Origin of the sequence: Phenylobacterium sp. (assembly GCF_030679875.1) — a bacterium.
In the GTDB taxonomy this organism is placed as follows: Bacteria; Pseudomonadota; Alphaproteobacteria; order Caulobacterales; family Caulobacteraceae; genus Phenylobacterium.
Genome location: NZ_JAUXSP010000002.1, coordinates 52,313 through 164,651, shown reverse-complemented (window position 1 = coordinate 164,651; position 112,339 = coordinate 52,313). Strand labels below are relative to the sequence as shown.

Annotated in this window: 108 protein-coding genes and 1 tRNA gene (2 of these 109 cut by a window edge); 72 read left to right on the top strand and 37 right to left on the bottom strand. The window is 68.8% G+C overall.

Translation table 11 applies throughout. The annotated features are described in order from the left end of the window. The 4 genes from otsB to Q8K84_RS01190 form a co-directional block, all read left to right on the top strand. Positions 1-685: the 3' portion of a trehalose-phosphatase gene (gene otsB / locus Q8K84_RS01205; RefSeq protein WP_305279778.1), read on the top strand. 65 nt of this gene lie to the left of the window's left edge; 685 of the gene's 750 nt are visible here — the last part of the coding sequence; its start codon lies beyond the left edge, outside the window; the stop codon is at positions 683-685. Further along, complete coding sequence (locus Q8K84_RS01200) at positions 682-2,088, top strand: trehalose-6-phosphate synthase (RefSeq protein ID WP_305279776.1); 1,407 nt, start codon at positions 682-684, stop codon at positions 2,086-2,088. The genes otsB and Q8K84_RS01200 overlap by 4 nt, the downstream gene beginning before the upstream one ends. A gap of 13 nt (positions 2,089-2,101) precedes the next feature. Further along, the gene (ligD, locus tag Q8K84_RS01195; protein ID WP_305279775.1) at positions 2,102-4,798 is read left to right on the top strand and encodes a DNA ligase D; all 2,697 of its coding nucleotides are present in this window, start codon (positions 2,102-2,104) and stop codon (positions 4,796-4,798) included. 74 nt (positions 4,799-4,872) lie between these two features. Beyond that, complete coding sequence (locus tag Q8K84_RS01190) at positions 4,873-5,826, top strand: alpha/beta hydrolase (RefSeq protein ID WP_305279774.1); 954 nt, start codon at positions 4,873-4,875, stop codon at positions 5,824-5,826. Positions 5,827-5,829: 3 nt separating this feature from the next. On the opposite strand, the gene Q8K84_RS01185 is transcribed toward Q8K84_RS01190, so the two are convergent. Together Q8K84_RS01185 and Q8K84_RS01180 are read right to left on the bottom strand one after the other, a co-directional pair. Next, on the bottom strand, positions 5,830-6,621 hold the full coding sequence (locus Q8K84_RS01185; RefSeq protein WP_305279772.1) for a pseudouridine synthase: 792 nt from the start codon (positions 6,619-6,621) through the stop codon (positions 5,830-5,832). Continuing rightward, a complete protein-coding gene (locus Q8K84_RS01180; RefSeq protein ID WP_305279770.1) occupies positions 6,621-7,340 on the bottom strand; it encodes a GGDEF domain-containing protein in 720 nt (239 codons plus the stop codon). Before Q8K84_RS01180 ends, Q8K84_RS01185 begins: the two co-directional genes overlap by 1 nt. A 109-nt stretch (positions 7,341-7,449) precedes the next feature. Here Q8K84_RS01180 and purE point away from each other — a divergent pair, with 109 nt between their 5' ends. Next, positions 7,450-7,962 carry a 5-(carboxyamino)imidazole ribonucleotide mutase gene (gene purE, locus Q8K84_RS01175; protein ID WP_305279768.1) on the top strand — a complete coding sequence of 171 codons (513 nt, stop codon included), beginning with the start codon at positions 7,450-7,452 and terminating at the stop codon, positions 7,960-7,962. After that, positions 7,962-9,044, top strand: coding sequence for a 5-(carboxyamino)imidazole ribonucleotide synthase (locus tag Q8K84_RS01170; protein WP_305279767.1), 1,083 nt, complete (start codon positions 7,962-7,964; stop codon positions 9,042-9,044). The genes purE and Q8K84_RS01170 overlap by 1 nt, the downstream gene beginning before the upstream one ends. Before the next feature lie 48 nt (positions 9,045-9,092). On the opposite strand, the gene Q8K84_RS01165 is transcribed toward Q8K84_RS01170, so the two are convergent. Then, a complete protein-coding gene (locus Q8K84_RS01165) occupies positions 9,093-9,761 on the bottom strand; it encodes a COQ9 family protein (RefSeq protein ID WP_305279765.1) in 669 nt (222 codons plus the stop codon). Between the two features lie 178 nt (positions 9,762-9,939). On the opposite strand from Q8K84_RS01165, the gene rpsU reads away from it, so the two are divergent. Further along, positions 9,940-10,173, top strand: a complete 234-nt coding sequence (rpsU, locus tag Q8K84_RS01160) for a 30S ribosomal protein S21 (RefSeq protein ID WP_300574753.1) — start codon at positions 9,940-9,942, stop codon at positions 10,171-10,173. Between the two features lie 218 nt (positions 10,174-10,391). After that, the gene (ftsH, locus tag Q8K84_RS01155) at positions 10,392-12,275 is read left to right on the top strand and encodes an ATP-dependent zinc metalloprotease FtsH (protein ID WP_305279764.1); all 1,884 of its coding nucleotides are present in this window, start codon (positions 10,392-10,394) and stop codon (positions 12,273-12,275) included. Positions 12,276-12,308: 33 nt separating this feature from the next. On the opposite strand, the gene Q8K84_RS01150 is transcribed toward ftsH, so the two are convergent. Then, positions 12,309-12,506: a hypothetical protein gene (locus Q8K84_RS01150; RefSeq protein WP_305279762.1), complete on the bottom strand. Its 198-nt coding sequence runs from the start codon at positions 12,504-12,506 to the stop codon at positions 12,309-12,311. Positions 12,507-12,725: 219 nt separating this feature from the next. On the opposite strand from Q8K84_RS01150, the gene folP reads away from it, so the two are divergent. Next, the gene (folP, locus tag Q8K84_RS01145; protein WP_305280031.1) at positions 12,726-13,520 is read left to right on the top strand and encodes a dihydropteroate synthase; all 795 of its coding nucleotides are present in this window, start codon (positions 12,726-12,728) and stop codon (positions 13,518-13,520) included. A 4-nt stretch (positions 13,521-13,524) separates the two neighbouring features. On the opposite strand, the gene Q8K84_RS01140 is transcribed toward folP, so the two are convergent. Then, positions 13,525-14,307, bottom strand: coding sequence for an SDR family oxidoreductase (locus Q8K84_RS01140; RefSeq protein ID WP_305279759.1), 783 nt, complete (start codon positions 14,305-14,307; stop codon positions 13,525-13,527). A gap of 83 nt (positions 14,308-14,390) precedes the next feature. Here Q8K84_RS01140 and thiD point away from each other — a divergent pair, with 83 nt between their 5' ends. From thiD to Q8K84_RS01125, 3 genes are all read left to right on the top strand, one after another. Beyond that, positions 14,391-15,200, top strand: a complete 810-nt coding sequence (gene thiD / locus Q8K84_RS01135; protein WP_305279757.1) for a bifunctional hydroxymethylpyrimidine kinase/phosphomethylpyrimidine kinase — start codon at positions 14,391-14,393, stop codon at positions 15,198-15,200. Beyond that, positions 15,197-15,778: a nucleotidyltransferase family protein gene (locus Q8K84_RS01130; RefSeq protein WP_305279755.1), complete on the top strand. Its 582-nt coding sequence runs from the start codon at positions 15,197-15,199 to the stop codon at positions 15,776-15,778. Before thiD ends, Q8K84_RS01130 begins: the two co-directional genes overlap by 4 nt. Positions 15,779-15,858: 80 nt before the next feature. Continuing rightward, positions 15,859-16,671, top strand: coding sequence for a PhzF family phenazine biosynthesis protein (locus tag Q8K84_RS01125; protein ID WP_305279753.1), 813 nt, complete (start codon positions 15,859-15,861; stop codon positions 16,669-16,671). A 60-nt stretch (positions 16,672-16,731) separates the two neighbouring features. Here Q8K84_RS01125 and Q8K84_RS01120 read toward each other — a convergent pair whose 3' ends face one another. Then, positions 16,732-17,220 (bottom strand): hypothetical protein, encoded by a 489-nt coding sequence (locus tag Q8K84_RS01120; RefSeq protein WP_305279751.1) that lies wholly within the window; start codon positions 17,218-17,220, stop codon positions 16,732-16,734. Positions 17,221-17,349: 129 nt separating this feature from the next. Next, positions 17,350-19,299: an ATP-binding protein gene (locus tag Q8K84_RS01115; RefSeq protein ID WP_305279749.1), complete on the bottom strand. Its 1,950-nt coding sequence runs from the start codon at positions 19,297-19,299 to the stop codon at positions 17,350-17,352. Positions 19,300-19,489: 190 nt separating this feature from the next. Here Q8K84_RS01115 and Q8K84_RS01110 point away from each other — a divergent pair, with 190 nt between their 5' ends. The 4 genes from Q8K84_RS01110 to serA all read left to right on the top strand — a co-directional run bounded on the left by Q8K84_RS01110 (position 19,490) and on the right by serA (position 23,307). Next, positions 19,490-19,822: a hypothetical protein gene (locus Q8K84_RS01110; RefSeq protein WP_305279747.1), complete on the top strand. Its 333-nt coding sequence runs from the start codon at positions 19,490-19,492 to the stop codon at positions 19,820-19,822. A gap of 51 nt (positions 19,823-19,873) precedes the next feature. Continuing rightward, positions 19,874-20,341, top strand: coding sequence for a hypothetical protein (locus Q8K84_RS01105; RefSeq protein WP_305279745.1), 468 nt, complete (start codon positions 19,874-19,876; stop codon positions 20,339-20,341). A 98-nt stretch (positions 20,342-20,439) separates the two neighbouring features. Next, positions 20,440-21,624, top strand: a complete 1,185-nt coding sequence (locus Q8K84_RS01100; RefSeq protein ID WP_305279743.1) for a phosphoserine transaminase — start codon at positions 20,440-20,442, stop codon at positions 21,622-21,624. 105 nt (positions 21,625-21,729) lie between these two features. Next, entirely contained in the window at positions 21,730-23,307 is a 1,578-nt protein-coding gene (gene serA / locus Q8K84_RS01095; protein WP_305279741.1) for a phosphoglycerate dehydrogenase, read from the top strand. 141 nt (positions 23,308-23,448) lie between these two features. Here serA and Q8K84_RS01090 read toward each other — a convergent pair whose 3' ends face one another. Then, positions 23,449-23,772 carry a hypothetical protein gene (locus Q8K84_RS01090; protein WP_305279739.1) on the bottom strand — a complete coding sequence of 108 codons (324 nt, stop codon included), beginning with the start codon at positions 23,770-23,772 and terminating at the stop codon, positions 23,449-23,451. A gap of 168 nt (positions 23,773-23,940) precedes the next feature. On the opposite strand from Q8K84_RS01090, the gene Q8K84_RS01085 reads away from it, so the two are divergent. Then, entirely contained in the window at positions 23,941-25,440 is a 1,500-nt protein-coding gene (locus Q8K84_RS01085) for an inorganic phosphate transporter (RefSeq protein ID WP_305279737.1), read from the top strand. On the opposite strand, the gene Q8K84_RS01080 is transcribed toward Q8K84_RS01085, so the two are convergent. Continuing rightward, positions 25,418-25,951, bottom strand: a complete 534-nt coding sequence (locus Q8K84_RS01080) for an NUDIX hydrolase (RefSeq protein ID WP_305279735.1) — start codon at positions 25,949-25,951, stop codon at positions 25,418-25,420. The two genes, Q8K84_RS01085 and Q8K84_RS01080, sit on opposite strands and share 23 nt — an antisense overlap. Positions 25,952-26,159: 208 nt before the next feature. Between Q8K84_RS01080 and Q8K84_RS01075 the strand changes: the two genes are divergently transcribed. Genes Q8K84_RS01075 through Q8K84_RS01065 form a run of 3 tightly spaced genes read left to right on the top strand, consistent with a single transcriptional unit; the run spans position 26,160 to position 31,685 of the window. Then, positions 26,160-27,008 (top strand): ImuA family protein, encoded by an 849-nt coding sequence (locus tag Q8K84_RS01075; protein ID WP_305279732.1) that lies wholly within the window; start codon positions 26,160-26,162, stop codon positions 27,006-27,008. Between the two features lie 16 nt (positions 27,009-27,024). Further along, entirely contained in the window at positions 27,025-28,449 is a 1,425-nt protein-coding gene (locus tag Q8K84_RS01070; protein ID WP_370867812.1) for a DNA polymerase Y family protein, read from the top strand. A gap of 8 nt (positions 28,450-28,457) precedes the next feature. Beyond that, positions 28,458-31,685 (top strand): error-prone DNA polymerase, encoded by a 3,228-nt coding sequence (locus tag Q8K84_RS01065; RefSeq protein ID WP_305279730.1) that lies wholly within the window; start codon positions 28,458-28,460, stop codon positions 31,683-31,685. A gap of 10 nt (positions 31,686-31,695) precedes the next feature. Here the strand turns inward: Q8K84_RS01065 and Q8K84_RS01060 are convergent, their stop codons facing one another. Then, entirely contained in the window at positions 31,696-32,691 is a 996-nt protein-coding gene (locus tag Q8K84_RS01060; RefSeq protein ID WP_305279728.1) for a sensor histidine kinase, read from the bottom strand. A gap of 213 nt (positions 32,692-32,904) precedes the next feature. Here Q8K84_RS01060 and Q8K84_RS01055 point away from each other — a divergent pair, with 213 nt between their 5' ends. Beyond that, positions 32,905-34,428: a carboxylesterase/lipase family protein gene (locus Q8K84_RS01055; RefSeq protein ID WP_305279726.1), complete on the top strand. Its 1,524-nt coding sequence runs from the start codon at positions 32,905-32,907 to the stop codon at positions 34,426-34,428. A gap of 206 nt (positions 34,429-34,634) precedes the next feature. After that, positions 34,635-35,492 carry a Ku protein gene (locus Q8K84_RS01050; RefSeq protein WP_305279724.1) on the top strand — a complete coding sequence of 286 codons (858 nt, stop codon included), beginning with the start codon at positions 34,635-34,637 and terminating at the stop codon, positions 35,490-35,492. Positions 35,493-35,500: 8 nt separating this feature from the next. Here Q8K84_RS01050 and efp read toward each other — a convergent pair whose 3' ends face one another. Continuing rightward, positions 35,501-36,067, bottom strand: a complete 567-nt coding sequence (gene efp, locus Q8K84_RS01045) for an elongation factor P (RefSeq protein WP_305279722.1) — start codon at positions 36,065-36,067, stop codon at positions 35,501-35,503. A 141-nt stretch (positions 36,068-36,208) separates the two neighbouring features. Between efp and epmA the strand changes: the two genes are divergently transcribed. After that, on the top strand, positions 36,209-37,255 hold the full coding sequence (gene epmA, locus Q8K84_RS01040) for an EF-P lysine aminoacylase EpmA (RefSeq protein ID WP_305279719.1): 1,047 nt from the start codon (positions 36,209-36,211) through the stop codon (positions 37,253-37,255). Between the two features lie 47 nt (positions 37,256-37,302). Further along, positions 37,303-38,352 (top strand): lysine-2,3-aminomutase-like protein, encoded by a 1,050-nt coding sequence (locus tag Q8K84_RS01035; RefSeq protein ID WP_305279716.1) that lies wholly within the window; start codon positions 37,303-37,305, stop codon positions 38,350-38,352. Between the two features lie 3 nt (positions 38,353-38,355). Here the strand turns inward: Q8K84_RS01035 and hslU are convergent, their stop codons facing one another. Continuing rightward, a complete protein-coding gene (hslU, locus tag Q8K84_RS01030; RefSeq protein WP_305279714.1) occupies positions 38,356-39,660 on the bottom strand; it encodes an ATP-dependent protease ATPase subunit HslU in 1,305 nt (434 codons plus the stop codon). Between the two features lie 72 nt (positions 39,661-39,732). Continuing rightward, a complete protein-coding gene (hslV, locus tag Q8K84_RS01025; RefSeq protein WP_305280027.1) occupies positions 39,733-40,299 on the bottom strand; it encodes an ATP-dependent protease subunit HslV in 567 nt (188 codons plus the stop codon). A gap of 41 nt (positions 40,300-40,340) precedes the next feature. Between hslV and Q8K84_RS01020 the strand changes: the two genes are divergently transcribed. Next, positions 40,341-41,084 (top strand): molybdopterin-synthase adenylyltransferase MoeB, encoded by a 744-nt coding sequence (locus Q8K84_RS01020; protein WP_305279712.1) that lies wholly within the window; start codon positions 40,341-40,343, stop codon positions 41,082-41,084. Positions 41,085-41,105: 21 nt separating this feature from the next. Here Q8K84_RS01020 and Q8K84_RS01015 read toward each other — a convergent pair whose 3' ends face one another. Further along, entirely contained in the window at positions 41,106-41,456 is a 351-nt protein-coding gene (locus Q8K84_RS01015; protein ID WP_305279710.1) for a DUF3147 family protein, read from the bottom strand. A 310-nt stretch (positions 41,457-41,766) separates the two neighbouring features. On the opposite strand from Q8K84_RS01015, the gene Q8K84_RS01010 reads away from it, so the two are divergent. After that, positions 41,767-44,595, top strand: coding sequence for a [protein-PII] uridylyltransferase (locus Q8K84_RS01010; RefSeq protein WP_305279709.1), 2,829 nt, complete (start codon positions 41,767-41,769; stop codon positions 44,593-44,595). Between the two features lie 4 nt (positions 44,596-44,599). Here the strand turns inward: Q8K84_RS01010 and Q8K84_RS01005 are convergent, their stop codons facing one another. Then, positions 44,600-45,829: a CaiB/BaiF CoA-transferase family protein gene (locus Q8K84_RS01005; RefSeq protein WP_305279707.1), complete on the bottom strand. Its 1,230-nt coding sequence runs from the start codon at positions 45,827-45,829 to the stop codon at positions 44,600-44,602. 87 nt (positions 45,830-45,916) lie between these two features. Here Q8K84_RS01005 and Q8K84_RS01000 point away from each other — a divergent pair, with 87 nt between their 5' ends. Together Q8K84_RS01000 and Q8K84_RS00995 are read left to right on the top strand one after the other, a co-directional pair. Next, positions 45,917-47,083, top strand: coding sequence for an acyl-CoA dehydrogenase family protein (locus Q8K84_RS01000; RefSeq protein WP_305279705.1), 1,167 nt, complete (start codon positions 45,917-45,919; stop codon positions 47,081-47,083). Beyond that, on the top strand, positions 47,080-47,859 hold the full coding sequence (locus Q8K84_RS00995; RefSeq protein ID WP_305279703.1) for an enoyl-CoA hydratase/isomerase family protein: 780 nt from the start codon (positions 47,080-47,082) through the stop codon (positions 47,857-47,859). The genes Q8K84_RS01000 and Q8K84_RS00995 overlap by 4 nt, the downstream gene beginning before the upstream one ends. A gap of 9 nt (positions 47,860-47,868) precedes the next feature. Here the strand turns inward: Q8K84_RS00995 and Q8K84_RS00990 are convergent, their stop codons facing one another. After that, positions 47,869-49,989: a M3 family metallopeptidase gene (locus Q8K84_RS00990; RefSeq protein WP_305279701.1), complete on the bottom strand. Its 2,121-nt coding sequence runs from the start codon at positions 49,987-49,989 to the stop codon at positions 47,869-47,871. Between the two features lie 137 nt (positions 49,990-50,126). Here Q8K84_RS00990 and Q8K84_RS00985 point away from each other — a divergent pair, with 137 nt between their 5' ends. The 4 genes from Q8K84_RS00985 to Q8K84_RS00970 all read left to right on the top strand — a co-directional run bounded on the left by Q8K84_RS00985 (position 50,127) and on the right by Q8K84_RS00970 (position 52,992). Continuing rightward, positions 50,127-50,978 carry a glutamate racemase gene (locus Q8K84_RS00985; protein WP_305279699.1) on the top strand — a complete coding sequence of 284 codons (852 nt, stop codon included), beginning with the start codon at positions 50,127-50,129 and terminating at the stop codon, positions 50,976-50,978. A 172-nt stretch (positions 50,979-51,150) separates the two neighbouring features. Further along, on the top strand, positions 51,151-52,068 hold the full coding sequence (locus tag Q8K84_RS00980) for a hydrogen peroxide-inducible genes activator (RefSeq protein WP_305280026.1): 918 nt from the start codon (positions 51,151-51,153) through the stop codon (positions 52,066-52,068). A gap of 70 nt (positions 52,069-52,138) precedes the next feature. Further along, positions 52,139-52,702 (top strand): PadR family transcriptional regulator, encoded by a 564-nt coding sequence (locus Q8K84_RS00975; protein WP_305279697.1) that lies wholly within the window; start codon positions 52,139-52,141, stop codon positions 52,700-52,702. A gap of 2 nt (positions 52,703-52,704) precedes the next feature. Then, the gene (locus tag Q8K84_RS00970; protein ID WP_305279695.1) at positions 52,705-52,992 is read left to right on the top strand and encodes a DUF2218 domain-containing protein; all 288 of its coding nucleotides are present in this window, start codon (positions 52,705-52,707) and stop codon (positions 52,990-52,992) included. A 15-nt stretch (positions 52,993-53,007) separates the two neighbouring features. On the opposite strand, the gene rraA is transcribed toward Q8K84_RS00970, so the two are convergent. After that, positions 53,008-53,487 (bottom strand): ribonuclease E activity regulator RraA, encoded by a 480-nt coding sequence (rraA, locus tag Q8K84_RS00965; RefSeq protein ID WP_305279693.1) that lies wholly within the window; start codon positions 53,485-53,487, stop codon positions 53,008-53,010. A gap of 195 nt (positions 53,488-53,682) precedes the next feature. Here rraA and Q8K84_RS00960 point away from each other — a divergent pair, with 195 nt between their 5' ends. The 8 genes from Q8K84_RS00960 to Q8K84_RS00925 all read left to right on the top strand — a co-directional run bounded on the left by Q8K84_RS00960 (position 53,683) and on the right by Q8K84_RS00925 (position 62,955). Continuing rightward, entirely contained in the window at positions 53,683-55,164 is a 1,482-nt protein-coding gene (locus tag Q8K84_RS00960; protein WP_305279691.1) for an AMP-binding protein, read from the top strand. 165 nt (positions 55,165-55,329) lie between these two features. Further along, complete coding sequence (locus Q8K84_RS00955) at positions 55,330-56,514, top strand: thiolase domain-containing protein (protein ID WP_305279689.1); 1,185 nt, start codon at positions 55,330-55,332, stop codon at positions 56,512-56,514. Positions 56,515-56,519: 5 nt separating this feature from the next. After that, positions 56,520-56,936 (top strand): Zn-ribbon domain-containing OB-fold protein, encoded by a 417-nt coding sequence (locus Q8K84_RS00950; protein WP_305279687.1) that lies wholly within the window; start codon positions 56,520-56,522, stop codon positions 56,934-56,936. A 139-nt stretch (positions 56,937-57,075) separates the two neighbouring features. Then, complete coding sequence (locus Q8K84_RS00945) at positions 57,076-58,704, top strand: peptide ABC transporter substrate-binding protein (RefSeq protein ID WP_305279685.1); 1,629 nt, start codon at positions 57,076-57,078, stop codon at positions 58,702-58,704. Positions 58,705-58,735: 31 nt separating this feature from the next. After that, complete coding sequence (gene murJ, locus Q8K84_RS00940; RefSeq protein WP_370867809.1) at positions 58,736-60,394, top strand: murein biosynthesis integral membrane protein MurJ; 1,659 nt, start codon at positions 58,736-58,738, stop codon at positions 60,392-60,394. 359 nt (positions 60,395-60,753) lie between these two features. Continuing rightward, positions 60,754-61,788 (top strand): tryptophan--tRNA ligase, encoded by a 1,035-nt coding sequence (gene trpS / locus Q8K84_RS00935; RefSeq protein WP_305279683.1) that lies wholly within the window; start codon positions 60,754-60,756, stop codon positions 61,786-61,788. Between the two features lie 55 nt (positions 61,789-61,843). Continuing rightward, positions 61,844-62,317 (top strand): universal stress protein, encoded by a 474-nt coding sequence (locus tag Q8K84_RS00930; RefSeq protein WP_305279681.1) that lies wholly within the window; start codon positions 61,844-61,846, stop codon positions 62,315-62,317. 65 nt (positions 62,318-62,382) lie between these two features. Beyond that, the gene (locus Q8K84_RS00925; RefSeq protein ID WP_305279679.1) at positions 62,383-62,955 is read left to right on the top strand and encodes a NifU family protein; all 573 of its coding nucleotides are present in this window, start codon (positions 62,383-62,385) and stop codon (positions 62,953-62,955) included. 38 nt (positions 62,956-62,993) lie between these two features. On the opposite strand, the gene Q8K84_RS00920 is transcribed toward Q8K84_RS00925, so the two are convergent. Next, positions 62,994-63,203: a hypothetical protein gene (locus Q8K84_RS00920; RefSeq protein WP_305279677.1), complete on the bottom strand. Its 210-nt coding sequence runs from the start codon at positions 63,201-63,203 to the stop codon at positions 62,994-62,996. Positions 63,204-63,320: 117 nt separating this feature from the next. Here Q8K84_RS00920 and tsaB point away from each other — a divergent pair, with 117 nt between their 5' ends. The 11 genes from tsaB (at position 63,321) to trmB (ending at position 72,846) form a co-directional block, all read left to right on the top strand. Then, positions 63,321-63,980, top strand: coding sequence for a tRNA (adenosine(37)-N6)-threonylcarbamoyltransferase complex dimerization subunit type 1 TsaB (gene tsaB, locus Q8K84_RS00915; RefSeq protein WP_370867808.1), 660 nt, complete (start codon positions 63,321-63,323; stop codon positions 63,978-63,980). Next, a complete protein-coding gene (locus Q8K84_RS00910) occupies positions 63,977-64,429 on the top strand; it encodes a GNAT family N-acetyltransferase (RefSeq protein WP_305279674.1) in 453 nt (150 codons plus the stop codon). The genes tsaB and Q8K84_RS00910 overlap by 4 nt, the downstream gene beginning before the upstream one ends. A 36-nt stretch (positions 64,430-64,465) precedes the next feature. Further along, entirely contained in the window at positions 64,466-64,873 is a 408-nt protein-coding gene (locus Q8K84_RS00905) for a Fur family transcriptional regulator (RefSeq protein ID WP_305279672.1), read from the top strand. A gap of 84 nt (positions 64,874-64,957) precedes the next feature. Continuing rightward, complete coding sequence (miaB, locus tag Q8K84_RS00900; RefSeq protein ID WP_305279670.1) at positions 64,958-66,331, top strand: tRNA (N6-isopentenyl adenosine(37)-C2)-methylthiotransferase MiaB; 1,374 nt, start codon at positions 64,958-64,960, stop codon at positions 66,329-66,331. Continuing rightward, positions 66,328-67,281: a PhoH family protein gene (locus Q8K84_RS00895; protein ID WP_305279668.1), complete on the top strand. Its 954-nt coding sequence runs from the start codon at positions 66,328-66,330 to the stop codon at positions 67,279-67,281. The genes miaB and Q8K84_RS00895 overlap by 4 nt, the downstream gene beginning before the upstream one ends. Further along, positions 67,278-67,763, top strand: a complete 486-nt coding sequence (gene ybeY / locus Q8K84_RS00890; RefSeq protein ID WP_305279666.1) for an rRNA maturation RNase YbeY — start codon at positions 67,278-67,280, stop codon at positions 67,761-67,763. Before Q8K84_RS00895 ends, ybeY begins: the two co-directional genes overlap by 4 nt. Further along, positions 67,756-68,670 (top strand): hemolysin family protein, encoded by a 915-nt coding sequence (locus Q8K84_RS00885; protein ID WP_305279664.1) that lies wholly within the window; start codon positions 67,756-67,758, stop codon positions 68,668-68,670. Before ybeY ends, Q8K84_RS00885 begins: the two co-directional genes overlap by 8 nt. A gap of 18 nt (positions 68,671-68,688) precedes the next feature. Then, positions 68,689-70,275, top strand: a complete 1,587-nt coding sequence (gene lnt, locus Q8K84_RS00880) for an apolipoprotein N-acyltransferase (RefSeq protein ID WP_305280023.1) — start codon at positions 68,689-68,691, stop codon at positions 70,273-70,275. Positions 70,276-70,336: 61 nt separating this feature from the next. Further along, the gene (locus Q8K84_RS00875) at positions 70,337-70,786 is read left to right on the top strand and encodes a helix-turn-helix domain-containing protein (RefSeq protein WP_305279661.1); all 450 of its coding nucleotides are present in this window, start codon (positions 70,337-70,339) and stop codon (positions 70,784-70,786) included. 99 nt (positions 70,787-70,885) lie between these two features. Beyond that, positions 70,886-72,106, top strand: a complete 1,221-nt coding sequence (gene metK / locus Q8K84_RS00870) for a methionine adenosyltransferase (protein ID WP_305279658.1) — start codon at positions 70,886-70,888, stop codon at positions 72,104-72,106. Positions 72,107-72,168: 62 nt separating this feature from the next. Continuing rightward, a complete protein-coding gene (trmB, locus tag Q8K84_RS00865) occupies positions 72,169-72,846 on the top strand; it encodes a tRNA (guanosine(46)-N7)-methyltransferase TrmB (protein ID WP_305279656.1) in 678 nt (225 codons plus the stop codon). Positions 72,847-72,912: 66 nt separating this feature from the next. Here trmB and ppa read toward each other — a convergent pair whose 3' ends face one another. Continuing rightward, entirely contained in the window at positions 72,913-73,449 is a 537-nt protein-coding gene (gene ppa, locus Q8K84_RS00860) for an inorganic diphosphatase (RefSeq protein ID WP_305279654.1), read from the bottom strand. 313 nt (positions 73,450-73,762) lie between these two features. Between ppa and rimP the strand changes: the two genes are divergently transcribed. From rimP to infB, 4 genes are all read left to right on the top strand, one after another. Next, the gene (gene rimP / locus Q8K84_RS00855) at positions 73,763-74,311 is read left to right on the top strand and encodes a ribosome maturation factor RimP (protein WP_305279652.1); all 549 of its coding nucleotides are present in this window, start codon (positions 73,763-73,765) and stop codon (positions 74,309-74,311) included. 4 nt (positions 74,312-74,315) lie between these two features. Further along, positions 74,316-76,094 carry a transcription termination factor NusA gene (gene nusA / locus Q8K84_RS00850; RefSeq protein ID WP_305279650.1) on the top strand — a complete coding sequence of 593 codons (1,779 nt, stop codon included), beginning with the start codon at positions 74,316-74,318 and terminating at the stop codon, positions 76,092-76,094. 83 nt (positions 76,095-76,177) lie between these two features. Continuing rightward, entirely contained in the window at positions 76,178-76,789 is a 612-nt protein-coding gene (locus Q8K84_RS00845; protein WP_305280020.1) for an RNA-binding protein, read from the top strand. 93 nt (positions 76,790-76,882) lie between these two features. Next, positions 76,883-79,900: a translation initiation factor IF-2 gene (gene infB / locus Q8K84_RS00840; protein WP_305279648.1), complete on the top strand. Its 3,018-nt coding sequence runs from the start codon at positions 76,883-76,885 to the stop codon at positions 79,898-79,900. Between the two features lie 169 nt (positions 79,901-80,069). Here the strand turns inward: infB and Q8K84_RS00835 are convergent, their stop codons facing one another. Further along, positions 80,070-82,121 (bottom strand): NAD(+) synthase, encoded by a 2,052-nt coding sequence (locus Q8K84_RS00835; RefSeq protein ID WP_305279646.1) that lies wholly within the window; start codon positions 82,119-82,121, stop codon positions 80,070-80,072. Positions 82,122-82,348: 227 nt separating this feature from the next. Here Q8K84_RS00835 and Q8K84_RS00830 point away from each other — a divergent pair, with 227 nt between their 5' ends. Beyond that, a complete protein-coding gene (locus Q8K84_RS00830) occupies positions 82,349-82,873 on the top strand; it encodes a hypothetical protein (RefSeq protein ID WP_305279644.1) in 525 nt (174 codons plus the stop codon). 63 nt (positions 82,874-82,936) lie between these two features. Here Q8K84_RS00830 and Q8K84_RS00825 read toward each other — a convergent pair. The 3 genes from Q8K84_RS00825 to hemC form a co-directional block, all read right to left on the bottom strand. Continuing rightward, positions 82,937-83,012, bottom strand: a tRNA-Thr gene (locus tag Q8K84_RS00825). Positions 83,013-83,279: 267 nt separating this feature from the next. Further along, positions 83,280-84,011: a uroporphyrinogen-III synthase gene (locus tag Q8K84_RS00820; protein ID WP_305279642.1), complete on the bottom strand. Its 732-nt coding sequence runs from the start codon at positions 84,009-84,011 to the stop codon at positions 83,280-83,282. 48 nt (positions 84,012-84,059) lie between these two features. Beyond that, positions 84,060-85,022 (bottom strand): hydroxymethylbilane synthase, encoded by a 963-nt coding sequence (hemC, locus tag Q8K84_RS00815; protein ID WP_305279640.1) that lies wholly within the window; start codon positions 85,020-85,022, stop codon positions 84,060-84,062. 72 nt (positions 85,023-85,094) lie between these two features. Here hemC and tsaD point away from each other — a divergent pair, with 72 nt between their 5' ends. The 4 genes from tsaD to Q8K84_RS00795 are packed head-to-tail and all read left to right on the top strand — an operon-like array spanning position 85,095 to position 87,831. Beyond that, on the top strand, positions 85,095-86,183 hold the full coding sequence (tsaD, locus tag Q8K84_RS00810; protein ID WP_370867811.1) for a tRNA (adenosine(37)-N6)-threonylcarbamoyltransferase complex transferase subunit TsaD: 1,089 nt from the start codon (positions 85,095-85,097) through the stop codon (positions 86,181-86,183). Further along, positions 86,180-87,181 carry an NAD(P)H-dependent glycerol-3-phosphate dehydrogenase gene (locus Q8K84_RS00805; RefSeq protein WP_305279636.1) on the top strand — a complete coding sequence of 334 codons (1,002 nt, stop codon included), beginning with the start codon at positions 86,180-86,182 and terminating at the stop codon, positions 87,179-87,181. The genes tsaD and Q8K84_RS00805 overlap by 4 nt, the downstream gene beginning before the upstream one ends. Positions 87,182-87,190: 9 nt before the next feature. After that, positions 87,191-87,478 carry a YciI family protein gene (locus Q8K84_RS00800; RefSeq protein ID WP_305279633.1) on the top strand — a complete coding sequence of 96 codons (288 nt, stop codon included), beginning with the start codon at positions 87,191-87,193 and terminating at the stop codon, positions 87,476-87,478. After that, positions 87,475-87,831: a Rieske (2Fe-2S) protein gene (locus Q8K84_RS00795; RefSeq protein WP_305279631.1), complete on the top strand. Its 357-nt coding sequence runs from the start codon at positions 87,475-87,477 to the stop codon at positions 87,829-87,831. Before Q8K84_RS00800 ends, Q8K84_RS00795 begins: the two co-directional genes overlap by 4 nt. Positions 87,832-87,848: 17 nt before the next feature. On the opposite strand, the gene Q8K84_RS00790 is transcribed toward Q8K84_RS00795, so the two are convergent. Beyond that, positions 87,849-88,274, bottom strand: a complete 426-nt coding sequence (locus Q8K84_RS00790) for a YciI family protein (protein ID WP_305279630.1) — start codon at positions 88,272-88,274, stop codon at positions 87,849-87,851. 100 nt (positions 88,275-88,374) lie between these two features. Then, positions 88,375-89,139 (bottom strand): SDR family oxidoreductase, encoded by a 765-nt coding sequence (locus tag Q8K84_RS00785; protein ID WP_305279628.1) that lies wholly within the window; start codon positions 89,137-89,139, stop codon positions 88,375-88,377. Between the two features lie 179 nt (positions 89,140-89,318). Here Q8K84_RS00785 and Q8K84_RS00780 point away from each other — a divergent pair, with 179 nt between their 5' ends. Next, positions 89,319-90,035 (top strand): class I SAM-dependent methyltransferase, encoded by a 717-nt coding sequence (locus tag Q8K84_RS00780; RefSeq protein ID WP_305279626.1) that lies wholly within the window; start codon positions 89,319-89,321, stop codon positions 90,033-90,035. A gap of 168 nt (positions 90,036-90,203) precedes the next feature. Continuing rightward, the gene (locus tag Q8K84_RS00775) at positions 90,204-91,391 is read left to right on the top strand and encodes a cell wall hydrolase (protein ID WP_305279624.1); all 1,188 of its coding nucleotides are present in this window, start codon (positions 90,204-90,206) and stop codon (positions 91,389-91,391) included. 22 nt (positions 91,392-91,413) lie between these two features. Here Q8K84_RS00775 and Q8K84_RS00770 read toward each other — a convergent pair whose 3' ends face one another. The 3 genes from Q8K84_RS00770 to Q8K84_RS00760 form a co-directional block, all read right to left on the bottom strand. Further along, positions 91,414-92,163: a creatininase family protein gene (locus Q8K84_RS00770; protein ID WP_305279622.1), complete on the bottom strand. Its 750-nt coding sequence runs from the start codon at positions 92,161-92,163 to the stop codon at positions 91,414-91,416. A gap of 78 nt (positions 92,164-92,241) precedes the next feature. After that, entirely contained in the window at positions 92,242-93,018 is a 777-nt protein-coding gene (locus tag Q8K84_RS00765) for a molybdopterin-binding protein (protein ID WP_305279619.1), read from the bottom strand. Further along, a complete protein-coding gene (locus Q8K84_RS00760) occupies positions 93,015-93,821 on the bottom strand; it encodes a cytochrome b/b6 domain-containing protein (protein WP_305279616.1) in 807 nt (268 codons plus the stop codon). Before Q8K84_RS00760 ends, Q8K84_RS00765 begins: the two co-directional genes overlap by 4 nt. 125 nt (positions 93,822-93,946) lie before the next feature. On the opposite strand from Q8K84_RS00760, the gene Q8K84_RS00755 reads away from it, so the two are divergent. Beyond that, positions 93,947-94,111 (top strand): hypothetical protein, encoded by a 165-nt coding sequence (locus Q8K84_RS00755; protein WP_305279613.1) that lies wholly within the window; start codon positions 93,947-93,949, stop codon positions 94,109-94,111. A gap of 89 nt (positions 94,112-94,200) precedes the next feature. Next, positions 94,201-95,136, top strand: a complete 936-nt coding sequence (locus Q8K84_RS00750) for a thioesterase family protein (RefSeq protein ID WP_305279611.1) — start codon at positions 94,201-94,203, stop codon at positions 95,134-95,136. A gap of 53 nt (positions 95,137-95,189) precedes the next feature. Here the strand turns inward: Q8K84_RS00750 and Q8K84_RS00745 are convergent, their stop codons facing one another. Further along, positions 95,190-96,062, bottom strand: coding sequence for an alpha/beta fold hydrolase (locus tag Q8K84_RS00745; RefSeq protein WP_305280019.1), 873 nt, complete (start codon positions 96,060-96,062; stop codon positions 95,190-95,192). Positions 96,063-96,150: 88 nt separating this feature from the next. Between Q8K84_RS00745 and Q8K84_RS00740 the strand changes: the two genes are divergently transcribed. After that, complete coding sequence (locus tag Q8K84_RS00740; protein WP_305279609.1) at positions 96,151-96,582, top strand: DUF488 family protein; 432 nt, start codon at positions 96,151-96,153, stop codon at positions 96,580-96,582. 74 nt (positions 96,583-96,656) lie between these two features. After that, complete coding sequence (locus Q8K84_RS00735; protein ID WP_305279606.1) at positions 96,657-97,556, top strand: crotonase/enoyl-CoA hydratase family protein; 900 nt, start codon at positions 96,657-96,659, stop codon at positions 97,554-97,556. A gap of 12 nt (positions 97,557-97,568) precedes the next feature. Here Q8K84_RS00735 and Q8K84_RS00730 read toward each other — a convergent pair whose 3' ends face one another. The 3 genes from Q8K84_RS00730 to Q8K84_RS00720 form a co-directional block, all read right to left on the bottom strand. Next, complete coding sequence (locus Q8K84_RS00730; RefSeq protein ID WP_305279603.1) at positions 97,569-98,765, bottom strand: pentapeptide repeat-containing protein; 1,197 nt, start codon at positions 98,763-98,765, stop codon at positions 97,569-97,571. Positions 98,766-98,842: 77 nt separating this feature from the next. Beyond that, on the bottom strand, positions 98,843-99,532 hold the full coding sequence (locus Q8K84_RS00725) for a CHAP domain-containing protein (RefSeq protein WP_305279600.1): 690 nt from the start codon (positions 99,530-99,532) through the stop codon (positions 98,843-98,845). A gap of 69 nt (positions 99,533-99,601) precedes the next feature. Further along, on the bottom strand, positions 99,602-100,699 hold the full coding sequence (locus Q8K84_RS00720) for an acyltransferase (protein ID WP_305279597.1): 1,098 nt from the start codon (positions 100,697-100,699) through the stop codon (positions 99,602-99,604). A 142-nt stretch (positions 100,700-100,841) separates the two neighbouring features. On the opposite strand from Q8K84_RS00720, the gene Q8K84_RS00715 reads away from it, so the two are divergent. Together Q8K84_RS00715 and Q8K84_RS00710 are read left to right on the top strand one after the other, a co-directional pair. After that, the gene (locus Q8K84_RS00715; RefSeq protein WP_305279594.1) at positions 100,842-101,675 is read left to right on the top strand and encodes a TerC family protein; all 834 of its coding nucleotides are present in this window, start codon (positions 100,842-100,844) and stop codon (positions 101,673-101,675) included. A gap of 137 nt (positions 101,676-101,812) precedes the next feature. Beyond that, positions 101,813-103,462, top strand: a complete 1,650-nt coding sequence (locus Q8K84_RS00710) for an MDR family MFS transporter (RefSeq protein WP_305279591.1) — start codon at positions 101,813-101,815, stop codon at positions 103,460-103,462. 7 nt (positions 103,463-103,469) lie between these two features. On the opposite strand, the gene Q8K84_RS00705 is transcribed toward Q8K84_RS00710, so the two are convergent. Both Q8K84_RS00705 and Q8K84_RS00700 read right to left on the bottom strand, forming a co-directional pair. Then, positions 103,470-104,237 (bottom strand): Crp/Fnr family transcriptional regulator, encoded by a 768-nt coding sequence (locus tag Q8K84_RS00705; RefSeq protein ID WP_305279589.1) that lies wholly within the window; start codon positions 104,235-104,237, stop codon positions 103,470-103,472. Positions 104,238-104,357: 120 nt separating this feature from the next. Next, complete coding sequence (locus Q8K84_RS00700) at positions 104,358-106,520, bottom strand: primosomal protein N' (RefSeq protein ID WP_305279587.1); 2,163 nt, start codon at positions 106,518-106,520, stop codon at positions 104,358-104,360. A gap of 93 nt (positions 106,521-106,613) precedes the next feature. Here Q8K84_RS00700 and fsa point away from each other — a divergent pair, with 93 nt between their 5' ends. The 4 genes from fsa to Q8K84_RS00680 are packed head-to-tail and all read left to right on the top strand — an operon-like array spanning position 106,614 to position 109,423. After that, positions 106,614-107,267, top strand: a complete 654-nt coding sequence (gene fsa, locus Q8K84_RS00695; RefSeq protein WP_305279585.1) for a fructose-6-phosphate aldolase — start codon at positions 106,614-106,616, stop codon at positions 107,265-107,267. Between the two features lie 31 nt (positions 107,268-107,298). Next, entirely contained in the window at positions 107,299-107,985 is a 687-nt protein-coding gene (locus tag Q8K84_RS00690) for a DUF484 family protein (RefSeq protein ID WP_305279582.1), read from the top strand. After that, entirely contained in the window at positions 107,982-108,926 is a 945-nt protein-coding gene (locus Q8K84_RS00685; RefSeq protein WP_305279579.1) for a tyrosine recombinase XerC, read from the top strand. The genes Q8K84_RS00690 and Q8K84_RS00685 overlap by 4 nt, the downstream gene beginning before the upstream one ends. A 23-nt stretch (positions 108,927-108,949) precedes the next feature. Continuing rightward, on the top strand, positions 108,950-109,423 hold the full coding sequence (locus Q8K84_RS00680; RefSeq protein ID WP_305279575.1) for a GNAT family N-acetyltransferase: 474 nt from the start codon (positions 108,950-108,952) through the stop codon (positions 109,421-109,423). A 34-nt stretch (positions 109,424-109,457) separates the two neighbouring features. Here the strand turns inward: Q8K84_RS00680 and lpdA are convergent, their stop codons facing one another. The 3 genes from lpdA to Q8K84_RS00665 all read right to left on the bottom strand — a co-directional run. After that, positions 109,458-110,858: a dihydrolipoyl dehydrogenase gene (lpdA, locus tag Q8K84_RS00675; RefSeq protein WP_305279573.1), complete on the bottom strand. Its 1,401-nt coding sequence runs from the start codon at positions 110,856-110,858 to the stop codon at positions 109,458-109,460. A 69-nt stretch (positions 110,859-110,927) separates the two neighbouring features. Then, on the bottom strand, positions 110,928-112,151 hold the full coding sequence (odhB, locus tag Q8K84_RS00670; protein WP_305279570.1) for a 2-oxoglutarate dehydrogenase complex dihydrolipoyllysine-residue succinyltransferase: 1,224 nt from the start codon (positions 112,149-112,151) through the stop codon (positions 110,928-110,930). Positions 112,152-112,195: 44 nt separating this feature from the next. Then, on the bottom strand, positions 112,196-112,339 hold the final stretch of the coding sequence (locus Q8K84_RS00665; RefSeq protein ID WP_305279568.1) for a 2-oxoglutarate dehydrogenase E1 component. It continues 2,808 nt past the right edge of the window; only the last 144 of its 2,952 coding nucleotides appear in the window; its start codon lies beyond the right edge, outside the window; it ends in the stop codon at positions 112,196-112,198.

The following is a 112,339-nucleotide window of genomic DNA, read 5'->3' as shown; positions in this document are numbered from 1 at the left end:
CCTGTTTCTCGACCTGGACGGCACGCTGGCGCCCATTGTGGCCCGCCCCCAGGACGTGGGGCCAGAGACCCGCCGCACCGCCATCCTGGAGGAGCTGGTACGCCGTATGGACGGCCGGGTGGCGATCCTGTCGGGCCGGACCCTGGCCGAAATCGATCACATCCTCGATGGCGCCGTGCGCCCCGTGGCCGCCGTCCACGGCCTGGACCGGCGCGAACCCGATGGGACCCACACTCCGCCCGAGCCTCATCCCGACCTGCCCGCCGTGCTCGCCGTCTTTCACGATCTGGCGGCGGCGACCCCGGGCCTGCTGGTGGAAGAGAAGGGCCTGAGCGCCGCCCTGCACTACCGCCAGGCGCCCGAACAGGCGGCGGCGGTCCGCGCCCTGGCCAGCGACTGGGCCGCGCGCACGGGGCTGAAAATGCAACCCGGGCACATGGTGGTCGAGCTGCGCACCCCTGGCCCCGACAAGGGAGACTCGCTCGCCACCTTCATGGAGGCGGCCCCGTTCCAAGGCGCGATCCCGGTCTTCGTGGGCGATGATCAGACCGACGAACCAGCCTTTGCCGCCGCCCGCAGGCTCGGCGGCGCCGGCGTGCTGGTGGGACAAGTTCGGAACAGTGCGGCGACCCATCGGTTGGAAGATGTGAACGCAGTGCTGAACTGGCTGGAGGCCGCCCTATGAGTCGTCTGATCGTCGTTTCCAACCGGGTCAATCCGCCCGGCGGTAAGGGCGAGGAAAGCGTCGGCGGCCTGGCGATGGCCCTGGCGGCCGCCCTGCGGGAATATTCCGGGATCTGGTTCGGCTGGAGCGGGCGGACCACGCCGATGTTCACCGGCCAACTCGCCATGCGCCGGGTGGAAGGGGTCACTGTCGCCACCGTCGACCTGGAGGAAAGCGACTACGAGGAATATTACAACGGCTACGCCAACAAGACCCTGTGGCCGCTCTTCCACTACCGGGTCGATCTGACGGCCTATGACCGGACCTTCGACGAGGGCTACCAGCGGGTGAACCGGCGGTTCGCCGAGACCCTTCGCCCTCTGATCGAGCCGGACGACCTCATCTGGGTCCACGACTATCACCTGATCCCCATGGCCCGGGAGCTGCGGCGCCTGGGGGTCAAGAACCGGATCGGCTTCTTCCTGCATATCCCGTGGCCGGCCCACCAGCTGATGGTGACCCTGCCCAGCCACAAGGCCCTGGTCGAGGCCCTGTTCGACTACGACCTCGTCGGCTTCCAGACGCCGGAATATGTCACCGCCTTCCAGGAATACGTGCTGGCCGAGGCCGGCGGCGAGGTGCTCGGTCCGGACCGGCTGAAAGCCTTCGGCCGCACGGTTCAGACCGGCGCCTTCCCCATCGGCGTGGACGCCCAGGACTTCGGCGAGATGGTCGCCTCGGAGCGCGCCCGCCGGACCTACGACCGCATGGCCGCCCATACGGTGTTTCGCAAGCTGATCGTCGGCGTCGACCGACTGGACTATTCCAAGGGCCTTGAGGAGCGCTTCCTCGGCTTCGAGCGATTCCTGGCCGACAACCCTGACCTGCGCCGGGAAGTCCTGATGGTTCAGGTGGCGCCGGTCAGCCGGGAGTCGGTCAGATCCTACCAGGAGATCCGTGGCCGCCTCGACGCCTTGTCTGGCCGCATCAATGGCGAACACGCCGATCTGGACTGGAACCCCTTGCGCTGCGTGAACCACAATTATCGCCGCGATGAACTGGCCGGGCTCTATCGGGCGGCGAAGGTGGGGGTGGTCACCCCGCTGCGGGACGGCATGAACCTGGTGGCCAAGGAATATGTCGCCGCCCAGAACCCCGCCGATCCCGGCGTCCTGATCCTGTCGCGGTTCGCGGGCGCGGCCAACCAGATGGGGGCGGCCCTGATCGTCAATCCCAACAGCCCCGAGGAAATCTCCGAGGCGCTCAAGCGCGCCCTGACCATGCCGCTTGCGGAGCGAATCGAACGCTGGCGCTCTTTGTTCGACAATGTTCAGGGCGAGGATGTGGGCGCCTGGCGCGACGCCTTTGTCGGCGCCCTGGCCGGCGAGGAGACGGTCCAGCAGGCGGCGGCCCTGGCAAGCTGACGGGAGGATGCCTATGGCGGAGAAACTGGCGCGCTACCGTGAGATGCGCGACTTCGCCAAGACCCAGGAACCCGCAGGCGCAGACGGGGTCACCGTCTCCAAGCGCCTGCGCTTCGTCATCCAGAAACATGCGGCTACCCGCCTGCACTACGACTTCCGCCTGGAGATGGACGGGGTGTTCAAGTCCTGGGCGGTGACGCGGGGCCCCTCCCGCGATCCCGCCGACAAGCGCCTGGCCGTGGCCACCGAGGATCATCCCTTGGGCTATGGCGACTTCGAAGGGACCATCCCAAAGGGCGAGTATGGCGGCGGCTCGGTCATGTTGTGGGACCGGGGCTATTGGGCCCCGGAACCCGGTTTTGATCCTGAAGAAGCCCTGAAAAAGGGTGAGCTTAAATTCGTGCTGGAAGGTGAGCGCCTGCATGGGAGCTGGGTGCTGGTGCGGATGAAACGCGACCGGACCGGCGGCAAGCGCGAAAACTGGCTGCTGATCAAGCACCGGGACGCGGCCGCCGTGGAGGGCGACGATCTGCTGGAGACCACGGCCACCTCGGTGGCTTCGGGCCGGGCCATGGACGCCATCGCCGCCGGGAGCGGCAGGGGGGCCAAGCCCTTCATGCGGGGCCAGGCGAAATCCCCCGCCCCGGCCGACGACATCTGGGAGACCCGGCCCAAGGGCGAGCGCGCCAGGCCCGCCAAGGTCGCAACGAAGCTGACGGCGGCCAAACCGGCCCAGAGAAAGGCCGCTGAGAGCAAGGCCGCTGAGGCCAAGGCCGCCCCCCTGCCGGGCTTTATCGAACCCCAACTCTGCAAGTCGGTGGACCGGCCGCCCAAGGGGGCGGGCTGGGCCCATGAGATCAAGTTTGACGGCTACCGCCTGCAGCTCCGCGTCAAGGACGGCCAGGCGAGCCTCAAGACCCGCAAGGGCCTGGACTGGACCGGCAAGTTCCAGGCGATCGCCGACCATGCCGCCGCCCTGCCCGACGGGCTCTATGACGGCGAGGCTGTCGCCCTGGACGACCAGGGCGCTCCGGACTTTCCCGCCCTGCAGGCCGCCCTGGCCGAGGGTGACAGCGACGACCTGATCTTCTTCGCCTTCGACGCCCTGGTTCTGGACGGTGAGGATCTGCGCGACCTGCCCCTGCGCGAGCGCAAGGCCAGACTTGCCGCCGTGCTGGCGCGCCACGCCAAGGCGCTGGCCGGCCAGATCCGCTATGTGGAGCACTTCGAGACCGCAGGCGACGCGGTGCTGCTGTCAGCCTGCCGCCTGTCCCTGGAAGGGGTGATCTCCAAGCGCATGGACGGCCCCTATCGCTCGGGCCGCAGCCAGGACTGGACCAAGTCCAAGTGCCGGGCCGGCCATGAGGTGGTGATCGGCGGCTGGACCGGCGCCAAGGGCCAGCTGCGCTCCCTGCTGGTCGGCGTCAACCGGGGCGATCACCTGGTCTATGTGGGCCGGGTCGGCACAGGCTTTGGCGCAGCCGTGGTGGGCCGCGTGCTGCCCAAGCTTGAGGCCCTGGCCGCCGACAAGAGCCCGTTCAGCGGCCCCGGCGCCCCGCGCAAGGTGGGCGACATCAACTGGGCCAAGCCAGAGCTGGTGGCCGAGATCGCGTTCGCCGGCTGGACCGGCGAGGGCATGGTCCGCCAGGGGTCATTCAAGGGCCTTCGCACCGACAAACCCGCCGCCGAGGTGGAGGTGGAGCGCCCGGCGCCGGTCGAGGATGTGGAACTCGCCCAGCCCAAGCCGTCTGGCGCCAAGGCCGCCAAACCCGCCGCCAAACCCGGCGGCGCTAGGGTCCGGCCTGCTGGGGCGGTGGTGGTCATGGGGGTGAGCCTCTCCAGTCCCGACAAGGCGCTCTGGCCCCGCTCGGCCGACACTGACGCCCCTGTGACCAAGGCCGATCTCGCCCGTTACTTCGAGGCCGTCGGACCCTGGATGATCGACCATATCCGGGGACGGCCCTGTTCGGTGATCCGCGCCCCGGATGGGATCGGCGGCCAGACCTTCTTCCAGCGCCATGCGGGCAAGGGCGCCTCGCACCTGCTGGAGCAGGTGGACGTGGCCGGCGACAAGCAGCCCTATCTGCAGATCGACCGCATCGAAGCCCTGGCGGCGCTGGCCCAGATGGGGGCCATTGAGCTGCATCCCTGGAACTGTCGGGAGGGTGATCCGGAGACGCCGGGGCGGCTGGTCTTTGACCTCGACCCCGGCCCTGGCCTCGATTTCGACGACGTGGTGGCCGCCGCTCGGGACGTGAAGGACCGCCTTGAGGCGCTCGGCCTCACCCCCTTCTGCAAGACCACCGGCGGCAAGGGGCTGCATGTGGTCACCCCGCTCTCCAAGGGGCGCGGGCTCACCTGGGACCAGGCCAAGACCTTCGCCCATGACGTGGCGCGTCAGATGGCCGCCGACGATCCCAAGCGCTACGTGGCGGTGATGTCCAAGGCCAGGCGAGAGGGCCGCATCTTCGTGGACTATCTGCGCAACGCCCGCATGGCGACGGCGGTCGCCCCCCTGTCGCCGAGGGCCCGGGACGGTGCGGGCGTCTCCATGCCGTTGACCTGGGGCCAGGTGCGCAAGGGCCTTGATCCGATGCGCTTCACCCTGCGCACCGTGCCGGACCTGCTGAAGAAGACCGAAGCCTGGGAGGGTTACGCCGAGGCCGAGAAGCCCCTGGCGGCGGCCATCCGAAAGCTCGGCAAGGTCTAGACTTACGCCGCGTCCAGGCTTCCCCATCACTGCGCCGGCTGCCAAGCTTTTGGAAAGTCACCAGGGGACAAGACATGGACAGAGCCTCAAACCGAAAGCTGGTGGATCCAGAACTCCTGGCCTTGCTGGACAGCTTTCCGGCCTTTGATCTGACCGAGGAAATCTTGCCCCTGATGCGCGGCCGCCCAGCCCGCTTCCAGACGCGGCCCGAAGACCAGGCTCGCACCAGTCTGGAACGGCGGACCATTCCAGGGCCAGATGGCGCACCCGAGGTCGGGGTGCTGGTCTATCGGCCGGCAGACGCCAAGGGCGACCTGCCCTGCATCCTGCATATTCACGGGGGCGGCTATGTCGCCGGAGCGGCCGCCGACAATGAGGCGGTCCATCGCCCGCTGGCCGCCGATCTCGCCTGCTGCATCGTCTCGGTAGAGTACCGCCTGGCGCCGGAAACGCCTTTTCCGGGTCCTGTGGAGGACTGTTATGCCGCCCTGGCGTGGGTGTTCGCCAACGCCAAGGCGCTCGGGGTTGATCCAGGTCGCATCGGGCTGATGGGGGAGAGCGCGGGAGGCGGCCTGGCCGCGGGCCTGGCCCTCTTGGCCCGGGACCGGGGGGAATATCACCTGGCCTTCCAGCACCTGATCTATCCGATGATCGATGATCGCACCTGCGCGACTGCCGATCCGCACCCCTATGCGGGCGCCTTTGTGTGGACGCCGCAGGCCAACGCCTTCGGCTGGCGCTCCCTGCTCGGCCATGAGCCCGGCGCGGACGGGGTCTCCCCCTATGCGGCCGCAGCCCGGGCGCAGGACGTCTCAGGCCTGCCGCCCACCTATATCGCCACCGGGGCGCTCGACCTGTTCCTGGAGGAGGACCTGGCCTTCGCCCAGCGGCTGTTGCGGGCTGGCGTGCCGGTAGAGCTGCACGTCTATCCAGGCGCCTTCCATGGCTTCCAGTGGGCGCCCGAGGCGAAGGTCAGCCAGATCGCCGCCCGCGACAGCCGCGCGGCCCTGGCCCGGGCCATGGCATAGGCCTCAGCGGCGCCGCGCGGGTTTGGGGCTGAAACCGGGGGTGATCAGGGCTTCCCGTTCCCGCGCCGTGATCGGCCGCCAGCGACCTTCGGGCAGGTCGCCGACCTTGAGGGGGCCGACCCGCAGCCGGTAGAGATCGATGATCGCGAGCCCCACCAGGTCGCACATCCGGCGGATCTGGCGGTTGCGCCCCTCGGTCAGGATGAAGCGCAGGCGCTGGTCGCCGGCCAGGGTCACCTTGGCGGGCTTCAACTGGCGGCCGTCCAGTTCGAGCCCGTGGCGCAGGCGGGCCAGGACCGGCTCTGAGATGTCGCCGCGCACCCGGACCAGATATTCCTTCTCCATCAGGGAGTCTGGTCCGATGACCGCCTTGGTCACCACGCCGTCCTCCGACAGGATCAGCAGGCCACGGCTGTCCAGATCGAGGCGACCCACCGGCGCCAGGCTGCGATCGGCCGCGGGAATCTCCACCGGCTCCCCCCACAGGGCCTGGCGGGTGAGCAGGCGGGCCGCCGGGATCTGGCCGGGGTCCGGCTGGGCCGAGACATAGCCCACGGGCTTGTTGATGATCACCGTCATCTGGCCCTCGAGCCTCGCCTGGGCGCCGTCGTCCAGGGTGAGCGTCTGGCCCTGCTCGATCTTGCGGCCAGGATCAGAGATGGTCTCGCCATCGATGGAGACCTGGCCGGCGGCGATCAGGGCCTCGGCCTCCCGACGGGAACAGACGCCGCTCTGGGCCAGCCAGCGGTTGACCCGCTGGGGCGCCTCTTCCTCATAGGTGCGGACAAAGGCCATCAGCCGGCGTGGCGCTCGCGCTTGCGGATGAACATGGCTGCGTCAGCCTGGGCGACGATGGCCTCGGGTTCACCGTCATGGGGGATCTCGCAGACCCCATAGGACAGGTGCAGGGGCGCCGACCAGTCTCCGAATTGGATAGGGGCCTGCTCCAGGGTTCTGGCCAGGGCCTCAGCCTTGGCCTGGGCGGTCAGGGCGGTGGCCTGGACCAGCACCACGGCGAACTCGTCCCCGCCCATGCGTCCGACGATATCGCTGTCGCGCACGAGGCCCGTCAGCCGCTCGGCCACAGCCTTCAGCACCGCGTCGCCGGCCGCATGGCCAAACCGATCATTGACGCTCTTGAAGTCGTCGAGGTCGAAATAGACCAGGCTGGCGGGGGAGGCGTAGCGCCGGGAAAAGGTCTGCACCCGGGCCAGCTCGCGCATGAAGGCCCGGCGGTTGAGCACCGGGGTCAGGGCGTCCCGGTCGGCCAGGCCCTCGACCTCGATCAGCTTGGCCTTTAGCCGCGCCACTTCCCCACGCAGGTCGTCAATCTCGCTCAGCAGGGTCTGCAGGGCGCCACGGACCGCCGGCGTCATCTCGGTTTCGGACACGCCGAGGAAGCCGGCCTTGTCCGTCGGCAGGGCCCGAGCCGCAGAGCTCTGGGCGCCGGCCTGGGCCAGGGCCCGCTTGCGGATGGCCGCAAAGGGTTCGGTGCGCGCGCCCGTGATCTTCATGGGGAGGGAATCACATCCAGCCTTAACCATAAGAAACCTACCGGTGATCGGTTGCCGGCGCAAAGGCGGCGCCTATACTCCGCGCCTTTCCCATCAAGGGGGCCGTCCGATGGCCAGTTCCAACCCCGCCAGCCCAGGCGGTCGCCCGCCCGTCGCCATCATCATGGGCAGCCGCTCCGACTGGCCGACCATGCGGTGCGCCGCAGACCAGCTCGACGCCCTGGGCGTGGCCTGGGAGGCCAAGGTGGTCTCGGCCCACCGCACGCCTCAGCGGCTATATGAGTTCGCCACCACCGCCAGGGCGGCCGGCTACAAGGTGATCATCGCCGGGGCTGGCGGGGCGGCCCACCTGCCGGGCATGGCCGCGTCCATGACCGAACTGCCGGTGCTCGGCGTGCCGGTGGAGTCCAAGGCGCTGAAGGGCATGGACAGCCTGCTGTCCATCGTCCAGATGCCCGGCGGAATCCCTGTGGCCACCCTGGCCATCGGTGAGGCGGGCGCCAAGAACGCCGGCATCCTGGCGGCCCGCATCCTGGCCCTGGGAGATTCTGATCTCGCCGCCCGTCTGACCGCCTTCGCCCAGGGGCTGGCCGAGTCTGTGGCCGAAACGGTGGAAGACTGATGGAGACGGGCTTTCCCCTCGCGCCGGGCGCGACCATCGGCATTCTCGGCGGCGGACAGTTGGGCCGGATGCTGGCCCTGGCCGCCGCCCGCCTCGGCTTCGACGTGGTGATCCTGACGCCGGAGCTGGACGCCCCGGCCAGCCGGGTGGCCCGGGAGACCGTGATCGCCGCCTTCGATGACCCCGACGGGCTGGCCAGGCTCGCCGACCTTTGCGACGTCATCACCTATGAGTTCGAGAATGTGCCCGCCGCCGCCGTGGAGCGGCTGAAGGCCATCGGCGCGCCGGTGGCGCCGAATGACGAAACCCTGGCCGTGGCCCAGGACCGGGTGGCTGAAAAGGCCTTCCTGAACGCCGCCGGGGTCAAGACCGTGGCCTTCGCCCAGGTCGACAACGCGCAGGACGCCGCCGAGGCCGCCGCCCGGCTCGGAGTCCCGGCCCTGATGAAGACCCGCCGGGAAGGCTATGACGGCAAGGGCCAGAAGTGGGTCGAGCATGTGGCCGAGGCCGCCGCCGTCTTCGAAGCCCTGGGCGGGGTCCCCTGCATCCTGGAGGCGCCCGCAGACTTCGTGCGTGAACTTTCGGTGATCGCCGCCCGTGGCCGTGACGGCGAGCTGGCCATCTATCCCCTGGGCGAGAACCACCACGAGGGCGGCATCCTGCGCCGCACCGTGGCGCCCGCGCCGGCCAGCCCCGAGCTCGCCGACCAGGCCGAGCGCATCGCCGCCCAGATTCTGACCCGCCTGGACTATGTGGGGGTGATCGGCATCGAGCTGTTCGAGCTCGCCGACGGCCGCCTGCTGGCCAATGAGATCGCCCCCCGGGTTCACAACACCGGCCACTGGACCCAGGACGGCTGCGAGGTCTGCCAGTTCGAGCAGCACATCCGCGCCGTCGCCGGCTGGCCGCTCGGCCCCACCGAGGCCCGGGCCCATGTGGAGATGATCAACCTGCTGGGGGACGAGGCCGAGGCTTGGGCCAAGCTGGCCAGCGAGCCCGAGACCCGCCTGCACCTCTACGGCAAGCGCGAGGCCAAGCCCGGCCGCAAGATGGGCCACATCAACCGGCTGTCTGCGCTTTAGGGTCCGCGCGACCGCCACGTCCTTCGCGGCCCTGCTGGCGCAGGCGGCTCAGCCGTAGCGCATCCGGCCCAGGGTCTGGGCGAGGCCTTTCAAGGCCTCGGAGGGGCGGAGCTTGGTGGTGGCCTTCCATTTTTCGAAGCTCATCACATTGGCGATGCGGGCGTCGACGAAGGTCATGGACGCGCCACGGCCCGAAGCCAGGCGGATGGCCAGGGCCGCCGACAGGATGCCCGAGAGGATGGCCCGCTTGGAATAATGGTTCTCGTCGGTGGCGGTGTCGCCGGCCCACCGCCAGAGCTGGTCGGCGCTGTCCCAGAGGAGGCGGCTGGCCAGGGCCAGGTTCTGCGGCAGGGCGAGAAAACCGCTCCAGCGACGGGCGACCGCCTCGTCCTGGCCTGCGGCGTCCAGCCGGGTCTCCACCGCCAGGCGGATGCGCTCGCGGATCTTCAGGGCCTGGGGATCGGTCTTGGCGAGGATCGCCAGGGTCTCGTGGTCATGGCGGCGGCAGAGCAGAGCCGCCAGATCGGCGGCGCCGTTGGGGAAGAGGAGCTCGATCTCGCCCTGGGAGAGGCCCGCCTCGGCCCCGGCGCGGGCCACCAGCAGGGGGCTCCAGCCCAGTTGCGCCACATGGGGCAGGGCCAGGGAGAGCACCTGGTCCTCAATATCGCGGGCCCAGGCGTCGGGATCGGGGTGGGGAGATGAGGCGGCGTCTGACATTCATCCAGTCTAACCCCGCCGAAAGCCGCCGTCTTGCGTGGACATGGGCCAAGCCTTCTGCTATTTCGCCGCCCTCGGCTCCGGAGCGGTCGCTCTCGGGGCTATTTCGTATTTTTGTTTCACCGCCACCGCCATGTGCGCCGGGTGGCGCAACGGCAGGTAGGTAGGAGAGAGTCCCCTGGTTCAGATTTTCGTCCGCGACAACAATGTCGACCAGGCCCTCAAGGCCCTGAAGAAAAAAATGCAGCGCGAAGGCTCGTTCCGCGAGATGAAGCGCCACGTGCATTACGAGAAGCCCTCGGAAAAGCGCGCCCGCCAGAAGGCCGAGGCCGTGCGCCGCGCCCGCAAGCTGGCCCGCAAGCGCGCCCAGCGCGAAGGTCTGATCGCGGCCCCCAAGCCGCGCGCCCGCTAGGAAAGGCCAGCGTCCTCGCTTCGGCGGGACGCGCGTCTTCAAGAGAATCGTCAGGCCGCGCAGCCCGTCTGCGCGGCCTTTCTCGTTTCCGGCCCAAAGAATCTGCGTGTTGACCGCGACCTCCGGTCACTCTGGCCCGCGCCTTGCTGGTGAAACCGCTCAGGCCATCCTATCTTAGGCTCTGAACCCGAGTTTTCCCGAGACGGATCAATAGCACCATGAACATGCGCAATATGGCGATCTGGGGCGTCATCGTCGTCGTCCTGATCGGCCTCTACAGCATGATGAGCGGCGGGGGCCAGGCGGCCGATTCCCGCGAGATCACCTACTCGCAGCTGCTCACCCGGATCGATTCCGGACAGGTCGCCTCAGCCGTCATCCGCGGCTCGGCCGTCGAGGTCCGCAATGCCGAGGGCGAGGCCTTCACCGCGGTCACGCCCAACAACCAGGAAGAGCTGGTCAAGCGCCTGGAGGCCCAGAACGCCGACATCTCCGTCAAGCCGGCCGGGGGCTTCACCCTGGTGGGCTTCATCCTGCAGAGCCTGCCGATCCTGCTGCTGATCGGGGTGTGGATCTTCTTCATGCGCCAGATGCAGGGCGGGGCCCGCGGCGCCATGGGCTTTGGCAAGTCCAAGGCCAAGATGCTGACCGAGAACAAGAACCGCGTCACCTTTGATGATGTGGCCGGCGTGGATGAGGCCAAGGAAGAGCTGACCGAGATTGTCGACTTCCTGAAGGACCCGCAGAAGTTCCAGCGCCTGGGCGGCAAGATCCCCAAGGGCGCCCTGATGGTCGGCCCGCCGGGCACCGGTAAGACCCTGCTCGGCCGCGCCGTGGCCGGTGAGGCCGGCGTGCCCTTCTTCTACATCTCGGGCTCCGACTTCGTGGAGATGTTCGTCGGCGTCGGCGCCAGCCGGGTCCGCGACATGTTCGAGCAGGCCAAGAAGAACGCGCCTTGCATCATCTTCATTGACGAGATCGACGCCGTCGGCCGCCACCGTGGCGCGGGCCTGGGCGGCGGCAATGATGAGCGCGAGCAGACGCTGAACCAGCTGCTGGTGGAGATGGACGGCTTTGATCCCACTGACGCCATCATCGTCATCGCCTCGACCAACCGTCCCGACGTGCTGGACCCGGCCCTGCTGCGGCCCGGCCGTTTTGACCGCCAGGTCGTGGTGCCCAATCCCGACATCAATGGCCGTGAGCGCATCCTGCGGGTCCACATGAAGAATGTGCCCCTGGCCGCCGATGTGGAGGTCAAGACCATCGCCCGCGGGACGCCTGGCTTCTCCGGCGCGGACCTGGCCAATCTGGTCAACGAGGCGGCCCTGATGGCGGCGCGCAAGAACCGCCGCATGGTCACCCAGCGTGACTTCGAAGACGCCAAGGACCGGGTCATGATGGGCGCTGAGCGCAAATCCATGGCCATGACCGACGATGAGAAGCGCCTGACCGCCTATCACGAAGGCGGCCACGCCCTGCTGGCCCTCAATGTCCCGGCCACCGATCCTGTGCACAAGGCCACGATTATCCCCCGGGGCCGCGCGCTCGGCATGGTCATGCAGCTGCCCGAACGGGACCAGCTGTCGATGTCCTACGAACAGATGACCTCGCGCCTGACCATCCTGATGGGCGGCCGTATGGCCGAGGAGCTGATCTTCGGCAAGGACAAGATCACCTCGGGCGCCTCGTCCGATATCGATCAGGCCACCCGCCTGGCCCGCGCCATGGTCACCAAGTGGGGCTTCTCCGACAAGCTCGGCGTGGTCTCCTATGGCGAGAACCAGGACGAGGTCTTCCTTGGGCATTCTGTGTCGCGCACCCAGAGCGTCTCGGAGGAGACCGCCCGGCTGATCGACCAGGAGGTCAAGGTCCTGGTCCAGAACGCCTTCGACGAGGCGCGCCGGATTCTGACCGAGCGGCTCGATGAGCTGCACAAGATCGCCCAGGCTCTGCTGGAGTACGAAACCCTCTCCGGCGACGAGATCATCAATGTGATCAAAGGCGTCATGCCCAAGCGGGAAGAGCCCGAGAGCCACCGGAGCCTCGGCCCCACGGTGGCGGTGCCGATCTCGCCGCGCCCGGGTCCGGAACCGGCCTGAGCCTAAGAACGACGCGCGCCTGGGGCGGAGCTCTCAGCTCGGTTCCAGGCGCCGCGCCGCCTCGGCCACCACCTGCCGGCCCCAGCTGGTCAGGTCCGAGCGCTGGAGTTTCTCCAGGGCGGCCCCGTGGGCCTCCCCCCCAAAGCGACGGCGCAGATAAGCCGCCTCTTCTTCCGCCTCAGCCTGCAGACGCTTGCGGCGCCGCAGATGGCGTATCGGGTTGATAATCACGGGCGTGCATCCCAGGTTCGCGGTTGGCCATCCCTCCTGTCATCCTAGGACCAAGGTGTGACAGACTTCCGGCGCCCGATGTGAGCAGTCGCAGCATTTCATGCCGGGCGCCCTCGCGATTGGCGCCTGGAGCCCTTGTGGGGTAACCGATTGAGCGCTGAGCGCCTGCAAGAGGAATGGAGCGTCGCCCTGACCCGCTCGCCGCAACGGCCCGCCATCATGGGCATTCTCAACCTGACCCCTGACAGCTTCTCAGACGGCGGCCGCTATCTGGCGCTCGACGCCGCCGTGGCCCAGGGCCGACGGCTGATCGCCCAAGGGGCCGACATCCTCGACCTGGGGGGCGAGTCCACCCGCCCTGGCGCGGCGCCGGTGTCGGCGCAGGCGGAGATCGCCCGGGTCGCGCCCGTCATCGCCGCCCTGGCGCGGGACGGCGCCCCGCCGCTCTCGGTGGACACCATGAAGCCTGAGGTCGCCAGGGCGGCGATGGCCGCTGGCGCGACCATCTGGAACGATGTCACCGCCCTGCGCTATGCCCCGGACGCCCCCGACGTAGCCGCCGAGCTGGGCTGCCAGATGGTGCTGATGCACATGCAGGGCGAGCCGCGCACCATGCAGGCCGCCCCACACTATGAGGACGTGACCGCCGAGGTCTGCGCCTTCCTGGTCGGGCGGGCGGAAGCCGCCCTGGCCGCAGGGGTGGCGCGGGATAAGATCTGGCTCGATCCGGGGATCGGGTTCGGCAAGACCCTGGATCACAACCTGACCCTGCTGGCGCGGCTGGACGCCGTCTGCGCCCTCGGGTTCCCAGTCCTGCTGGGGGCCAGCCGCAAGCGGTTCATCGCCACCCTCCACCCGGCCGCCGAAGCGCCCGACGCCCGCGCGCCGGGCTCTATCGCTGCGGCCCTGGCAGGCGCCGCGGCCGGCGTCGCCGCCGTCCGGGTGCATGATGTGGGCGAGACCGCCCAGGCCCTGGACGTCTGGTCAGCCATACGGGCCGCGGGCTCAGCCTAAGCCCCTAGCCACGGCCGACGAACGGCATCTGGGTGGCCATGACGGTCATGAACTGGACATTGGCCTCCAGCGGCAGGCCCGCCATGAAGACCACCGCCTGGGCTACGGCGTCGACATCCATCATCGGTTCAGGTTTCAGGGTCCCGTCGGCCTGGGGGACGCCGCCTGCCATGGCCGCGGTCATTTCGGTGGCGGCGTTGCCGATATCGATCTGGCCGCAGGCGATGTCATAGGCCCGGCCATCCAGGCTGGCGGACTTCGTCAGGCCGGTGATCGCATGCTTGGTGGCGGTATAGGCCGCCGATCGCGGCCGGGGCGCGTGGGCCGAGATCGAGCCGTTGTTGATGATACGCCCGCCGCGCGGATCCTGCGCCTTCATCAGGCGAAAGGCGCCCTGGGTGCAGAGAAACGCGCCGGTGAGGTTCACATCCACCACGCGGCGCCAGGCCTTCAGGGACAGCTCCTCCAGGGGAACCGGCGGCGCGCCCGTGCCGGCATTGTTGAACAACAGGTCCAGCCGGCCGAACCTCGCCTGCACCGCAGCGAACAGCGCCGCCACCTGATCCTCATCGGAGACATCGGCGGGGTGGACCAGCACATCGCCCGGCGGCAGGGCCGCGGCCGTGGCCTCCAGCGCCTCACGGCGCCGACCCGTGAGGGCGAGCTTGAAGCCGGCCCCGTGCAGGGCCACCGCGCAGGCCCGGCCGATCCCGGAGCCGGCCCCGGTGATCAGGGCGATCCTAGCGAGCGGTGTCTGGGCAAGCTGTGTCTGGGCAAGCTGTGTCATGGGTCGAGCCTCGCCCGGCGGCGGCCTGTGGGCAAGCCCATCGGCCCCCTCGTCAGCGGCCCGCGGATATGGAAGAAGCGGCCATGACCAGTTCAGCTCTTCCCCTCGGCCGGGTCCTGATCATCGCGGGCTCAGATTCCGGCGGCGGCGCCGGCATCCAGGCCGACCTCAAGACCGTCCTGGCCCTGGGCGGTTACGGCGCCACGGCGATCACCGCCGTCACGGTGCAGAACACCCTGGGAGTCACCGGCGTCCACCCGATCCCCATCGACATCGTCCAGGCCCAGGCCCGGGCCGTGCTGAGCGACATCGGCGCCGACGCCATCAAGACCGGCATGCTGGGCGATGTGGCCATGGTCGAGACGGTCGCAGCCCTGCTCGACGAGGCCCGCCCCATTCCCGTGGTCATTGACCCGGTGATGGTCGCCAAGGGCGGGGCGGCCCTGCTGGCGCAGGACGCCATCGCCGCGGTCCGCAGCCTGATGATCCCCCGCGCCACCCTCCTGACCCCCAATGCCCCCGAAGCCGCCGCGCTCACCGGACTGTCGGTGGAAAACTTCGACGACCAGCGCCGGGCCGGGGAGGCTCTGTTGAGCCTCGGCGCCAGGGCGGTGCTGATGAAGGGCGGCCATGTGAGCGGCGACCGCGTGGTGGACCTGCTGATGACGCCTGCCGGCGAGACCGTCTTCGAGACCGACCGGCAGGACACCCGCCACACCCATGGCACCGGCTGCACGCTCGCCTCGGCCTGCGCGACGGGTCTCGCCCAGGGACTGGACCTGTCGACCGCCGTGGCCCAGGCCTGGGCCTATGTGCAGGAAGCCATGGCCAGCGCCCCGGGCCTCGGCCAGGGGCATGGCCCCCTGGACCATGGCTGGACCCTTCGCCGATGAGCGCGGACGAGGGTGATCTTGAGGGGCGTCTCGCGGAGATCCTCCGCGCCGCCCCGAGCCTGATGGGGGTCATGGAGACCGCCCGGGATCTCGCCTTGCCTGACTGGATGATCTTCTCCGGGGCCATCTATCAGAAGGCGGTCAATCACCTGACCGGGCGCGACGCGGACTACGGCCTGAAGGACTATGACCTCGGCTATTTCGACGCGGGCGACCTGAGCTATGAGGCCGAGGACCTCGTCATCCGTCGGGCGGCCGCGGCCTATCCCCCGCCCCTGGACACCCTGGTGGAGGTGCGCAACCAGGCCCGGGTGCATCTGTGGTTTGAAGACCGGTTCGGCGAGCCCTACGCCCCCTTGACCTCCAGCGCCGAGGCGCTGAGCCGGTTCACGACCACCATGTTCGCCGTGGGCGCGCGGCTGGAGCCGGACGGGACCTTGCGCCTCTTCGCCCCCTTTGGCCTCGCCGACCTGTTCGCCCTGCGGCTGGTTCCCAACCCGCTGCGCCAGACCCAGGGCTTCGCCCGCACCGCCGCCGCCGCCCAGGCGCGATGGCCTGAACTCACCCTACAGACCTGAAGACGGGGGCAAGCCCTGCCTTGCTGACGCGGCGTACAGGGCATAACTGAGCGGGACAATTCCAGCCTGCGAGCCCTTCCATGCGCCAGTGGACCATCGACGCCTTCGCCTCGTCTCCCTTCCGGGGCAATCCGGCCTGTGTGGTCGAGCCCTTCGACGCCTGGCCGGCGGACGAATGGATGCAGGCCCTGGCGGCGGAGAACAACCAGGCCGAGACCGCCTTTCTGCGGCGCACGGACGACGACTCCCGCTTTGGCCTGCGCTGGTTCACGCCGGCCATGGAAGTGCCCCTCTGTGGCCACGCCACCCTGGCCAGCGCCCATATGCTGTTCGCAGAGCTCGGCCTTGCGACGCCGGCTGTGACCTTCGACACTCAGTCTGGCCCGCTGAACGTGACGCGGGAGGGCGCCGCCTACGCCATGGATTTTCCAGCCGCCCCCGTCCACCGCGTGGAGACCCCGCCCGGCCTCGCCGAGGCCTTGGGGGTCGAACCCCAGGCGGTCTGGGCCGGGCCGTTCCTGGTGGCGATCCTGAAGGACGAGGCCGCGGTGCGCGCGACGAATCCTGATCTGGCGGCCCTCAAGGCCGTGTCCAGCGCCGCGACCCAGGGGCGGGGCAATGTGGGGGTCAGCGCCCTGGCCGACAATGATGCCGACTATCGGGTGGTCAGCCGCTTCTTCGCGCCGGGATCAGGAATTTCGGAGGACCCCACCACAGGCTCCCTCCACTGCATGCTGAGTCCGATTTTCGCCGGGATGCTCGGCCGGCCGCGGCTCGACTTTCACCAGGCCTATCCGGGCCGGGGCGGCGACCTGGACTGCGAGCTTGTCGGAGACCGGGTGATCCTGCGCGGCCATGCGGTCAGCGTCATCGAGAGCCGGCTAAGGTTGTAGGCCCACAGGGAACGGGCCGGCGCTCTCGCGCCGGCCCGCCGAACCCTTGTTCAGCGGCGTTTAGCGGCGCGGGCCATGGCCGTACCCTTGGCCATAGCCTTGGCCTTGGCCTTGGCCATAGCCGTGCCCGTAGCGGCGGTCGGCGTCGCGCATCGCATAGCGGATCCGGTTGCTCAGGCCGTCCATTCGACGGTCGAGGTCAGACATCTCCCAACGGGTCAGTCCGCCCTGGCGGTAGCGGGCCTCCAGGTGCTGAAGATTGCGGAACTCCGCGCGGAGCTGGAACCCCTCGCGACGCGACAGGGCGCCGTTTCGCAGGCCGAACTCGATCTGGCGCTCAAGGGCGGCCTGCCGCTGATTGATCGAGATCCAGGCCGGCGCCCGGACAGGCCCGCGGTCCGGGCCATACTGCTGGCCGCCATGATGGGGCGCGCCATAGGCCGGAGCGTGGTTCGGGGGGCCGTAGCCGCCGGGGGCGGCCGAGGCGGCGCTGGCGAGACCGGCGGTCAGGGCGGCGCCGGCGGTCAGGGCGATCAGCAGGGATTTCATGGGCTAACTCCTCGTTGCAGGTCAGCCGCGATCGGCGGCGTTGAGGAGAGAAGGCCATGGTGGCGCTGACCGCTGTCTGAGCGGCAGGTTGTCCGCCGTTCACGTCCGCCGTTCACGTCCGACGGGCGATCAGGCGACCTGGGCGGCGGTTTGGGCGGCGGCCTCTTCAGCCCGGCCCATCACCGTACAGATAGTCTCATAGAGTTTGGCGATCTCGATGGGCTTGGCTACATGGTCGTCCATGCCCGCTGCAAGATATTCGCTGACCTGGTGGGACAGCGCGTTGGCGGTCAGGGCGACAATCGGGATACGCGGCCGCTGGGTCAGGGCCTCCTGGGCCCGGATCTCCCGGGCCGCGGCTATGCCGTCCATCAGCGGCATCTGTATATCCATCAGGATCATGTCATAGGCGCCGTCGGCCCAGGCGGCCACGGCGGCCACGCCATCGCCGACGATCTCCACCTCTAGGCCCAGGGAACCCATCACCGCCGCCAGCACCTGTTGGTTGGTGGGGTTATCCTCGGCGGCGAGAATCCGCATGGGACGGCCCTCGCCCTCTTCGAGGACGCGCTCGCCTGGGGTGTCGTCCAGATCGGCAGGCGCCTCGACGGCGGCCTTTGCGGCGTCAAGCGGCGTCGAAGAGAGCGCCTGGCCCCGGCTGAGCGGCAGGCGCACCTCAAACAGCGAGCCCTCACCCTCGCGACTACGGGCGTGGATTTCGCCACCCATCATCTGGGTCAGCTCGCGGCAGATGGACAGGCCAAGGCCCGTCCCCCCGAAGCGCCGGGTGGCGGTTGAGTCGGCCTGGGTGAACTTTTCGAACAGTTGCGGCAGCTTGCCCGCCGGCACGCCGACGCCGGTGTCGTGAACGGTCAGGATCAGGCCGCCTAGGGGATCGGCGAGAAAGCGCGCCGACACCGAGCCGGTGAGCGTGAACTTGACCGCATTGGACAGGAGATTGCCCAGGATCTGTCGGATCCGGTTGGGATCGCCCCGCCACAGGCCCCGGGCGCTGTCGTCAATCTCCACGGAAAAGGCCAGGCCCCGGCTCTCGGCCATGACGCCGTAACTGGCCCGGGCGGTGGCCGCCACGGTCTCCAGGTCGAAGTCCTCCTCGACCAGGGTCAGCTTGCCAGCCTCGATCTTGGAGATATCGAGCACGTCATTGATGACGGTGAGCAGCAGGCCGCCGGACTGTCGGATCACCTCGAGCCGACTCCGCTGGGCGGCCGGCAGGCGGTCCATGGCCATCACATCGGCCATGGCCAGGACCCCATTCAGGGGCGTGCGGATCTCATGGCTCATATTGGCCAGGAACTGGGACTTGAGCACATTGGCGGCGTTGGCCGCATCCCGGGCCTCCACCAGCTCGTCCAGGGTCTTGTTCAGGTCCTGCTCGCGAGCGTCCAGCCGGGCCAGCAGATGGTTGAAACTCACCGCCAGACTGCCGAACAGATCGTCCCGGGCGGTCAGGCTGATCGGGGTGAATCGACCGCTGGCCGCCACCTGGCGCATGGCTTCGGACAGGCCCTGCACCGGGGCGATCACCTGACCGGCCAAGCTTCTCGACAGGAACAGGGCGACGCCGACGCCACCGAAAAAGAGCGCGCCCGTCAGGGCGGCGAATTGCGGCAGCATCCCCATCAGCTCCGGCGGCCGGGCCTGAACGCTGAGTTCACCGATCAGCTGGCCCTCCCAGCTCAGCCGGTGAGACACCGCCAGGATTGAGGCGGGCGCCTCGCCTGGGCCGGTGAACTGGGCCAGCACCCCGCCGGCGGCGTCGGTGAGGCGGACGCTGGAAATTCGGGGATCGCGGCTGAGGGCGCCGACGGCCGCACCAGCGGCGTCCAGGTCGCCGCGGGCCACAGCCGGGGCGGCGAGGTCGGCGGTGACCACCGCCAGGGCCTGGTAGCTTGAGCGCGCCTGCTCCCGGGCCACGGCCCATTGCTGGAGCATGAAGGTGGCGCAGGCCGCCAGCAGAACCACCACCGTCGTGACCAGCGCCACGCCGGCGATCTTCGCATGGAAGGTCGCCTCGTGCCGGGCGCCGGCAGGGTCGGAGGGTCGGTCCTGGACCAAGATCGGGGCGAGCTCCTGGAAGGGTTGGACGCCCGTCTTAGCGGGATAGTCCTAATCATTCGCTTCCGCCTGCTCGCCTCACAGGCGAACGCAACCTCTGCGTGAACTTGTCACAGTTGCAAGGGGAGACCGGCGTTAACTTTTGGTTTAGCTTGTTAACATTCCGTTAACCCCCAGGAGGGATGCCCCCATGGAAAAGGCGTTTGTAGCCCAACGCGTCGCCAACAAGCTGTTTTCGACCGAAGAGTCGGTTGATGCGGCCCTGGTTGAGGCCACCGAGCTGATGACCGAGATGCTTAAGGCCCGTAAGGACGTGGGCGTCTCCACCGTGTTCGGCGACGACGCCGCCGCGAAGCTGGTCGAGGCGATCAAGGCGCTGGGCGAAGCCCGCACCGCCATGGTCGGCGTGCATAGCGAACTGAACGAGGCCAAGCTGCGCCTCGGCATCCGCACCAAGCTGTTCGGCCCCGACAAGCCGCAGGAGCCCGTTCGCGCCGCTCCGATGATGCGCGACGTCGGCTGATTGCAATAGTTTAACTTCGTTGCGCCTCTAATCGTGGTTAGAGGCGCAACGATGTCTTCCGAAACGACCTACATCGCTGTCTGGATTTTGCTGTGGGCGCTCCTTCTGGTGGTGAGCGCCTACGCCTATCTCCGTGGCGGACGCCCCGAGCGGAGCGGCGCCATTGTCGTTTTCGTGGTCACGCTGGCCAGCGCCATCGGCGATTTCGCCATGCCAGATAATGCGTTCCTCATCGCGCGGCTGATTGCAGAGGGCGTGGCCGCCGTCGGGTTTCTCCTCATCGCCATCCGCTACGGGAGCGTATGGATCGGCGGCGTCATGTTGCTTCAGGCCGCCCAATTTTCTCTGCACGCCATCTACTTCGTGACGGCGCGGAGCCACGACACCCCTTATGTGATCGTCAACAATTTGAACTTCCTGGGCATTCTCGCCTGCCTGACGGCCGGGACCCTGGCCGCCAGCCGGCGGCGGCGACGCGCCGAGGCCGGGGTCAATTCGGCCCCTCCTCAGGCGGTCTGAGAGGAATTTCAGCAAAAAACCGCTTGTCCTGACCCGCAAATGGGCGTTTGTGCGCGGCGGGCCACGCCCTCCCAACGGGGCGCTGCTCATCTGCAAGGATGGGAGACATCGCAGTGACTGACCATACCAAGCCCGCCATGCGGCCGGCTCGCCCCGAATTTTCGTCCGGCCCGTGCGCCAAGCGCCCCGGATGGGCCCCTGAAAATCTCACCAACGCCGTCCTCGGACGCTCGCACCGCTCCAAGCTGGGCAAGGCGCGGCTGAAGGACGCCATCGACCGGACCCGGCAGGTGCTGCAGGTCCCCGACGACTTCCTGATCGGCATTGTCCCCGGCTCCGACACCGGCGCGGTGGAAATGGCCATGTGGTCCATGCTGGGCGCCCGCCCGGTGCAGCTGCTGGCTTTCGAGAGCTTCGGCAAGGACTGGGTCACCGACGTGACCAAGCAGCTGAAGATCGAGGCTGAAGTGCTGTCGGCCCCCTATGGCGAGCTGCCGGACCTGACCAGGGTGCGCAAGGACGCCGACCTGGTCTTCACCTGGAACGGCACCACCTCGGGCGTCCGCGTGCCCAATGGCGACTTCATCGCTGATGACCGCGAAGGCGTCACCATCTGCGACGCCACCAGCGCGGCGTTTGCGCAAGCCCTGCCGTGGGCCAAGCTCGATGTGGTCACCTTCTCCTGGCAGAAGGCGCTCGGCGGCGAGGCCGCCCATGGCGTCCTGATCCTGTCGCCCCGCGCCGTCGCCCGCCTGGAAAGCTATACGCCGGCCTGGCCGATGCCCAAGCTGTTCCGCATGACCAAGGGCGGCAAGGTGAACCTCGAAATCTTCGAGGGCGCCACCATCAACACGCCCTCCATGCTCTGCGTGGAAGACGCCATCGACGCCCTGAAATGGGCCGAGCGCATCGGCGGCCTGGCTGAGATGCAGCGCCGGGCCGACGCCAATCTGGACGCGCTGGCCCGCTGGGTCGCCAAGACGCCTTGGGTCGAGTTTCTGGCCGCCGATCCCGCCCAGCGCTCCAACACCTCGGTCTGCCTGAAGGTGGTCGACCCCCGGGTCACGGCCCTCAATGAGGCGGCTCAGGCCGACTTCGCCAAGAAGCTGGCCTCGGTCCTGGAAAAGGAAGCCGTGGCGCTGGACATCGGGGGCTATCGCGACGCCCCTCCGGGCCTACGCATCTGGTGCGGCGCCACGGTGGAGACCTCCGACCTGGAGGCCCTGACCCCCTGGCTCGACTGGGCCTTCGAGTCCCTGGCCGCCGATCTTCAGGCCGCCTGAGCCCAACCGACGTGTTTTAGGGAGGCGCGCGCCCTGCGCCTCCCCTTACCCAACATCACCGCCTCGCCGCGATCGGCAGGCGCGCAGACGAGAAAGACTACGCCCATGCCCCGCGTTCTCATCGCTGACAAGCTGAGCCCCGCCGCCATCGAGATCTTCAAGCAGCGCGGCGTCGACGCCGACGTAAAGACCGGCCTGTCCAAGGACGAGCTGCTGAAGATCATCGGCGACTATGACGGTCTGGCCGTCCGCTCGGCCACCAAGGCCGACAAGGACGTCATCGCTGCGGCGAAAAACATGAAGGTCATTGGCCGGGCTGGCATCGGGGTCGACAATGTCGACATCCCCGCGGCCACCGCCGCCGGCATCGTGGTGATGAACACCCCGTTCGGCAACTCGATCACCACGGCCGAGCACGCCATCGCCATGATGTTCGCCCTGGCCCGCCAGCTGCCCGCGGCCGACGTCTCCACCCAGGCCGGCAAGTGGGAGAAGAACCGCTTCATGGGCGTGGAGGTCTACGCCAAGACCCTGGGCCTGATCGGGGCGGGCAATATCGGCTCCATCGTCGCCGACCGGGCGCTCGGCCTGAAGATGAAGGTGGTGGCCTACGACCCCTTCCTGTCGCCGGAACGCGCCGTCGAGCTGGGCGTGGAGAAGGTGGAACTGGACGAGCTGCTGGCCCGGGCCGACTTCATCACCCTGCACACCCCGCTGACCGACAAGACCCGCAACATCCTGTCGGCCGAGAATCTGGCCAAGGCCAAGAAGGGCGTGAAGATCATCAACTGCGCCCGGGGCGGCCTGGTGGACGAAACCGCCCTGCGCAAGCTGCTGGACGAAGGTCACATCGGCGGCGCGGCCTTTGACGTCTTCGTCGAGGAGCCGGCCAAGGCCAATGTCCTGTTCGGGGCCGAGAACTTCATCGCCACCCCGCACCTGGGCGCCTCGACCAACGAGGCCCAGGAGAATGTCGCCCTGCAGGTGGCTGAACAGATGAGCGACTATCTGCTCACCGGCGCGGTCACCAATGCGCTGAACTCACCCTCGGTCACCGCCGAAGAGGCCCCGCGCCTGGCGCCCTTCATCGCCCTGGCCGGCAAGCTCGGCGTCTTCGCCGGCCAGATGGTCGACTATGGGGTGGCGGCCATCGACATCGCCTATGAGGGCGAGGTCTCCAAGCTGAACGCCAAGCCGCTGACCGCCGCGGCCCTGGCCGGCGTCCTGCGGCCCATGCTGGGCGACGCGGTCAACATGGTCTCGGCCCCGGCCGTGGCCAAGGAGCGCGGCATCACGCTCTCGGAATCCCACCAGGAAGACTCGCCCATCTATGAGAGCCTGATCCGCATCACCGTCACCACCGAGAAGGGCAAGCGCTCCTTCGCGGGCTCGGTCCTGGCCGGTACGCCGCGGGTGGTGGAGGTCAAGGGGATGGACCTGGACGCGCCCTTCGGCCCGACCATGCTCTATGTGAACAACGAGGATAAGCCGGGCTTCATCGGCGCGCTGGGCATCATGCTGGCCGAGGCGGGCGTGAACATCGCCACCTTCAACCTGGGCCGCGTCTCGGCCGGTGACGACGCCATCGCCCTGGTCGGCGTCGACCAGGTCCCCAGCGAGGCCCTGATGACCAACATCCAGGCCCTGCCCCACGTCAAGGAAGCCCGCACCCTGCGCTTCTGAGCAGACGCCTCTCTGCCGTCACCCTCGGACTTGATCCGAGGGTCCATGCACTCAGGGCCCTAAAGCCGGTGTGCATGGATGGTCGGGTCAGGCCCGACCGTGACGGAGTTTGGGGGATGGCTGGCCAGCCGCCGCCCCCCCTCAGGTGGAGGGCAGGGCGTAGATTTCGCAGCCGGAACCGCCGCCGCAGTCGGTCTGGTTGATTTCGCCGCCACCGGAGCGGCGACGGCTCTGGGCGACCCACTCACTCTTGGGTTTGCACACCTTCTGGGTCGACAGCCGCGAGCCGGGGATCTCCACCCGCCGGCAAATCACCGGATCGGGCTGCGGCGCCGGCGCAACCTCGCCATCGACATCGACGCCAGCCACCTCAGCGGCGGCCCCTGGCTGTAGCGGCGTTTCCTGGGCTGCCGCCGGACCAACCAGCAGGATCGCCGCCAGGGCGGTAAGCAGGATATGGCGCATGAGCCTCAATGTCCCATCAAGCTATGGCGTCAGACTTGACCAAGCATGATCAGGTGGACAAGCGAAATGTCCTCATCACACCCGCACATGAGGCGTCGCGCCCCTGTTTCGGGCGGCGGTCTGTGCTAATGCGCCGCCCACGGATGATCGTCTCCATGGAAGCCTCCCTTGGCCAAGACCACCCTCGACAAGGACCTCGGTAAGGTCACCCGCCTGCAGAGCGCGACCCACGAGCTGTCGCGCTCCATCGCCCTGCCGGGCCTGTCGGTCCTGTTCCTGGTGGCGGTCACGATCTTCGCCACCTTGGTGGTCGGCGACGGTCCCTTGGCCATCTACGCCATCATCGGCGCGGTGGTCGCCGGCTATCTGGCTCTGAATATCGGCGCCAATGACGTGGCCAACAATATGGGGCCGGCCGTCGGCAGCAAGGCCCTGCCCATGGCCGCGGCCCTGGTCATCGCCGGAATCTGCGAGGCCGCCGGCGCCATCCTGGCCGGCGGCGACGTGGTCTCTACGGTCTCCAAGGGGATCATCACCCCGCCCGCAGACCTTGGGACGGTGAACTTCATCCTGGTGATGACCGCGGCCCTGTTCGCCGCCGCGGTCTGGATCAACCTGGCCACGGTGATCGGGGCGCCGGTCTCCACCACCCACTCCATCGTCGGGGCGGTCCTGGGCTCCGGGGTGGCGGCGGCGGGCTTCGGGGTGGTCGCCTGGCCGACGCTGGGCGCCATCGCCGCCAGCTGGGTGATTTCACCGGTGCTTGGCGGACTGGTGGCCGCAGGCCTGCTGGGCCTGATCAAGGTCACTATCCTGTTCCGTCAGGACCGGATCGCCGCAGCCCGCACCTGGGTGCCCCTGCTGATCGGCCTGATGAGCGGGGTTTTCACCCTCTACATGCTGTCCAAAGGACTCAGCCGGGTCTGGACGCCGTCACATCAGACGACCCTGACCCTGGGCGCGGTCCTGGCCCTGGCCGGCTGGCTGGCCGCGCGGCCCTGGGTGGCGCGGCGCGCGGCCCTGATGGACAACCGGCGCAAGGAGGTCAGCCGGCTCTTCGTCCTGCCGCTGATCTGCGCCGCGGCGCTGCTGTCCTTCGCCCACGGGGCCAATGACGTGGCCAACGCCGTCGGCCCCCTGGCGGCCATCGTCAGCGCGACCCAGACCGGCTCGGCCACCATCGCGGGCGACGTCGCCCTGCCGCTCTGGGTGCTGGCCATCGGAGCGCTGGGGATTTCGCTGGGCCTGGCCCTGTTCGGCCCGCGCCTGATCCGCACGGTGGGGGAGAAGATCACCAAGATGGACGCCATCCGGGCCTATTGCGTGGCCCAGGCCGCGGCCATCACGGTGCTTGGCGCCTCGACGCTCGGCCTGCCGGTCTCCTCGACCCACATCGCCATCGGCGGCATCTTCGGGGTGGGTCTGCTGCGGGAGATTCTGACCAACCGCGGGGTGCGCCGCAGGCCTAATGGGGTTCCGCCTGAATCCCTCCAGCCGTCCCCGCCCTCAGAACTCACCGAACGCCAGCGGGAGAAGACTGAGAAGCGCCGCCTGGTCCGCCGCCGGCACGCCTGGAGCATCGCCGCGGCCTGGGTGGTCACCGTCCCGGCCGCAGGGGTCCTGGCGGCCGGCATGTATGGCCTGCTCAGCGTCCTGATGCGGCTTTGACCTTGCGGCGGGCCTTTCCGGGCTTGGCCGGCGCCGCCAGGGTCTCCAGGCGATCAGCCGTCCGGTTCAGCAGGTCGACCAGACCCGGATCCCCGAGGCGGGCGGCGGCCTCCGGCAGGCTCATCCACCGCCGCCGCCTCTGACCGCGCTCGGGCCAGCGGTCGAGCTGGCGGGTGACCCGCAGGAGATAGAGGCTGACCTCGATGGCTTCGCGCTGGTCCCCGCGGATACGGACCGAAGGATAGGCGCCCAGCGCCACATCCTCGACCTCGCCCTCGACGCCGGCCTCCTCCAGGGCCTCCTGGGCCGCGGACTCCCAGGGGGTGCGGCCGCTCATCAGACCGCCCTTGGGAAAGACCCAGCGCCCGGTGCGCCGTGAGGTGACCAGCAGGACCGACACCCCCTTGTCGCTCACACGATAGGGCACCGCGCCGGCCTGCCGGGTCGGGGTCTCGGGCGTCAGAGGGAGGGGTGCTGGGCCCCGCCACCAGTCGATGAATCGTCGCAACATTGCGCGGCCTTCCTTGCGATGCGGCGCCTGACTCAGGAGGCAACGCGGGGCGCAGGCCCCGGTTCGCGGTCTGGCGACGCACCCGCAGTCCTGGGGGTATCTGATTCGCGGGGCCGGCGAGGGGCTCAGCCCCGACGACTCATTCTGGGTTGATTGACTCTGGCGGACTCCGGACTAGAACAAAAATAGAACAAAAGGATGAGGAGCCATGGCCGGTTTTCGCAGCGGGCGTCTGGACGCCGTGCGGGCGAAGATCGCCGCCCTGGAGACGGGCGGACGGGGGGAGTCTGAGTCCCTCCCCTTCGGCGACCCGCGCATCGACCGCTGCTTTCCCGGCGGCCGAGGCCTGCCCCTTCACCGCTGGCATGAGGTGGGGGGCGAAGGGATGGAGGCCGAGACCGCCGCCGCGCCCGCCGCCTTCGCCGCCCTGCTGGCCCGGCCCCTGCTGAAGAAGGGGCCGGCGGTATGGATCGCCCGGCGGGATGATCTGCACCTGCCGGGTCTGGCGGGGCTGGGCTTTCCCTCCGGCGGACTGATCGAGGTCTGGGCGAGGGACGAGGCCCAGGCCCTGGCTGCGGCCGAGGACGCCCTGGGGGCCTCAGGGGTGGGCGTGGTGTTCGTGGAGGCCCAGGCCTGCGACCTGACGGCGGGACGGCGCCTGCAGCTGGCCTGCGAAAAGGGTCAGGCCACGGGCTTCCTGATCGCCCGGCGGCCCTTTGGCGGCGGGTCTTCGGGGACCGCCGGGGGATCGGCGGCGGCCACCCGCTGGTCCATCGCCTCGGCCCCCAGCCAGCCCGCGGCGGGACGACCGGGCCTGGGGCCGCCCCGCTGGCGCGCCACCCTGGAGCGCTGTCGCGGCGGACGCCCCGGCGCCTGGCTGTTTGAAAGTCCCGCCGCCTATTGCGAAACGGAGATCCAGGATGACGCGCATCCTCTGCGCCTGGTCGCCGACCTTGGCGATCGACAACTGGCGCCGGCGCAACCCGCCCGCCCCGCAAGCTCCCCCGCCCCCTTCCCCGCCGGGGGGCAAGGCGTCCCCCGCCGTCGCCTCGCCTGAGGCCCCCCTGGCCCTGGTGGAGACAAGAGGCGGAACCCGCCGGCTGGCGGCGGTGGACCGCGCGGCCGCAGGCCTTGGCCTGTTCGCCGGTCAGAAGGCCGCCGACGCCCTGGCCTATGTCCCCGATCTCGCGGCCGCCGAGGCCGAGCCGGAGGCCGACGCCCAGGCCCTGCGGGCCCTGGTCGACTGGTGCGTGCGCTTTTCTCCGGCCGTGGCGCCCGATCCCCCCGACGGCCTGTTCCTGGATATGACGGGCCTCGCCCATCTGTGGGGAGGCGAGGCCGCCCTGGTCGCCGACTTCCGCCGCCGCCTGGCCCGCAACGGCCTGCCCATGGTCTGCGGGGTGGCCGATACGCCCGGCGCAGCCTGGGCCCTGGCCCGCCACGGGGACGGGGCCAGCCTCTGCCCGCCGGGCCGGCAAGAAGAGGTGCTGGATCACCTGCCCCCCAGCGCCCTGCGGATTTCACAGGCCGCCTGCGCCCAGCTCGAACGCCTGGGCCTGCGCCGGATCGGAGAGGTCCGTCGCCTGCCCCGCAGCCAGCTCGCCAGGCGGTTTGGCCTGGAGCTGATCACCCGCCTGGACCAGGCGCTGGGCGAGGCGCCCGAGGCCCTGGCCTTCCGCAGGCCGCCCAACCCCTGGTTCGATCGCCTCGCCCTGGCCGAGCCCATCAGCAGCCCCGACGATATGGCCCGGGTGTGCGGCGACATCGTCGAACGGCTCTGCGCCCGGCTGACCGCCGAGGGCCAGGGCGCCCGCCGCTTCGAGCTCGCCTATCACAGGGTGGACGGGCGTCCCCAGACCGTGGAGGTGGGCCTGGCCGTCGGCGCCCGGGAGGCGGCCAGGATCACCCGCCTCTTCCTGCCGCGGCTGGAGCAGGTGGATCCCGGCTTTGGGGTGGAGCAGGTGACGCTGGCGGCCTTCGAGGTGGAGGCTCTGAACCCTCGCCAAAGCGCGCTGACCCCAGAGCCGGCGGTGGGCGGAGGCGTCGAGATCGCCCCCCTGGTGGACCGCCTGGCCAACCGCCTGGGGCCTGAGCGGGTCTGGACCAGCCAGGCGGTGGAGAGCCATGTGCCCGAGCGGGCGGTGGCCAGACGCGCGCCCTTCTCCCCCGAACCCCCGGCCCGCTGGGACCCGGCGCGGCCCAGGCCCATCCGCCTGTTCCGCCGGCCAGAGCCTATCGAAGCCACGGCGCCGGTGCCTGATGACCCGCCGGTGCAGTTCCGCTGGCGGGGCCGGCTGCACCGGGTGCGCCTGGCCGAAGGGCCGGAACGGATCGCCGAGGAGTGGTGGAAGGCGCCGATCGAGGCGGCCTCGACCACCCATGTGCGCGACTATTACCGGGTGGAGGACCAGGACGGCGGCCGCTTCTGGATCTTCCGATCAGGCCTCTATGAGGCGGGCGCCCCGACCAAGTGGTGGCTGCACGGCCTGTTCGGATAGGCCCGCCCATGTCGCTTGCCCACACGCCCGCCCCCTCCCCCGCCTATGCCGAGCTGATGGCGGCCAGCAACTTCTCCTTCCTGCGCGGCGCATCTCACCCGTGGGAGTTGGTGGCCACCGCCGAGGCCTTGGGCGTTTGCGCCATCGGGGTCTGTGACCGCAACAGCCTGGCCGGCGTGGTGCGGGCCTGGAGCGCCGGGCGGGAGCGCAACATCAGGGTCCTGACCGGCGCCCGGCTGGACTTCGCCGACGGGACGCCGAGCCTGATCTGCTATCCGAAGGACCGGGAAGCCTATGGCCGCCTGACCCGCCTGCTGACGCTCGGCCAGCGGCGGACCAAGAAGGGGGGCTGTGAGCTCTCCTATGGCGACTTCGCCGCCCACGCCGAGGGCCAGGTGGTGCTGGCGGTTCCTCCGGCGCGGCTGGACGGGGCCTTCGCTCAGGCCCTGGCCAAGGTGGCTGGCGACTTCAGGGGCCAGGCCTGGCTGGCCGCGGCAAGGGGCTATGGCGCCCGGGACCTGCCCCGGCTGGCGCAACTGGCGGAGCTGGCCAGGGCCACCGGCGCGCCCATGACCGCGGTCAATGACGTGCTCTATCACGGGCCGGAGCGCAGGCCCTTGCAGGACGTACTGACCTGCATCGCTGAAAAGACCAGCATCGACCAGGCCGGCTGGCGCCTGGCCGCCAACGCCGAGCGGCACCTGAAGTCGCCCCTTGAGATGGCCCGTCTGTTCGCCCGTTTCCCCCAGGCGCTGGAACAGTCGGTGGCGGTGGCCGGCCTGATCGATTTCGACCTGTCGGAGCTGCGCTACGAATATCCCGACGAGCCCGTGCCCCCGGGCAAGACCCCCATCGCCCACCTGCGCGACATCACCTGGCGCGGCGCCTCTCAGCGCTACCGGCGGGGCGTGCCCGACAAGGTCCGCAGGCTGCTGAACCACGAGCTCGATCTGATCGAGCGCCTCGACTACGCCAACTATTTCCTCACCGTCCACGACATCGTCGCCTGGGCCAGGGCCCAGGGCATCCTCTGCCAGGGGCGGGGCTCGGCGGCCAATTCCTGCGTCTGTTTCTGTCTGGGCGTGACGGCGGTGGACCCCACCAAGCCCGACCAGGACCTGCTGTTTTCCCGCTTCATCTCCGAGGAGCGCGGCGAGCCCCCGGACATCGACGTGGATTTCGAGCACGAGCGGCGCGAGGAGGTGATGCAGTACGTCTATGGCCGCTACGGCAGAGACCGGGCGGCGATCTGCGCCACCGTCATCCACTACCGTCCGCGCATGGCCATCCGCCAGGTGGGCAAGGCGCTGGGTCTGACCGAGGACGTGACCGCGGCGCTGGCGGGCACGGTCTGGGGCAGCTACGGGACCGGCACGCCCGACGACCATGTCCGCCAGACCGGCCTTGATCCGGACAACCCCCAGATCCGCCGGGCCACCACCCTGGCCACACAGCTGATCGGCTTTCCCCGCCACCTGTCGCAACATGTGGGGGGCTTCATCCTCACCAAGCGGCGGCTGGACGAGACCGTGCCCATCGGCAACGGGGCCATGAAGGACCGCACCTTCATCGAGTGGGACAAGGACGACATCGATGCGCTCGGCCTGATGAAGGTCGACGTGCTGGCGCTCGGCATGCTGAGCGCCCTGCGCAAAAGCCTGTCCATGCTGCGGGCCGACCACGGCCAGCACCTGCACGACCTGGCCGACATCCCCCAGGAGGACCCGGCGGTCTATGAGATGCTGAGCCGGGCCGACTCCGTGGGCGTCTTCCAGGTGGAGAGCCGGGCCCAGATGTCCATGCTGCCCAGGCTGCAACCCCGGCGGTTCTATGACCTGGTGATCGAGGTCGCCATCGTGCGGCCAGGCCCCATCCAAGGCGACATGGTCCACCCCTATCTGCGCCGCCGGGAGGGCAAGGACCCGGTGGACTTCCCCGCCCCCCATCCGGACCACGGGCCGCCCGATGAGCTAAGGCAGGTGCTGGGCAAGACGCTCGGCGTGCCGCTGTTCCAGGAACAGGCCATGCGTCTGGCTATCGAGGCGGCCAGGTTCACCGACGCCGAGGCCAATGGCCTGCGCCGGGCCATGGCCACCTTCCGCCACCACGGCAATGTGGGGGACTATGGGGTCAAGTTCGTCGAGGGCATGGTCACCCGGGGCTATGACCCCGACTTCGCCAGACGCTGCTTCGCCCAGATCGAGGGCTTCGGCTCCTATGGCTTCCCGGAGAGCCACGCCATCAGCTTCGCCCTGCTGGTCTACGCCTCGGCCTGGGTCAAGCAGCGCTGGCCTGACGTCTTCTGCGCCGCCCTGCTCAACAGCCAGCCCATGGGCTTCTACCAACCCGCCCAGCTGGTCCGGGACGCCCGCGACCACGGGGTGGAGGTGCGCGGCCCCGACGTCATGGACAGCGCCTGGGACTGCACGCTCGAGACCCCGGACGTGGAGGGGCGACTGAAGGCGGTGCGGCTTGGCCTGCGCATGATCAAGGGCCTGAGCCGCGAGGAGATGGAACGTCTGGCGGCGGCGAGGGCGGCGGGCGCCGACACCCTGCCGCAACTCGCCCGCCAGGCCCGCCTGTCGCAGCGGTCCCTGGAGCTGCTGGCCGAGGCCGACGCCTGTAGGTCCCTTGGGCTGGACCGGCGCGCGGCCCTGTGGCTGGCCAAGGGCCTGACCGGCGAGGGGCGCATCGAGGAGACCGCCCCCCTGTTCGCCCGCCGGGGCGGCCTAGGCGCGGCGGAGACCCAGGCCGACCTGCCGCTGATGAGCCTGCCCCACCAGGTGGCCGAGGACTACCGGACCACACGCCTGTCCCTGAAGGCTCATCCGTGCGGCTTCTTCCGCCGGGGACTGGCGGACCGCGGCGCTGTTCCCGCCGCGCGGCTGTCTGACCTGCGGCACGGGGCCAAGGTCTGCGTGGCCGGCCTCGTCCTGGTCCGCCAGCGGCCGGGCACCGCCAAAGGGGTCACCTTCGTCACCCTGGAGGACGAGACCGGGCCGGCCAATCTGGTGATCTGGAAGGACGCCTTCGAGGCCCATCGCCGGCTGGTGATGACCTCGGCCTTCCTGCTGGTCCATGGCCGGCTGCAGAAGGCCGGCGAGGTGATCCATGTGGTGGCCGAAGGGTTCGAGGACCTGACCCCCCAGCTTTCCCGCCTGCGGGAGGACAGGGCCGAGATCCGCGCCGCCTCCAAGGTCTCCGGCCGCCTGATCCGCAGCCGGGACTTTCATTGAGAGACACTCCCTAGCTCATCAGGCGGTCGGCCTTGATCTTCAGGATCGCGATCATGCCTTCGGTCGGCCACTGGTACTCCACCGATCCGCGCAGTTGCCGTTCCACCACACGGTCGAGCAGGCGCGCGCCGAATCCGGACCCTGGACTAGGCTCCCTCACGGGCGGACCGCCGCGCTCGGTCCAGACGATCACCGCCTCGTCCTGAACGATCTTGCAGGACACATCCAGCAGGCCAGCCGGCGCCGAGAGGGCGCCATACTTGACGGCGTTGGTGGCCAGCTCATGGATCACCAGGGCCAGGGCCGTGGCGGCGCTCTCCCCGATCCCCATCCGCGGCGCGGCAACCCGGATGCGTCCACTGAACGCGCCGAGGTCGTCATAGGGATTGAGCAGCACTGAGAGCAGGTCACCGAGCAGGGTGGCCTCATCTGTCTGGCCCGGAACAGGGCGGACCAGATCATGGGCGCGGCCCAGGGCGGAGAGCCGCTGGATGAGCTCGCGGGCCATGTCTTCCTTTGTCTCGGCCGAGCGGGAGGTCATGGAGGTGAGCGCACCGGCGATGGTGATCAGGTTCTTGACCCGGTGGCTCATTTCGCCGGCCAGCAACTCATTGGCCTCTTCGGCCTGCTTGCGGCCGGTGACGTCCAGGAAGACGCCGTACATGACGCGCTCCTCGATATCCTCGTCATCACCCCGCCCGCGGGCTGAAATCCAGCGGACGTCGTCACCGACCAGGATCCGAAAGTCGATCTCGAAGGGGCCGACAATGCCGCGGGTGGCGTTAAAGGCGACCCGCACCCGGTCACGGTCGGCTGGGTGGATGTGGACAGAGAGGTCTTCGAACTTTACGGCCACGTCCTTGGGCACGGTCCAAAGCTCGTAGCCGATATCGTCCATGGTCAGATCATCGCTGTCGACGTTCCACGCCCAAAGCGCGACTCCGGCGGCGGTGATGCCAAGCCGGAGGTGTCTTTCATCCCACACGGGGGAGGCCGGCTGGGTCATTGGAATACATTCCACTGTCCTGTCAGGACGCACTACCGACCACCTGACCCATAACGTGGGTCGGAGCAACCTGTCCTGGCGATAGGGCTTCAGCGCTGAGCGGACCGGGTGGCCCGTGGTGCGCAATTCCTTCGACCTTGAAAGCCACGCCCCCTTGACCCTGCCCCCGGCGGCCCGTCTCCTCGCGTTTGATTGCGGGACGGAGGCTTTGGGATGCGGTTCTTGGTGGCGGCGGCGCTTCTGGCGCTGGCGGCGACCCCGGTCGGCGCCGAGACAGTGCGGGTCGAAGGCGGCGTCCTGGCTGGCGAGGCCACCGACCGGGCGCGGATCTTCCGCAACATCCCCTATGCCGCCCCGCCCGTAGGACCCCTGCGCTGGGCGCCGCCCCAGGCGCCGATCCCCTGGACCGGCGCGCGGCCCGCGGTGGAGGCCGGTCCCTCCTGTCCCCAGCCGATGCGGGAGGACGGCGCGCCGAACGCCGGCGGCGCCAATGGGCCCACGCGCGAGGACTGCCTGCAGCTCAACGTCTTCGCCCCCCAGCCAAGCCCCGGCGCAAAGCCCGCCCCGGTCATGGTCTGGATCCACGGGGGCTCGCATCGCACCGGCGCCGGCTGGGTCTATGACGGCCAGAACTTCGCCCGGGACGGGGTGGTGCTGGTGGCCATCAACTACCGGCTCGGCCCGCTCGGCTATTTCGCCCACCCCGCCCTGACCCGGGAAGCTAAAGCCAAGGCCGCCGGGGCCAAGGCGCCGCTGGGCTCCTATGGGCTGATGGATCAGATCGCGGCGCTCAAATGGGTCCAGCGCAATATCGCCGTCTTCGGCGGCGATCCGAACAATGTGACGGTGTTCGGGGAATCCGCAGGCGGCATGAGCACGCTGGCCCTGCTGGCGACGCCCCAGGCCAAGGGGCTGTTCCACAAGGCCATCGTCCAGTCCGGCGGCGGCTGGTTCGAGCCGGACAGTCTGGCGGCCCGGGAGAAGATCGGCGTTGCGGCGGGCGAGACGCTTGGCCTGCCGGCCAGGGCCACCGCCGCCCAGTTACGCGCCGTGCCTGTCGACACCCTGATCAAGACCGTCGAGGGCGACTTCGGCCCCTTCCCCGACGGCCGCCTCCTGCCGCGCACCGCCACCCAGGCCTTCGCCGCCGGCGCGGAGATCGACGTGCCGATGATCATTGGCTGGAACAACGGCGAGGACAGCCTGCTGGGCGGTCCCGGCGGCGGGGCGCGGTTCGCCGCCAGCCTGCCGCCCATGAGCCGCGCCTTCTACGAAGAGGCCGCCGCCGAGGGCGACGAGGCCCTGGGCCGGGCGGTCTTCACTGACCGGGCGTTCGGGGCGCCCGCCCGCTGGACGGCGGGGCAGGCCGCCGATGGGGCGCCAGCCTTCCTCTATCACTTCTCCTATGTGGGGGACCGGTTCCGCCGGGTGCTCGACCGCGCCCATCATGCCGCCGAGATCCAGTACGTGTTCGAATACTGGGGCCGCCGGACGCCTGACAGCGTGGTCAGCGACGAGGACCGGGCCATGGCGCGCCTCATGCACGGCTGCTGGGTCGCCTTCGCCAAGACCGGCCGCCCGGCTTGCGAAGACCAGGCCTGGCCGGCCTATGGCCCGGCGTCGGACCAGCTCCTGGAGTTCGGCGCCGAGACCGGCGTGCGGCAGGGCTTCGGCAAGCGCCAGCTGGACGCCGTCGAACAGTTCGCCCTGCCGACGCTTGGCCTGCCGGCGCAATAGGCGACGCCCCTCCCCGTCACCCTCGGGCTCGTCCCGAGGGTCCCTGTCGAGGGCGGGCGCGAGGGTCGCGAGGGATCCTGGGCACAAGGCCCGGGATGACGATGGTGGGGTCGGGTGCGTGTCCCCTCTTCCTGACTCCCCCGCCTCCGAACGAATCACCGGCCAAGGCGTTGAGCTGACTCAACGATTCGCCGGAGAACCACCCCATGGCCGCCCGTCCCACCTGGCAGGGTTATCTGCGCCTGTCCCTCGTGAGCTGCCCGGTGGCGCTCTATACGGCCACCAGCCGCTCGAACGATGTCAGCTTCAACATGCTGCACAAGGACACCCACAACCGCATCCGCATGATCCCGACCGATCCTGACAGTGGGCCGGTGGACCGGGCCGACATCGTCAAGGGCTATGAGATCGAGAAGGGGCGCTATGTCGTCCTGACCCAGGACGAGATCAACAACGTCAAGCTGGAGACCACCCGCAGCCTGGACATCGAACGGTTCGTGGACGAGGCCGATATCGACCGGCTCTACTGGAACGCGCCTTACTTCCTGGTCCCCGACGGGGACATGGCGGTGGAGGCCTATACGGTGATCCGCTCGGCGATGGAGGCGTCCGGCAAGATCGCGTTGGGGCGGCTGGCCATGCATCAACGCGAGCGGGTGATGGCGCTTGAGCCCCGGGAGCTGGGCATCCTGGCCTACACCCTACGCTCGGCCGATGAGGTGCGCAGCGCTGAGGAGGCCTTCGAGGACATCCCTGACGTCAAGCCCGACAAGAAGATGGTCGAGATCGCCACCAGGATCATCGAGCAGCAGGAGGGCGAGTTCGAGCCGGCCATGTTCACCGACCGCTACGAAGAGGCCCTGCGCCAACTGATCGCCGAAAAGGAAGAGGGCCACACGATCGAGGCCCCCGAAGCGCCCAAGGACCTGGAGGTCAGCGACCTGATGGAGCAGCTCAAGCGCAGCCTGGGCGACACCGGCGGCGCCCGGCGCAAGCCGGCCAGCCGCACCGGCGCCAAGGCCAAGCGCGGCGCCGCCAGCTCAACGCGAAAGAAGAGCGCCTAGAACGACGTTTAGTCCTTGGCGCGTTCCACATAGGAGCCGTCCTCAGTGAGGACGATGATGCGGGTGCCGACGGTGATGTAGGGCGGGATCATGACCCGCAGGCCCACATCGGTCATGGCCGGCTTGTAGGATGACGAGGCCGTCTGACCCTTCATGGCGGGCTCGGTCTCGGTAATCTCCACCGTCACCCTTGATGGCAGGGAGATGGCGATGGCCACGCCCTCATGAGTAGAGAGCTGCACGGCCATGCCGTCCTGCAGATAGACCTTGGCGTCGCCGATCACGTCTTCCGTCGCCACCAGCTGGTCAAAGTTCTCCGGGTTCATGAAGTGATAGCCCTCACCGTCCTGGTACAGGAAGGTGTGCTCCCGCTCCTCGACGAAGGCCCGCTCCACCTGCTCGGTGGTGCGATAGCGTTCGGACACCTTCACCCCGTCGGAGATGCGGCGCATGTTCAGCTGGGTCACGGGCGTGCCCTTGCCGGGGTGGATGTTCTCGACGGTCAGGACCACGTAGAGCTTGCCGTCCACATCGACGACATTACCCTTGCGGAGCGAGCTTGCGGCGACCTTCACGTGATGTCTTCCTCGAACCTGGGGCGGGCCGGCGCGGGCCCGTTTGATCTCAAAAACCTATAGAGGTCCCGCGCACCTATAGGATCGCAGGCGTTTTCGCCAGCTTTGGCGCCGATTTTCCACTCCTGCCCGGACAGCCTCATGCCGCAGATGACCCCCTGGTGGGACAAGGACGCTCACCGCGACCGTCGGCCCTTCCTCACGGCCCGCGGCGCCATCACCAAGGCGGTGCGCGGCTGGTTCGAGAACCAGGGTTTCACCGAGGTGGAGGCCGCCGCCCTCCAGGTCTCGCCGGGCAATGAGGCCCACCTGCACGCCTTTTCGACCGAAGCCATCGGCCCGGACGGCCGCCGCGCGGCCCTGCACCTGCACACCTCGCCAGAATTTGCGGCCAAGAAGCTGCTGGCGGCCGGGGAGACGAAGATCTTTGACCTGGCGCGGGTGTGGCGCAACCGCGAGCGCGGTCCCCTGCACCACCCGGAATTCACCCTGCTGGAATGGTACCGGACGGACGCCCCCTACGAGACCCTGATGGAAGACTGCGCGCGCCTGCTGGCCCTGGCGGCGCAGACCCTGGGCGCCGAGAGGCTGACCTGGCGGGGCGCCGAGGCCGATCCCTTCGCCGAGCCAGAAAAGATCACGGTGGCCCAGGCCTATGACAGGTTCGCCGGGATCGACCTGCTGGCCACGGTGGGCGAGGGCGGGACCACCGACAGGGCGGCCCTGGCGAGGGCTGCGGGGCAGGCCGGCATCCGGGTGGCGGGCGACGACACCTGGGCCGACATCTTCAGCCGCATCATGGTCGAGAAGGTGGAGCCGAACCTCGGCTTCGGACGTCCCGCCATCCTCTGCGAATATCCCACCGCCGAGGCCGCACTGGCGCGCCCCAAGGCCAGCGACCCGCGGGTGGCCGAGCGGTTCGAGCTCTATGCCTGCGGGGTGGAGCTGGCCAACGCCTTTGGCGAACTCACCGATCCAGCCGAACAGCGCCGGCGGTTCGAGGTCGAGATGGACGAAAAGGCCCGGGTCTATGGGGAGCGCTATCCCATTGATGAGGACTTCCTGGCTGCGCTCGCCCACATGCCGGCCGCCAGCGGGGCGGCGCTGGGCTTCGACCGCCTGGTCATGCTGGCCTCGGGCGCCCAGCGGATCGAGCAGGTGATCTGGACCCCGGTGGCGGAGGTCTGACAGGCGGCTGCATTGCAGGGCGGCCCCATCTCAGCCATATGCCGCCGATGACGAGCCCGGCCACCAAGACCCTGCGCACGCCCTCGGCCCTGGCCGGGGCTGGGCTGATCGCGGCCGCCGATATCGCGCCGCTGGAGGCCGTGGCCGCTCGCTACGCCGTGGCCATCACGCCGTATCTGGCCCAGCAGATCGCCGCCGGCGGGCCGGGGCTCGCCCGCCAGTACCTGCCCGATCCCGCCGAACTGGACGCGACCCCTGAGGAGCGCGCCGACCCCATCGGCGATCACGCCCACATGCCGGTCAAGGGGATCGTCCACCGCTATGGCGACCGAGCGCTGCTCAAGATCACCCATGTCTGCGCGGTCTATTGTCGCTTCTGCTTCCGCCGCGAAATGGTGGGGCCAGGGGGGGAGGGCGCGCTGACGCCCGCTGAGCTGGCCGCGGCCCTGGCCTATGTGGCAAGCCACGAAGAGATCTGGGAGGTGATCGTCACCGGCGGCGATCCCCTGGTGCTGTCGCCGCGCAGGCTCGCCGAGCTGATGGCCGGCCTTTCCGCCATTGACCATGTGAAGGTCGTCCGCTTCCACACCCGCCTGCCGGTGGTCGATCCCGCCGTGGTGACGGACGAGCTCGTGGCTGCGCTGAGCGCGCCGGGCAAGGCGGTCTATGTGGCCCTGCACGCCAACCATCCCGATGAACTGACGCCGGAGGCCCGGGCGGCGTGTGCGAAGATGATCGACGCCGGGATCGCCATGGTCAGCCAGAGCGTGCTGCTGCGTGGAATCAATGATGACGTGGCCGTGCTGGGCGCCCTGATGCGGGCCTTCGTCGAGACCCGGATCAAGCCCTACTACCTGCACCAGGGGGACCTGGCGCCGGGCACCAGCCACCTGCGGGTGCCGATCAGCGAGGGCCAGGCCCTGATGCGGGCCCTGCGCGGCGACTATTCCGGCCTCTGCCAGCCGACCTATGTGCTCGACATCCCCGGCGGCCACGGCAAGTCGCCGATCGGCCCGGCCTATGTCGAGGGCTGCGACGGCGCCTACGAGGTGGAGGACCCGCAAGGGGTCCGCCACCCCTATCCGCCGAAGGTCTAAAGCCTAGAGGATATAGCGCGACAGGTCGGTGTCGCCGGTCAGTTCGCCCAGGCGCTGGCGGACATAGTCGGCGTCGATGGTCAGGGTCTCGCCGTCCTTGTCGGCGGCGGTGAAGCTGATCTCTTCCAGCACCTTTTCCATGACCGTCTGCAGGCGCCGCGCGCCGATGTTTTCCAGCGAGCCATTCACCGCCACGGCGGAATCGGCCAGGGCGTCGATGGCCTCCTCGGTGAAGGTCAGCGTCACCCCCTCGGTAGCCAGCAGGGCCTGGTTCTGGCGGATCAGATTGGCCTCGGGTTCGGTCAGGATGCGGCGCATATCGTCCCGCGTCAGCGCTTTCAGCTCCACCCGGATGGGCAGGCGGCCCTGCAGCTCCGGCAGCAGGTCGGAGGGCTTGGCCACGTGGAAGGCGCCCGAGGCGATGAACAGGATGTGGTCGGTCTTCACCGGCCCATACTTGGTGGAGACGGTCGTCCCCTCGATCAGCGGCAGCAGGTCGCGCTGCACGCCCTCGCGGCTGACATCGGCGCCGGCGCGGTCCGACCGGCTGGCCACCTTGTCGATCTCATCCAGAAAGACGATGCCCTCGTTCTCGGCCAGTTGCAGGGCCTCCTGGGTCAGAGCCTCCTGGTCCAGCAGCTTGTCGCTCTCCTCGGCGATCAGCGGCGCCCAGGCGCCGATCACCGTCGTCTTGTGCGTCTTGGTGCGACCCTGGCCGAAGGCCTTGCCCATGATGTCGGAGATGTTCATCACCCCCATCGAGGCGCCCGGCTGGCCCGGCACGTCGAACAGCGGCATGCCGCCGGAATCGGCCAGGGTCAGCTCGACCTCCTTGTCGTCCAGCTCGCCGGCCCGCAGTTTCTTGCGGAAGCTCTCCCGGGCGGCGGTGGAGCCGGGGCCGGTCAAGGCGTCGAGCAGCCGCTCCTCGGCGGCGGCCTCGGCCATGGCGGCGACGGCGCCACGGCGCTTGTCGCGGACCATGGCGATGGCGCTCTCCACCAGATCGCGGACGATCTGGTCCACGTCGCGGCCGACATAGCCGACCTCGGTGAACTTGGTGGCCTCGACCTTGAGGAAGGGCGCATTGGCCAGCTTGGCCAGCCGGCGGGCGATCTCGGTCTTGCCGACCCCGGTGGGGCCGATCATCAGGATGTTCTTCGGCGTCACCTCATCGCGCAGGGCGTCGGGCACCCGCCTGCGGCGCCAGCGGTTGCGCAGGGCCACGGCGACGGCCTTCTTGGCGTCCTTCTGGCCGACGATGAAGCGGTCGAGTTCGGAAACGATCTCGCGGGGGGAGAAGTCTGTCATGAGCTCACGGGGTTTGAACCGCCAGGCGTAGCCAAAGTTCGAGCATGTCTTGGTCCGATAACCGTTTCACACTTATCGGGACACGCTCGGCAGGCGCTCCACCGTCAGTTCGCCATTGGTGTAGACGCAGATGCGCGCGGCGATGCCCATGGCCTTGCGGGCCACCTCTTCGGCCGAGAGGCTGGAATCCATCAGGGCCATGCCGGCGGCCAGGGCATAGTTGCCGCCCGAGCCGATGGCCGCCACGCCGCTCTCCGGCTCCAGCACGTCGCCCACGCCGGTGACCGTGTAGATGGCGTCCTTGTCGGCCACCAGCAGCATGGCTTCGAGCTTGCGCAGGTAGCGGTCGGTGCGCCAGTCCTTGGCCAGGTCCACGCAGGCCCGCGCCAGGTGCTCGGGATACTGTTCGAGCTTGGTTTCAAGCCGCTCGATCAGGGTGAAGGCGTCGGCCGTGGCCCCGGCGAAACCGGCCAGGACCCGACCGCCGGCCAGGGTGCGCACCTTGCGGGCGTTGCCCTTGACCACGGTCTGGCCCATGGAGACCTGACCATCGCCGGCGATCACGGTCTGGCCGTCCTTGCGAACCGCCAGGATGGTCGTGCCGTGCCAGTCGGGGAAGTTGGAATTTGTCTGCGACATCCGCCGGGATGTGGCGACCAGGGCAGGTGAGGTCAAGCGCTGTGGAATTTTCCGACGCCGAGGTCGAACGCTACGCCCGCCATCTGGTGCTGCGCGAGGTCGGCGGGCCAGGCCAGCAGAAGCTGAAGGCCGCCCATGTGCTGATCGTCGGCGCCGGCGGCCTGGGCGCGCCGGCCAGCCTCTATCTGGCCGCCGCCGGCGTGGGCCAGATCACCCTGGTCGATCCCGACGAAGCCGATCTCTCCAACCTGCAGCGCCAGGTGATCTATCGCCCCGCAGACGTGGGCCGGGCGAAGGTCGACGCCGCCACAGCTGAGCTCACAGCCCTCAACCCGCATGTGCAGATCAACCCCGTCCGCCTGGCCCTGGACGCCACGAACGCGGGCGAGTTGATCGCCGGCGCCGACCTGGTGCTGGACGGCACCGACGACTTCGCCACCCGGTTTGCGGTCAACGCCGCCTGCGTGGCCCATGCCAAGCCGCTGGTTTCCGGCGCCCTCGGCCGCTGGACCGGCCAGGTGGGCGTGTTCACCGGCCAGCCCTGCTACCGCTGCCTGGTCCCCGAAATCCCCCCGGACGCCGAGACCTGTTCCGCCGTCGGCGTCATCGGCGCGCTCGCCGGCGTCATCGGCTCCATGATGGCGCTGGAAGCGATCAAGGTCATCACCGGCGCGGGGGAAGCGCTGGAGGGGCGTTTGCTGATCTATGACGGCTTGGCCGCGGAGACCCGGACGGTGCGGATTGGGGCAGACCCTGCCTGCCCCGTATGCGGCGCGCCCGGCTAAGGTTGGCCCAGACGGCGGGAGCTAGAGTCGAAGGCCAAGTCGCGGCCCGAGCCAGACCATGAGGCTGTAGAGCACAATGGTGAGGAGGCAGCCGGCCAGGAGCGAGGCCCAGAAGCTGATCCCAGCGCGAAGCATGGCGGGTATGACCAGAAACATGGGCAGCGAGGGGATCACAAACCAGAACGTCGCCTGAGCATGAGCCGCCATGTTCTCCGGATCTGGCCGGTCTCGCCAGAGCCAGATCATGCCCAGCACCGAGATCAAGGGAAGCGAGGCTATCAAGGCGCCTACGCCGGGCATGCGCTTGGCCACGGTTGAGATCAGCGCAATGATGAGGCCAGAGAGGGCAGCCTTGATGAGGAAGTACAGCATCTGTTGGAGCCTTGCCGGATCATAGCGCAGCTTAGCCGACCGTCGGCCGCTGCTGCGAGAAAACTCACAGGCTGACTGACAGGCGACTTTCCGGCCAAGCCATACCCACTGGCGCCACCTTCTGCGAAACTTGCCATGGTCCAGCGCAGATGCGAGCCCCGTGCAAGGAACGGACCCTCCTCGGCCTTGGCCACGGTTCGCTCTAAGGCCCAGCTCTCGCGGCATGCAAACCCTCAACCTGACGGGCGAAGGCTGAAAGCCTATATGCTGTACTGAGCCGCCCACAGCCCCGCCACAGCCACAAGAGCCCATGCCCCCTCGTCTGAAGCCGACCCGCCTGGAATATGTCGTCGATGGGGTGCGGCTGCGGGCGCAGTTGTCGGCGGCCGCCCTGGATGCGGCGGGCGATGAGGGCGAGCAGCGCAGGCGGGCGCTGGAGATCCTCAAGCAGGCGCTGTTTCGCGGGCGGATGATCGCCAAGGAGCGGCTGGAGAATGGGGCGGGCGGGATCGAGACCGCGCGGCTGCTCTCCGGGGTCACCGACGAGGTGGTCACCGCGCTCTATGACTTCACCACCGTCCACATGATCCGGGCGCGCAATCCCACCGAGGGCGAGCGCCTGTGCGTGATGGCCGTCGGCGGCTATGGGCGCGGCACGCTCGCGCCCTTCTCCGACCTCGATCTCCTGTTCCTGCGGCCCTACAAGCAGACCGCCCATGTGGAGAGCGTGATCGAGTTCATGCTCTATGCCCTGTGGGATCTGGGCTTCAAGGTGGGGCACGCCTCGCGCACGGTGGATGAGTGCGTCAAGCTCGCCCGGGAAGACTTCACCATCCGCACCTCGATCCTGGAGGCCAGGCGCCTGATCGGCGACGAGGCCCTGGCCCAGGAGCTGACGACCCGGTTCCGCAATGAGGTGGTCAAGGGCACCGGCGCGGAGTTCGTCGCCGCCAAGCTGAAAGAACGCGATGAGCGCCAGGCCCGGGCCGGCGCCAGCCGCTACATGGTCGAGCCGAATGTGAAGGACGGCAAGGGCGGCCTGCGCGACCTCAACACGCTGTTCTGGATCGCCGAATATCTGAACCCGTCCAAGCCTGTGGACGGGGTGCCGCAGCTGGAGATGTTCGAGGGCCGGGAGATCCGCGCCTTCATCCGGGCCTTCGACTTCCTCTGGGCGGTGCGCGCCCATCTGCATTTCGCCACCGGCCGCCCGGAGGAGCGCCTGACCTTCGACCTGCAGCCGGAGATCGCCCAGCGGATGGGCTATGGCGACCGGGCCGACAATCCCGCCGTCGAGCGCTTCATGCGGCGCTATTTCCTGATCGCCAAGGAGGTCGGCGCGCTGACCCGCGTGTTCGCCGCCAAGCTGGAGGCTGATCGGGTCAAGTCCGCGCCCCGGGGGATTTCACGGCTGTTCCCCGGCGGCGGGCGCAAATCGACCCGCAAGCCCCTGGACGTGGCCGGCTTCATCGAGGAGGGCGGCCGCCTGGATGTGGCCGGGCCCGAGGTGTTCGAGGCCGATCCCTTGAACCTGCTGCGTCTGTTCCAGATCGCCGACCGGCGGGACCTTGATTTGCACCCCGACGCCTTCACCGCCGCGACCCGGGCGCTCAGCCTGATCACCTCCAAGACGCGCCGGGACCCCAAGGCGGCCAAGATCTTCCTCGACACCCTGGCCGGCGGCCGCGATCCGCAGCGGACGCTGACCCTGATGACCGAGGCCGGCGTGCTGGGCCGCTACATCCCCGAGTTCGGCCGCATCGTCGCCCAGATGCAGTTCAACATGTACCACTCCTATACGGTGGACGAGCACACCCTGCGGGCCGTCGGCGTGATCGCCGACATCGCCGCCGGGCGTATGGCCGAGGCGCATCCGCTGGCCACGTCCCTGATGCCGCAGATCCAGGAGAAGGACGTCCTCTTCCTGGCCATGCTGCTGCACGACACCGGCAAGGGCGGCGTCGCCGGCGGTCAGGAAAAGGCCGGCGCCCGGGCCGCGCGCGCCGCCTGCGAGCGGCTGGGCCTGCCCCGGGCGCGCATCGACCTGGTCGCCTGGCTGGTGGAGCATCATCTGGAGATGAGCGACTACGCCCAGAAGCGCGACATCTCCGATCCCCGCACCGTCGCCGACTTCGTGCGCATGGTGCAGACGCCCGAGCGCCTGCGCCTGCTGCTGGTGCTGACCGTGGCCGACATCCGCGCCGTGGGGCCAGGCGTCTGGAACGGCTGGAAGGGTCAGCTGCTGCGCGACCTCTACGACTCCGCCTCGGCGGTGTTCCGTGGCGGGCGGGCCAATGACGCCGTGGCCGTGGTGCGCCAGCGCCAGGCCTTCGCCGCCGCCGAGATCCGCGCCCGCCTGGCCGAGGCCGACCCCGCCGCCGTGGCCTGGGGCGAGGCCATGGAGGACGCCTACTTCACCGGCTTTGGCCAGGATGAGATCGCCATCCATGCGGCGGTCTCCCAGCGGGCCCACGCCGAGGGCGCCGCGGCCATGGGCTATGTGCGCGAAGACCTGAACGCCGCCGAGCTGGTGGTCGCCGCCAAGGACCGGACCCGGCTGTTCGCCGACCTGACCCGGGCGATCACGGCGTCTGGCGCCAGCGTGCTCGGGGCCCGGGTCTTCACCTCCCGCCAAGGCCAGGCCCTGGACGTCTTCTACCTGCAGGACATCACCGGCCAGCCCTTCGGCTACGACAACCCTGCGGCACTGCCCCGTCTGGCTGAGCTTCTCGAAGCCGCCGCGCGTGGCGAGCTTCCCGCGGGCGAGGCGCCCCGGGCCGCCGGCGAGGCGCGCACTGCAGCCTTCGCCATCAAGTCCACCGTGCTGATCGACAACGAGGCCTCGGAAAGCTCCACCATCGTCGAGGCCTCGGGCCGCGACCGGCCGGGCCTGCTCACGGCCCTGGCCAACGCCCTGGCCGACGCGGGTCTTTCCATCACCTCGGCCCACATCGATTCCTACGGCGAGCGGGCGGTGGACGCCTTCTATGTCACCGACGCCGCCGGTTGGAAGGTGACCCAGACCAAGGCGCTGACGCCCCTTCGCGCCGCCCTGATGGCCGCCCTGAACGAAGGCGACGCCGCCCGCATCCGCAAGAACACCCGCCTGCAGCGGGCAAGGGCCAGCGTCGCGCGCTAGAGCCTCAGTCCGGCTTCACCCCGGCGCGGACCTCGGCGAAGACTTCTTCGGTCTGTTCCCCCAGGCGCGGGGGGTGACGGCGGATGTTGGCCGGGGTCTTTTCGAACTTCACCGGCGGGCGGATGGCCTTGTAGGGGCCGATATGCGGGTGGTCGTAGCGCTCGAAGAGGCCGACCGCCTCCAGGTGCGGATCGCGCTCCAGGTCCTCGAAACGGTTGGTCTTCTGCACCGGGATCGACAGGCCCTTGAGCAGGGTCAGCCATTCCTCGGTGGTCTTGGTGGCGGTGACCTCCTCGACCATGGCGTAGAGCTCGCGGGTGTGCTTGGCCCGCTGGGCGTAGTCCGAGAAGCGCGGGTCCCTGGCCACCGTCTCGCCCCAGCCGGCCACGGCGAAGAACTGGTCCCACTGTTTGTCGGTATAGGGCAGCAGGCCGATATAGCCGTCCTTTGTGGCGAACGGCTTGCGGTGCGGATTGGTCACCCGCTGATAGGACCACTGGCCGGTCGGCGGCTCATAGGCGTGGTCATAGAGGTTCTCCACCAGGTTGAAGCTGGTGACGCATTCCAGCATCGGCACCTCGACGAACTGGCCCTCGCCGGTGCGGGCCTTGTGGAACAGGGCCGCGGTGACCGCCTGGGCCATGAACAGGCCTGAGACCTTGTCGGCCACCAGGGTCGGCAGGATGCGCGGCGTCTCATTCCCATCGGTGCGGGGCAGGAGGTCGGCCAGGCCCGAGGCCGACTGGATCAGGTCGTCATAGGCCGGCTCGCCCGCATAGGGACCTTCCGACCCGTAGCCCGCGGCATGGACATAGATCACGTCAGGACGGATCTTCTTCACCGCCTCATAGTCGAGGCCCAGGCGTTTCAGCCCCTCATAGCGGACGGAAGCGGCGAACACGTCACAGCTGGCGATCAGGGCTTCCAGCGCCGGGCGCATGGCTGCGTCGCGCAGATCGACCAGGACGGATCGCTTGTTGCGGTTGATGGTCAGGAAGATCGGGCCGAGGTCCTTGGGCGCGCCCTCCGGCGGATGGCCGGCCCAGCGCATTATGTCGCCGCCGTCGCCACGGCCCGAGCCCGGGTCCTCCAGCTTGATCACATCGGCGCCCTGGTCACCGAGGATCTGGGTGGCGTAGGCCCCGAACACCACGCTGGTCAGGTCCAGGATGCGCACCCCTGAAAGCGGCCCCGTGGCCTCACTCGCCAGTTGCTTGCCTTCCGCCACGGCCATTCTCCCCTATGCTTCTTTCAGGCGTTTATGATGCGCCCATGAGATCGCGCCAAGCGACGAACCTGAGTGACGTAGAGGGAGGACGTGATGGATTTCCAACTCTCCGATGAGCATCGGATGCTCAAGGAGCTGACCGCCCGCTTCGTCCGTGACGAGCTGACGCCGCTGGAGGCCGGGGTCCTGGACCGCGAGGCCAGGGGCCAGGGCCTGTCGCTGGGCGCCGAAGAGCACGCGCGCCTCGATCAGGTGTCCAAGGATCTCGGGCTCTGGGGCCTGGACGCCCCGGAGGATGTGGGCGGCTCTGACCTGCCCTTCGTGGCCATGGTCGGCGTCGGCGAGGAGCTCGGCCGCACCATCACCCCCTACACCCTGCCGCCAGACAGTCCGAACCTGCGCATGCTGATGGCGACGGTGAACGAGCGTCAGCGCGAGGCCTATCTCGCCCCCTATGTCCGCGGCGAGACCGTCTCGGCCATCGGCATTTCCGAGCCCGGCGCCGGGGCCGATCCCTCGGCCATGATCACCAAGGCCGTCCGCGACGGGGACGACTGGATCATCAACGGCCGCAAGATCTGGATCACCCGGGCGGCTGATGCGGACTTCACCATCCTGATGGCGGTGACCGACACCGAAAAGCGGGCCCGGGGCGGCATCTCGGCCTTCCTGGTGGACAAGGACACGCCGGGCTTCAACGTCCTGCGGCAGATCCCGATGATCGGCGGCCAGTCGACCTATGAGATCGCCCTGGAGGATTGCCGGGTCGAGGGCTGGAAGCTGCTCGGCCAGGAAGGCGCGGGCTTTGCGCCGATGCAGATCCGCCTGGGCACGCGGCGGATCGAGATGGCCGCCTGGTCCATCGGCATGGCCCAGCGGGCCCTGGACATGATGGTCGAATATGCGCCGCAGCGGACCACCTTCGGGTCGCCCCTGTCGGAGCGCCAGGCCGTCCAGTGGTGGGTGGCGGACGCCGCGACCCGCATCCATGCCGCCCGCCTGATGACCTATGACTGCGCCTGGAAGCTCGACCAGGGCCGAGACACCCGCATGGAAATCTCCATGATCAAGGCCTACGCCACCGAGATGGCGTGGGAGGTGGTCGACCACGCCATGCAGACCTTCGGCGCCATGGGCATGACCAAGGAGCTGCCCCTGCAGCTCATGGCCACGCGCCTGCGCACCATGCGCATCTATGACGGCCCCACCGAAGTCCACAAATGGGTGGTGGCCCGCAACCTTCTGGGAACCCGCAAATGAGCACCAAGGCCGACCATCTCTCGATCACCGTTCAGGACCATGTGGCGACCCTGGTCTTCCACCGTCCGCCGGCCAATCACGCCTCGGTGGATCTGGTCCGCGACCTGGCCGACGCCCTGCTGGCCTTCGATCGTGACCCGGCCGTGCGCGCCAGCGTGCTGGCCTCGGAGGGCAAGCCCTTCTGCGCCGGCGCCGATCTCGCCTCCCCCACCGGCATCGGCGGGGCGGGCATGGGCGGGGTCTCAGAGCTCTACGACCAGGCGATCCGGCTGTTCTCGGTGGAAAAACCCATCGTCGCCGCCATCCAGGGCGCGGCTGTGGGCGCGGGCCTTGGCCTGGCGCTGGTGGCCGACTTCAGGGTCGCAGCGCCCGAGGCGCGATTCTCGGCCAACTTCGTCAAGCTGGGCTTCCATCCGGGCTTTGGCCTGACCCACACCCTGCCCCGGGTGATCGGGGCCCAGAAGGCCGACCTGATGTTCCTCACCGGCCGCCGGGTCCGCGCGCAGGACGCCCTGGCCTGGGGCCTGGTCGATGAACTGGTCCCGGCTGATGAGCTGCGCCAGTCGGCCTTCGCCCTGGCCGCCGAGCTGGCGGAGAATGCGCCGCTGGCCGTGGTCGCCACCCGCAAGACGACCCGGGGCGCCCTGGCTGAGGCGGTCCGCGCCGCCACCGCCCACGAGCACGTCCAGCAGACCACCCTGCGGGCCACCGAGGACTTCGCCGAAGGCGTGGCGGCGGTGAACGAACGCCGCCCCGGCCAGTTCAAGGGTCGGTGAGGCTTCCCGTCAGGTGACCGGGAAGCCCTTGTCGCGGAGATAGGCGCCCACGTCCGGATCGCGGCCACGGAAGGCGCGATAGGTCTCCGCCTGGTCGACGGTGTCGCCCACAGACAGGATATGATCGACCAGCCGGCCGGCGACGTCGGCGTCGTAGAAGCCCCCGGGGGCTTCCTTGAACGCCTCGGCGGCGTCCTGCGACAACACCTCGGCCCAGAGGTAGGAATAGTAGCCGGCCGAATAGCCGTCCGAGGCGAAGACATGGGCGAACTGCGGAGTGCGGTGGCGCATGGGCAGCTCCCGGGGCATGCCGAGCTTGGTCAGCTCTTCCCGCTCAAAGGCGTCCGGATCGATGTCGGCGTCGCCGGCCAGATGCAGCTTCATGTCGATGAGGGCCGAGGCCAGGTACTCGGTCACCTCGAAGCCCTGTCGGAAGGTCGAGGCCTGGGCGATCTTCTCGGCCAGCGCCTCGGGCATGGGCTTGCCCGTCTCATGGTGCAGGGCGAAGCGGCTCAGCACCTCCCGCGTCGGCAACCAGGCCTCGTTCACCTGGCTGGGGAACTCCACATAGTCCCGCGGCACCGAAGTTCCCGATAGCGACGGATAGGTGACATTCGACAGCAGGCCATGGATGGCGTGGCCAAACTCATGGAACAGGGTGGTGGCGTCGTCCCAGGAGATCAGCACCGGCTGGCCGGCCGCGCCCTTCACGAAGTTGGAGTTGTTGGAGACGATCGGCGTGATCTCCCCATCCAACTTCTGCTGGCTGCGATAGGCGTTCATCCAGGCGCCGGACCGCTTGCCGGTCCGTGCGTAGGGGTCGAAGTAGAACAGCCCCAGATGGGCGCCCTCCCGCCGCACCTCCCAGACCCGCACATCGGGGTGATAGACAGGCACATCGCTGATCGGGGTGAAGCTCATGCCGAAGACTTCTTCGCCGGCCCAGAACATGCCGTCGACGAGCTTGTCGAGCTGCAGATAGGCCTTCACCTCGTTCATATCGAGGTCGTAGCGGGCCGTGCGCACCTTCTCGGCGTAGAAGCGGTAGTCCCAGGGTTCGATCTTCACGCCGCCCCTTTCGGCGTCGGCGATGGCCTGCATCTCGGCCACCTCTTCGGCCACCCGGGCGATGGCCGCAGGCCAGACCCGCATCATCAGCTCCATGGCTGCGTCCGGCGTCTTGGCCATGGCCGCCTCCAGCCGCCAGTGAGCGTGGGTGGGGTAGCCCAGCAGGCGGGCTCGCTCGACCCGCAGCTTGAGGATCTTCTGGATCACGCCGTTGTTGTCATGGGCGTCCCCATTGTCGCCCCGGCTGTAATAGGTCCGCCAGACCTTCTCGCGCAGGTCGCGGCGCTCGGAATAGGTCAGGAAGGGGTCCATGGAGGACCGGGTGTTGAGGAAGGCGTACTCGCCTGGCCGGTTCCGCTCGGTGGCGGCCGCCGCAGCGGCGGCGCGCACATCCTCGGGCAGTCCCCGCAGCTCGGCCTCGGTCTTCAGATAGAGGACATAGTCGGTCTCATCGGCCAGCAGGTTCTGGCTGAAGGTCGTGAAGGCCTGGGCGAGTTCGCCATTGATCTGCGCCACCCTGGCCTTGGCGGCGGGGTCGAGCTTGGCGCCGGCGCGGACGAAGGCGTTCCAGCGCTTCCAGGTCAGCCGCTGCTGTTCCGGCGTCAGGCCGGCGCTTTCGCGGCCCTCATAGACCGCCTCAATGCGCGCGAAGAGCTTGGCGTTCTGCATGATCTTGTCGGAATGGGCCGACAGGCGCGGCGCCATGGCCGTCTCCACCGCGCGCATCTCGGGATTGGAGAGGGTGCCGCCCCAGACCCAGTAGGAGGTGTTGACCCGGTCCAGGGCCGCGCCGGCGCGCTCCAGGGCCGCGATGGTGTTGTCGAAGGTGGGGGGGGCGGCGTTGTTGGCGATGGCCTCGACCTCCGCCAGTTCCTGCGCCATGCCCGCCTCAAGCGCCGGGGCGAAGTCGGCGATCTTGACCTGGTCGAAGGGGGGCACGCCGCCGTAAGGGCCTGTCCAGGGGGCCAGCAGGACCGCGCCGTCTGCGGCGAAGGCGGGCAGAGGCAGGGCGGCGGCGCCGAGCGCTGCGCTCGAGACGGCCAGGAACATGCGCCGATCCATCAGGAAAAACTCCGGTGTCGTCGAAGGGAAGGTTGGCGCGACCTTAGGCGCCGGAAGCCTGAACGTCACATGACAGGCTTGTAATGTGACATGCCTCCCCACTGGCGAGACGCGCAAGGGGCGGCTAAAGCCGGGTCATGGCCATCGGCGTCTTTGATTCCGGAGTGGGCGGTCTGACCGTTCACCGCAAGCTCGCAGAGCGCTTCCCCAGCGCCGACCTCGTCTATCTGGCCGATCAGGCCAACGCCCCCTATGGCGGGCGGCCGGGCGAGGAGATCGTCGACCTGACCCGGACCGGGTGTGACCGGCTGTTCGATCAGGGCTGCGACCTGGTGGTCCTGGCCTGCAACACCGCCTCGGCCATTGCGTTGCGCCGCCTGCAGCAGACCTGGCTCCCTCAGCGCCGGCGGGAACTGGGGCGGGCGGTCAATGTGCTGGGCCTCATCGTGCCGACCATCGAGGCGGCCACTGGACTACCCTGGGAGCACGAGGCCGAGCGCCGGGGCGACAAGATCGAGAAGCTGGACATCCTGGCGGTCTTCGCCACGCCGGCCACCGCCCGCAGCCGGGTCTATGAGATCGAGATCGACAAGCGCCGCCAGGATGTGGCCGTCTTTGTCGAACCCTGTCCCGAGCTCGCCCGGCTGATCGAGGACAATGCCGGCGCCGTCGAACTGGCCCAGGCCGTGGAGGCCCATGTGGCGCAGATCACCGCCCGCATCGGCCGCGCCCCGGACCGAGCGATCCTGGGCTGCACCCATTATGAGATCATCGCCGACATGTTCCGCGCCGCGCTCAAGCCCGGCACGCCGCTGATCCACCAGCCCGACGCCACCGCCGCGGCCCTGGCCGGCTACCTCGAGCGGCATCCAGAGATTGATCCGGGATCGGGGGGCCTGCGCCGCTTCCTGACCACTGGCCGTCCGGGCGCCCAGCACGATCTGGTGGAGACCTTCTGGGAAGGCCCGCTGTCGTTCGAGCCCGCCTGAGGCGGGGTCCGGGGGCGCGCCGGCGCTGGGGGAGAGAAGACGCTGACCCCCGGACATTGAGGCGGCCGGAAGCTTCGCCGCCTCGACCCGCTGATATTCACCCAGAGACCGGACCCGGGTCCAATCGATAGTTTTTGATGTTTTGATAGGGCCGGCCTATCATGCCGCCATGATGCTGCCCACGGTCCGCCAACTGCAATATCTCAAGCTGCTCGCCGAGCACGGCGCCTTTGGCCGCGCCGCCGAGGCCGCCCATGTCACCCAGCCCACCCTCTCGGCCGGGATCCAGGAGCTGGAGCGGACCCTGGGGGCGCCGGTGGTCGACCGGGCGCGGACCGGGGTGATCCTCACCGCCGTGGGGGAAGCCGCCCTGCGGCGGGCCGCCACCATCCTCAACGAGGCCGAGGAGATGGTGCAGGAAGCCCGCCACGCTGGACAGCCCCTGTCGGGCCGCTTTCGGCTGGGTGTGATCCCGACCATCGCCCCCTTCCTGCTGCCCCGGGCCTTTCCCCTGCTGCGGACCCGCTATCCGGACCTGCGCCTCTTCCTGCGCGAAGATCTGACCCAGCGGCTGATCACGGGCCTTAAGGCCGGCCAACTGGACGCCGCCCTGATCGCCCTGCCCTATGAGACCGGCGGCCTGGACCTCGCCCATGTGGCCGATGATGAGCTTGTGGCCGCCCTGCCGGCCAATCATCCCCTGGCCAAGCTGAGCGCCACGCCGCCCGACGAACTGGAGCGGACGGAGATGATCCTGCTGGAGGATGGCCATTGCCTGCGCGAGCACGCCCTGGCCGCCTGCGGCCTGAAGGCGCCCCGGGCCAATACCGATGACGGGCCCTTCGCCGCCACATCCCTGCCGACCCTGGTGCAGATGGTGGGATCGGGGTTGGGGGTCAGCTTCCTGCCGGCCATGGCGGTCGCCGCCGGCCTGACCGACGCGGCGGCCGTCACCATTCGGCCGCTGGCCACCGACCATCCCAGCCGAGAGATCGTGGTCGCCTGGCGCTCGGGCTCCAGCCGCGCCGCAGAGGGCCGCCTGCTGGCTGAAATCATGCGCGAAGTGGTCGACCCGCCCCTGCTGTCCTGAAGCCCCCTTGAAGTTCGACATGTTTCGATATATCTAACGTTTCGATAGATCGAAATAGGAACGAAAACACATGTATGGACACTTTGGATCTCACCCTCACCGCGCGCGCCACAGCCGACATGGCGTCGGGGGCCACGGCGGTCACGGGGACGGCCACGGCCGCCGGGGCGGACCACGCCTGGGCCGGTTTCTCGAACACGGCGACCTGCGGTTTGTGCTGCTGGCCCTGGTGGAAGAAGCGCCATCCCACGGCTACGAGCTGATCCGCACCCTGGAGGAGCGCACCGGCGGCGCCTATCGACCCAGTCCCGGCGCCATCTATCCGACGCTGGCCCTGCTGGAGGATGAGGGGTTTGTCGCCCAGAGCCAGGGGTCAGGGGCCCGCAAGCTCTATGAAATCACCCCGGCCGGACTCGAGGCGCTGGCGCCACAGCGTCCGTCGGTGGCCGCCATCTTCGCCCGGATGAACGAGACCGGCGATGAGGTCGGACGCCACAAGGTCCGCCGCGGCATGGAGAATGTGAAGACCGCCCTGCGGCTGCGCGCCTCCCGGGGGCTGAGCGAGACCGAGGCCGAAGCCGTGGCCGCCATTCTCGACGAGGCGGCCGGCAAGATCGAGCGGGTGGGGGCCTGAGCATGGACAAGACCACATCCCACGCCAGCGTCCCAACCGCCCACGCCCGCCGCTACATGATCCAGCTGTGCAAGCACTTCGGCCACAAGGCCGAGACCAGGTTCGACGACCAGACCGGCGAGATCGTCTTCGACGGCGGGATCTGTCGCCTGGGCGCCGGGCCCGTGGCCCTGGATCTGCAGGTCGAATCCGCCTCGGCCGAGACCCGCGCACGGCTTGAGGGCGTGATCGACAGCCACCTCAAGCGCTTCGCCTTCCGGGAGCCGGAGATGGCCGTGGCGTGGAGCTAGACCACGGCCTGACCCTCAGCCCGGCAGCACCACCACCCCGTCTTCGTCGGCGAACAACCGGTCGCCAGGGGTGAAGATCACCCCGCCGAAGGCCACCACGACATCGCTCTGGCCCTGATCGCGCCGGACGCTACGGAGCGGCATGGTCCCCAGCGCCTTGACGCCCAGGTCCAGGGTGGCCAGCACCGGGGCGTCGCGCACCGCCCCAAAGACCACCACCCCGGCCCAACCGTGGTCCACCGCGCTCTGAGCGATCATGTCGCCGACCAGGGCGCAGTTCAGCGAGCCGCCGCCGTCCACCACCAGCACCGCGCCGTTCCCCGGCGTGGCGAGAATGGCCTTCACCTTCGAATTATCCTCATGGCAGGCGACGGTGCGGACCTGGCCTGAGAAGGCCTTGCGGCCGCCAAGGTCACGCATCTGAAGCCGCAGCACCTGGGCGCGGCCCTCGTTCTCGTCGCTCAGATCGGCGACGGACATGGTGGACTCCGACATGGACGGGGCGCTCCTCAGGAAAACGAGTGTCTGGGCCGCAGATAGCCGGATGGGGCATGATCTTCCAACCCCTTGCCAGGACCGGCGGTCACAGGGGAAACTGTTGTCGCCGGACCCTCATTTCACCGGCGCTCCATTTCATAGAGATCGCGGACGCCTCAATGAGCCGCGACCCCACATTCGGGACGAAACACCATGGCCGAAGAGATGATCTCCCTGAGCGCGCGCCTGGCGCAGCTGGCCCAGACCAGGCCGGACGCGCCGGCGGTTTCCAGCGGCGAGGAGACCCTGACTTACGGCCAGTTCCACCGGCGCACCAACCGCCTGGCCCGGGGCCTGATGGCCATGGGGGTCAAGCAGGGGGACCTGGTGACGCTCGGCCTGCCCAACGGGATCGGCTTCGTGGAGGCCTGCTGGGCGCTCTGGAAGGTGGGGGCGACGCCGCAGCCGGTGTCCTTCCGCCTGCCCAAGGCCGAGCTCGAGGCGATCATGGAGCTGGCCAGGACGCCCATCGTCATCGCCGCCTTCGACCACAAGATCGACAAGCCCCTGGTGTCCATCGCCGACATCGCCGCCCTGGCGCAGGATGAGAGCGATCTGCCCGACGTCATCGCCCCGGTGTCCAAGGCGCCAACCAGCGGCGGCTCCACCGGCCGACCCAAGCTGATCCTGGCGGGCCAGCCCGGGGTTACGGCGGCCGAAATCCCGGAGGTCGGCGGCTGGCAATTGCGAGCGGACTCTGTCGCCCTGCTGCCGGCCCCGCTCTATCACAACGCCGGCTTCGGCATGATGATGTCGGCCATCAATATGGGCGCCCACATCGTGGTGATGCCCAGGTTCGACCCCGAAAAGACCCTGGCCGAGATCGAGCGCTGGAAGGCCACCTGGGTCTACATGGTGCCGACCATGATGAACCGGATCTGGCACCTGCCCGAGGAGGTTCGCGGCCGCTACGACCTGTCCTCCCTTCAGACCCTCTGGCACCTGGCCGCGCCCTGCCCGCCCTGGCTGAAGGAGGCCTTCATCCACTGGCTGGGCGGCGAGGTGATCCAGGAGCTCTATGCCGGCACCGAGGCCCAGGCCTCGACGGTGATCTCCGGGACCGAATGGCTGGAGCACCGCGGCTCGGTGGGCAAGGTCCGCATGGGCGAGATGATCGCCATGGACGAGGCCGGAAACCCCCTGCCCCCCCGGGAGGTCGGCGAGATCTATATGCGACGCCCCGAAGGCGCAGGCCCGTCCTACAAGTACCTGGGCGCCACGGCCAAGACCCTGCCAGGCGGCTGGGAGAGCCTCGGCGACATCGGCTGGTTCGATGAGGACGGCTATCTCTACCTGGCTGACCGCCGCACCGACATGATCCTGGTCGGCGGCTCCAACGTCTATCCGGCCGAGATCGAGGCGGCCCTGGACGAGCATGAGGCGGTGATGTCCTGCGCGGTCATCGGCATCCCCGACGACGATCTGGGCGCCAAGATCCACGCCATCGTCCAGACGAGCCGGCCGACCACCGAGGCCGAGCTGCGCGACTATCTCTCCACGCGCCTGGTCACCTACAAGCAGCCGAGGACCTACGAGTTCGTCGACGAACCCCTGCGGGACGACGCCGGCAAGGTCCGCCGCTCGGCCCTGCGCGAGGCCCGCCTGGAGGCGCTGAAGGCGCAGCAGCCGGCTTAAGGTGGCGCCCGCCCTCGACAGGATCCTGGGCGCAAGGCCCAGGGTGATAGCGGTGGTGGGACAGGCCGCAGAGCCAAGCAGCGCGCTTCATCACCAGGGATGACACCACGCCCCCGCGCGGGATAAGCCGACCCCATTGATCAGAACCATAATCCGGGAAGGGACATGAGCATTAAAGGCCAGGCCTACATCATGGGCGCCTACGAGCATCCGCTCCGCGACGCCCCCGACATATCCACCCCTCAGATCCACGCCGAGAGCGCCAAGGGCGCCCTGGCCGATGCGGGCCTGACCAAGGACGACATCGACGGCTATTTCTGCGCCGGCGACGCGCCGGGCTTCGGCGGCATGTCCATGATCGACTATATGGGCCTGCGGAACGTCCGCCACATGGACTCCACCGAGACCGGCGGCTCGTCCTACATCCTGCATGTGGGCCATGCGGCCCAGGCGATCGCGGCGGGCAAGTGCAAGGTGGCGCTGATCACCCTGGCGGGCCGTCCCCGCCAGCAGAAGTTCGGCGGCTTCGGCGGGGGCGGACGCCCTGGCCAGCTCACCGACGGCCCGCCGGAAGCCGGTTTTGAGAACATCTACGGCGGCACCACCCACAACACCTACGGCATGTGCGCCATGCGCCACATGCATGAGTACGGCACCACGTCCGAACAGCTGGCCTGGATCAAGGTCGCCGCCAGCCATCACGCCCAGTGGAACGAGCACGCCTTCCTGCGGGACGTGGTCACGGTGGAGGACGTGCTGAACTCGCCGATGATCTCCGACCCGCTGCACCGCCTGGACTGCTGCGTGGTCACCGATGGCGGCGGCGCCCTGATCGTCACCAGCCCGGAGATCGCCAAGAGCCTGAACCGGCCCAAGGTCAAGATCATCGGCGCCGGCGAGAGCCCCAAGGGCCCCATGGGCGGCCACGACCTGGACCTGACCCATTCGGGCGCCCTGTGGTCTGGCCCGATCGCCTTCGAGGAGGCTGGCGTGAAGCCGTCCGACATGAAGTACGCCTCGATCTATGACAGCTTCACCATCACCGTGCTGATGCAGCTGGAAGACCTCGGCTTCTGCGAGAAGGGCCAGGGCGGCAAGTTCGTCGCCGACGGCAATCTGATCTCTGGCGTCGGCAAGCTGCCCTTCAACACCGACGGCGGCGGGCTGTGCAACAACCACCCGACCAACCGCGGCGGCATCACCAAGGTGATCGAAGCCGTCCGTCAGTTGCGTGGCGAAGCCCATCCGAAGGTCCAGGTCAAGAATTGCGACCTGGCCATCGCCCACGGCACCGGCGGCTCGCTTGGCACTCGCCACGGCGCAGCCACCCTCATCATGGAACGGGAGTAGGTCCCATGAGCGACACAAAAACCGCCCCCGAAGCGCAGGCCCGCAAGATCCCGGCCCCGCCGGTCACCATCGAGTCCAAGCCGTTCTGGGACGCCGCCACCGAAGGCCGCTTCCTGATCAAGCGCTGCAACAGCTGCGGCAAGGCCCATTGGTATCCCCGCGGCCTCTGCCCGATCTGCTTTTCCGACGACACGGTCTGGGAAGAGAGCCCCGGCGAGGGGGTGATCTACACCTTCTCCGTCATGCGCCGCTCGCCGACCGGCCCCTACGCCATCGGCTATGTGACCCTGAACGAGGGCCCGGCTGTGCTGACCAACTTCGTCGACTGCGACTTCGACCAGCTCGCCATCGGCCAGAAGGTGAAGGTGAAGTTCCAGGCGACCGAGAACGGCCCGCCCGCGCCGGTCTTCAGCCCCGTCTAGGGCAAGCTGAACCCAAGCGTTCCGGAGCGGGGAGGGCCAGCCATGGCCTTCCCCGTTTCCATGTGAGGCCTGGGGCTCGACAGGACCTGGGGGCGCATGGCGATATGGCGCAGCCCCCAACCCCTCGAAGGCTCGCCTCTTGTCCCTGCGTCGTCTGCTTGCGCCCCTGCTCGCCGCCCTGGCGCTCAGCGCCTGCCAGGACGGGCCAAGCCGCCCGCCCTGCGCGGCCGGCAAGGTCTGTCTGGAGTTTGGCAACAATACCGAGCCGGCGACGCTGGATCCCCAGCAGAGCAATCTGGTCGACGAGTTTCAGGTGATCGGCGACCTCAATGTCGGCCTGACCACCGACGCCCCAGACGGCACGCCGATCCCGGCGCTCGCCGAGCGGTGGGAGACCAGCGCCGATGGCCTGACCTGGACCTTCCACCTGCGCGAGGCGAGATGGTCGGACGGCGCGCCGATCACGGCCGAGGACTTCGTCTACGCCTACCGCCGGATCCTGAAGCCCGAGACGGCCTCGATCTACGCCTATCTGGTCTTCCTGCTGAAGAATGGCGCGGCGGTGAACGCCGGCGACGCCGCCCCTGAGACCCTGGGCGCCCGGGCGCTGGACCCCCGGACCCTGGAACTGACCCTCGAGCGGCCCGCGCCGTACCTGCCCGAGCTGCTCAAGCACCTGTCCTTCTTCCCGGTCCCCAAGCATGTGGTCGAGCGGCTGGGAGACCAGTGGGTCAGACCGGGGAACTATGTGAGCAGCGGCCCCTATCAGCTCGTGTCCTGGCGGCTGGGGGAATATATCGAGGTGGAGAAGAACCCCCAGTTCTGGGATGCCGATGAGGTTTGCGTCGACACCATCCGCTACTATCCGACCGCTGACGCGGTGACCGCCGAGCGGGGGATCGCGGCCGGCGAGCTGGACGTCAATACCGGCTTCCAATCCAACCGGCTGTCGAAGATCAACGAAACCCTGCCCGGCCACGCCCGCACCCACATCTCCCTGGCCACATCCTACCTGTCGTTCAACACCCGCGAAGTGGCCGCCTTCCGTGATCCGCGGGTCCGCAAGGCCCTGTCGGCCGCCGTCGACCGGAGCTTCATCACCGACAAGCTGCTGCGGGCTGGCCAGGTCCCGGCCTTCGCCTTCGTGCCGCCGGGCACGGCCAACTATGTGGAAGACGGCCCGCGGACGAGCTTTGCCGATCTGAGCTTCGAGGACCGCCAGGTCCTGGCCCGCGATCTGCTGGCTCAGGCGGGCCATGGCCCGGACAACCCCCTGGAGGTGGAGATCAAGACCGGCAACACCCCGGACACCACCCTTCTGATCCAGGCCATCCAGGCCGACTGGGAGGCTGTGGGCGTGCGCACCCGCCTGATCCAGAACGAGGGCCAGATCGCCTTCGCCGCCTATCGGATGCGGGACTTTCAGGTGGGCGCCATGAGCTGGTACGCCGACTATAACGACCCCCTGACCTTCCTGGAGCTACTGCATTCGCAGACCGGGGCGCAGAACTATGGGGACTACGCAAACCCCGCCTATGACGCCCTGCTGGCGGCCGCCGCCGCCGAGCCAGAAGCAGAAGCCCGGGCGGCGATCCTGGCCCAGGCCGAGACCCTGATGCTGCAGGAGGACGCCCTGGTCCCGCTCCTCTTCGTGGTCAACAAGGCCCTGGTGAACCCCAGGATCACCGGTTGGGTCGACAACATCGCCAACTTCCACCGCAGTCGCTGGCTGTGCGTGGACGGCTCACCGCGAGGCCCAATGCCTTGACCGCGCGGCCCCAAGGCTCCAGAGGCCGATCGTGAGCACGACGACCCCGTCAGACCCGGCCCAGACTCCCGACCCTGCCGCCCCCCGGCGGGGCGGGATGCTGCGCTCATCCATGATTTTTTCGGCCCTGACCCTGTTCAGCCGGGTGCTGGGCCTGGTCCGCGACCTGGTGGTCACCGCCAAGCTGGGCGCCAGCCTGACCATCGCCGCCGACGCCTACTACACGGCGCTCGCCTTCCCCAATCTGTTCCGCCGGATCTTCGCCGAGGGCGCCTTTTCGGCCGCCTTCGTACCCGGCTACGCCAAGCGCCTGGAGGGCGAAGGCGAGGCCGCCGCCAACCAGTACGCCGCCGACGCCGCCGCCGGCCTGGCCGTTGTCACGGTGGTCTTCACCCTGGCGGCCCAGGCGGCCATGCCGTGGCTGATGTACGTCATCAATCCCGGCTATGTGGACGAGCCCGACAAGTTCCGGCTGGCGGTGATCCTGACCCAGATCACCATGCCCTACCTGCCGTGCATGGCGATCGCCGCCCTGTTCTCCGGCGTCCTCAACGCCCACGGGCGGTTCATCGTCTCGGGCTTCTATCCGACCATATTGAACGTGGTCATGCTGGCGGTGGTCTGGCCCCAGGGTGACGCCATAACCGCGGCCTACGCCGCCTCCATCGGGGTGGGCGTCGCCGGGGTCGGCCAGGCCGCCCTGGTCATCTGGGCCGCCCGCAAGGCCGGCGCGCGGGTCCGGTTTGTCCGCCCGCGCCTGACGCCCGACATGAAGGCCCTGGTGCGACGGGCCATCCCCGCGGGCATCGCCAACAGCGCCACCCAGGTCAATATCTTCGTCTCCGGCATCCTCGCCTCTCAGGTGGCCGGGGCCCGGGTCTGGCTGAACGTCGCTGACCGGCTCTATCAGCTGCCCATGAGCCTGGTGGGAGTGGCTATCGGCATCGCCCTGCTGCCGCGCCTGTCCCAGTCCCTGCGCCGGGGCGACGCCGCCGACGCCAAGCTGGTGATGGACCAGGGGCTGGTCTTTGGCCTGGCGCTCAGCCTGCCAGCGGCGGCCGCCCTGATGGCCATGCCGGTCTATCTGATCGACGGCCTGTTCACCCGCGGCGCCTTCGTCTTCGCCGACGCTGCGGCCGCCGGCGCCCTGCTGTTCCACTATGGCTGGGGGACGCCCGCCTTCGTCCTGCAGCGCATCCTGCAGCCCGCCTTCTTCGCCCGTGAGGACACCCGCACGCCGATGCGGTTCGCCCTGATCTCGGTGGCGGTCAATATCGTCGCCGGGGTCGCCCTGTTCTTCGTGATCGGCGTGCCCGGCATCGCCATGGCCACCAGCCTGGCCGCCTGGATCGCCGTGATCCAGATGCTGGTGGCCCTCTGGCGGCGCGGCGATTACCGCCCCTCTCCGGCGGTGATCTCCAAGATTGTCCGGGTCAGCCTGGCCAGCCTGGTCATGGGCGGCGCGCTGGCCTTCGCCGCCTTTAACCGCGAGGCCTTCGAGGCCCAGATCGTAAGCCTAAACCTGCCGCTGATCGGCGCCAAAGAGATCGGCATCCTGGCGCTTTCGGTGGCCGGCATGGCGCTCTATGGCCTGCTGGTCCTGGCCTTTGGCGGCGTCACCCGTTCTGAACTCAGGGCCGCCATTACCCGGCGCGGCGGGACACCGGCCGCGCCGAGCGATCTGGGTTAGGCCCCGGCGCCCCCCACCCCACCAGCGTCATCCCGGGCCTTGTGCCCGGGATCCCTCGCGACGCTTGCGCCCGCCATCGACAGGGATGCTCGGCACAAGGCCGAGCATGACGAGGTTTTTTGGGCGAAGCTCCGGCGAGCCACCGTGTTCATGGGCCTTCGGGTCAAGCCCGAAGGAGGCGGGCGGAGGGCTTGCCACCAGCCCTCCGCCCGACTATGCGCTTCGCCATGGCTTTTCCGGCTCGGAACTCCTGGCGATGGCGCCGCGCGTCCTGAACGCCCCTCTCTAGGGGGCGCAAGCCCTTGCGCGCGTCCAAGCGTGCGTCTTCAAACTCCGCTCGAAGTCGAAGCCTCAATCCCATGACCGACCAAGCCCCCCCCGCCTATAGCGGCCCCCAGCGCGTGCTGTCCGGTGTCCAGCCCTCTGGCGCCCTGCATCTCGGCAACTATCTGGGCGCGCTCGTAAAGTTCGCCCGCCTGCAGCACGAGATGGACACCTTCATCTTCGTCGCCGACCTGCACGCCATCACCGTCTGGCAGGACCCGGCCAAGCTGGCCGACCAGGTGCGCGAAATCACTGCGGCCTATCTGGCCGCGGGCCTCGACCCGGAAAAGGCGACCATCTTCCCGCAGTCCGCCGTGCCGGCCCATGCGGAACTGGCCTGGATCTTCAACTGCGTCGCCCGCCTCGGCTGGCTCGACCGGATGACCCAGTTCAAGGAGAAGTCGGGCAAGCACAAGGAGCGGGCCAGCGTCGGCCTCTACACCTATCCGGTGCTGCAGGCCGCCGACATCCTGATCTACAAGGCGACCCATGTGCCGGTCGGCGACGACCAGCGCCAGCACCTGGAGCTGACCCGGGACATCGCCGCCAAGTTCAACCACGACTTCGCCGCCGAGGGCTTCTTCCCCCTGCCCGACGCCCTGACCCAGGGGCCAGGCTCCCGGATCATGTCCCTGCGCGACGGGACCGCGAAGATGTCCAAATCCGATCCGTCGGACAATTCGCGGCTGAACCTGCTCGATGACGAGGACGCCATCGCCCAGAAGGTCCGCAAGGCCAAGACCGACCCCGAGCCGCTGCCGGAGACCCTGGACGAACTCAAGGGGCGGCCCGAGGCGGAGAACCTGATCGGCATCTATGCGGCGCTGGAGGGACGGACCTCGGCCGAGGTGCTGACAGAGTTCGCCGGCCAGGGCTTTGGCGCCTTCAAGCCGAAGCTGGCCGATCTGGCGGTGGCCAGGCTCGGCCCCGTCGGATCGGAGATGCGCCGGCTGATGGCCGATCCCGGCGAGATCGACGCGGTCCTGGCCAAGGGCGCCGAGCGGGCCCGGGCGGCGGCGGCCCCGACCCTGGCGCAGGTGCGCGCCAAGGTGGGCTATTGGGGCGCCTGAGGCCCAGGCCGACGGCCCCCTTGCCCAAATCCCGTCTCCGGGCCAACGTCGACCCATGAGTCAGCGCAAGTTCCTCGTCATCGCCGACGATACCCCGGAGTTCCAGACCGCCCTGCGGTTCGCCTGCCGGCGCGCCCGGTCCACTGGCGGCCACCTGGCCATGCTGCGGGTGATTGAGCCGGCGGTGTTTGAGCACTGGTCCGGGGTCCGCGAGGAGATCGAGCGCCAGACGAGGGCCGAGGCCGAGGCCTTCCTGCAGAAGATGGCTGAGTTCGTGATCGCCGAGACCGGGACGGCGCCGGAGTTCATCATCGTCAACGCCGAGAGCGCCCGTCAGGCCCTGCGCAGCGTCATCGCTGATGATCCCGACATCAAGATCCTGGTCCTGGGCGCCGCCCCCCAGGGTCGCGGCCCCGGGCCGCTCGTGTCCTCCATCGCCAAGGAAGGCATCCGCTGGGGCGGCCGCAACCTGCCGGTCACCGTGGTGCCGGGCGAACTCACCGACGAAGAGATCGCTGACCTGGCCTGAGGGCGCCATTCCCCACTAGCGCCAGGGGTCTTGCGTCCCGGGGCGGCAGAGGCCACATCTGGCTCATGTTCATCCAGACCGAAACCACCCCGAACCCCGAGGTCCTGAAATTCCTGCCCGGCCGGGACGTGGCCGGCGATGGGAGCCATGACTTCCGCGACATGGAGGCCGCCCAGGGCTCGCCCCTGGCCGCGGACCTGTTCGACATCGAGGGCGTGCAGCGGGTCTTCTTCGGCCCCGACTTCGTCACCGTGGGCAAGGATCCCCATTCGGCCTGGCCGCACCTGAAGGCGCCGATCCTGGCGGCCATCATGGACCACTTCACCTCCGGCCGGCCCCTGTTCACCGGCGAAGCCGCCGCCCAGGGCGGCGATGTGGAAGAAGTCTATGAGGGCGAGGTCGCCCAGATCGTCATCGAGATCAAGGAACTGCTGGACAGCCGCATCCGCCCGGCCGTGGCCCAGGACGGCGGCGACATCGTCTTTTCCCGCTTCGAAGCCGATACCGGCGTCGTCTGGCTGCACATGAAGGGCGCCTGCGCCGGCTGCCCCTCGTCCACCGCGACCCTGAAGTCCGGGGTGGAGAACATGCTCAAGCACTATGTCCCCGAGGTCACCCGGGTCGAACAGACCCTCTAGGCCCGAGTCGAACAGACCCCCTAGGGAAGCCCCGGCGCCTAGCGCTTGGCCAGGATCGCTGACGTCAACGGCCGACGGCGCGCGACGCTGGTGGCGGTCCATACGAGGACCGACGTCGACAACAGGATTCCTGAAACCAGACCGCCGATGGCGAGCAACCCGGCTGGCGTGACCTTCACCTTGGCGACAAATCGAGACTCCCTGACCCGGAGACTGATGGCGGCGGTGTTGGGCTCTAGAGTGTCCATGGGCGCTCCCGGAGGTTGGAGACGAGGCAACACCTGGACGCGAGCCCCGTTCCCCGACGCCGATCGGCTGACCGCCGCGAGCTTTCCAATTTCGCCGCAGCCTGATAGCGCCCGCCCATGATCACCCTTGGCCTCGACAGCTGCCTCGACGCCTGCTCGGCCGCCGTGCTCGATGGCGAGGCTGTGCGCGCCCGGATGAGCCATCCCATGGCCCGGGGGCACCAGGAAGCCATCGCACCGCTGACGCAGGCGGTGATGGCTGAGGCGGGACTGACCTTTCCAGACCTTGATCGCGTGGGCGTCACCATCGGCCCCGGCTCCTTCACCGGTCTGCGGGTAGGCTTGGCCTTCGCCAAGGGGCTGGGGGCGGCTCTGGCCATACCGGTGGTCGGCGTCGGGACCCTGGCGGCCCTGGCCGAGCCCCTGGTCGAGGACCTGGTGTTCGCCGTGATCGACGCCCGTCGGGGGCAGGTCTATCTGCAGGCCTTCGCGCAGGGCCGATCCCTGATGGCGGCGGACGCCCTTCCCATCGAGATCGCCGCGGCCCGGGTGGCCGAACTGTCGGGGGGCCGCCAGGCCGTCCTGGTCGGCAGCGGCGGCGCCCTGCTGGCCGACCTCATGCCGGGCGTCCGCCTGGTCCCCGCGCCAGCCTGCGATCCGGCCGCGGTGGCCCGACTGGCCTCGGCCACGTCCAACCCGCCATCCCCTCGACCCCTCTATCTGCGGGCGCCCGACGCCCGCCTGCCCGGCGGCGCGCCGGGGCCGGACATGGCATGAGGCTCAGCCCCGCCGGTCCCGAGGCCGCCCAGACCCTGGCCGATCTGCACGCCCAGGCCTTCGACAAGCCCTGGAGCGCCCAGGACATCGCCGCCCTGATCGGCGGCGCTGGCGCCTATGCGGTGATGGCGCAGGACGAGGCGCCGCTCGGCATGGTGATGTCGCGGATCCTGTTCGAGGAGGCCGAGATCCTGACCCTGGCCGTGGCGCCGGAGGCCAGGCGCCGCGGCGTCGGCGCGGCCTTGGTGGTGGCCGCCGCAGGTCTCGCCCGCCAGGGTGGCGCGCTCAGTCTGGTGCTGGAGGTGGGCGAGGACAATCCCGGCGCCATCGCCCTCTATGAGGCCAGCGGCTTCCTGCAGGTGGGGCGGCGGCGCAACTACTACGATCGGGGCGGCCGGCAAATCGACGCCCTGTTGATGAGGCTCGATCTTAACAGCGAGCACCCTTAGACCTATTCTTTAGGTTCAGCGACGAGGAGGACCGGCGTGGATCGGATCGAAAATCTCTGCATCGAAAAAGGGATGCGCATGACCGAGCAGCGTCGCGTGATCGCTCGCGTGCTGTCGGCCGCCGATGACCACCCCGACGTGGAAGAGCTGTACCGGCGCGCCCACCAGGTCGATCCGCACATCTCCATCGCCACCGTCTACCGGACCGTGCGCCTGTTCGAGGAGGCCGGCATCATCGCCCGGCACGACTTCCGCGACGGGCGCTCCCGCTACGAGGAGGCCACCGACCACCACCACGACCACCTGATCGACATGAAGACCGGCAAGGTGGTGGAGTTCGTCGATCCGGAGATCGAGGCCCTGCAGGAGGCCATCGCCCGCAAGCTCGGCTACCGGCTGGTGGATCACCGGCTCGAGCTCTACGGCATGCCGCTGGAGGACTAGGCGGCAAGGCTTGGGCCCGCGGCGCAGGTTCGCGGCCGGCGCGAACCGCTTGAACCCCTCGCCCTGCGACCCCATAAGGCCAGCATGTCCAGACCCGCGCCGGCAAAGCGCCTCTTCATCAAGACCTATGGCTGTCAGATGAATGTCTATGACAGCGAGCGCATGGCCGATGTGCTGGCGCCGCTGGGCTATGGCATGACCGACACGCCTGAGGACGCGGACCTGGTGGTGCTGAACACCTGCCATATCCGCGAAAAGGCCACCGAGAAGGTCTATTCGGAGCTTGGCCAGATCCGGCTGATGAAGCTGGCCCGCCAGGCTGAGGGGCAGGCCATGACCATCGCCGTGGCCGGCTGCGTCGCCCAGGCCGAGGGCGAGGAGATCATGCGCCGGCAGCCCGCCGTCGACCTGGTGGTCGGGCCCCAGGCCTATCACCAGCTCCCCGAGCTGATCGCCCGCACCCACCGGGCCCGGGGTGAGCGCCTGGCCGCCGACTTCGCCGCCGAGGACAAGTTCGACGCCCTGCCGACCGAGCGGAACCCCGCCGGCGTCACCGCCTTCCTCACCGTCCAGGAGGGTTGCGACAAGTTCTGCACCTTCTGCGTGGTGCCATATACCCGGGGCGCGGAGTGGTCGCGGCCTGCGCCCGCCATCCTGGCCGAGGCCGAAAGCCTGGCCCGCCAGGGGGTCCGCGAGGTCACCCTGCTGGGCCAGAACGTCAACGCCTATCGCGATCCGGACGCCGGCGGCGGTCTGGCCGCCCTGGCTCGGGCGCTGGCCAAGATCCCCGGCCTTGATCGGATCCGCTACACCACCAGCCACCCCCGGGACATGGACGACGACCTGATCGCCGCCCACGGGGAGCTTGAGGCCCTGATGCCCTTCCTGCACCTGCCGGTGCAATCGGGGTCGGACCGCATCCTCAAGGCCATGAACCGGGGCCATACGGTGGAGACCTATCTGAGGCTGATCGAAAAGATCCGCACAGCAAGGCCCGACATCGCCATCTCCTCGGACTACATCGTCGGCTTCCCCGGCGAGCGGGAGGCCGATTTCGAGGCGACGCTCGCCCTGGTGCGCGAGATGGGCCACGCCAGCGCGTTCTCGTTCAAATATTCCCGCCGCCCGGGCACGCCGGCCTCGGCTCTCCCGGGTCAAGTTCCCGAAGAGGTGATGTCCGAGCGCCTGGCCAGGCTGCAGGCCCTGCTGGACGAACAGCAGGTGGCCTTCAACGCCGCCCAGGTGGGACGCACCCTGCCGGTGCTGTTCGAGCGGGTCGGTCGCTATGAGGGTCAGTTGGTTGGCCGCAGCCCCTATCTGCAGGGGGTCCACGCCACAGCCGACAAGGCCCTGATCGGCCAGATCGCGCCTGTGCGCATCGAGGGCGCGAGCAAGAACAGCCTTTCGGGCGTTATGGCTGAGAAGCCGCAACCTGCGCCCGCCCTGGAGCCCCTTTGAGCCGCGCCCCGGAATTCATCGTCCTGACGGATGTCGCCGCCCGCGCCGTCAGTGGAACCAATAGCCGCCACGCCGCCCTGCTGGAGGACGCCTTCGGGGTCCTGGTGGAGACGCCGGGCGGCGGCGTGCAACTCAGCGGCGACGCCAAGTCCCGGGGCATGGCCAAGCGCGCCATCCAGTCCCTGGCCAGCCGCGCCGACCAGGGGCTGGATATCAACGAGGCCGACGTCCGCGTCGCCATCGGCCAGGCCCGCACCGGCTCGGGCGCAGCGCCCGGCGGCCTGCCCGTGGGACGCCGCGGCCAGGTAGCGCCGAAGACGCCCGCCCAGGCGCGCTATCTGAAGGCGCTCTCAGATCACCCCCTGGTCTTTGGCCTGGGTCCGGCCGGCACCGGCAAGACCTTTCTGGCGGTCGCCCATGGGGCGGGCCTGCTGCTGCGGGGCGAGGTTGACCGGCTGATCGTCAGCCGCCCGGCCGTCGAGGCCGGCGAGCGCCTGGGCTTCCTGCCCGGGGATCTGTCGGAGAAGGTCGATCCCTATATGGCGCCGGTCTGGGAGGCGCTCACTGACATCATGGGCGTGGACCAGTTCCGCCGCCGCCGGGAAAAGGGCGAGATCGAACTGGCCCCCATCGCCTTCATGCGCGGCCGCACCCTGTCCCAGGCCTTTGTCATCGTCGATGAGGCGCAGAACGCCACCCGCCTGCAGATGAAAATGGTCCTGACCCGCCTGGGGGAAGGAGCCCGCATGGCGGTGACCGGCGATCCCAGTCAGGTTGACCTGGCCAACGTCCGGGATTCTGGCCTGGCCCATGCGGTCAGCCTGCTCGACGGCGTCGAAGGCGTGGGGGTGGCGCGGTTCGCCGCCGAGGACGTGGTGCGTCACCCGCTGGTGGAGCGTATCGTGCGAGCCTATGAGGCGGACGCGGCCATGAACGGACGACCCGATTGATCGATATCGAGATCGAGGACGACGCCTGGGCCGAGGCCTTGCCCGACGCCGTCATCCTGGTGCGGGCCGCCGCCCTGGCCGCCCTGGACGGCGCACAGGCGCGGCCTAAGGACGCAGGCGCCGACTCTGGCCTGGTGGCGGTCATGTTGACCGATGACGAGGCGGTGGCCGATCTGAACGCCGAATATCGCCGCAAGGCGGGGCCGACCAATGTGCTGTCCTTCCCGGCGGCGCAGAATCCTGAGGGTTTTCTGGGCGACCTGGCCCTGGCCTATGGGGTTTGCGCCCGGGAAGCCGAGCAGCAGAACAAATCCCTGGCCGACCATTTGCAGCACCTGGTGGCGCACGGGGTCCTGCATCTTGTAGGCTATGACCATATGAACGAGGACGAGGCCGCCGACATGGAGGGCCTGGAGCGGCGAATTCTCGCCGGCCTGGGCGTTCCAGATCCCTATGCGGCCGAACAGGGAGACCATGACTAGCTCGGAAGATCGAAGTCCGCCCGAGCCCGAGCCCCCCCGACAGGGGACCGGGTTTCGGGCCATTCTGAAACGGTTCGGCCGCAATGGCTCGACCCCTGAACAGGCGGCCAGTCCCGCCGAACCTGAAAACCGCATGGTGCGGCAGGCCGTAGCCTTCCAGTCCCTGCGGGTCGACGATGTGATGACGCCCCGGGCCGACATCGTCGCCGTCGAACTGACCACCCCCTTTGGCGAGGTGGTCGACCGCTTCATCGACGCTGAGCACTCCCGGATGCCCATCTACCGGGAGACCCTGGATGATCCGGTGGGCGTGGTTCACGTCAAGGACGTCTTCCGCCTGCTCTCGGCCAACGGCGCCGGCCCCAAGGCCGAAGACGCCTTTCTGCACCGGGTCCGTCGTGACGCCCTCTATGTGCCGGCCTCCATGCGCGCCGCCGACCTGCTGCTGCAGATGCAGGCCGCCCGCACCCATATGGCTCTGGTCATTGATGAGTTCGGCGGCACGGACGGCCTCGTCACCCTGGAAGACCTGATCGAGGCCGTGGTCGGCGATATCGACGACGAACACGACGTGGCCCAGGCCAAGTCGATCATCTCCCGTCCCGGCGGGGTGTTCGAAGCCGACGCCCGGGCCCCCCTTGAGGAACTCGAGGCCGCCGTCGGCCAGGCCCTGGCGCCGCCGGACCTGGAAGAAGAGATCGACACGGTCGCCGGCCTCGTCACCGCCCTGGCCGGGCGGGTCCCGCAGCGGGGCGAGCTGATCGCCCATCCGGCGGGGTTCGAACTGCAGGTCATGGACGCCGACCCCCGGAGGGTGAAGCGGGTGCGTCTGCGACCAACGCCCACGACCCCGACCGCCTCGCCGACAGAGACCGCGACCGCGACCGCCTCGCCGGACGCCGGCTGACCGGCGTTGTCGCATCTGCTGACCCTATATCGGCGCCTGGAGAGCCATTCTGCGGGGCGGGCGCTCCTGGCCCTGCTCGCCGGCCTGGCGGTGGCCCTGGCCCATCCGCCGTTCGGCGTTCTCCCGGGTCTGCTGGGCTTCGCCATCCTGTTGCGGCTGGCCGATCAGGCGACCCCCGCCCGGCCGCTCGCCGCGGCCTTTTTCCGGGGCTGGCTGGCGGGGCTGGGCTATTTCGCCCTCAGTGTCTGGTGGGTGACCGAGGCCTTCCTGGTGGACGCCGCGGCCCACGGCTGGATGGCGCCCTTCGCCCTCGTCTTCCTGGCCGGCGGCCTGGCCCTCTTCTGGGGCGGCGGACTGTGGCTCTATCGTCTCGCCAGACCGCGGGGACCGGCGCGGTTGCTGGTGTTCGCCGGCGCCCTGGCCCTGGCCGAGTTCGTCCGGGGCCACATCTTCACCGGCTTTCCCTGGAACCTGCCCGGTGAAGCCTGGCGGGCCGGCGGGGCGCCGTCACAGGCCGCCGCCCTGGTCGGCGCCTATGGCCTGACCTGGATCACCCTGGCCCTGGCCGCCAGCCCGGGCGTCCTGCCGGGCCTGCCCCGCCGCCAGGCCATGGCCGTGGGCGCGGCGGCCGTCGCCGTCCTGGCCGGACTCTACGGGGGCGGCGCCTGGCGGCTGGCCACGGCCCCTGAGCCCCGGGACACCGCGCCCCTGATCCGCATCGTCCAGGCCGACGTCGACCAGAAGACCAAGTGGCGACCGGAGAATCTTGACCTCATCTTTGACGACTATGTCCGCCTGAGCGCCCTGCCTGCGCCACGGCGGCCAGATCTGGTGATCTGGCCCGAGGGCGCCCTTCCCGCCGTGATCGACGATCTGCTGGCGCCCGGTGAACCCTATCCCGTCGTCCTGGCGCAGACCTTCGCCCCGGGTCAGGTGCTCATGCTGGGCGCCAACCGGGTGGGCTTGGGCCAGGATGGCGCGCTGGACTATTTCAACACGCTGGTCGCCTTCCAGCGCATGGAGGCGTCGGGGCTGGAGGTGGTGGGCATCTATGACAAGCATCGTCTGGTCCCCTTTGGCGAGTACCTCCCCCTGGGCGAGACCATGACCCGCCTTGGCCTGCGCAGCCTCGTCAACATGCCCGCCGACTTCACCGCCGGGCCGCCGCCGCAGCCCCTGACCCTGCCGGGCCTGCCGCCGGTGCAGCCCCTGATCTGCTACGAGGCGCTGTTCCCCCGCTTCACCGGCCAGGGCGCAGCCCGCGGGGGCATCCGGGCCGAGTGGATCCTCAATATCTCCAACGACGCCTGGTTCGGCGCCACCAGCGGCCCTTGGCAACACCTGAACCTGTCCAGCTACCGCGCCATCGAGGAGGGCCTGCCCCTGGTGCGCTCGACCCCGACCGGGGTCTCCGGGGTGATCGATTCCCGCGGGCGGTTGCAGCCTGGGGCCTGGATGAGCCAGGGCCGGCGCGGCGTGATCGACGCGCCGCTGCCGCCGCCGGATGGGCCGACCCTGTTTTCCCGCCTGGGAAATCTGCCGTTCGCCATCATGCTGCTCGTTTCAGGGGCGATTGCGGTCACCTCATGGATTCGTCGGCGCTGATCTCGGCCCCCAAAGCCAAGGTGCTTTTGCGAGTAATGCGCCGTTCGTCTAAGGGATGGGGATGACAAAGGACCTCGATCAGGACCGCGCGCCCAATCCGGTGGACCGGCACGTAGGCCTGCGCATTCGCCTGCGCCGCAAGGAGCTTGGGGTCAGCCAGGAACGACTGGCCGAATCCATCGGCCTGACCTTTCAGCAGGTGCAGAAGTACGAGCGCGCCGCCAATCGGGTCAGCGCCTCCAAGCTCTGGGAAATGGCTCGGGCGCTGAAAACCTCCGTCGCCTATTTCTATGAAGGGCTCGGCGATCCGACGGCGGGGACCGGCGAAGACGACGAGGGGCGCGACACCGTCCATGACTTCCTGATGACCCCTGAGGGGATGGAGCTTGCAACCCTGTTTCCCCGGGTGCGCCGGGCGCCTGTACGCCGACGTCTGCTGGATCTGGTGCGGACCATGGCCGAGGAGGCCGAGTTGGAAGAGGCTGAGCAGGTCAGCCTCGAAGAAGTCTGACCGCGCCGCTTGCGGGATATAAGGATTTCTTTATAGGGTTGCCGGCAAGTTTCCGGCCCGCCGCGCGCGCGGCCGCCGTCGCCTGACCGGAGCCCCATTTTGAGCCGTTCCTCCTACATCTTCACCAGCGAAAGCGTCTCCGAAGGCCATCCCGACAAGGTCGCCGACCGGATTTCGGACACCGTCGTCGACGCCTTCATCGCCGCCGAGCCCCAGGCGCGCGTCGCCTGCGAGACCCTGGTGACCACCAATCGTATCGTTCTGGCCGGCGAGGTTCGCGCTGGACGACCGGGCGCGTCGAAGGCCGAGAACAAGGCCCTGACCAAGGAAATCGTCAAAAGCCTGGAGCCCAAGGTCCGGCAGGCGGTCAAGGACATCGGCTACGAACAGAAGGGCTTCCACTGGGAGAAGGCCAAGTTCGCCTGCTATCTGCACCCCCAGTCCGAGCACATCGCCCAGGGCGTCGACGCCAGCGACAAGAAGGACGAGGGGGCCGGCGACCAGGGCATCATGTTCGGCTATGCCTGCGACGAGACGCCTGAGCTGATGCCGGCGGCCCTGCAGTATTCCCACAACATCCTGCGTCGCCTGGCCGAGGTGCGGCACTCGGGGGAATGCGACGTCCTGGAGCCTGACGCCAAGAGCCAGGTCACCCTGCGCTACGAGGACGGCAAGCCCGTCGAAGTGCTGAAGATCGTCGTCTCCACCCAGCACAAGAAGAAGATCGGCGCCCATTCCGCCACGCCCAAGCGCGTGCAGGAGCTGATCAAGCCCTATGTGGAAGGCGTCATCCCGGAGGGCCTGATCACCCGCAAGACCCAGTGGCTGGTCAATCCCACCGGCAAGTTCGAGATCGGCGGCCCCGACGGCGACGCCGGCCTGACCGGCCGCAAGATCATCGTCGACACCTATGGCGGCGCAGCCCCCCACGGTGGCGGCGCCTTCTCGGGCAAGGACCCCACCAAGGTGGACCGCTCGGCGGCCTATGCCTGCCGCTACCTGGCCAAGAATGTGGTCGCCGCGGGCCTGGCGCGCCGCTGCACGATCCAGATCAGCTACGCCATCGGCGTGGCCCAGCCCCTGTCCTTCTATGTGGACCTGCATGGGGAGGAGGCGGTGGATCCGGCCAAGCTGGAGGCCATCCTGCCCGAACTGATCGGCGGCGCCACGCCCCGGGCCATCCGCGAGCACCTGGGCCTCAACCGGCCGATCTATGCCCGCACCTCGGCCTATGGCCACTTTGGCCGCGCGCCGGACGCGGACGGCGGCTTCTCCTGGGAGAAGACCGACCTGATCGACCAGCTGAAAAGCCTGGCCTGAACCTCAGGACCGGCGCGCCGCCCCACGACAGGGGCTGTGCGCCGGTCTAGAGCTTCCCCGACATGACGTCAGACACTCATCCCCCGATGCGCTCCTTCGGGCGCATCAAGTCGCGCCCGATCAAGCCGCGGCAGGCCGCCCTGATGGACAGCCTGCTGCCCCAGATTCGCTGTCCGCAGGCGTCGTTTGAGCCCCTGACGCTGCAGCCGGACGCCGCGCAGGTCTGGATGGAGATCGGTTTTGGCGGCGGCGAGCACATGGCCGCCCAGGCCGCTCGCGCGCCCGAGACCCTGATCCTCGGCGCCGAGCCCTTTCAGAACGGGGTGGCCAGCGCCCTGCGACACATCGACGAGCAGGGTCTGGCCAATCTCCGGCTGCACGATGGCGATGTCCGAGATCTGATGGGGCGGATGCCGGACGCCTGCCTGGATCGGGTCTTCATCCTGTTTCCCGACCCCTGGCCCAAGGCCCGGCACAACAAGCGCCGCCTGGTGCAGGCCGAGCTGATCGAGGACCTGGCCCGGCTGATGAAGACCGGCGGGCGCCTGCGCTTCGCCACCGATTGGGCCGATTACGCCGACTGGACCCTGGAGCGGTTCCTGGCCAGCCCGCACTTTTCCTGGACCGCCGAGGGTGCGGATGACTGGCGGGTCCCGCCGGCCGACCACATCACCACCCGCTATGAGGAAAAGCGGCTGGGCGACTGCGCCCCAGTCTTTCTGGATTTTGTCCGAGCCTGAACATCACGCACGAAAAAGGGGCGGCCAGCGCACCGACCGCCCCGAAAATCGACCGACCGTCGACCGCTACGTCTTGGTGTTCTGCGCCCGCTCGATGCCGGCGCGGATCAGGGCGGCGGTTTCGTCAGGATCGGCCCAGCGGACGATGTCGACGCTCTTGCCCTTCTCCAGATCCTTATAGTGCTTGAAGAAGTGGGCGATCTGCTCGGTGAGGATGGTGGGCAGGCCGCGCCAGGATTCGACGCCGGTATAGAAGGGGTGCAGCTGGTCCACCGGCACGGCCAGAACCTTCTCGTCGGCGCCGGCCTCATCGGTCATCATCAGGGTGCCTACCGGGCGGCAACGGATGATCGCGCCGGGGACCACCGGGGTCGGGCCCACCACCATCACGTCCATCGGATCGCCGTCTTCCGACAGGGTGTGGGGGATGAAGCCGTAATTGCCCGGATAGAACATGGCCGTGTGCAGGAACCGGTCGACCATCAGCGCGCCGGACTCCTTGTCGAGTTCGTACTTCACCGGCTCACCACCCTGCGGGATCTCGATGATGGCGTTGACGTCGTAGGGCGGGTTCACGCCGATGGCGATCTTGGAAAGGTCCATGTTCGAAATGACTCTTTGATCTGTCTCGGGGAGGAGAGCCTGCTCCATAGGGCCAAAACCCCGCGGGGGGAACGGGTTTGGCGCCCGCGGCGTGCGTCAGCGGGCGATTGCGACAGGGTTTGGAACCGGCCGGCGCGCCGCTGCGTCCGGTCGGCGGCGGGTTCCTCAGGCAAGCCCCCTCCACTGGAAGGATGACAAGCCGATCTCGGGAGCCTATATTTATCCCAACATCGTCCGATAGCGCTGGATAGCGCTTTCGAGCGGCGGGCTCCGGCCCAGCCGCTTTTTTCTTTGCCTGAGGACGGCTGGAGTGATGCGCGGCAAGACCGCAGAGGACCTGAGACTGCTGGAGCTGCTCGACCCTGTGGCCGAGGCGGGCGGCTATGAGATCGTGCGCCTGCGCCTGATGGGCGGCTCTGAGCAGCGGCGACTGCAGATCATGGCTGAGACCCCCGAGGGGATTATGAACGTCGAGGACTGCGCGGCGCTGTCGCGCTCGGTCTCGGAGATCATGGACGCCGCCGATCCGATCACGGGCGAATATGTTCTGGAAGTCTCCTCCCCGGGCATTGACCGGCCTCTGACCCGTCTGAAGGACTTCGACACCTATGAAGGCTACGAGGCCCGGCTGGAGCTGGACCGGATGGCTGAAGGCCGCAAGCGCTTCCGCGGCGTGCTGGCCGGAACCGATGAGGGCCAGGTCTGCCTGGACCTGGAGGGCGAGGACGAGACCGTGCTCGTACCCTTCGACTGGATAGCTGAGGCCAAGCTTGTCCTCAGCGACGAACTGATGAAACGCGGAGCCGAACAGCGCGCCCAGCGCCTGGCCTCCGACGACCCTGCATCCCACCAAGAGGATTGAACCCATGAGCCTGACCGGCATCTCCGCCAACCGGCTGGAGCTTCTGCAGATCGCCGAGGCGGTGGCCCGCGAGAAATCGATCGACAAGGAAATCGTCATCGAGGCGATCGAAGAGGCGATCCAGAAGGGCGCGCGCTCCCGCTACGGCGCCGAGCACGACATCCGGGTGAATATCGACCCCAAGACCGGTGAGACCATCATCAAGCGCGTGGTCACCGTGGTGGCCGACGACGCCGCCTGGGATGAGGAAGCCGGCGAAGAGGCGCCTCCCGGCGTGATGCGCCTGGCCGAAGCCCTGCGCGCCGACCCCAAGGCGCATGTGGGCCAGGTCTTCGAGGAGATCCTGCCGCCCTTCGAGTTCGGCCGCGTCCAGACCCAGATGGCCCGCCAGGTGGTCACCGGAAAGGTCCGCGAGGCCGAGCGCGAGCGCCAGTATGAAGAGTTCAAGGACCGGGTCGGCGAGATCATCAGCGGCGCGGTCAAGCGGGTCGAGTACGGCAATGTGGTCGTCGATCTGGGCCGTGGCGAAGGCATCATGCGCCGGGACCAGTCGATCCCCCGGGAAAACTTCAACATCGGCGACCGGGTCCGCTGCTACATCTATGACGTCCGCCGCGAGGCCAAGGGTCCGCAGATTCTGCTTTCCCGCGCCCATGGCGGCTTCATGGCCAAGCTGTTCGCCCAGGAAGTGCCTGAGGTCTATGACGGCGTGATCGAGATCCGCGCCGTGGCCCGCGATCCGGGCAGCCGCGCCAAGATGGCCGTGGTCTCCAATGACAGCTCCATCGATCCCGTCGGCGCCTGCGTCGGCATGCGCGGCAGCCGGGTCCAGGCGGTGGTCGCCGAGCTGCAGGGCGAGAAGATCGACATCATCCAGTGGAGCCCGGACGAGCCCACCTTCATCGTCAACGCCCTGGCCCCGGCCGAGGTGTCCAAGGTGGTGCTGGACGAGGAGGACGAGCGCGTCGAGGTCGTGGTGCCTGACGAGCAACTCTCCCTGGCCATCGGCCGCCGCGGCCAGAATGTCCGCCTGGCCAGCCAGCTGACCGGCTGGCAAATCGATATCATGACCGAAAGCCAGGAGAGCGAGCGCCGCCAGCGCGAGTTCGCCGAGCGCACTGCGCTGTTCCAGGAAGCCCTGGACGTGGACGAGGTCATCGCCCAGCTGCTGGTCACCGAGGGCTTCGCCACCGTCGAGGACGTGGCCTATGTGGAGACCGCCGAGGTCGCCTCCATCGAGGGCTTCGACGAGGACACCGCCGAGGAGATCCAGGCCCGCGCCCGGGACTTCCTGGACCGGGAAGCGGCCGAATACGACGCCAAGCGCAAGGCGCTGGGGGTCGAGGACGGCCTGCTGGAAATCGCCGGCGTCACCCTGCCCATGGCCGTCGCCCTGGGCGAGGGCGAGGTCAAGACCGTCGAGGATCTGGCCGACCTGACCCCGGACGACCTGCGGGGCTGGTACGAAAGCCGCAATGGCGAGCGGGTCCGCGAAGCCGGCATCCTGGAGAGCTTTGGCCTGGAGCCCGCCGACGCCGAGGGCCTGATCGTCCGGGCCCGGGTGGCCATGGGCTGGATCGAAGCGCCGCCCGAGCCCGAGCCCGATCCCGATGAGCTGGCGCCTGAGCTGACCGAGGAAGAGATGGTGTTTGGTCGCGCGGGCGCCTCCAGCCCCGCGATCGCCGAGACCGAAGCTGAGACCGAAGCCGAAGTCGAGACCGAGACCGAAGCTGCGGCCGACGCCGAGGTTGAGGCCCCGGCCGAGGATTCGGCGGAGAACTAGACCCCGTGTCCGAGCCCGATCCGAACGTACAAGACCCGGAGCCTCAGGATTCCGCCGTCTCGTCCCGGGTCGGGCCGGCCACCCTGGCGCAGGCGGCCCGCGCCCGCCGTGATGTCGTCTCCGGGGAGACCCGCGAGGAAGCCCAGTTGATCCGTTTCGTCATCGCGCCCGACGGGGCGGTGACGCCTGACCTGGGGCGCAAGCTGCCGGGCCGCGGTGTCTGGGTGGCGGCCGACCGCACCTCAGTGGAGACCGCCGCGCGCAAGAATCTGTTCGCCCGCTCGGCCAAGACCCAGGCCAAGGCCCCGGCCGAATTGGCCGATCAGGTCGAAGCGCTTCTGCAGCGGCGGGTTCTGGACGGGCTGGGGCTTGCGCGGCGCAGCGGGTCGCTTATCTCAGGGTTCGAGAAGGTTTCGGCCGCCCTGTCTTCGGGACAGGCCGCCTGGCTGATCGAGGCCGCCGACGGCGCCGCGGACGGCCGCCGTAAGATTTTCGCCGCCCTGCGGCGCGCTCCACGCCCCGTAGGCCAGCTTGGCCTGTTCACCTCGGCGGAATTGGGTTTGGCCTTGGGCCTGGAGAATGTGATACACACCGCCTTCCTTGCGGGGCGTACTGCCGATCGCTGGGCGCTGGAAGTTCGGCGCCTGGCAGGGTTTCGCCCGCTCCTTCCAGAGAGTTGGCGCGAGGAGCCGTGACGAGGCGGGCGGAACTTTACGGTTCCGCGCGTCATATCTGTTTGGACGATTAGAAGACGGCCGGCTCATCCGGCCGGCAAGTAAAGCGAGCGCATGAGCGACGACAAAGACAACGGCCGAGCCCCTGGCGGACGCCCGCCTCTGACCCTTAAGCCCCGCGGTGCGGGCTCGGTCAGCGCAGGGACGGTGAAGCAGAGCTTCAGCCATGGCCGCTCCAAGACAGTGGTCGTGGAGACCAAGCGTGCGCGCACTCATGTGCCGGCGCCGAGCAACCTTGCCGGACCGTCCTCTTCCGAGCGGCGCGGTTCAGACTCTCGCCCGCAATCCCGCGCCTCAAGCGACACTTCAGGCCTTTCGGCCGAAGAGGTCCGCGCCCGCCAGGCGGCCATTGATCGGGCCCGCGAGCAGGCCCTGTTGAACGCCGCGACCAAGGCCCGTGACGAGCGCGAGCGCGCCGAGCAGGATGCCGCAGCCAAGGCGGCGGAAGCCGCCCAGGCCAAGGCCGCTCAGGTCGCCAGCGAGCAGGCCGCCAGTGAACAGGCCGCCAGCGCCCCGGCCAAGGCCCAGGAGGCCCCGGCCGCTGAAGCGCCTGCGCCTCAGGCCCCAGCCCCTGCGCCCGTCGCCAAGGCCGAACCCGCCCCCCCGGCGGCAGTTGCAGCCCCGACCGCCGAGGCGCGCCCACGGCCCACAGCCCAGGCGCCCCGCGCCGATGCGGCCAGCCGCACCCCGCCCACCGGTGGCGGCCAGACCCGGTCCTATACCCCCTCGCCCGAGCGACGGGATGACCGGGCCAGCACCACCACCTATCGCCCGCCGCGGCCGCGTTTTGACGCCACCAGCTTCAATCAGCGCGCGCCCCGTCCGGATCGGGAAGGCGCCCGCACTGAGGCTCCGCCCGCCGCTGACGCCCCGCGTGAAGACCGTTCGACCCCCCGGGGTGAGCGTCCGGCCCCGTCCGGCGGCGACACAGTCCGTTATTCGGCCCTGACGCCGCGGCCTGCGCCGCCGCGGGATGGCGCCCGAGGCGCCGGTCGTCCGGTCGCCCCCGGCGCGCCCCCGGCCACCCCTGAGGTCCAGCGCGCCGCCCGCCAGGCGCCGCGTCCCGGCGCGACCAATCCCGACCGTCGCCCGGAAGAAGAAGACGATCGCCGCGGCAAGCCCCCGGCGCCCGGCAAGGCTATCAGCCGCGGCAAGGGCGCGCCCCAGCGTCGCGAAGGCCGCCTGACCATCCAGGCCCTGGCGGCCGGGGATGAGGGCGCCGTTGAGCGCATGCGGTCGCTGGCCTCGGTTCGCCGGGCCCGTGAGCGTGAGCGTGAGAAGCGCAAAGGCGGCGGCCAGGAAGCGGCCCGCGTGGCCCGCGAGGTCGTCATCCCCGACGTGATCACGGTCGGCGATCTCGCCAACCGCATGACCACCCGCGGGGTCGAGGTCATCAAGTTCCTGATGCGTCAGGGCGTGATGATGAAGATCAACGACGTCATCGACTCTGACACCGCCGAACTGGTGGCCACCGAGTTTGGCCACACCGTCAAGCGCGTGTCGGAATCCGACGTTGAAACCGGCTTCCTGTCGACCGAGACCGACGAGGCCGACGCGCCCCTGCGCTCGCCGGTCGTGGCGGTCATGGGCCACGTCGACCACGGCAAGACCTCTCTGCTGGACGCCCTGCGTTCAGCCGACGTCGCCTCGGGCGAGCATGGCGGCATCACCCAGCATATCGGCGCCTATCAGGTGCGGCTGGAGGATGGACAACGCGTCACCTTCCTGGACACCCCCGGTCACGCGGCCTTCTCGGCCATGCGCGCTCGTGGAGCCAATGTCACCGACATCGTCATCCTGGTGGTGGCCGCCGACGACGGGGTCATGCCCCAGACGATTGAGGCCATCCAGCACGCCAAGGCGTCAGGCGCCCCGATCATCGTGGCCATCAACAAGATCGACAAACCCGACGCCAACCCCACCCGGGTGATCAACGAGCTGCTGCAGCACGAGATCGTCGTCGAGCGCCTGGGCGGCGAAACCCAGGTGGTTGAGGTCTCGGCGCTCGAAAAGCTCGGTCTGGACGATCTGCTCGAGGCCATCCTGGTGCAGTCGGAGGTCATGGACCTCCGCGCCGACCCCGATCGCACCGCTGAAGGCGTGGTCATTGAGGCCAAGCTCGACCGTGGTCGCGGCGCGGTCTCCACTGTCCTGGTCAAGCGCGGCAGCCTCAAGCGCGGCGACATCGTCGTGGCCGGCGCCAACTGGGGCCGGGTTCGCGCCCTGTTCAATGAGCGCGACGAACAGCTGGACGCCGCGGGTCCCTCCACACCGGTCGAGGTCCTTGGCCTGGACGGCACCCCTGATCCCGGTGAACCCCTGGCCGTGGTGGAGAATGAAGCCCGGGCGCGGGAGATCACCGAGTACCGCCAGCGGATGAAGCGCGAAAAGTCCGGGTCTCCGGTCGCCGGCGCCTCGCTGGCCGACATGATGGCCAAACTCGCCGACAAGCGCGTCTCCGAGCTGCCGGTCATCGTGAAGGCCGACGTGCAAGGTTCGGCCGAGGCTATCGTCGGGTCTCTGGACAAGATCTCCACCGACGAGGTGCGTGCGCGCATCATCCTGTCCGGCGCCGGGGCGATCAGCGAAAGCGACGTCATGCTGGCCAAGGGGGCGGGTTCGCCCATCCTCGGCTTCAATGTGCGCGCCTCTAAGCAGGCCCGCGATCTCGCCGAGCGCGAGGGCGTGGAGATCCGCTACTATTCGATCATCTACGACCTGATCGACGACATCAAAGGCGTGCTCTCGGGCATGCTGGCCCCGATCCAGCGGGAAACCTTCCTGGGCAATGCCGAGGTCCTTCAGGCCTTCGACATCACCAAGGTGGGCCGCGTCGCCGGCTGCCGCGTCACCGAAGGGGTGGTCCGCAAGGGCGCCCGGGTGCGGATCATCCGCGCCGATGTGGTGGTGCTGGAGCTGGGCGTCCTGCAGACGCTCAAGCGCTTCAAGGACGAGGTCAACGAGGTCCCCAACGGCCAGGAATGCGGCATGGCGTTCCAGGGCTTCCAGGACATCAAGGTCGGCGACACCATCGAGTGCTTCAACCTCGAAGAGGTCAAACGCTACCTGTAAGGTCTCGCCCTTACGGCAGACATGAATGGGCCGGCGGCGATCTTCGTCTCCGGCCCTTTTTCATGGCTGCGACCTTGCGGCCTTAGCTCTCGCCGGCGGCGAAAGGTCGCTGAGCCCCGACAGGTCCGTCCAGGGCGGAGACATCGCCGGATCGTGAAACGATCGGCCGTCAGGGATGCGGAAGCCCGGCCTTCAGTTCAGCCAGCCACACCCGGGCATTGCCGTCGGAAGGCGCGCGCCAGTCCCCCCGGGGCGAGAGATTGCCCCCAGACACCACCTTGGGTCCATTGGGCATGGCCGAGCGCTTGAACTGGCTGAAGCCGAAGAACCGCTGCAGGAACACCTCAAGCCAGCGACCGACCGTCTCCAGGTCATAGGTGTGGCGGGCCTCCGGCGGGAAGTGGGGCGGCCACGCCCCGGTCGCCGCATCGCGCCAGGCATGCCAGGCCAGAAAGGCGACCTTGGAGGGCCGCAGCCCGAAGCGGGTGATGTAGTAGAGATGAAAGTCCTGCAGCTCGTAGGGACCGACAATGGCCTGGGTCGACTGAATGGCCCCCTCGGCGTCAGCCGGGACCAGCTCCGGCGAGATCTCGGTGTCGAGGACCGACAGCAGGATCTCGTTGGTCTTCGCCTCGAACTGACCGTGGGCCACGACCCAGCGGATCAGGTGCTGGATCAGCGTCTTGGCCACCGAGCCGTTCACATTGTAGTGGCTCATCTGGTCGCCGACCCCATAGGTGCACCAGCCCAGCGCCAGCTCCGACAGGTCCCCCGTCCCCAGAACCATGCCGCCGCGCTGGTTGGCCGCGCGGAACAGGTAGTCGGTGCGCAGGCCGGCCTGGACGTTTTCAAACGTCACATCATAGACGGGCTCTCCACCGGCGAAGGGATGACCCAGGTCGGCCAGCATCTGGCGCGCCGCTGGACGGATGTCGATCTCCTCGGCGCTGGCGCCGATCGCGCGCATCAGCGCCCAGGCGTTGGACTTGGTGGCGTCTGAGGTCGCAAAACCCGGCAGGGTGAAGGCCAGGATATTGGCCCGGGGCAGGCCCAGCTGATCACAGGCCTTGGCCGCCACGATCAGGGCATGGGTGGAATCGAGGCCGCCGGAGACGCCAATGACGATCTTCTCGGTGCGGCTGGCCTTCAGCCGTTGGGCCAGGCCCTCGACCTGGATATTGAAGGCCTCATAGCAGTCCTGGTCCAGCCGGGTCGGATCGTCGGGCACGAAGGGGAAGCGGTCGAGGCGGCGCATGAGGCCACGGTCGGCGAAGTCCGGCTGGTGGGCGAAGCCGATGCGGCGGAAGTCGTATTCCGGATGTCCTTCGCTGATCGCCGCATCGTTGAAGGTCGGGGTCCGCATCCGCTCCAGTCGCAGGCGCTCCACGTCCACATCGGCGAGCGTCAGGCCGCCATCGGTGGGAAAACGCGGGCTCTGAGCCAGCAGCGCGCCCAACTCATAGATGTCGCCCTGACCATCCCAGGCGAGGTCGGTGGTGCTCTCGCCGGGTCCTGCGGCGGAATAGAGATAGGCCCCCTGGCAGCGGACCGACTGGGAGGCGCACAGCATGGCCCGGTCCTGGGCCTTGCCCACCACGACGTTGGAAGCCGACAGATTGGCCAGGATCAGGGCGCCGGCCAGGGCGCCGCGGGTGGAGGGGGGCGTCGGCGCCCAGAAGTCCTCGCAGACCTCAAGGTGGAAGACGAAATCCCCCAGATCCTCGGCGGCGAACACCAGGTCGACGCCGAATGGGATGGTCTGGCCGGCCAGCCGCACCTCCAGATCGGTCAGCCCAGCGCCGGGCGCAAACCAGCGTTTCTCGTAATATTCTCGGTAGTTGGGCAGGAAGGACTTGGGAACGACCCCCAGGATGCGCCCCCGCGAAATGGCCAGGGCGCAGTTGTAGAGCCGTCCATTGCGCCGCACTGGCGCGCCGATGGCCAGCACCGGGCTCAGGCTCTTGCTCGCCTTGCAGATCTCGGCCACGGCGGTCTCGACGGCGTCCAGCAGGGCGTCCTGCAGGTGCAGGTCGTCGATGGCATAGGCTGAGACACAGAGCTCGGGGAAGACGATCAGGTCCGCGCCCTGTTCGTGCCCCCGCCGCGCCAGCTCCAGGATCGCCTGGGCGTTGGCGGCCGGATCGCCCACCGACACCCTGGGCGTGGCCACGCCACAGCGGACAAACCCCTGGGCCTGACTGGAATAGAACCGATGCGCCATGCCGTTCCTCGAACCCTTAGCTGACCCTGATTGCCATAGATGGGGTCGCGGGGCGAGGTCGCCCAAGCCTGACGGACCGCAAGTCGCTCCAGGCCTCGCAGGATCGCACCTGCGGAGGATACCCAAGATTATGGCGCCCCGGCTCGTACTGGCGGGTCATCGACGCCATATGCGCGAGGGGTGTCGTTCGAACACGCTTCGAAGCGCGCCCCAGGAGATAATCCACCTTGGATCAGACCAGCCAGCCCGCGAGCGCCGCAGCCGCCGTTCTTCATGACCTCGCCCTGCAACGCTACGCCATGCGCCTCGGGGCGGACTATTTCATCCATCTGGCCGGCGCTCTGAGTGAGATGTTCGATGGCAACCTGCTCACCGGCCTCGTCTTTCTGACCATCGCCCAGGGCTCAGTCCAGCACCTGAACCGGCCGGCCCAGTTCAACGCCATGGCTGTGGACGGGGTGTTTCCCGACGAGTTGCGCCGCCCGGTCAGCGTCCTGGGGATTTCCCAGTTCCTCGGTCTTCCCTATGAGACCGCGCGGCGTCACACGGGCCGGCTGGAGAAGATGGGATACTGCCAGAAGGTTGGTGGGAAGGGCGTGGTCATCCCCGCCGAAATCCTCCGCGGACCCGAGGTTCAGGCCCTGGTGCGGGCCAATTACGGCCATTTGCGCACCCTTCTGCAGGGCCTGCGCCGCGGCGGCGAGGCCATGCTGCCCCCCCAGGACCCTCGCTGGACGCGACCTGGAGAATAGGCGCCGCGCCCCGCTATGCGGGCGTGCGGCGTGACTCGGCGCCGAGGACGGGAGAAAGGATAGTGGTGCCGCCTAGGTGACTCGAACACCTGACCTACGCATTACGAATGCGTCGCTCTACCGGCTGAGCTAAGGCGGCCCGTGGTGACATGGCCGCGCCAGGGGCGAGGCTTGACGTCCGGGCCGGCTATTTAGCGGCTCTTGGCCCGCTCGCCAAGCGCCAGAGTGTGAGCGGGGGGTCAAGGGACCGGGAAGAAGACGGGTCCCAGCCTGGCCACGGCCAGGCCTGCGGCGATGCAGGCGATCGCAAAGGCGATCAACAACCAGAATCTGAGGCCCAGCAGCGGGCCACGGGGTGGATCAGGGGGCTCGTCCTCCGGCGGGCCCCCGGCCGGCGGCGGGGCGGTCAAGGGGCCGCCGCCGCAGCGGGCGCCGAGGTGCGGTCAATCAGGTTCAGCAGGGCCGATTCCAGGGGCACCGGTGCGAAGGTCCGGGGACCTATGCGGGCCCGGGCCAGGGGCCTGGCGACGGCCTTGGACAGGCACAGGGCCCGCAGGTCCGGCGCCTCCCGTCCCCGCATCAGGAGGGCCAGCTGACGGGCGGCCTTGGGCGAGTAGATCAGGGCCGCCTCAGCGCTCAGGGCCCGCTCAAGGGCCGCCGGCGGGGGGGCCACGGGCACGGTCTCATAGATGGGCAGGGTGCGGGCGGTGACACCCACCCGCGCCAGGGCGCCGGCCAGGTCCCCGGCCGGCTCGGTGGCGGCCGGGTGGAGGACCGGCCCGCGGAACTCCTCGGCCCGGCTGGCGATCCCGGCGGCGAGGGCGGCGACGTCGCCGTCAGCCGAAAGCACCTGGCGGAACCCCGCCGCCCGGGCGGCCTGGGCGCAGGCGGCGCCGACGGCGAAGACCGGCAGGGCGCGGACCTGGGTGAGCCCCGCAAAGACCCGCACCCCATTGGCGCTGGTGAAGGCCAGGGCGCCGACGCCTTGCAGGTCGGGGGCGGCCTCGGTGATCGGCCGTACCTCCAGCAGGGGCAGGACCAGGGGTATGTGGCCGAGCGCGCGCAGACGGATTGCGGTGGCGGCGGCGCCGGGCTCGGCGCGGGTGATCCAGATCAGGCGCCGGGGGGAAGCGGTCATGGGGTAAGCAAAGCTTGAGCGGCCGCGCCGATGCAACCCCGCACCGGCCTATTCCGGCAGGATGATGGCGTCGCCGGCCTCGTCCCGGAGCTCGGCGCCCAGCTTCAGGCCAAGCTCCCGGGCCGCGACCACGGCGTCGACAGCCCGGGTCAGGTCCAGCCCCTCTTCGCGGCGAAAGCGCAGGCGGCCGTCGGGAGACAGGGCCTCGACGATCAGGAAGAGCTGGCCGTTATTCAGGGTCGCATAGGCGCCGATGGGCGTGCGGCAGGAACTTTCCAGGGCCGCCATGGCGCCCCGTTCGGCGGCTACGGTGGTCGTCGTGTCAAGGTCGCGCAGGGCCGCCAGCCACGGCTGGCCCTGGTCGGCCTCTCGCGTCTCGATGGCCAGGGCCCCTTGCCCGGGCGCAGGGGGGCGCTCGACCGGATCGATAAAGCTCTTGGCCGCCCCGTCCAGGCCCAGTCGCTTCAGACCCGACAGGGCGAGGATGATGGCGTCGTATTCGCCGGCCTCCAGCCTGGCCATGCGGGTGCCGACATTGCCCCGAAGGAGCTGGACGTCCAGGTCGGGACGGGCGTGCAGGCTCTGGGCCTGGCGGCGCAGGCTGGCGGTGCCGAGCTTGGCGCCCTGGGGCAGGTCTTCCAGGGTGCGCGCCTCGCGGCTGAGGAAGGCGTCCCGGGGATCTTCCCGCTCCGGGATGGCGGCGATGACCAGGCCCGGCGGCAGGACGGCGGGCATGTCCTTCATGGAATGGACCGCGCAGTCGATGCGCCCGTCCAGCATCGCCTCCTCGATCTCCTTGGTGAACAGCGCCTTGCCGCCCACCTCCAGCAGACGCCGGTCCTGGATCTGGTCGCCGGAGGTGCGGATGATCACCAGGGGGGCCACGCGCTCGGCGTCTTCCGGCGCGGCGCCCAGGGCCACGGCGATGCGACGCTGCATCTGGCCAGCCTGAGCCAGAGAGAGCTGGGACCCTCGAGCCCCGATGCGGACGACGGGCGGTTGCGAAGTCACGGTGGGCGGTCTACCTGCGATGCGATGACTGACAGCCCGCTGCTACAGGACAGGCGCCTTGGCCGCAACCAGATGACCGGGCTTACGGTCCTGGGTCTGGAGACCAGCTGCGACGAAACCGCCGCCGCGGTCGTGCGCCGGAGCGCTGGCGGACATGTGGAAGTCCTAGCCTCGGTGGTCGCCAGCCAGATCGCCCAGCACGCCCCCTATGGCGGGGTGGTGCCGGAAATCGCCGCCCGCTCGCATGTGGAGGCCATCGACACCATCGCCGCCCAGGCCATGGACGAGGCGGGCCTTTCCTATGCCGAGCTGGACGGCGTGGCGGCCACCGCCGGCCCTGGCCTGGTGGGCGGGGTGATGGTCGGGCTGGCCTTTGGCAAGGCCGTGGCCCTGGCGAGATCTCTGCCCCTGGTGGCGGTCAACCATCTGGAGGGCCATGCAGTGTCGGCGAGGCTCGGCGCAGACGTCGCCTATCCCTTCCTGCTGTTGCTGGTCTCCGGCGGACATTGCCAACTTCTTGAGGTCGGCGGCGTCGGCGCCTGCCGCCGCCTGGGCACCACCATGGACGACGCGGCCGGCGAGGCCTTTGACAAGATCGCCAAGACGCTGGGTCTGCCCTATCCCGGCGGACCGGCCCTGGAGAAACTCGCCATCGGCGGCGATCCTGACCGCTACGCCCTGCCGCGGGCCAGGCTGGGCCACAAGGACTGCGACTTTTCCTTCTCGGGCCTCAAGACCGCCGCGGCCCGGATCGCCGAGGGCCTGACCACGGAGGCTGAGCGCCGGGACCTGGCCGCCGCCGTCCAGGCCGCCATCGCCCGCCAGCTGCGCGAGCGCACCGCACGCGCCATGGATCTCTATGCGCAGGATCACGGGGGCGAGGCCCTGCGCTTCGTGGTGGCCGGCGGCGTGGCCGCCAACAGCGCCGTGCGCGCCGTCCTCGAAGAGGCCGCCGAGGCCCACGGATTCAGCTTCACGGCCCCGCCCCTCGCCTACTGCACCGACAATGCGGCGATGATCGCCCTGGCCGGCGCAGAGCGGCTGGCGCTCGGGATCAGCGACCCGCTGGACGCCCCCGCCCGGCCCCGCTGGCCCCTCGACGCCGCCGCCGCCGCCGCCAATCCCAGCCACCTCGCCGGCCGAAAGGGCGCCAAGTCATGAGCCAGCCGATGAAACGCGCCGGGGTCATCGGCGCCGGCGCCTGGGGCACGGCGCTGGCCCAGGTCTGCGTCCGCGCCGGTCTTGAAACCACCCTGTGGGCCCGCGAGCCCGAGGTGGTCGCCGCCATCGCCCAGACTGGCGAGAACAACCTGTTCCTGCCCGGCGTCCCCCTGGACAAGGGGCTCGTCTGCACTGGCGACCTGGCCGATCTGGCGGGCAGCGACCTGATCCTGATGGTGGCGCCGGCCCAGCACCTGCGGGCGGCCCTCAGAGCCTTCGCCCCCCACGCCCGGCCAGGCCTGCCTATCGTGCTTTGCGCCAAGGGGGTGGAGCAGGGCTCGCTGAAGCTGATGACGCAGGTCCTGGCTGAAACCTTGCCCCATGCCGCGCCCGCCGTCCTGTCAGGGCCCAGCTTCGCCGGCGAGGTGGCCCGAGGCCTGCCTACCGCCGTCACCCTCGCCTGCCCAGACGAGGCCCTGGGCCGGGCCCTGGCCGAGGCCATCGCCCTGCCCGCCTTCCGTCCCTACTACGCCCCGGACATGATCGGCGCCGAGGTCGGGGGCGCGATCAAGAACGTCCTGGCCATCGCCTGCGGCATCGTCGAGGGTCGGGGCCTGGGACGCAGCGCGCACGCCGCCCTGATCACCCGCGGCTTCGCCGAGATGACCCGCGTGGCCGTGGCCCTCGGCGGCGAGCCCGAAACCGTGGCCGGGCTCTGCGGCCTGGGCGACCTGGTGCTCACCTGTTCCAGCCCGCAGTCGCGCAATATGAGCGTCGGCCTGGCGCTGGGGGGCGGCCAGACCCTGGAGGCGGCCCTGGCCGGCAAGCTCTCGGTGGCCGAAGGGGTGGCGTCCGCGCCCGCCGTGCGCCAACTGGCGGCCAAGCTCGCCGTGGAGACGCCAATCTGCGAAGCCGTCGCCGCCATCCTGGCCGGCGAGGTCGAGGTCGATCTCGCTATCGCAAAGCTGCTTTCCCGTCCCCTCAAGGACGAACGCTAAGGACCTGGAATGACCATTTTCGTGCTGATGTGTTTTGACAAGAAGAACGCCCTTGCCGAGCGCATGGCCGTGCGCGAGGCCCACCTGGCCTATATCGGCGAGCATCTGGACCGCGTGAAACTGGCCGGTCCCCTGCTGGACGAGGCCGGCGAGATGGCCGGATCGCTGATCCTCTATGAGGCCGAGACCCTGGCCGAGGTTCAGGCCTTCAGCCAGGCCGATCCCTACCGAAGCGCCGGCGTCTTCGAGCGGGTGGAGATCTCGGCCATGAAGATCACCCGCGGGGCCCTGGCTTGAGCGGCAACCCCGCCCGTCCGCCAGCCGGAACCGATCTCTGCGCCGTCGTCGACATCATCGAGCCCGGGGCCAAGAGTTTCCGCTTTCGGGCGGAGGCGGCCATGTTCGCCGGCGTCGTGGTCCGCATCGGCGAGGAGCTCCGGGGCTATGTGGATTCCTGCCCCCACGCCGGCTGGCCGCTCTCGGCCCTGGACGACCGCTACCTGACAAGAGACGCCCGCCACATCCTCTGCGCGGGCCACGGCGCCCTGTTCACCCCCCTGACCGGCGAATGCGTCGTCGGCCCCTGTTTCGGCGAACGCCTCACCCCCTGGCCGGTCGAGGTCCGCGAGGGGCGGGTGGTGACGGCCTAGGCCGCTTTCGCCGGGGCCTACCCCTGACCCGCCAGCTTGTCGGCCACCCGGCCGTGCACGGCTTCAGCTTCCGGGGTCATGATCTCGTCGAAGTCTGACATCTCGTAGAAGGGGCGAATCTCGATCTCGCTGGGGCCGGGCATGGGATTGGGGCAGCGCTTCACCCAGGCCACCGCCTCGTCCATGTCCTTGACCTCCCAGACCCAGTAGCCGGCCACCACCTCCTTGGTCTCGGCGAAGGGGCCGTCGATGACGGTGCGACCTTCGCCGTCGAAGGCGACCCGCTTGCCCTGGGCGGTGGGCTTGAGGCCATCGCCGCCCTTCATGATCCCGGCTTCCACCAACAGCTCATTGTAGCGGCCCATGGCCTCCAGCAACTCGCTGCCGGGCATGACCCCAGCCTCGCTGTCGGCCGTCGCCTTGACGAACACCATCACCCGCATCGCCGTTTTCCTCCTGCTCATCCGAAACAAATTGATGGGAATTGTTCAAAGGACGCCGGTCGCGGCGGCAAGCCGACATCGGACGCGAGGAAATTCCGCCTCAGACCTTGGTCATGGAGGCTCCGCCATCAACAAAGAAGGCCGAACCGGTGACAAAGCTGGCCTCGCTGGTGGCCAGGAACAGGGCCGCAGCGGCGATTTCCTCCGGCTGGGCGATGCGCTTTAGAGCGTGCAGGCTCTCTACCAGCTTAACGGCCTCGGGTGTCGGAGCCACCGAGCGGCCCAGAGGGGTGTCGACTCCGCCCGAGAGCAAGGCATTGGCCCGGATGCCCTGCGGCCCATACTCCGCAGCGATCACGCGCGCGAGGCCCACCAACCCCGCCTTGGCCGCCGCATAGGCGCCCAGTCCCGGAAAAGCGCTGGCGTGACCGACGAAGCTTGACGTGAAGATCAGAGAGCCCCCGCCAGAGGTAAGCATTGCTGGGATCTGCCGGCGGGCGCCCAGGAAGGCGCTGGTCAGGTTGACGTCCAGCACCCGCCGCCAATCGGCCGTATCCATATCCGCCAGCGGCCCGACCGGCCCCGTGGCGCCGGCGTTGTTGAAGGCCACATCCAATCTGCCGAATGTTTCGAGCGCCCGGTCCACGAGGGCGTTGGTGACCGACTCCTGGCTTACATCGCCAAGTACGACCTCAGCGGCCACGCCCCGTGTGGCCAGGGTCGCCGCCAGAGCCTCAAGCGCAGGCGCGCTCCGCGCGTTCAAAACCAGTCGTGCGCCTTCGGCGCCAAAGGCCAGGGCCGCAGCCCGTCCGATACCCGAGCTTGCGCCCGTGATGATCGCCACCTTGCCCTCTAGTCGCGCCATACTCTGTCTCCATTGATTGAATGGCTGGGTCCAATGGGGGAGGCATAGGCGCAGAGGAGACTTGGGTCTGGCGCTTCCCGGACCGGCAACATGGCGCCACGATGGGCCCGCCAGACATGCGACCCTTCCTTAACGGCTTGGCGGCTATGCCATCAGAAGACCTTCGATGGAGCTTCGTCTTGGCTGATCCGATCCGCGCGCTCGCAACCCTGAACGGCCGCTTTGCGCCCCAGTTCGCCCAGACCATGCTCGGCAAGCCTCGGTCCAGCGGCGATGCGGCGGCCTTCGCCGGCCACTGTCAGACCATGGGGTTTGAGTTCACCACCGAGTGGGCCGACAACAACATCCCCTATGTGGCGCCCTTGCTGCGGGACTTCGCCGCCTCCCGGGGCCAGATCCGCTATCTGGAGATCGGCGCCTATGAGGGCCGCAATCTGGCCTTCATGGACTGGCTGCTGCCGGCCAAGCTGGATGTCACGGTCATCGATCCCTGGTTCGACGAGGCCCTGAACCCCGAAGAAAAGTACCACGCCGTCGAGCCGCGGTTTCACCGCAACATGGCCAAGCTCGGCTTCACCGGCCTGACGACCCACAAGGGATTCTCCACCTACGAACTGCCCAAGATGCTGGAGCGCGGCGAGCGGTATGACCTGATCTATGTAGACGGCAGTCACACAGCCTGGGCGGTGATGGTGGACCTGGCCTATTGCGCGGCCCTGCTGGAAGTGGGCGGCATGATGGTGCTCGACGACTACTGGCACGACGAGAGCGAAATCGGCGGGCCGGGCGTCAAGCAGGCTGTCGATCGCTTCCACGGAATCTTCCGGCAATATTTCGAGATCAGCGCGGTCTATCGACAGGTCGCCCTGACCAAGATCACCGAAATCCCCCGCTAGGTTACAGGCGCCGCCACGGCGCCTGTTTTGCCAGCTTGAGGCGCCTGCATCGATGCGCGCGCCTAGACTGGGTCATTTCTGGAAAACGTCGTTCCGAATCCGCTGGAAATCGGACGCCGCCAGGCCTATGGAAGCGGTGACGGGGGTGGGCGCGTCAGGGAGCTGAGCGTGCTGAAGTTTCGTCGACTTTTCGACACCGAACATCGTTATCACCATCTGGCGGGGCTGCAGGTCTTCCTGGTCGCTCTGCTGGCGGGCGGACTGGCTGTCGCCGCCCCCTATATGGGCGGCGAGCGGACTGAGCTGCGGCTGGCCCGGCTGACCGGCGGCCAGATTGACGCCGCGGCCCTGGAGCGCCTGTCAGGCGCCATGGATCCGGCCATGCTGAGCTTGGCCGACCGCTTCGCGCCGCACGAGATTACGCCGGCCTTCGCCCGGGTCGACCGCGAGACGGGTGTGATGAACGCCCTGGATGGCGGGGCGCCGGAGCCGGCGATCCTGCGCCTGCAGGACATGGACGAGGCCCAGGCCCGCCTTTGGAACGCCTCCAACCCCACCTCGACCCTGCCCAATCCCGCAGCGAGACCCTTCCGCATTTCCGGCGGGTCCCTGCATCAGGCCCGCGCCCTCGATTGCCTGGCCGCCGCCATCTATTACGAAGCCCGCTATGAGAGCCTGGACGGCCAGCGGGCCGTGGCCCAGGTGGTGCTGAACCGGGTCCGCCATCCGGCCTATCCCAACTCCGTCTGCGGCGTCGTCTTCCAAGGCTCCAACCGGACCACCGGTTGCCAGTTCAGCTTCACCTGCGATGGGGCGCTCGGCCGCCCGCCGGAGGCCCAGGGCTGGACCCGGACGCGGCAGATCGCCGAGGCGGCTCTGTCGGGCTATGTGATGAAGACCGTGGGCAACGCCACCCACTATCACGCCAACTACGTGGCCCCGTACTGGAGCCCGAGCCTGATGAAGGTCTCCACGGTCGGCGCTCACATCTTCTACCGCTGGATGGGGGGCTGGGGCCTGCCCGGCGCCTTTGGCGGGGCCTATGGGGGCGATGAGTCGGTGGGCTTCCAGGTCGCCGCCTTGAACCGCCTCTCTGGCCCGGGTCTGGTGGAACTGGTCACCCTGGCCGACGAGATGGAAACCATCGCCCCTACCGGGGTCGGCGCTTCGGGCGAGTCCTCCTCGGACATTCAGGTGATCGAGGTCGCCTCGGTGGAGCATGAAATCATCGCCCAGCCCGACGCCGTGATCGCCCAGGCTCAGGGCCTGGTGGCGGCCGAGGACCTGGACTGGGTCGGCCGGGTCAAGCCCCGGGCGCCGCCCAGGCTCGCCATTCCGTCCAGCAGCAGCTTCTAGGCCTGAACCCGCCGTCGCCGGCCTAGACCGGCGCGGTCTCGGCGGAAAAGGCGGCCACGTCCTCCAGCAGGCCGTCAGCAGCCATGCGCACCAGTTCGCCGCCCTTTTCCGGGGTGGCCTGGGCGGGGTCTGACCCCATGCGACCGTCGGGGTAACGGGCGCGGAAATCCGTCGCCTCGCGGATCGGCCCTGTGGGCGCGATCTTTGGCGAATAGTCGGCGGTCTTGATGGCGTCGGGATAGGCCCACTGGGTGACCGCAATCTCCGACGGGGTCGCATGGCTGCCGTGACCCACCGGGAACTGGCTGTTGGCGAGCCCCATGACGCCCTTCAGCTCCCACCAGTTCTTCAGTTTGCAGGCAAAGCCCCGCGGCCGCCCGGCGAAGCTCGCCTCGGCATAGAGCTCGGAAAAGGCCGCCTCGATGGTGGCGACATTCCCCCCGTGGCCGTTGAGGAAGTAAATCTTCTCAAACCCGTGGGCCGACAGCGACCGGCACCAGTCGCCAATGGCCGCAATGAAGGTCGAGGGCCGAAGCGAGATCGTGCCGGGGAAGCCCAGATGGTGCTGGGCCATGCCGATGTTGAAGGTGGGTCCCACCAGGATGTCCCCGCTCTTCTGCGCCTCGTGGGCGATAATCTCCGGGCACAGCCAGTCGGTGCCCAACAGGCCGGTCGGCCCATGTTGTTCATTGGAGCCGATGGGGATCACCACCGTCTTGGAACGGTTCAGAAAGCCCTCGACCTCGGACCAGGTGGACAGGTGCAGCAGCATGGGACGATCTCCGGCGCAATCTGGGGCAGGCCTCCGACATAGGCCTTCGGGGGAGACGAGGTAAGCCCCGCCGCCGCCTCAGATGCCGGCGTACCACTCATAGCCGCGGTCCTCCCAGAAGCCCCCCTGGCCGCCGGCGATATGGGCGAAGCTCTCCACCGCCTCGATGCGCATCACATATTTGGCGTGCTTGTAGCCCAGCTGACGCTCGACCCGCAGGCGCAGGGGCGCCCCGTGCTTCACCGGCAGGACCTGGCCATTCATCTCGTAGGCCAGGATGGTCTGCTCATGGAAAGCGTCGACCAAGTCGATGCTCTCATAATAGAGGCCCCGGTCGCCCTTGGCGAAGGTGTCCAGCCGGTCGGCGCAGTGGAAGACGATGAAGCGGGCCTGGGGCTGCAGGCCCGCCGCCTCCAGCAGGGCCGACAGCCGCGCTCCCGTCCATTGGCCAATGCTGCTCCAACCCTCGACGCAGTCGTGCCGGGTGATCTGGGTCCGGGCGGGTCGGGCGCGCAGGTCGTCCAGGCTGAGCGAGAGGGGGCGGTCCACCAGCCCCCCGATCTGCAACCGCCAGTCGGCGAACTGGCCCGCGGCCAGGTCTCGATAGGCGACGCCCGCGGGCCGCAGACTGCCATTGGCGCGAAAGTCCGGGGAAATATCGGCCGGCGCGAACTCCCGGGCCAGGGCCGTGGGCGACAGGATCAGGCGCTGGGCGGCCTTTGTCAGGCCCTCGGCCTCAGCCAGGGTCGCGCGGATACTCGGATTGCGGGTGATCTGGTCGCAGCCGGCCAGGGTCAGACCCAGGAGCGCCGAGCCGGCGCCGGCCAGCAGGCCCCGCCGAGGGATCGAGGTCATCGGGTCTCTCCTCGGACGTGCGGCGCTTCGCCGCCGGTGATCATGGCCCGCAGCTGCCGAAGCGGCCCTGAGACGAGCACCATGGCCACATGGATCAGGACGAAGGCGACCAGCGACAGGGCGCTGAGAAAGTGGATGGTCCTGGCCGACTGCCGACCGCCGAACAGCTCAAAGGTCCAGGGCCAGGCGGCGTTGACGCCGGGCGACATGCCAAGACCGCTCAGCACCATCAGGGGCAGGAGTACGAAGACCACCGTCAGATAGGCGAGCTTCTGCAGGGCGTTGTAGCGGCCGTGATGAAAGCGCAGGCGGGCGTGATCCTTGATCTCCGCCCAGAGGCTGCGCGGTCTGAGTTCTGCGCTGTGGGGAAAGAGATTGCGGCTGAAATGTCGGCTCACAAGACCCCAGGCGAGATAGGCCAGACCATTGATGACAAAAAGCCAGGCGAAGAAGAAGTGCCAGCGACGCCCCTCGGCCAGGGAGCGGTAGCTGGGCAGGGTGGCCCAGGCCGGAAACCCCCTGCGCTCGCCGTTGGACAGGCCCAGCAGCCCGGTGGTCTCAACCTTCAGGGCGCCCACCTGGGTATATCCCGCCAGGCCATCTCCCCGGGGCTCGGCGGTCATGGCCACCCAGGGTTTGGCGAAGGTCGAGGCCTGACCCCAGTAGAGGGCCGGATGGGCGTTGAATATCTGCAGGCCGCTGGCCAGCAGCACCAGCAGGACAAGGGCGTTGATCCAGTGGGTCAGCCGAACCAGGAGGCTGTGCCGAGGGCGAGGCCGTGGCCGGGTGTTCAGGTCGTCCAAAGAGCCGCCTCCGTCGCCATCCTCCGAACCTTACGCCCGATTGCGCCCGACTGTTACAGCGGCGCCGTCGGAACGCCCCGCGGCCGTTGGGCGCTCTCCTGATGCGATCAGAAAGGGAGACCGCGATGAACGATCAAGACGCCAAACGCCACACCCCTGTCCAGAACCCGCCCCCAGAGGCCCCCGTGCAAAGCCAGGAGGAACAGGTCGAGCGCACCGGCCGCGCGCCGGAGGTCACCGGTCAGACCGAGGAGCTTCCCAAGGACACGGGCGAGCGCGACAAGCCCTGAGCGCCAGGGTCGTTGGCGCAGGCGGCGGGCGCCCCTAAGGTCGCCGCGCACGACGCCCGGCGCCTGGGCGGTCTTGAGCGGGGGGCCTGATGGTCTGGGACGGCGGAACTGAAATCTGGGTGGGCGGGGTCAATACCTGGGAGTGCGATGAGATGGGTCATCTCAACGTGCGCCATTGGGTGGCCAAGTCCATGGAGGCCCTGGCTGGCCTGGCCGCCGAGCTGGGCATGCCTGACGCCTTTTCCGGCCTGGCGCCATCGACCCTGCTGGTGCGCGAGCAGCACATCCGATTTCTGCGGGAAGCCAAGCCCGGCGCGGCCCTGACGGCCCGAGGCGGGGTGGTGGCCATCGGCGAGGACGAGGCCCGCCTGCTGATCGTCATCCTGCACCCCGACGGCACGCCCGCCGCCACCTTCCAGACCGTGGTGCGCCACGCGACCGCTGACGCCGGCCGGGTGTTTCCGTGGTCTCGGCGGATTCTCGCTGCCGCCGAGCGGTTGCAGGTCGACGTCCCCGACTTCGCCGCCCCTCGCTCCATCACCCTCGACCCCGTCGGGGCGAGCGCCGCCAGCCTGGAGGCGGCCAAGGCCATGGACCTCACACGGATCGGCCTGGGGGTCATCGGCGCGGCCGACTGCGACGCCTTTGGCCGCATGCGCACCGAGATCGTCATGGGCAAGATTTCCGACGGCATACTGCACCTGCTCGGCGCCAACCGCGGCCTCGGCGAGGGTCCAGGCTCAGGGACGCCGCGGATCGGCGGCGCGGCCCTGGAATACCGTCTCGTCCATTTCGCCTGGCCAAAGGCGGGCGACCGGTTCGAACTGCGCTCCGCCACCGCCCATGTGGAGGAGCGGTTCCGTCGCCTGCGCCACTGGATGGTCGACCCCCATACGGGCCGCCCCTGGGCCAGCGCCGAGAATGTCGCCGTGGGCTTTGATCTTGACGCCCGAAAGGTGGTGCGGCTCTCGCCTGAGGCGGTCGAGGCCCTGCGTCCCACCACCAGGCCCGAGATGGCCCTCTAGGGTTTGAGCGTGTTTCACCCGCAAAACCGGGTTCAACCTCTACGGAACGTGCTCTAGCCCGCCACAGCCTGGGCCAGGGCCTCGCGCACCAGGTCCGGACGCTCCATGGGCAGGAAGTGGCTGGTCCCCGGCACGGTCTCGATCCGGTAGCGGCCGGTGGCGCTCAGCGCCGCCATGTGGTCGTCGATCCGGCAGGTGGAGCCGTGCTCGGCCCGCAGGATCCGCACCGGACAGGGACAGACCAGCGCTGCGGCCCAGGCCTGGTCGTCATAGACCGCGAAATTGGACGCCTCCCAGGCCGGCGCACAGGCCAGCTCCACCGCCCCGTCCGTGGTGTCATGAAAGCCCGCGGCCACATAGTCTTCCAACTGCGCCAGCGACCAGGTCCTGAAGGCGCCGCGCCCCTGATAGGCCGCCACGGCCGCGGCGCGGTTCTCGAAGCGCGCCCGGCGGCGCAGGGCGCCCTGGACCATGGGGGACTGGGCGATATCGCCGGGCGCCACATCCCCCCGCTCGGGCATCAGGACGGGGTCAAACAGCACCAGATTCGAGATCAGGTCCGGCGCCTGGGCCGCGGCCATCAGGCTGGTGGTCGCCCCCATGGAATGGCCGGCCACCGTCACAGGCCCCTGCACCACATGGGGCAACAGGGCCAGGAGGTCATCGCGATAGGCCCCCCAGCCCTGGCGGTTCTCCAACTCGGTGGGCAGGTCGGTGGCGCCGTGGCCCCGCAGGTCGATGGCCAGGATCCGCAACTCAGGCGCCAGCGGCTCCAGGATCGTCCGATAGGTCGCGGCGTTGAAGCCGTTGGCGTGACAGAAGACGAGGTCGAAATCCCGCTCAACCGGGCCAAACTCCAGGGCCGCCATCTCGCCCCCCCGGCCCGGCAGGGGAAAGCGGCGGGCGCGCGGCGCCGGTACGGCCATTCCATCCACGGGCGGATCCTTTTCTTCGAGCGACAGGTTTCGGCCTCCATATATCCCGTCTGATCCATGACCCAAGGAGAGGTTCGCCATGGCCATCGCCACCATCGGCTATGAGGGCAAGACCCAGGCCCAGATGATCGACCAGCTGAAGGCCGCCGGCGTCGATCTGGTGGTTGATGTGCGCGCCGTCGCCGCCTCGCGGCGGCCGGGCTTCTCCAAGACGATCCTGGGGGCCAGCCTGGATGAGGCCGGCATCGGCTATGAGCATCTGCGCGGCCTGGGCACGCCGAAGGCTGGCCGGGATGCGGCGCGGGCCGGGCGCACCGATGAGATGCGCGCCATCTTCGAGGCCCATCTGGCCGAGCCCCAGGCCCAGGTCGAGCTGGCCAGGGCTCAGGACCTGGCAGGCCGAAAGAAGATCGCCCTGCTCTGTTTCGAGGCCCGCGCCTGCGACTGCCACCGGGCCGTGGTGGCCGCGCGGCTCTGCGAGGCGCTGGGGGCGACCGTCGAAGATCTCTGAGAGGCCTTGGCTTTCCCTTGCGTCAGGGGGCGATGATGGGAAAACCCCTGAAGAAAACATCCCCAGGAACAGCCATGACCGCCGCCAACTCCAAGACCGCATCTTCGTCCGCCATCCCGGCGCTGGGACCCTGGACCTGCTTCGATGTCGAGATCGAGGGCGGCGTCGCGCACATCAAGCTCAAGCGGCCCGAAGCCTTCAACAGCATGATCCGGGATTTCTGGAACGAGCTGCCGGTGATCGTGCGGGACATCAACGACAATGTCCGGGCCCGCTGCATCGTCATTTCGTCGACCGGCAAGCATTTCTCAGCCGGCATGGACCTGGCTGTGTTCGGCGGCGGCGGGACCTCGGCCGCCGACGGCGGGGCCGCCCCTGACCGCTTCATCGCCGCCGAGGGTCAGCGTCACCATATCCGCTGGCTGCAGGACTGCTTCAGCTGCCTGGACGAGGCGCGCATGCCGGTCCTGGTCGCCATCCAGGGCGGCTGTATCGGCGGGGCGATGGACATGACCAGCGCCTGCGACATCCGCTACGCCACCGAGGACGCCTTCTTCTGCGTGCAGGAGATCAATATCGGCATGACCGCCGATGTCGGCACCTTCCCGCGCCTGTGCAAGCTGATCCCCGAGGGCTGGGTGCGCGAGCTGGCCTATACCGGACGCCGCCTGTCGGCCCAGCGGGCCAGGGAGATCGGCCTGGTCAATGAGGTCTTCCCGACCCACGAGGCCCTGCTCGACCACGTCATGGCCACAGCCCGGGAGATCGCCGAGAAGTCGCCCCTGGCCGTGACCGGCTCAAAGGTGATGATCAACTATGCCCGCGACCACACCATCGCCGATGGCCTGGACTATATCGCCGTCTGGCAGACCGGCATGTTCGCGGGCTCGCACATGGGCGAGGCCTTCAAGGCCAAGGCCGAAAAGCGGCCGGCGGACTTCCCCGACCTGCGCCCCCTGCGCCACGAGATGTAGGTGGGCTGACCGCTAGAGGATCAGTTCGGCGCCCCGCAGATCGGCCCCGGTCAGCTTGGCGCCGGATAGGTCGGCCTCGAGAAAGCGGGCCCGGCGGGCCTGGGCGCCGCTCAGATCGGCATAGCGCAGGATCGCCCGGTTGAGATCGGTGCGCAGCAGGCGGCCTTCGCCGATCGACAGGGGTCCAAGCTTGGCGTCGCGCAAATCGGCGCGGATAAGGTTCGCGCCGGTCAGCCGGGCCCCGCGAAGATCCGCGCCCCGCAGGTCGGCCTTGCGCAGATCACAGTCCGACAGGTCCGCGCCCTGCAACTGGGCCCCGCTCAGATCCATGCCGAAGAAGATAGCCCCAGGCGCAGACAGGCCGCTCAGCCTGCGGTTTCGCAAGTGGCGGAGGGAGCGGAAATCAGCGCTTCCGAGCCGGGCGGCCGTCCCGAGGGCCCCCTGGCTGTCACAATAGGCCTCGTGGTCGGCGACGATGTCATGCAGAGGCATGTCGTCCACATAGAAGACCGTGGCCGGCGCCTTCAGGAGGTCGCTGAGATCGGCGCCGTCGAGGCCTGCGGCGGCGAGATTGGCCCCGGCCACCACCGCCCCCCGCAGAGAGGCGCCGCTGAGATCGGCGCCATCCAGCTGAGCTCCAGACAGGTCGGCGCCGTCCAGGCGCGCATTGACCAGCCGCGCGCCGACCAGGATCGCCCCGGACATGCTGGCGTCACGGCAATCGACGGCGGTCATGATCGCACTGAGATCAGCGCCCTCGACGACGGCGTATTCGAGGTTCCCAGCCCGGGTCTCAGGGGTCAGCACCCGGAAGCCAGCGGCCCGGGTCTGCATGGCGATGCACCCTTCGCGCAGGTCGCAGCCGGAGAGATCGGCGCCGGACAGATTGGCGCCGCGCAGGCTCGCTCCGCGCAGGTCGGCCTGTGGCAGGCGTGCGCCCCTCAGGTCGGCGTCTCGCAGATCGGCGCCGAACAGGTTGGCGCGGCTGAGGTCAGCCCCGGCCAGAATCGCGCCGGACAGGCGGGCCCCCGTGAGGTCGGCCTCGGCCAGCAGGGCGCCTTCCAGGTCCCAGTCGGCGAGATCGGCCCGCACCAGATCGGCGCGGCGCCCCCCGGCCAGACCCTGAACATAGCGGGCGTGGGCCGCGAGGGCCGCCCGCAGATAGGGCAAGGTCTGGGGTCGCAGGTGGGAAGGAGCGGGGCTTGCCATGAACGACCTTATGATGAGGCCGACAGGGTGGTCCCCAGCCGTTTAAGGAAGGGTTGTTCCGAGCGTCGCGGTTGCGACTATTCCTGGCCTTCGCCCGCCGAGGCGCCGCCCTGACCGGCCGCCTGGAGCAAGGCCGCGATCCGGTCGGTGGCGTCGGCGGCCTGGCTGAGCATCTGCAGCGGACCAGAGCCAGGACGAACAGCCGCGACCATCTGATTGGCCGCCGACTGGGCCACGGTCACCGCCGTATTCTGCGCGGTAGTGAAGCCGGTCTTGGTGAGGGTCGAGGCGGTGGCGTCCTGATAGATGAAGCCATGCACAGGATAGGTCGTCGAGCCGAGATCGCCGATGGAGTCGTACCAGACCTTGACCTGGCTCCAGTCGCCCTTGGCGGAGACATCGATCACCGTGACGTCACGCTCGATCTGGCCGCGTGTTCCGTTGATCCTCGACCAGTTGGCGTGGCTGATCTGGATGACCCGATCGGTCAGCACCTGGCTGACCACAGCCACATGGCCCAGGCGCATGGCGCCCGTGGGCTTGAAACAGAGGACCGCCCCGGCCTGAGGGGTGTTGCCGGTGTCGTACTTGCCGGAGGCTTGCTTCCACCAGGTCCAGGCGTCGCCGAAGATCTGCACGCCCGAGATCATCCGGGCGAACGGAACGCACTGCCAATAGGTGTCCGCAATGGCGGAGCTGGCAGGCGCAAGAGCCATAACAGCCGCGGCCGTCATGGAACCAAGGACCAAGCGTGCCCGTTTCATCATGTTGGATGCAACTCCCCGACGCGAACTGGTGTTAGGCATAGTTTCTCACGCCGGGGATGAAAAGAGGGTTTATGCGCCTGCGACCTTTGGCGCCCGCCCTTTCCACAGCCCCGCCCACAGCTTCATGCGCTCGCGGGATGGTTTCTCGATCAGATGATATGAGAGCGCCGCCAGTGGAACCACGCCCACGAGCAGCACCAACCACAGGGCCAGGGGCAGCTGCCCCCCCTCAAGCTTGAGCAGACTGGCAGCCCCGTTGACGAATACAATCTTCCACGGCACGCAGATCATATAGATCGAATAGCTGATCTCACCGAGATAGATCAGCGCCGGGGCGCAAAGGGCCTGGGACCCGCCCTGGGCCAGACGGGCGAGGTAGAAGATCAGACCAGCCGCCCCCAGGACGATAATCGTATCAGAGAGTCCAAGGGCGGCCGCGCACAGGGCGACGGCGCCTGAAATTGCGGCGCCGAGCCAGGACTGACTCCGACCGCCGCCGGCCCGCTCCCGCCAGAGACTGTGCAGGGCGCAGCCCAGGGCGAAGCACGGCACGATGCGCAGGGCGCCCCAGCGGATCGTGGCCAGGGTCAGGGGATGGCCCGCCAGCGCCTCGAACCCGGCATAGAGGACCGCCATGAAGACGGCGGCCAGCACCACCGCGACCAGCGGCCTCGCCTTCAGCGCCAGGGCGGCCCAGGCGAACAGGGGAAAGGTCAGATAGGCGAACCACTCCGCCGAGATCGACCAGGATGGATGGTTCCAGCCGGCGACCGGGGCCAGGCCCCAGGCCTGCACCAGCAACAGGTTGGCCGGCAGGGACTCCCAGGACAGAATATTGGGGTCGACGGCGAAGCCGGCCGCCGTGGCGCCCGCCGCCAGCACCCCCATGCCGATCAGGGTCGCCAGGTGCAGCGGATAGATCCGCGCCAGACGGGCCCAGAGGAAGCTCCCATAGGTGAAGCCGCCGGTCTCAACCTGGGTGCGATAGACATGGCACAGGATGAAGCCCGACAGGACGAAGAACAGCTCCACGCCCAGATAGCCCTTGGCGACCAACAGCGGCGTGGTCGCCGTCGCCAGGGCCGGCCAGTAGTGGAACAGCACCACCCAGAAGGCGGCGAAGAACCTCAGTGAGGTGAGCGGATTGATATGCTGGGCGTCGGTCATGGGCGGAACTCGGCACGGAGGTCAGGCGCAGGCGGCGGACTTTCTCGTCGCATTGTGGCGCCAGAAGCCTGACCATCGCGTTAGCGCTCCCACGCGCCCCTGGATCGTCTAAGCCATGGGGTATTCCCCTGGAGAATCACCAATGGACACGCTTCTCGTCCTCGTCACCGACCCGGTCGCCTGGGCCGCCCTCATCGCGCTGATCGTGATGGAGGTGGTCCTTGGCATCGACAACCTCGTCTTCATTTCGATCCTCTCCAACAAACTGCCGCCGGAGCAACGCAGCCGCGCCCGCAAGATCGGCATCGCCCTGGCGCTGATCATGCGCCTTGGCCTGCTCTCGACCCTGGCCTTCCTGGTCGGCCTCACCCAGACGGTGTTCAGCATTCCCCTCGAGGGCCCGCCGGACCCGGTGCATGGCATGCCGATGTTCGAGATGGACTTCTCCTGGCGCGACATCATCCTGATCATCGGCGGCCTGTTCCTGGTCTGGAAGGCGACCACCGAGATCCACGAAAAGGTCGATCCAGAGCCCACCCACGGGGTGCTCGACGTCAAGGGCGCCGCGGCGGCCAACTTCTCCTCGGTGATCGTGCAGATCCTGCTGCTGGACCTGGTCTTCTCCATCGACTCGATCCTCACCGCCGTGGGGATGACCGATCACCTGCCGATCATGGTGATCGCCGTCGTCTTCGCGGTGGGCGTCATGCTGCTGGCCGCTGATCCCCTTGCGGAATTCATCGACTCCAATCCGACCGTGGTCATGCTGGCCCTGGGCTTCCTGCTGATGATCGGCGCCACCCTGATCGCCGACGGCTTCGGCTTCCACGTGCCCAAGGGCTACATCTACGCCGCCATGGCCTTCTCTGGCCTGGTGGAAGGGCTCAACATCTTCGCCCGGCGGGCCGGCCGTCGAAAGGCGGTGGGAGGGCCGCCTTTGGAGCATGCATCCCCGACGGGTTCTGATAACGTCTGACCATTAACACCGCCCCGGACGTCACATCGGCGCGCCGGGGCGGGCTCAGACCTTTGAAAAATAGGGCCTCGCCGCGCCAGCGCTGCGCAGGGCCAGATAATTTGGCGGCGCTCGAACGTCGCTTTGGAAACGCCGCGTTGCAAGAGCCCCAAGTCTTTAACGAGGCCGATCGTCGCCTCACGCTGATTTCCGTCCTGATCGTCTTCCTGCTCAGCGCCATGAGCCAGACCGTGGTCGCCACGGCCATGCCGCGGATCGTCTCGGACCTGTCGGGCCTCCATCTCTACGCCTGGGCGACCACGGCCTATCTGCTGGCCTCGACCGTCATGGTCCCCATCTGGGGCAAGCTTGGCGACATCTTCGGCCGCAAGCCGATCCTGCTGTGGGGCATCGGGGTCTTCCTCGCCGGCTCCTGGCTGTCTGGCCTGGCCGGAGAGTTCGGCGACCTGCCCGTGATCGGCGGCGGCATGACCCAGCTGATCACCGCCCGGGCCGTGCAGGGCGTGGGCGGAGGGGCGCTGTTCACTATCGCCTTCGCCATCATCGCCGACCTCTACGCCCCCCGGGAGCGGGCCAAGTTCTCCGGCCTGTTCGGCTCGGTGTTCGGGGTGGCCAGCATCTTTGGCCCGGTGATCGGCGGCTTCTTCACAGACCATGGGACGGTCGAGCTGGCCGGCCATGTGATCGAGGGCTGGCGCTGGGTCTTCTATGTGAACGTGCCCTTCGCCCTGGCGGCGGTGGCCATGATTGTCCTGAAGATGCCGGCCCTGCCCCCCCGGGGCGAGGGGCGCATCGACTATGCCGGCGCCGCCCTCATCGTGGTCGGTTTCACCACCCTGCTGCTGGCCATCACCTGGGGCGGCCGGGACTATGGCTGGGCCTCGCCCATGATCCTTGGCCTGTTGGCCGCAAGCCTGGCGTCCCTCACCGCCTTCGTCTTCGTTCAGCGGGCGGTGCGCGATCCCATCCTGCCCCTGGAGCTGTTCAAGAACCGGACCTTCAACACCGCCAACGGGGCGGCCTTCATCTATTCCATGGCCTTCATGGGGGTGACCTCCTTCCTGCCCCTGTACATGCAGGTGGGACAGGGCGTGCCAGCCACCCGCAGCGGCCTGACCATGCTGGCCCTGATGGTCGGGCTGGTGGCCTCCTCGACCATCAACGGCCAGCTGGTCACCCGGACCGGGGTCTACAAGCCGTTCATGATCGGCGGCGGGGCCGTGCTGATCGCCGGGGTCTTCTCCCTCTGCTTCATCGGGCCCGACACTGGCACTCTCGACCTGGCCTGGCGGCTGTTGATCGTCGGCATCGGCCTTGGCCCGGGCCAGAGCCTGTTTGGCCTCGCCGTGCAGAACGCCGTGCCGCCCCATCAGCTGGGCGTGGCCACCAGTTCGGGACAGTTCGTCCGGCAGATCGGATCGACCATGGGCGTGGCCCTGTTCGGCGCAATCCTCACCTGGGGCCTGACCAGCGAGCTCAGCCGGCTGTCGGCGGCCAATCCTGCGGCCCAGATGGAGACACTGGAGCTGTCAGACCTGCAGCGCATGGCCATGGAGCGAGACGCCGATCCCGGCCTGGCCGAAGCCAGGGCCGCCGATCCGGTCACCCGCGCCACCGACCAGATCATCCGCCAGAGTTTCTCCACCGCCGTGGTCTACGGGATCATCTTCAGCCTGGCGGTCCTGCTGTTCGGCTTCCTGCTGATGCTCAAGATTCCCGGGGTGCGTCTGCAGGACCGCGTTCCGCCGCCCGCGCCGACGCCCGCGCCGGCCGAGGTCAAATCCTGATCTGAGGTCAGTCCTCCACGACCTCGGGGAGCAACAGGGCGTAGTGGTCTTCGACGGCCTGGTAGCACTCGCAGCAGGCCTCCTCGAGCCCGGCGCGGTCGATGACCTCCACATGCCCGTGGTGCTGCCGGATCAGGCCCCGGTGCTCCAGAATCTTGGCGACGCCGGACACGGTGGTGCGCTGGACGCCCAGCATTTCGGCCAGGCTCTGTTGTGTCAGTCGGATGATATTGGTTTCCGAGCGGTCATGGGTCGACAGGAGCCAGCGACAGGCCCGCTGCTCCACCGGATGCAGGGCGTTGCACACCACAGACTGCATCACCTGGGCCAGCAGGGCGTCGGCATAGCGCGAGAACAGGTCGGAAATTTCCGGACGCCGGCGCTTTGCGGCCTCCAGCTGTTCGGTGGCGATGACCAGCACCGGCCCCGCGATCTGGACCACCGCCCGGCCATAGGCCGGCTTATGCCCGGAGCTGACGATGCCGCCGGCCGCCCCCTCGCGGCCGATGCTCGCGGCCTCGACCTCGCGACCGTCCCGGGTGACCAGTTGCAGCGAGATAATCGCCGAGCGGGTCGGGAAATGAGTCAGGTCGACATCATCCCCCGGTTCGAACAGAACCCGCCCCCGCTCCAGATTCACCGGGCGTATATGGGGCGCAACATCCTGCAGGACCGTCCCGGGCAGGGCGGCCAGCAGGCGGTTGCCCCGCAGGGCGGACAGATCCGAACGCCCGGAATAGGGACGCGGATCGGAGGATGGCTGACCCATGGACATGGGAGTGAAACGCCTCAGACGGCATGGGGTGGCAGGGAAGCTTCGCAGAAGCCCCTACAGGCTCGCGTCCGCTGCGTCCGTCGGGCGCCCGACTATTGGCCGGTCCGCCGGCGCCGCCATCTACAGGAAGCTGTAGGGATCCACGTCAATCACCACCCGGACCGAGCCCGGCGGCCTCACCCGCGCGCGCCAGGCGGCCAGATAGGCGGAAAGATCGACGGTGCGGTCGGCCCGCACCAGGAACCGCTTGCGCCGCCGGCCGCGGACCAGGGAGAGGGGGGCGTCGGCCGGGCCATAGACCTCCAGCCCCTCGGCGTTGGGCGCGGCCGCGGCCATGTCCCGGACAAAGACCTCCAGGGCCTGGGGGTTCTCGCTGGAGACGATCACCGCGCCCAGGCGGCCAAAGGGCGGCAGACCCGCCAGCTCCCGCTCGGCCATCTCGGCGGCGACGAAGGCGTCCCTGTCCTGGGCGGCCAAGGCCTGCATCACCGCATGGTCCGGCGCATAGGTCTGCACCAGGGCCCGGCCTGGACGGTCATGGCGGCCCGCACGCCCCGTGGCCTGGGCCAGCAGCTGATAGGTCCGCTCCGCCGCCCGCAGATCGCCGCCTTTCAGCCCCAGATCGGCGTCCACCACGCCGACCAGGGTCAGGTTGGGGAAGTTGTGACCCTTGGCCGCGGCCTGGGTGGCCACCAGGATGTCGATCTCACCGGCCGCCATGGACTCCACCAGCCGCCTGGCGGCCTGGGCGTCGAACACGGTGTCGGAGGAGAAGACCGCCACTCGGGCCTCTGGGAACAGGGCGCGAGCCTCTTCCTCCACCCGCTCCACGCCTGGCCCCACAGAGACCAGGCTGTCGACCGCCCCGCAATTGGGGCAGGCCTTGGGCTTGGCCATGGAGAAGCCGGTGAGGTGGCAGACCAGGCGGCCGGTATAGCGATGCTCCACCAGCCAGGAGTCGGTGTCGGGCGCCGTCAGCCGCTCGCCGCAGGCTCGGCACAGCACCAGGGGCGCATAACCCCGGCGGTTGAGGAAGAGGAGGGCCTGCTCCCCCCGGGCCAGGGTTTCGCCCACGGCCTCGACCAGCGGGGCCGACAGCCAGCGACCGGTCTCCAGCGGCGTCTCCCGCAGGTCGATCAGGTCGATCTGGGGCAGGACGGCGACCCCGTGCCGGTCGGTCAGTCGCAGCCAGCGATAGCGGCCGGTCTCGGCGTTGCGAAGGGTTTCCAGGGATGGCGTGGCTGAGGCCAGGACCACGGCGGCGCCTTCCATCTTGCCCCGCACCACGGCCAGGTCCCGGGCCTGATAGATGAAGCCCTCCTCCTGCTTGAACGAGGTGTCGTGCTCCTCGTCGACGACGATCAGCTTCAGGTTCGTGAAGGGCAGGAACAGGGCCGAGCGGGCGCCCACGACGATCGGGCAGACGCCGGTGGCCACCGCCTCCCAGACCCGACGCCTGGCTGGCGGGGCGACGCCGGAATGCCATTCGGCCGGCATGGTCCCGAACCGTTCGGTGAAGCGGGACAGCACGGCCTGGGTGAGCGCGATCTCCGGCAGCAGCACCAGGACCTGGGCAGTCTGATCGGCGGCGAGGACGGCGGCCACAGCCTCCAGATAGACCTCCGTCTTGCCCGAGCCCGTCACCCCGTCGAGCAGGGCGACATTGAAACCGCCCTCGCCGGTCATGGCGATGAGCACCTGGGCCGCCGCCGCCTGGCTGGGATTGAGCGGCGCCCGGGGCCGCGACAGGTCTGGCGCCGGGAAGGCCACGGGGGCTGGGATCAGGCGCACGGCCAGGACCCCCTCGTCGATCAGCCCCTTGACCACACCGGCCGAGACCTCGGCATGACGGGCCAGATCGGCCGGGGTTCCCACAAAGCCCTCCAGGGCCACCATCACCTTATCCCGGGCCGGAGTCAGCCGGGCGGGCGCAGCCCCAGTGGCGACCACCTGCTTGACGGGTCGGGCCTTGGCCGCCCGGGCGCCGCGCAGGGCGATGGCGAGCGGTTGGCCAGGCGCGTCTACGGCGTAGCGGGCCGCCCACTGGACAAACTCCAGGGTGCCCGGCGGCAGGGGCGGATCGTCGAGGCGAGCCTCAAGGGGCTTCAGGGGACGGTTGCCGCCGACAGCATCCCGCAGGCCGGTCACCACCCCGCGCAGGGTGCGGGGGCCCAGCGGCGCGGCCACCTGGTCGCCGACCTCCAGACCCATGCCCTCAGGCTCAGCGTAATCGAAGGCCTCCGGCAGGGGCATGGGCAGCAGGACCGAGGCGATGCGGCTCATGACCGGACGTCCGCGGCTGTCATCAAGGCAGGGTGGCGAGGACCGGGCGCAGCAGCTAAACACCGCCATTCACTGCGCAGGGAGGCCCAGGCCATGCAGATCTTTCTCGACACCACCGACACGGCCGTCCTGAAGGACCTCGCCTCCACAGGCCTGGTGGACGGCGTCACCACCAATCCGTCGCTGATCGCCAAGTCGGGCCGTCCCATGCTGGAGGTCATCGCTGAGATTTGCGACCTCGTCGAGGGGCCCGTCAGCGCCGAGGTCGCCGCCACCGAGGTCGAGGCCATGCTGGCCGAGGGCCGCAAGCTGGCCGGCGTGGCCCCCAATGTGGTGGTCAAGGTTCCCCTGACCCGGGCCGGCCTGACCGCGACGGGGGTGTTCACCCGCGAAGGCATCCAGACCAACGTCACCCTGTGCTTCTCCGCCGCCCAGGCCCTGATGGCCGCCAAGGCTGGCGCGACCTACATCTCGCCGTTCATCGGCCGTCTGGACGATCACGGCGCCGATGGGATGGACCTGATCGCCGAGATCCGCGCCATCTACGACAACTACGATTTCGACACCGAAATTCTCGCCGCCTCGATCCGCACCACCGCCCATGTGACCGCCTCGGCCCTGATGGGCGCCGACTGCGCGACCATTCCGCCGGCGGTCTTCCTCGACCTGTTCAAGCACCCGTTAACCGAGAAGGGTCTTGATCAGTTCATGAGCGACTGGGCCAAGACCGGCCAGTCGATCCTTTAGGAATCGCCCAGGCGGCGATAGGGCGGGTTGCATGGACGGCGCGAACATGGACGGCGCGATGAGCGCCCACGAGGCGCAGGCCACAGTCCGAGCCTTCCTGCTGGAGAATCCGGGCGTTCTGCTGGACGACCCGGAACTGCTCCGCCTGCTGGGCCTGCAGGCTCTACCGGAGAATGTGGTGGCCTTCGGGCCGGCCGCCCTGGCGCGGGTTCACGCCGCCCACCGCAAGGAGTCGGCCGTCCGTCGTCAGCTGGAATCCACCGCCCGGGCCAATTTCGCCGCCCAGGCCCAGACTCACGGGGCGGTGATCGACCTGCTGGAGGCCCGCAACCACGCCGATCTGGCCCGCCGGGTCGATGAACTGGCGCAGCTGCGGTTTGGTCTCGGGTGCGGCGTTGTGGCCCTGGAGGGGCCAGAGCGCACGCCGGCTGGCTGGCGGCCCCTGGTTGAAGGTCAGGTGGACATGGTCCTGGGCGGCCACCAGAAACTGACCCGGATGGGGTTCTGGGCGCCGGCGCTTGGCCTGTTCGGTGAGCGGAGCGAGGGGGTCAAGTCCATGGCCCTGGTGCGCCTGGCCATGTGGGAGCCGGCGCGGGAAGGTCTGGTCGCCTTCGGCTCCGACGACCCCAACGGTTTCACCGAGGACATGGGCGCCGAACTCGTCGCCTTTCTGGCTCGGGTGATCGAGCGCACGGCGGAGCGTTGGCCGGTCCTGTGACCCCCCCGCCCGCCCTGAGCCTTGCGGCGCCGGCCGACCAGGCGGTTCAGGCCTGGCTCGTCTATCTGACCCAGGAGCGCCGGGCCTCGCCGCGGACCGTGGAGTCCTACGGGGCGGCCGGGCGCCGCTACGTGGCGTTTCTGCAGCAGCATCGGGGGGGCGGCCTCGTGGTCGCCGACCTGGGCGGGGTGGAAACCGCCGAACTTCGCGCCTGGCTGGCCTATCTCCGCCAGGGCGATCACCCCCTGTCGCCACGCTCCCTGTCCCAGGCCCTGTCGGCCGTACGGGGCCTGCACCGATATCTGGACCGCCGCCTGGGCGTGGCCAACGCCGCGGTGACTCTGGTCCGGGGTCCCCGGATCAAGCCCGGGGCGCCGCGCCCGGTCACCGAGGACCAGGCCCGCGGGATGATCGCCGAACCGGGGCTCGACCCTGATCGCGAGAAGTGGGAGGCCAGCCGGGACGCCGCCGTCCTGACCCTGCTCTATGGTTGTGGCTTGCGGATCTCAGAGGCCCTGTCCCTGAAGCGGTCGGACGCGCCGCTACGGGAGGCCCTGCGGATCACCGGCAAGGGCGGCAAGACCCGACTTGTGCCGGTGCTGCCGGCGGTGGCCGAGGCGATCGCCGCCTATCTCGCCGACCTGCCCTATGTCCTGGCGCCCGATGCGCCCCTGTTCCGGGCCAAGCGCGGGGGCCCGCTCAGCCCCCGGCACGTCCAGGCGACCGTTCAGATCCTCCGGGGGCGGCTTGGCCTGCCCGACAGCGCCACCCCACACGCCCTGCGGCACTCCTTCGCCACCCATCTGCTGGGGGCGGGCGCGGACTTGCGTTCAATCCAGGACCTGCTAGGCCACGCCTCGCTGTCCACCACCCAGCGCTATACCGAAGTGGACGCCGAGCGCCTGCTCGCCGCCTATGCCAAGGCCCATCCCCACGCATGACCTGTCCTGTCCGACTTCGCCCCGTGATTCCTGGCGACCTGCCGATCTTTTTCGAGCAGCAGCGGGATCTCGCCGCCAACCGCATGGCCGCCTTCGGCGCCGCCGATCCCGAGGACCGCGGCGCCTTCATGGCCCACTGGGACAGGCTGTTGAAAACGCCGGGCGTCACCGCCCGAACCGTTGAGGTGGCCGGCGACGTCGCCGGTCACATCCTCAACCACACCACCGCCGGTTCGCCGTCGGTCTCCTACTGGATCGGAAAACCCTGGTGGGGCCAGGGCGTGGCGACCCGCGCCCTGCTAGCCTTCGTGGACAGGATCGCCACGCGACCCGTCGAGGCCCGGGTGGCCAAGGACAACATCGCCTCGCTCAAGGTCCTGCAGCACGCCGGCTTCGTCATCCGCGGGCAGACCACGGCCTTCGCCCCCGGCCGCGGCGAAGAGGTCGAGGAATATGTGATGGTGCTGGAACCTGAACCGCTCGCCCAGGCGGGCTGAGCGGTCCGGCGGCCGCCCTCTTCCAAGCCGCCCTTTAGGACTGCATCGTCCAGCCCTCGACGCCCATGGCGGCCTGACGGCCGGCTTCCGAGCGGGTCGGGTGGGGATGGCTGGTGCGGGCGATGTCCTCGCTGGCGGCCTTGAAGGTCATGGCCACGCAATATTCGCCGATCATCTCGCCCGCCTGGGGCCCGACGATATGGACGCCCAGGATCTCATCGGTCTTGGCGTCGGCCAGGATCTTGGCGAAGCCGTCGGTCTCGTGGTTGATCTTGGCGCGGCTGTTGGCGGTGAAGGGGAACTTGCCGACCTTATAGGCGACGCCCGCCTCCTTCAGCTGCTCTTCGGTCTTGCCGACCCAGGCCACTTCCGGCGCCGTATAGACGACGCTGGGGACCAGATTGTAGTCCACATGCCCCGCCTTGCCGGCGATCAGCTCGATACAGGCCACGGCGTCTTCCTCGGCCTTATGGGCCAGCATGGGGCCGTGGATCGCGTCGCCAATGGCCCAGACGCCAGGCGCCGAGGTCTTGAAATGGTCGGTCTCGATGACGCCGCGCTTGTCCGGCGTGACGCCGACGGACTCCAGGCCCAGGCCTTCGGTGAAGGGACGCCGGCCGATGGCCACCAGGACGTAGTCGGCCTCCAGAGTCTCGGCCTCGCCGCCGGCCACCGGCTCGACGGTCAGCTTGACGCCGGATTTTGAGGTCTCAGCGGCGGTCACCTTGGCGCCCAGCTTGAAGACGATGCCCTGCTTGGTCAGGGACCGCTGGAAGGTCTTGGCCGTCTCGGTGTCCATGCCGGGCGTAATGCGGTCGAGGAACTCCACCACCGTGACCTCGGCGCCCAGGCGGCGCCAGACCGAGCCCAGCTCCAGGCCGATAATGCCGGCGCCCACCACGATCAGCTTCTTGGGGACTTCGGCCAGCGACAGGGCGCCGGTGGAATCGACGATCCGCTTCTGGTCGATGGTCACGCCCGGCAGCGGAGTCGGTTCGGAGCCCGTGGCGATGACGATGTTCTTGGCTTCAAGGGTCTGGACCGAGCCATCGGCGGCGGTGACTTCGACCTTGCCGGGGCCGGCGATCTTGCCCGCGCCCTTTATCCAGTCGGCCTTGTTCTTCTTGAACAGGAATTCGATGCCCTTGGTCAGCTGGGTCACCGACTCGGCCTTCTGGGCCATCATCTGCGACAGGTTCAGCTTGGGCTTCACCTCGATGCCGAGGGTGGCGAATTCCTTGCCCATGGCCGCGTCATACATTTCAGAGGCGTGCAGCAGGGCCTTGGACGGCATGCAGCCGACGTTCAGGCAGGTGCCCCCCAGGGTCTCGCGCTTCTCGACGCAGGCGACCTTCAGCCCCAGCTGGCCGGCGCGGATGGCCGCATTGTATCCGCCGGGGCCGCCCCCGATGATGACGACGTCGTATTGGGACATGGGACTAGGATCCGTAGGTCAGAGGGTCTTAAAGCCGAAAAGGGCGCGGTCCCCCGCGCCCCTGGCTGTCTAGAGGTCCAGCAGCAGGCGCTGGGGATCTTCGATGGCGTCCTTGACCTTGACCAGGAAGGTCACCGCGCCTTGGCCGTCCACCACGCGGTGGTCGTAAGAGAGGGCCAGGTACATCATCGGGCGGATCACCACCTGCCCCTTCACGACCATCGGCCGCTCCTGGATCTTGTGCATGCCGAGGATGCCCGACTGGGGCGCGTTCAGGATCGGGGTCGACATCAGCGAGCCATAGACCCCGCCGTTGGAGATGGTGAAGGTGCCGCCCTGCAGATCATCCAGGGCCAGCTGGCCGTCGCGGGCCTTCTTGCCCATCGCGCCGATGGCCTTTTCGACCCCGGCCAGGCTCATATCGTCGGCGTCCCGGATGACCGGGACCACGAGCCCCTTCTCGGTGCCGACCGCCACGCCGATGTCGTAGTGGTTCTTGTAGATGATGTCCTGGCCGTCGATCTCGGCGTTGACGTCGGGCACCTGCTTCAGGGCCGCGATACAGGCCTTCACAAAGAAGCTCATGAAGCCCAGGCGCACCCCGTGGCGCTTCTCGAACACGTCCTTGTATTCGGTGCGCAGGGCCATGACCGCGCTCATGTCCACCTCGTTGAAGGTGGTCAGCATGGCGGCGTTGTTCTGCGCCTCCTTCAGGCGGCGCGCGATGGTCTGGCGCAGGCGGGTCATGCGGACCCGCTCTTCGCGTTCATGCAGGGCGCGCGGGGCGGCGGGGGCCGCAGCGGCCGCCGGGGCGTTGGCCCGGGTCTCCAGGGCGGCGATGGCGTCACCCTTGGTCACCCGACCGTCCTTGCCCGAACCGCCGACCTTGGCGAGGTCGAGATTGTTCTCGGTGGCGATCCGTTGAGCCGAGGGGGCCGCGGGCTTGGTGGTCATGACCTCCGGCTGCGACGGAGCCGGGGCCTTCGCCGCCTCGGCCTTGGGTTCGGGCTTGGTTTCAGCCTTGGGCGCCTCGGCCTTGGCCGGGGCCGCGGCCGCGCCGCCCTCGGACATCTTGCCCAGGATCGCGCCTGGTTCGACCGTATCGCCTTCGGCGGCCAGGATTTCGCTCAGCACGCCGTCGGCCGGCGCGGCGACTTCCAGGCTGACCTTGTCGGTTTCCAGCTCGACCAGGATCTCATCCTTACGGACGGCATCGCCCGCCTTCTTGGTCCAGCGCGCCACCGTCGCCTCGGTGACGGACTCGCCCAGGGCGGGGGTCATGATGTCGGCCATAGTTGTAGATTCCTGTTCTTATTGAGTTCTTTGACGGACGAGGCCTAGGCGAAGGCTTCGCTGAGGAAGGTTTCCAGTTCGGCCAGGTGGCGGCTCATCAGGCCCGCCGCCGTGGAGGCCGAGGCCGGACGGCCCACGTAGCGGGCCCGGCGGGACTGGACGTCCAGGCGCTCGAGGGTCAGCTCCAG

Bases quoted from the DNA above. Each gene is read 5' to 3' on its own strand.
- Q8K84_RS01200 (WP_305279776.1), top strand. From the start codon at position 682: ATGAGTCGTCTGATCGTCGTTTCCAACCGGGTCAATCCGCCCGGCGGT.
- ligD (WP_305279775.1), top strand. From the start codon at position 2,102: ATGGCGGAGAAACTGGCGCGCTACCGTGAGATGCGCGACTTCGCCAAG.
- Q8K84_RS01190 (WP_305279774.1), top strand. From the start codon at position 4,873: ATGGACAGAGCCTCAAACCGAAAGCTGGTGGATCCAGAACTCCTGGCC.
- Q8K84_RS01185 (WP_305279772.1), bottom strand. From the start codon at position 6,621: ATGGCCTTTGTCCGCACCTATGAGGAAGAGGCGCCCCAGCGGGTCAAC.
- Q8K84_RS01180 (WP_305279770.1), bottom strand. From the start codon at position 7,340: ATGAAGATCACGGGCGCGCGCACCGAACCCTTTGCGGCCATCCGCAAG.
- purE (WP_305279768.1), top strand. From the start codon at position 7,450: ATGGCCAGTTCCAACCCCGCCAGCCCAGGCGGTCGCCCGCCCGTCGCC.
- Q8K84_RS01170 (WP_305279767.1), top strand. From the start codon at position 7,962: ATGGAGACGGGCTTTCCCCTCGCGCCGGGCGCGACCATCGGCATTCTC.
- Q8K84_RS01165 (WP_305279765.1), bottom strand. From the start codon at position 9,761: ATGTCAGACGCCGCCTCATCTCCCCACCCCGATCCCGACGCCTGGGCC.
- ftsH (WP_305279764.1), top strand. From the start codon at position 10,392: ATGAACATGCGCAATATGGCGATCTGGGGCGTCATCGTCGTCGTCCTG.
- folP (WP_305280031.1), top strand. From the start codon at position 12,726: ATGGGCATTCTCAACCTGACCCCTGACAGCTTCTCAGACGGCGGCCGC.
- Q8K84_RS01140 (WP_305279759.1), bottom strand. From the start codon at position 14,307: ATGACACAGCTTGCCCAGACACAGCTTGCCCAGACACCGCTCGCTAGG.
- thiD (WP_305279757.1), top strand. From the start codon at position 14,391: ATGACCAGTTCAGCTCTTCCCCTCGGCCGGGTCCTGATCATCGCGGGC.
- Q8K84_RS01130 (WP_305279755.1), top strand. From the start codon at position 15,197: ATGAGCGCGGACGAGGGTGATCTTGAGGGGCGTCTCGCGGAGATCCTC.
- Q8K84_RS01125 (WP_305279753.1), top strand. From the start codon at position 15,859: ATGCGCCAGTGGACCATCGACGCCTTCGCCTCGTCTCCCTTCCGGGGC.
- Q8K84_RS01120 (WP_305279751.1), bottom strand. From the start codon at position 17,220: ATGAAATCCCTGCTGATCGCCCTGACCGCCGGCGCCGCCCTGACCGCC.
- Q8K84_RS01110 (WP_305279747.1), top strand. From the start codon at position 19,490: ATGGAAAAGGCGTTTGTAGCCCAACGCGTCGCCAACAAGCTGTTTTCG.
- Q8K84_RS01105 (WP_305279745.1), top strand. From the start codon at position 19,874: ATGTCTTCCGAAACGACCTACATCGCTGTCTGGATTTTGCTGTGGGCG.
- Q8K84_RS01100 (WP_305279743.1), top strand. From the start codon at position 20,440: ATGGGAGACATCGCAGTGACTGACCATACCAAGCCCGCCATGCGGCCG.
- serA (WP_305279741.1), top strand. From the start codon at position 21,730: ATGCCCCGCGTTCTCATCGCTGACAAGCTGAGCCCCGCCGCCATCGAG.
- Q8K84_RS01090 (WP_305279739.1), bottom strand. From the start codon at position 23,772: ATGCGCCATATCCTGCTTACCGCCCTGGCGGCGATCCTGCTGGTTGGT.
- Q8K84_RS01080 (WP_305279735.1), bottom strand. From the start codon at position 25,951: ATGTTGCGACGATTCATCGACTGGTGGCGGGGCCCAGCACCCCTCCCT.
- Q8K84_RS01075 (WP_305279732.1), top strand. From the start codon at position 26,160: ATGGCCGGTTTTCGCAGCGGGCGTCTGGACGCCGTGCGGGCGAAGATC.
- Q8K84_RS01065 (WP_305279730.1), top strand. From the start codon at position 28,458: ATGTCGCTTGCCCACACGCCCGCCCCCTCCCCCGCCTATGCCGAGCTG.
- Q8K84_RS01060 (WP_305279728.1), bottom strand. From the start codon at position 32,691: ATGACCCAGCCGGCCTCCCCCGTGTGGGATGAAAGACACCTCCGGCTT.
- Q8K84_RS01055 (WP_305279726.1), top strand. From the start codon at position 32,905: ATGCGGTTCTTGGTGGCGGCGGCGCTTCTGGCGCTGGCGGCGACCCCG.
- Q8K84_RS01050 (WP_305279724.1), top strand. From the start codon at position 34,635: ATGGCCGCCCGTCCCACCTGGCAGGGTTATCTGCGCCTGTCCCTCGTG.
- epmA (WP_305279719.1), top strand. From the start codon at position 36,209: ATGCCGCAGATGACCCCCTGGTGGGACAAGGACGCTCACCGCGACCGT.
- Q8K84_RS01035 (WP_305279716.1), top strand. From the start codon at position 37,303: ATGACGAGCCCGGCCACCAAGACCCTGCGCACGCCCTCGGCCCTGGCC.
- hslU (WP_305279714.1), bottom strand. From the start codon at position 39,660: ATGACAGACTTCTCCCCCCGCGAGATCGTTTCCGAACTCGACCGCTTC.
- hslV (WP_305280027.1), bottom strand. From the start codon at position 40,299: ATGTCGCAGACAAATTCCAACTTCCCCGACTGGCACGGCACGACCATC.
- Q8K84_RS01015 (WP_305279710.1), bottom strand. From the start codon at position 41,456: ATGCTGTACTTCCTCATCAAGGCTGCCCTCTCTGGCCTCATCATTGCG.
- Q8K84_RS01010 (WP_305279709.1), top strand. From the start codon at position 41,767: ATGCCCCCTCGTCTGAAGCCGACCCGCCTGGAATATGTCGTCGATGGG.
- Q8K84_RS01005 (WP_305279707.1), bottom strand. From the start codon at position 45,829: ATGGCCGTGGCGGAAGGCAAGCAACTGGCGAGTGAGGCCACGGGGCCG.
- Q8K84_RS01000 (WP_305279705.1), top strand. From the start codon at position 45,917: ATGGATTTCCAACTCTCCGATGAGCATCGGATGCTCAAGGAGCTGACC.
- Q8K84_RS00995 (WP_305279703.1), top strand. From the start codon at position 47,080: ATGAGCACCAAGGCCGACCATCTCTCGATCACCGTTCAGGACCATGTG.
- Q8K84_RS00990 (WP_305279701.1), bottom strand. From the start codon at position 49,989: ATGGATCGGCGCATGTTCCTGGCCGTCTCGAGCGCAGCGCTCGGCGCC.
- Q8K84_RS00985 (WP_305279699.1), top strand. From the start codon at position 50,127: ATGGCCATCGGCGTCTTTGATTCCGGAGTGGGCGGTCTGACCGTTCAC.
- Q8K84_RS00980 (WP_305280026.1), top strand. From the start codon at position 51,151: ATGCTGCCCACGGTCCGCCAACTGCAATATCTCAAGCTGCTCGCCGAG.
- Q8K84_RS00975 (WP_305279697.1), top strand. From the start codon at position 52,139: ATGTATGGACACTTTGGATCTCACCCTCACCGCGCGCGCCACAGCCGA.
- Q8K84_RS00970 (WP_305279695.1), top strand. From the start codon at position 52,705: ATGGACAAGACCACATCCCACGCCAGCGTCCCAACCGCCCACGCCCGC.
- rraA (WP_305279693.1), bottom strand. From the start codon at position 53,487: ATGTCGGAGTCCACCATGTCCGTCGCCGATCTGAGCGACGAGAACGAG.
- Q8K84_RS00960 (WP_305279691.1), top strand. From the start codon at position 53,683: ATGGCCGAAGAGATGATCTCCCTGAGCGCGCGCCTGGCGCAGCTGGCC.
- Q8K84_RS00955 (WP_305279689.1), top strand. From the start codon at position 55,330: ATGAGCATTAAAGGCCAGGCCTACATCATGGGCGCCTACGAGCATCCG.
- Q8K84_RS00950 (WP_305279687.1), top strand. From the start codon at position 56,520: ATGAGCGACACAAAAACCGCCCCCGAAGCGCAGGCCCGCAAGATCCCG.
- trpS (WP_305279683.1), top strand. From the start codon at position 60,754: ATGACCGACCAAGCCCCCCCCGCCTATAGCGGCCCCCAGCGCGTGCTG.
- Q8K84_RS00930 (WP_305279681.1), top strand. From the start codon at position 61,844: ATGAGTCAGCGCAAGTTCCTCGTCATCGCCGACGATACCCCGGAGTTC.
- Q8K84_RS00925 (WP_305279679.1), top strand. From the start codon at position 62,383: ATGTTCATCCAGACCGAAACCACCCCGAACCCCGAGGTCCTGAAATTC.
- Q8K84_RS00920 (WP_305279677.1), bottom strand. From the start codon at position 63,203: ATGGACACTCTAGAGCCCAACACCGCCGCCATCAGTCTCCGGGTCAGG.
- tsaB (WP_370867808.1), top strand. From the start codon at position 63,321: ATGATCACCCTTGGCCTCGACAGCTGCCTCGACGCCTGCTCGGCCGCC.
- Q8K84_RS00910 (WP_305279674.1), top strand. From the start codon at position 63,977: ATGAGGCTCAGCCCCGCCGGTCCCGAGGCCGCCCAGACCCTGGCCGAT.
- miaB (WP_305279670.1), top strand. From the start codon at position 64,958: ATGTCCAGACCCGCGCCGGCAAAGCGCCTCTTCATCAAGACCTATGGC.
- Q8K84_RS00885 (WP_305279664.1), top strand. From the start codon at position 67,756: ATGACTAGCTCGGAAGATCGAAGTCCGCCCGAGCCCGAGCCCCCCCGA.
- Q8K84_RS00875 (WP_305279661.1), top strand. From the start codon at position 70,337: ATGACAAAGGACCTCGATCAGGACCGCGCGCCCAATCCGGTGGACCGG.
- trmB (WP_305279656.1), top strand. From the start codon at position 72,169: ATGACGTCAGACACTCATCCCCCGATGCGCTCCTTCGGGCGCATCAAG.
- ppa (WP_305279654.1), bottom strand. From the start codon at position 73,449: ATGGACCTTTCCAAGATCGCCATCGGCGTGAACCCGCCCTACGACGTC.
- rimP (WP_305279652.1), top strand. From the start codon at position 73,763: ATGCGCGGCAAGACCGCAGAGGACCTGAGACTGCTGGAGCTGCTCGAC.
- nusA (WP_305279650.1), top strand. From the start codon at position 74,316: ATGAGCCTGACCGGCATCTCCGCCAACCGGCTGGAGCTTCTGCAGATC.
- infB (WP_305279648.1), top strand. From the start codon at position 76,883: ATGAGCGACGACAAAGACAACGGCCGAGCCCCTGGCGGACGCCCGCCT.
- Q8K84_RS00835 (WP_305279646.1), bottom strand. From the start codon at position 82,121: ATGGCGCATCGGTTCTATTCCAGTCAGGCCCAGGGGTTTGTCCGCTGT.
- Q8K84_RS00820 (WP_305279642.1), bottom strand. From the start codon at position 84,011: ATGACCGCTTCCCCCCGGCGCCTGATCTGGATCACCCGCGCCGAGCCC.
- tsaD (WP_370867811.1), top strand. From the start codon at position 85,095: ATGACCGGGCTTACGGTCCTGGGTCTGGAGACCAGCTGCGACGAAACC.
- Q8K84_RS00805 (WP_305279636.1), top strand. From the start codon at position 86,180: ATGAGCCAGCCGATGAAACGCGCCGGGGTCATCGGCGCCGGCGCCTGG.
- Q8K84_RS00800 (WP_305279633.1), top strand. From the start codon at position 87,191: ATGACCATTTTCGTGCTGATGTGTTTTGACAAGAAGAACGCCCTTGCC.
- Q8K84_RS00790 (WP_305279630.1), bottom strand. From the start codon at position 88,274: ATGCGGGTGATGGTGTTCGTCAAGGCGACGGCCGACAGCGAGGCTGGG.
- Q8K84_RS00785 (WP_305279628.1), bottom strand. From the start codon at position 89,139: ATGGCGCGACTAGAGGGCAAGGTGGCGATCATCACGGGCGCAAGCTCG.
- Q8K84_RS00770 (WP_305279622.1), bottom strand. From the start codon at position 92,163: ATGCTGCTGCACCTGTCCACCTGGTCCGAGGTCGAGGGCTTTCTGAAC.
- Q8K84_RS00765 (WP_305279619.1), bottom strand. From the start codon at position 93,018: ATGACCTCGATCCCTCGGCGGGGCCTGCTGGCCGGCGCCGGCTCGGCG.
- Q8K84_RS00755 (WP_305279613.1), top strand. From the start codon at position 93,947: ATGAACGATCAAGACGCCAAACGCCACACCCCTGTCCAGAACCCGCCC.
- Q8K84_RS00750 (WP_305279611.1), top strand. From the start codon at position 94,201: ATGGTCTGGGACGGCGGAACTGAAATCTGGGTGGGCGGGGTCAATACC.
- Q8K84_RS00745 (WP_305280019.1), bottom strand. From the start codon at position 96,062: ATGGCCGTACCGGCGCCGCGCGCCCGCCGCTTTCCCCTGCCGGGCCGG.
- Q8K84_RS00740 (WP_305279609.1), top strand. From the start codon at position 96,151: ATGGCCATCGCCACCATCGGCTATGAGGGCAAGACCCAGGCCCAGATG.
- Q8K84_RS00735 (WP_305279606.1), top strand. From the start codon at position 96,657: ATGACCGCCGCCAACTCCAAGACCGCATCTTCGTCCGCCATCCCGGCG.
- Q8K84_RS00730 (WP_305279603.1), bottom strand. From the start codon at position 98,765: ATGGCAAGCCCCGCTCCTTCCCACCTGCGACCCCAGACCTTGCCCTAT.
- Q8K84_RS00725 (WP_305279600.1), bottom strand. From the start codon at position 99,532: ATGATGAAACGGGCACGCTTGGTCCTTGGTTCCATGACGGCCGCGGCT.
- Q8K84_RS00720 (WP_305279597.1), bottom strand. From the start codon at position 100,699: ATGACCGACGCCCAGCATATCAATCCGCTCACCTCACTGAGGTTCTTC.
- Q8K84_RS00715 (WP_305279594.1), top strand. From the start codon at position 100,842: ATGGACACGCTTCTCGTCCTCGTCACCGACCCGGTCGCCTGGGCCGCC.
- Q8K84_RS00705 (WP_305279589.1), bottom strand. From the start codon at position 104,237: ATGTCCATGGGTCAGCCATCCTCCGATCCGCGTCCCTATTCCGGGCGT.
- Q8K84_RS00700 (WP_305279587.1), bottom strand. From the start codon at position 106,520: ATGAGCCGCATCGCCTCGGTCCTGCTGCCCATGCCCCTGCCGGAGGCC.
- fsa (WP_305279585.1), top strand. From the start codon at position 106,614: ATGCAGATCTTTCTCGACACCACCGACACGGCCGTCCTGAAGGACCTC.
- Q8K84_RS00690 (WP_305279582.1), top strand. From the start codon at position 107,299: ATGGACGGCGCGAACATGGACGGCGCGATGAGCGCCCACGAGGCGCAG.
- lpdA (WP_305279573.1), bottom strand. From the start codon at position 110,858: ATGTCCCAATACGACGTCGTCATCATCGGGGGCGGCCCCGGCGGATAC.
- odhB (WP_305279570.1), bottom strand. From the start codon at position 112,151: ATGGCCGACATCATGACCCCCGCCCTGGGCGAGTCCGTCACCGAGGCG.